The organism is Mycoplana azooxidifex (assembly GCF_014196765.1).
Taxonomy (GTDB): domain Bacteria; phylum Pseudomonadota; class Alphaproteobacteria; order Rhizobiales; family Rhizobiaceae; genus Mycoplana; species Mycoplana azooxidifex.
Genome location: NZ_JACIEE010000015.1, coordinates 1 through 109,296, shown reverse-complemented (window position 1 = coordinate 109,296; position 109,296 = coordinate 1). Strand labels below are relative to the sequence as shown.

Here is a 109,296-nt window from a genome sequence, read left to right as displayed (position 1 = left end):
GGATGCCGCCGGCGGTGATCTTGTAGAGGTCATGGCCGACGCCACGATCGAAATCTCGAAACGCCTGCAGCTTCCAATCCTCGCCGGCCAGCCACGCCAGCACGCGGCCTTCGATATTCGAATAGTCTGCCGCGACGATCTTCTTGCCGGGCGCCGCCTTGATCAGACCGCGCAGGATGTCTGACACCGCGCTCAGCGGGTCGTCGTAGAGCATGGCCAGCGTCTCGTAGTCACCGGTGGCCACGATATCGATGAGCGTGTTTATGTCGCTCTCGTCGGGCCGTTTCAGGTTCTGCGGCTGAAAGCGCCGGCCGCCCCATCGTCCGGTCGACGCGGCATGGAACTGCAGAAGCCCGCGCACACGGTGGTCGTCGGGGTCCGCGCCGCGCAGCAGGCTCTCGATCTTGGCCACCGATGCCCTTGCGGCCTGGCGCCACAGATCCAGCACTTGCTTGACGACGACTGCGCGCTGCGCGGTGCTGCCTTCCAGCGACCAGAGCCATTCCTGCTTTTCGGGATCGCCGCTTTCCTCGGCCTCTCGCTCGCATCGGATGATGGCGTTTTCGATGCCTTCCTCGTAGATGTCGGAGAGGACGTCCTTCGCCAGGCTGTTCGTGACCAGTCCGCGAGCGCGGACGAAGTTCGTCACCTGATTCCGGTTTGAGCAAGCCGAGACCTCGCTTCCGGGCTGGTTTTCGAATGCCGTGATCTGCCGCATCTGCGCGTCCAGGTCGTCCTCAGCCGCTTCGACGATCTTCTTCGCCGCGTCGCAGAGTTCGCGATCGATGTAAACGCCGCGCTGGTTGATCGTCTGGTCCAGGTGCCAAAGGTCTAGCTCGCTTGCCTTGAGCTTGCGGATCCGGTGCTCGTATTCGCGCTCGACGACGGTGTCCTGCTTGCAGTAGTCGTAGAGCCTGGCCAGCTTTTCCGGGTCGTTCCACCAGCGCACACGCGCGATCTTCTGTCCCCACTCGGTCGTGTAAAGCTCGTAGCCTTCGGCATCCTCCGGCTCGGCGAGCACGGCGTCGAAGGGAATCTCGGTGAAGCCGTTGAACCACTCGATCTTGCCGCGCGGCTTGGCCAGCTGCAGCATGAGCCGGCCGCCGATGACGTCCTTGCCCTCTTTGATGCCGACGGCGGGCGCCGCCATCTCGAGCGCGCCGGGCAGCGACAGGGCGTAGCCGGTGGCCATGGTGCAGCGCTGCTTTTTCAGATCGAACACCGGGAAGCCGTGACGCGGGCCGGCGATATGCCGCTCGACGTCCTGCTCGAAAGCGCAGTTGTGCGCCCATGCCTCGGCGGTCGGATCGTTGTCGACGTCGAGGAAGTTCTGCGGCACGGGGTCGCCAGGCAACCAGAGTTCGACCGGCCCGTCGTCGATCGTGTGGCTCATGCACATGATGCGCGTCGTCGGGTGGCGCAGGTAGAAGTGCGCACCGGTCTTCTTGAGCTCGACGGTGCTGCGGGTCTCGTAGTCGCGGTGGAGCTTCATTGCTCGCGCTCCAACCGATACCGGGAAACATTGCCGCGGCCGGAACGCCGGTTCGGAATCGTCCATCCGGTGCCTTCCAGCTTGCGGCGCAAACGGGTGAGCACCACGCGCATGACGCGTTCGGGCTGCTCGGGGCCGCCGCTGTAATGGTCGCGGTACATTTCCTCGACGAGTTCGGGCGAGGGAATCGCGCGCGGATACCGGCGCGCCAACGTGTCGATGATGACGCGCTCTAGCCCCGTCAGAGGTACGTGCTGGAAAATCTCAAGGGGCGTCGGGCCTTCGATGTGGCCGCCGCAGCAGGGGCAAGTGGTCAAAGCATGTCCTCCAAACCCGCGGCAGCGATGCGGGCTCTTGCAACTGGCATGTACTCGTCCTCGCGCTCGCAGCCGACGAACTGGAAGCCCTCAAGCACAGCGGCCTTGCCGGTGGAGCCGGAGCCCATGAACGGATCGAGGATGACGCCACCGGGCGGCGTGATGAGGCGGCATAGCCACTGCATCAGGCTGGTTGGCTTGACGGTTGGGTGCGTGTTGGCACGTTTGGTGAGACCCCGAAGATGCGGGCGGTCTGCTGTTTCTAAGTTGGTGCGGCGATGGGCGGTGTCGGCTTTCGGCTCAAAACCAAACAGCCCCGCATCCCGGTCAGCGCGGCTGGCCTTGGCGCAGTAGAAAAAGCGGGCGGCTGAGCCGGAATCACCGTCAATCGCCGGCATTGGCGCAGTGTCCGCACCGTGATATCCCATCAGGCCATATTCGCCAGCCTTGCGGTTTCCGCTCTTGGTGTCGGGAAACGCGCTGATGACTTCGTCACTGCCGTCATGGACGATGTTGGCGGGCCAGCGGCCGAGGGTGTGCTCGTTGCCGCCGGGAACGCGTGAGCCGTCGATGTTAATCGCGCCAGTGCCATGCTCAAGCACGTTCTCGGCAACCGTTCCGATAAGCGGCTTGCGCGCGAGGCAGATCGGCTCCCATGCAGGCTTTAGGGCTGTGCCCCAGCCTTGCCATTGACGAGACGCTGCGGTTACAGGTGTGCCAGCGCTCAAAACTTCCACAGTTGCGCTCGACAGGGAGCCGCTAACCGAACCGTTTCGCACCTCGCGGTCGTGCCGCACCGCCTCATCATAAAGTCTCTCCATCTCTGGAGGGAGAGAAAGCATGTCGCGCACGACGTCCCAATGGTGACGCGGGGGCATCCCGCCACGGCCATCAAGCCTAGCCCAGTAGCAAGAAGACGATTTAATACCGAGGGCGCGATCGATATTCGAATGCGTCAAAGTAGACATCTTAACTGCTTCAGCATAAGCCGCAGAAAAGGCCCTCCACGCGAGCGGGTTGCCGCCCTTTTTGTCAATGTCCCGCGACACATCATGCGACTTCGGAAACCCCGAACCGTAGACCCAGCCTAGCTGGTCGCGGATTTCAAAACCTGCATCCTCGATCGCAACGGCCATGCGGTGATAGGTGCGCGTGCCGGAAAATGCGACGACATGGCCGCCCGGCTTGAGCACGCGCAACACCTCGGCCCAGAACTCCTCGGAGAACGCGACTTCGCCGGTATCCCACTGCTTGCCCATGAACCCGGCCGCGCCGCGCCCATAAACGTCTTTTGCCGGGGCGCTGCCGGGTTTGCCGAAACGCTTCTGGATCGACACCAGCGCGTATGGCGGATCTGTCACGACACTGTCGATCGTGTTGTCGCCGATGCCGCGCAGGACGTCGCGGCAATCTGCGTGGTGCAACTGTACCGCCATCATACGCGGCCCACGCCGTTCCAGCGCTCGTCGAACTCGACGCCGACGATGTCGTCCCACCGAACGGCCGGCACGGTCGTCATGCGGTTGCCGCACAGCCGGACGAAACCGCGACCGTGTGCGGCGTAGAAGAAGCCGTCGCGCTCGTAGAGCTCGGCCTGGCGGTACTCGCCCCTGGTGAGCAGGATGGCGAAAGCGTTTTCGACACGGGTGAACAGGTTCATGGGTTGAGCGCTCCCCACAGTTCGTTGAATCGGCGCAGAAACAGGCTCTCGGCCTGCTGCGGGTGATAGCCACGGACCTTCACGCTGAGCGGCTTGCCCTCGATGTTCCAATCGTGGTTCGTGGGCGTCATGATCTGCGCCCGCTCGTCGAGCAGGATGCGGTTGTCGAGCGCGCCGATGCTGGCCTGCTTGATCGGCCAGTAGAGGTCGAACTTCTCGGCGATGGCGACTTCGACGTTGAGCTCGATCTGGCCATATGGCGGGATGTGCCCCTTGAGGGGGCGGGGGATGTCTACGAGGTAGGCTTCGGCGGCATCGTGCAGCAGTGCGCCGAGCCTCATGCGGGCGTCGTCGGTCTTCATCTTGCTCTCGACGAGCAGGCTATGCTCGGCGACGCTGTAGAAGGTCGTGCAGTGGCCGGCATAGCGGCATAACAGCGACAGCGCGTGTGCGATGTCTTCGATGCACACGTCCTCGGGGCGCGGGTCGAGCAGATAGAACTGCTTGCCCGTGAATGTTTGGAGCCAGTCGCCGCGTTCTACCACAGGAGCACCCAATGCAGGGCGGCCAGGGTGGCAGTCAGGACTGCCATCGCGCCGAAGAAAAATAGTTGGCGCGCAGGCGCCCGGCTACGCCAAGCGAAGGCAAAATTGACCGAGAATAAAACGGCGGATGTGGCCCATAGTAGTGCGGCGATGAATGTGAGCATTTCGAGATTCCTTGTTGATCGGGGGAGGGCTCAGAGCATGTCCTCGAGCGACGGCGCAGGGACACGACCGCGCGCATACGCAGCGGCCACGCAGCGCACCTGGTGCAAGCTGTCGTCGAGTGCGTTGTGGTAGGTGCCGGCGCGGCCGATGGCGTTCGGGTTCAGCCCGAAGCAGTCGTAGGCCGTGCGGGTGTCGCGGACGTTCCAAAATTTCCACGGTATGGGCTGGCGCAGGGCGTCGGCGACGGATTGCCAGAGGACGCTGTCGAAGTTGGCCCCCTGGCACCAGATTTCGTTGCCGCCGTTGGTGCGGAACCATGCGTGGAAGTCGCGCACCACGTCCGCGATCGGCCGGCAGTCCTGCAGCAGCGCGTTCTGCGCTTCGATCGCCTGCTTCTTCCACCAGGCTTCCGTGCCGGCGTCGACCGTGAGCCCCACGGACTCGCAGCTGGCGCGGTCGATGTTACTGTAGAACGTTGCGCCGGTCTGGCCGGTCGCGGGGGCGAAAACGACGGCGCCGATCGAGCGCAGGACGCTGCCTGGCTTGGTGCCGAAGGTTTCAAGGTCGAACATGATGTGAGCCATTGTAGGTCTCCAGTGATCGTTTCTTTCGACATTGCGGGCGCAGTTGTCCCACGCCCGCAATCGCTCAGAGCATGCCGAGGGCGTGCAGGTAGGTCTCGGTCAGGGCTTCTTCTTCCGCCCGCTTGTTGGCGTCCTGCTTGCGCATGCGGACGATCTTGCGGACAGTCTTGGCGTCGTAGCCCCGGCCTTTGAGCTCTCCGTAGACGTCGCGAATGTCGCCCGCGAGCTCGGCCTTCTCGCTTTCGAGCCGCTCGATGCGGTCGATGAAATCGCCGAGTTCTTTGCCGGCGACGCTGTTGTGGCCGATCGTGCTCATTCGAACGCCGCGCCTTCGTCCTCGAGGTCCTCGAGCCCTTCGACCGGTTCGAATTCCCGATCGGCCTTGACCTTGCCGCCGGCGAGCGGCTCGTCGTGCTTGAGCAGCTGGACGTTGACGAGGCCGAGGCTGACACCGATATTCTCGTTGTCGTACCAGTAGGGATTCAGCGACGAACGGAACCAGCGGCCGTTGTAGAGTTCGTCGGCCTCGTCGGCTTCCTGAACCGGCGCGCCGTTCTTGGCGTAGACGACCTCCGGCGCCGGCCGGGGTTTGCCCTGGCGATCGAAGCACTTCGTGTTCATCCGCAGGAAATACGGGAACTCGTCGGCATAGATCGCCAGGCTCGAGTCCGCCGCCGTTTCCTTGATCGGCATCACGATCTTGGCCTTGGCTTTCTGCGCCGCCGTGAGATTGGCGTCGATGACTTCATCGATCGCCTCGCGTAACACGTCGATATTGGCCTTCGCGGGCACAAGACCGGTGGCGCCCCACTGCTTCTTCTTAGGATCGCGTTCCTTCTTCGACGGGAAACCCGGCGTGATCAGATTGGCGTACATCATCCGCAGCTGGCAAGTGATGATATTGCCGCTCTTTTCCGACTTGAACGCTTTCATCAAAACATCAGACATTATCTTGCTCCATATGGTTCCCGCCAGTTATCCGGCCGGCAGGCGCGCCGTATTCGACGCCTATTCGACGGCGTCGAAATCGCTTGCCGCATCGGCCTTGACGGCCGGGCGGGGATCGTTGACCGGCACGAGGTTCGTGCCGCTGGACTGGCTGACGACCGGGCCGACGCCGTCCTCGTCGGTGCCGTCGGCGACCCATTTCTCGAAAGCTTTTTTCTTCATGACCTTCTCGACCTGGGCCGGGCTCTTGAGTTTCTCGGTGTAGAGATCGGCCTTGCCGAGACCGGCGATCATCAGGTCGTCGACCACGGCGTCGGCGTCACGCCACTTGCGGGTGGCGCGCTTGGCGACGAGCTTCATGCCCGATGGCATCCGGCCGGCGCAGGCTTCCGCGTGGGCGTAGACCTTGAAGGCCGCGAAATGCGCGACCACCTGTTCGGCCTGGGCCATGTAGGTGGCCATCTGGTCGGGGTCCATCTGCGTGAAATCGGGCAAGGTCATCTCTCCAGTGTCGCTGAACTCGGCCTGCGCCAGTTCAAGTGCGGCGGCGCGGGCCGTCGGGCAAATCGCATGCGCCCGGCAGAAGCCGCAGTGCTCGCCGGCCTTGAGATAGACCGTTGGCCATGTGCTGTTGTCGATCCGGCCGTCGACGCCGGTCGCCGCGCCGAAATCGCGCGTGGCCGCGTCAACAAGGGCCGCGGACGTCTTGATGTCGTCCTCGAACTCGAACAGGCTGAACAGGTCGAGCGGGTCGCTGCGGATCCGGCCTTTCGGGTGCGGCGCACGGGGCTGGATGATGTGCAGCGTCACCTTCTCGAGCGGGCGGTTGTGGAAGCGCATGGCCGCGCCGGCGCCGTAGAGCAGCAGCTGCGGATTGTTCTTCGCGTCGACGGCCACGCCCTTGCCGTGCTTGTAGTCGCAGACGTGCAGATGGCGCTCGCTCTCGATGTAGACCGTGGCGTCACCCGTGCCGAAGATGTCCGGATGCAGGTGCGTCATGTCCAGCCGCTGCTCGACGTCGAGTTCGGCGTCCTTGTGGTCTTTCAGCAGCGAGCGGACGAAATCGGTATAGACGGTCACCGCCTCGACCATGTCGTCGTCGATCGGCCAGTAGCGGTTTTCTTCGTGCGGCCCTTCGTCGTCGGTGAGATCGACGAAGATGTTGCCGTGTTCGGCCTTCGTGTCGATCCAGAGCCCCAGGTGGTCCTCGGGCTGCTCATCGTTCGCCAGGCACCAGCCGGCGAGTTCGTGGGCTGCGGTGCCCTGCGCGGCGTAGCTGCTCGAGACGTTGGGGAAGGGCTGCTCCATGGCGATCGAGCCGGGGCAGACCATCCAGCGATGGGCCGCGGACGGTGCCAGCGTGGCGTGCTTGCGCTCGGTGTGGGCGATGGTGCTCATTCGGCACCATCCTTCCGGGCGACTAACATCGCGTCGGCGAGGGTGTAGCACCACGCGGCGTCTTCGTGCGCAAATGTGATGGGCCGATCCTTATTGGCCATGAAGCCGGCGAGCGCTTGCCCGGCGAACCAGTCGCGCAAACTCATGCCTTTGCTGACACCGGTGGCGAGGGCCTTGGCCGAATGCATTCCCTCGGTCGCACGAAGGTCGGCGAACACCGCGGGGTCGAAATACTCGGCGGGGAACGCCGGGCCGCCATCTTTGATTTTCTCGCTCATAGAAACGCTCCTGCGGAAATGGCGAGGCCAATGGCGCCTGCGCCGGTAAGGCATAAGCCGAAGTTGAAGGTGCGCTCGGCGGCCTGTCCTTCTTCGAAGCTCCGCGCGAGCCCGTAGGTCGTGACGGCCGCGCCGACGACCATGGTAAAGAAGCTGACGACGGCGAAGCCGAGCACGCCGAAAAGGCCAAGGGCGCTGATCATGTCAGCCTCCGAACGACGAGTGCTTGTTCAGCACGAATTCGTAGCTGCGCCATCTGACACGCAAGCCGCGGGGGCGCTCCGCCGCGACAGCTTCTTTCGCGGCCACGTATGCCGCCGCAGCGGCCTCGCTGGCGAAGACCGCATCTGGGTAGTCGTTCGACATAACGACCCACACTTTTCCCATTTCGAAACTCCCTTCTATCTGTTCAGGAAACCGCCCTGAACCAGCAGGGCGGAAACCTGAGCAGACGAGCCGCTCAGTCTTAAAGCTCGGCCGCGGGCAAGCCCTTCTCGGCGCGCTTCGACTTGACGAACTCGACGGCTTCCGGAAGGCGGCCATCGGGGATGTCGGAGAACTTGGTGACGCTGAACTTCGCGGTGATCTCGCTGAAAAGCTGGCGCCGGCTATCCTGGTCGGCTGCGGCGTCGTTAACGTAGGCGACCGCGAACTTGCGGGCGTTGTCCATCGTCACCTTGACCTCGGGGGCCTCGGGTTCGCCGGTGTCGGAATTGTCGTCCGTAGTTTCCTCGGAACTTTCGACATTCTCGGGAGCAGAAGATTCAGCCGGTTCTTCGGCCGCGGCCTGTTCGGTTTCCGCCGACTTGGTGGCGGCAGTCTCGGTGGCCTTTCCTTTGCGCTTGGCCGGGGCGGCGGATGCGGTTTCGGGCGCGCCCTGCGTGACCGTGTTTGACGGGGCGGTGACGGCGGCAGTGCTGCCAAGCAGGGCGACGGATAACTGGCGAAGGTCGGTGAGGGCCATGGCCGCGTTGTCGCCGGTGATCTCGATCTTAATCATGTGTGCTCCTTGGTTTCTAGCAGGGTACGGGTGGTTCGGTGTATGGGTGACACTAATACTCTTGCTTAATTTTGTCGATAGATTCTTTTCGATAGTTTCGACAAATTTTTCACGCATCGCCGAGCACGCGTGCGATGCTCTCCGACTTGCGCATGACCGCTTTCTGCACCTGCTCGTCGATCGAGCGCGGCAGCATCGCAAAGCGCACCACGCAAGCGTTCTTCTGGCCGATCCGATGAATGCGCATCGAGGCCTGGGCATTGTCCGCCGGCACCCACGAACTCTCGAGGAACAACATGTCGCTCGCCGCTGTCATCGTCAGGCCAGTGCCCGCCGCGCCGATCTGGCCAATCATGACGCGCACCTTCGGATCCGTCTGAAACCGATCGACGAGCGGCTGGCGCAGCGGCTGCGTCGTGCTGCCCTCGATCTTGACCGCCCACTCGTTGATCCCGCGCGCGTGATAGATCGCCCGCAGCGCGTCGGTGTGGTGACCGAATACGACGATCTTCTTGTCGGTCGTCTCGAGCCACATGCGCAGCCATTCGATCACGGGCTTGACCTTGGCCAGGCCCGTCGCCCGGCGCAGCGCTGCGAAATGGGTGTACTGGTTCTTGAGCCCCTCGACGCCCTTCGTTTCGAGCGCCTCGCGAATCTTTGCGATGTCCTCGGGGTCGATGCCGAGGTCCTCGTCGGTTACGCCAGCGTCGACATAAAGCTCGCCGAAGCGAATGCTCGGCAGCTGCGGCAGCACGTCCTTTTTAAGGCGCCGCAGCATGAAGCCGTCCAGCTTCTCGTTCAGCTTGGCGTCGTTCTTCGTGCCGACGATCTGCATGCCGACGAAAGCGTGCCGCATTTCGCAGAAGTGCGCTTCGAACTGCTGCTGCGTCCAGACGCGGCCGGTCTTCGGCGAGCGCACGCGGTCGGCGTCGAGCGCGCGCAGGTGGCTATAGAGTTCGCCGCTGTGATTCGGCATCGGCGTGCCGGTGAGCGTCCAGCACCAGTCCGCGAGCGCGAGCACGCCACCTTCGTAGCCCGGCGGCTCGCTCAAATCGCCATAGGCGGCCTTCGTGCGCTTCGACCCGGCGTTCTTGAGGAAGTGGCCCTCGTCGAAGATGACGACGCACCAGCTGTTCGTCATGACGAAATCTTTGTGCTTCCCGGCCAGCCCCTCGTAACTGGTGACGAAAACGGACCATGTGCCGTTCGACTGTTCCTCGACCTGGCGATGCCAGTGGGTGACGAGCGAGGCGGGGCAGACGACCAGCACGAACAGCGCCGGCAGCCGATCGACGGCGCGAATGGCCTGCATCGTCTTGCCAAGCCCAGGCTCATCGGCGAGCATGGCGCGCCGTCGAGTGGACAACCACTCGATGCCTTCCTGCTGGTACGGGTCTGGGGTCAGCCGCATGCGTCTGTCGTCCTACAAAGTTCGAAACTATCAACTACTTAGGCAACGGAGAGCCGCGCCAGCCCCAGGTGGAAGATGGCGATACCGTCAGCCTCGTCGAAGGTGCCCGGCTGGTAGCCGCGATCCATGGCCTCTGCCATCATCGCCTCTTTCGAAGCGTTGCCGTTGCCGGTCCAGGTCTTCTTGATCTCGCCGACGGGCAGCCCTTCGTAGGGAATGCCGTGTTCTTCGCACCATTCGGTCAGTACGGCCATCAGCCCGCCGTAGACATGCGCGGCATCGACGCCCTTGTGGCGACGGACTTCTTCGAAGTAGACGATGTCGACCGGATACGCGGCCTGTAGCTCGCGTAACCGCTGGCGGAACTTCACGAACCGCATGCCACCGCCTTCGTAGCGGCCGCCCTTGACGGTCCAGGTTCCGGAAATGTGGGATTTCTCGGTGCCGATGCAGAAGCCGCAGCTTGTGCCAAGGTCGAGGGCAAGAACGGACTTCATCAGCGACATCGTAGGAATCTCCTCTCACATCATCAAAGGCTAAATAGGAATTTGATCCTAACTGCGATCCAAAACATCAGGATCCGGTAAACCTGTCAATAGCTATTGCGGCTGCCCCGTCGCGGCGCCTGTCATCATTGAGATTTCCGGTGTGGATAGCGTCGAGCAGGATGGCGCAGCACGCCATCACATGCGCCAGGTGGTGCGCGGCGCTGTCGCTGGCAAGATCCTCTCCGTCGCGGAACGCCAGCAGGTGGCGGTCGATCGCGTCGGTGTAGACGCTGGTGGTGATCGTCTTGTCGCGCCAGTTGAACCGGCCGTACTTGACCGCGCCGTTCGTCATGGCGCGACCGAGCTCGAGGATGGCGACTGGCGGGATGGCCGCGGTGCCGGGCTTCAACTTGCCGAGTGCTGTCTTCGGATTGTCGTCGGGAAGGACAGATTGGACGTCTACGCCGGCGGGGACTTCTAGGATTACACGCTGGCCGTAGTCTCGATTCTTCCACCAGGTACTCGGCGCCCGATCGATCGGTCCCTCGACACCCGGCAGCATCGGCTCGTCCGCTGTTTCAGCAATTCTGTCGATTTTGTCGGACATGGTCAGATCCCGTACTCTTCAAGAATCTCTTCGGCCTTGGCGCGTAACTTGTAGAGCCGCCGGCCGGCGCGAAGCTTTGTGAAGAACGTCGGATCGCCGAAATGGATGTAGCCGAAACGTGTTTGGGACATGCCGCTTAACGAAAGGGCTGCCTCTAACTTCGGCGCCAGTTCGTCGGCCGACGGCGGGGGCGCAGGGCGCTTGGGAGTGGTTTTTGTCTTCTTCATATCCGGCATATTAACTTGCGTTTGTCGAAAAGCAAGAGTATTTGTCGAAATATGTAGACCTAAAATGGCCTACACGCCGAGTTCTGACAAATGGGGATTTCCGATGATGAAACGACTGCTGATGATTGCGGCCATGGCCATGGTGGCGGGCTGTTCGACGAGCGAAGCCGTGCGAAGCGGGGAGGGCGGCCGCGACGCGCGCCCGGCCGAACGTTCGCCAGGGTGGACGCGCGACCACTGCGCAGACTGTGGCGGCCGCGGGCCGACCTACGCCGGTCAGGGGAGGCCCCGCCCATGACCCCCACCCCCGCACCGGAAGGTGCAAGCGCAGTGACGGAAGAGACCGTGACGCTGACACGCTCGGAGATCGACAGCTTGCTCCGAGCCGCATACCCGTTCTCTACGAAGGAAGAGCGAGACAGAGGTCTGGTAAATGTCCTTTCCCTTCGTCCTCCCGTTCCGGGCGCACCGGAAGGGGCGCGGATGCTGGAGGAGAGACCGGAGCGGGTACAGGCGGCTTTCGAGGTTTTCGCGGGAAAGACGGACACCGGACCTAACGCAACGGCAATGTTCGAATACACCGAGCGCCTAGAGGCCTCCCTCGCCACCGAGCGCGCCGCCCGCGAAGCCGCTGAGAAGGAGCGGGACGAGCATGCCGCCGCATTCGCGGTTCTCGATGATAGCGAGCAGGTCTTGCAGGCCCGCGTCTCGCGGCTTGAGGCCGCGTTGGGGCAGGCCCGCACCAGCATGCGCAACGCTCGCGGCGCGATCGAAAGCAACCAGGTTGAGGACAAGGACGTGCACCGCACACTAACCGACGCCATGGGGCGGATCGACGCCGTTCTCCGCGCCGTCCTCGCCCGTACAGGAGAACCGAAAGATGAGTGAGGTCATCCGTCTCTACCTGCCGTGGCTGCTATCGGCCATCACGATCTACATGACCGTGCTCGCCGGCAACAAGTCGCGCAACGCGTGGCTGCTCGGTCTCGCCAATCAGGCGCTGTGGCTGGTCTGGATCTTCGCGGTCGGAGCTTACGGCCTTCTCCCCATGAACCTAGCACTGTGGATCGTCTACGGGCGCAACCATTTGAAGTGGAACCGAGCATGAGCGGATTGCAAGAAGTTCTATCCGAGATCAAGCGCCGCCGCGTCCTGTGCCGAGAGAACAACGTCGCGCCAGGAACGGCCAACGAAGACGCGATCTATCGTATCTGCGAGGAGATCGTGTCGAATGCCCTCGCCGAGCGCACCCGCGCCCTCTCCCAGCTTGAAGCGGGGAAGGTGGGCCCTCATAGCGAAATGGCGCGAGCAGGTGCAGTCGTACTCATGAAGGCCGAGGAGGACTCGAGGGGCGCCGGGACGGACACCTATCGCGACGTTGCAGTGAAGGTTTGGTCGGCAATGTCCACCCTCGCCTCCCCATCCCTTGCGCCGGAAGCGGAGCCGGTGGCGTGGCGGTACGAGGACTGCTCTCGGAGCCAAGGGTGGGACACGACGTACAGTGCGTTTGAGCCGTCCCCGTCGCCCTTCATCGCAGAGGTAACGCCGCTCTACGAAGCCACCCCCACCCATGCGGTAGACGCCGACGCGGTGATTGAGGCGGACGACGGGTGGACGAAAGTTCCCGAGGAACCGCCACTTGAGCTTTTGAAATCGATCAACATTGATAATCAGGTGCTCGCCTACGAGAAGGGCCGTTACTACAACGCTTGGTTCACGTTTGAGCCTGGCGAAGGCGCATGGTTTTGGACGGATGACGCCGACAGCGAGCCGGACCCGTCGCACTACCGCGCCCTCTCCCTCCCGCCCTCTGCCGACAAGGGGGAGTGAGATGGCGAAACTCAACGGAAGCCAAATATCACAGCTTCGCGCTCTTTCCGAGAGCGACACGCCCTTGTGGGGTGGCTGCCCGCCTAACACCCAAAGGGTGGACCCGGATCTGTCCAAATTCATCGCGGAGGGATTCGTCATATGGACCGGCCGTGGTTACGTCCTCACCGACGCCGGCCGCTCCGCCCTCTCTGGTGACGCCAATGCTGAGAGGGAGGTGTGATGGCCAAGCTAAATTGGAGCGGCGAAATTCCGTACCACGTATCCCGCCCATCAAAGGGCGTCCATTACTCAATCGAATTTGTCGAAGCGCCCGTTTCCTACTTCGAATTGCGCGGGGTCGGAGTGTTCCCATTTCGTAAGTTCCTGACGCTTTCAGACGCGAAGGAGGCGGCGCAGCGCATTCACGACACCCGCAGGAGCACAAGCCATGATTAAGCCGACAGAGGCAGCACAGACACCCGTCATCGAACGAGTTCAACGCCTAATCCGCGATCTGGAGGCCGGCGCTATCCTAGGCTACGACGGACCGCAAGAATACTGGACGTCGAGAATGGGAGCCGAAGCAAGCGCCGAGGTTGCACGTCTCCTCACCGCCGCGCTGGCGGTAGAGGCGGGGACGGTGGGCGTGAAGCCGCTGGAGTGGACGGAAGGCGTAGGCTTGTGGACAGCGCAAACTCAGTTTGTCGCCTGCTACTCGGTATGGGAAGTCGATGCTGACAAGTGGCGGTGCAGTTTGCTTGACGGGGATTTCCCTACAGCGTACGCCGCCAAAGCCGCCGCGCAGGAAGACTACGAGGCCTGCATCCGCTCCGCCCTCACCACCTCCCCGGCATCGTCGGGGGTAGAGGTGGAGGCTGTGGCGACGGCAAAGTGGGTTGGTGAGGAAGGATCCTTCCCAAAGGATGCGCCTGTCACTATCCTAGCCGTAGACAATGACGACCCGGACGTTCCTGCCAGACGTGCAGCGTGGGTGAGATATTGGCCTGAAGGGCGAGATTTCCCGCGGTACAGATCGTGCGATATGTGCGACTTGGAAGTCGCCGCCCCCTCCCTTTCCGCTGGCGCAGGAGGTGAGGAACGTGGGTAAGCCCGATCCTGCCGAATACATCAAGCAGCGCTGCACCAAAGCCCTCATCAGCCACAAGGAGCTCATGGCCGGCGTGCGGCGTCATGACGTCTCGCGGCTCCGCCAGCGGCTCTGCGTCGAGCTCAACCAGGTGTTCGGGCTGAGTGCGACCCGCATCGGGCACCTGCTCGGCGGCCGCGACCACACGACCGTCATCGCGGCCTGGCGCAAGTTCGGTCACGCCGGCGACGCCCGCACACGGCGCAGGCTCACCGACGACGAGCGCGACAGGCTGTTCGAACTGCACGCCGGCGGCATGTCGGTCGCAGACATCGCCCGCGCCATTGGCTGCTCGCACGCAGCCGCGTCGACATTACTTCGGCCCGACGTCATGGCCCGCCGCGTTCAAAACCGGCGCGAGGGCCTGCGCAAGCTGCGCGCCGCGAACGCGGAACTGCGCGCACAACACGCGCTGCCGTGATTGTCGAAAGAATCGAATTCACTTCATCTACGAAAGGGGACAAGAATGGCCGTCCACACCAGATGCGCAGAAGTAACCGCCGATGCTCGATAGACCCGCCATGACCGAATCAGCCCTCACCAAGCACCAGCACGCCCTGCAATACGCCGCCCTTGGCATCCGCGTCTTTCCGTTATGGCCAGGCACGAAGATCCCCGCGCTGCAGGCGTGGCAACACGCGGCCACCACCGAAACGGCCAAGGTCGACAACTGGTGGGAAGAAAACCCGCATTACAATATCGGTGTCGCGACCGGCCGCGGCATCATCGCGATCGACGCCGATGTCAAGAAGGGCAAGCCGGGCGCGCAGAGCCTCGACGCGCTCGACCTCGAGATCCTGCCCACCACGTTCCGCGCAAGCACCCCCTCGGGCGGCAGCCACACGCTGCTCATAGTCGACCGCACCATTGCCAACCGCGCCGACACGGTCGACGGCTACCCCGGCATCGATATCAGGGGCGAGAACGGCTACATCGTCGGTATCGGAAGCACCACGCCCGAAGGGACGTACACGGCACTCAACGACGCCCCCATCGCCACCGCACCAGACGCCCTCTACGAAGTACTGGGCAAGCGGCCCAACCACCAGGCCCACACGGACACGCCGGTCGTCGATCTCGACACCGAGGCCAACGTCGCCAAGGCGACGACATGGCTCATGCTGCGCGCGCCCAAAGCGATCGAAGGCGAGGGCGGCGATCAGAACACATTCCAGACCGCGGCGATGCTGCGCGACTTTGGTTTGTCTCAGGCCGTCGCCCTTGACCTCATGCTCGAGCACTGGAACGAATCCCACGCCGAGCCCCCATGGCAACCGGACGAGCTCGCGCTCAAGGTGCAGAACGCTTTCACCTATGCGACGGGGTCATGGGGCGGCAAGACGGCCGCGGCGGACTTCGATACTGTCGACGAAGAGTTTGACGTGTCGACGATCGATATCGGCACGCCGCCAAGCAAAGAGGCCATCGCCGCCGCGCAAGGCAAAACGCCACCCAAACGCTGGAAGATTTACCAACCCGGCGCGTCCAAACTCAAGGCCACGGCCACGCCGCTCAATCCCCTCATCGACGGCATCATCAACCAGAACTCGTTCGTGGTGCTCTATGGCGCCCCGAACGCGGCGAAGACCTTCAACGCGCTCGACATGGCGGGCGCTATCGCGTCCGGCCAGCCGTGGTGCGGAAGAGAGACATCGCATGGCGCCGTGCTGTACATCGCAACGGAAGGCGAAGGCGGCATCTTCCGCCGGATCGCGGCCCTCGCCATTCACCGCGGTCTCACAGACGACGCGCCGCTGTTCCTCGCGCCCGTTGGCGTCAACCTCGGCACGACGGAGGAAGACGCCAGGGCCATCGCCCGATACGGCATGCTCGCCGCGAAGAAGGCAGACCTGCCCTTACGGCTCGTCGTCGTCGACACGCTCGCCCGTTCGCTCGGTGGCGGCGACGAGAACAGCGCGCAGGACATGGGCGCCTTCATCCGCAACATCGATCTCATCCGCGAAGAGACCGGCGCCACGACGATGGTCATCCACCACACGGGCAAGGACGAGAACCGCGGCGCACGCGGCCATAGCTCCCTCTTTGGCGCGGCCGACACGGAGATACTGGTGCGCAAGGACGGCGAGATCGAGACCACCAAGCAGCGCGACCTGGAGATGCTCAAGGACCCGCTCCTGTTCAAGCTGGTGGACCAGGCCATTGGCGAAGACCCGACAGGCAGGGAACTGCACTCGGCGATCGTCGAGTATGTGGACGTCAGCGAGTTCGACGCGCCGGCGGTGCTGACGAGCGATGAGCTCGCGCTTTTCGAAGTGTTCAAGCGGCTGGCAGAGGTCTCCGAACTGGAAGGACGCAAGGGCGTGGTGACGTGGCGCGAGTGGCTTTTCGCATTTTACAGGTCGCGGGACACGGGTTGGAGGGAGGGGGAGAGGCCCCCCTTCACGGAGCGGCACGTGGGTACCTGGAAGCACGCAATCGAGGGCGTGAAGTACGTCATAAAAGATGGGCGCAACATGTATCGACTCGGGCGCGGGAAGTGAACGGAAGTGAGAAACGGAAGCGTAAAATCAATGACTTACGCGAACGGAAGTGAAACCCACTTCCGTTCACTTCCGTTCGATTTCGCAAGAGGCGAACGCATCAACGACAATTGGAAACGAACGGAAGTGAACGGAAGTCCAACGGAAGTGGAAACGGAAGCACGAAATCAAACACTTAGCTCGAACGGAAGTCGAACGGAAGTGGCCTTTTGTCGTAGTTTCTATAGGGCTCGGCATAGCGGTCGGGGGCACTTCCGTTCGGGTGTCTGTCCCCCTTTAGGGGGGGACAGCCCCCACGGATGCCCACGCAGCCCGGATTTCGAGAATGGGTATTTGTCGTAGTTTCGGAAAGCAGCAGCATCTGGCCCCGACTTTTTGGAGTTTCCGAAAAACCGGGTGCGCCCGACTTTTTGGAGAAGGTGAAAAACAATGAGCGGTGACGACGAACACGAAGCGCGGGACAGGCTGGACGCATACCTGACGAAGCTGGCCCGTCCGGCCAGGGGCGGCAAGCAGATGCGACGGGCGGAAACGGTCAAGGCGGCGCGTGATGGGATTGAGGCGCACAATCGCCGGCATCATCGCCAGCGGCGGCGCAAGCTCAAACACGCGGTGCCCGTAATCGAGACGGCGCCACGGTATGGCCGGTACAATCGCCCGGCGTTTAGCCTGATCGAATTGTTGCTGATCCGGACGGACGGCGCCAAGTGGTACACGTTCGCGCAGTTGCGGGCGTTGTTGCCGGAGACGACGACGAACGGCGCCAAGGCGATCGTGTTTCAGAAGGCGCGGCGCCTGGGTCTGGTCGAGCGCATGGCCGTGGTCGAAGATCCGGAATCGCCATGGTCGGCAGGTGAAACCCCGATTGAACGGTACAGGCTCGCGAACAAACCGAAGTATCGATATCGGATAGGGGCAGAATCGGGCGCAGAGCGGGCCAGGATGCGCGAGAAGTGGCGCGCCTATGGCGAGGTAGCCGGCGACGATGAAAACGCGTAGGCGGGGCGCTGTGTCGATTTTAGCGAATAACGGAGACCGACAGCGATTTGACGGGAACGGGCTGGATTGGGTATGGTGCCCGCCTTGTGACTTTGAGGGGCGGACATGCACGTTGTTATCAGGGCAGGGGAATTGATCGCGGCTGCGGCGATCGTGTTTGTCGAGGCGATAATGTCGCCGGCGACGGGTGCGCTTGCGGTGATAGCGGCGATCGGGGTTGTCGCCTGGGCCTACTGGACCGGCCAAATGTGAAAACGGCGCCAGTGCGGCGCCGTGGTTTCAGAGCATATGCGGGGCGATGAGCGCCAGCACGAATAGCAGGCAAGCGGCGCGCGCGGCGAGTGTCAGGACGTCGATCATTCGAGCACGGGGCGGTATTTCGCCCCGTCCCATATTTCGAGTTCTTCGCGCTTGGCTTCCTTGTAGCTGCGGTACGCTTCGCGCATGGCGTCGTCGTGATCGCGCGCACCTATCATGATCCAGCCGTATCGGCCTTTGCAACGGTAGCTGATCAGGCCAGGGGCGGCGAGGGGGCGGTTTGTGAAGTCAGTCATGGCGCGTCACTGCAGCAATTCAAAGGTGTCTTCATCGATCGCGACGCCTGTCCAATCCCAGTTCGGAATTTCCAGCTTTTCGCCTAGGCTGGTCTTCACCCATCGAACGCGGTCAATGGTCTTATCGAACTCAGCGGCAACGATCGTTTTGCCGGTCAAGAGGCGCATGTACTCGATCGCTCGGCGCTTGTCGTAATTGCGGCCATCTCGCGTACCTTCGCGGGGGCGCCGGTCGGCCTTGCGAAGGGCGTTGTATGTTTCGGCAGTCATGCCGAACTTGAACTTGGCCCAAGGGTTGATGAGTTTGATTTTTGTTTCGGCTAAGGTCTTCATGTCGGTTTTCTCCATTCGTTAAATTCGACACTGGCGACGCGTCAAAGCGCGATAAGCCAGACGGTGAGCGATGCGCAGAACGCGGACAGGGTGAGGAATTCGAGGGCCATCTCGGCGCAATCTTTGAGGGTGAGGGGCGCGTCGGTCATACCCGGAATCCTTCATCAAAACCGTCTGCGCTCCAGACATAGACGTTGCCGGTTTCGTCCGGCATGCCGCCGGCGAACCAAGCGCCTTTCCAGTCGAGTTTGACCGCAAGAGCCTTGGCAGCCGCATCATGGTTCTGTTGCGAGTTCAGCGCATGGCTCCAGCTGACAGTAACGGATCCTGCAGAGGCTGTGGCCTTGACGCGCGAACCGCGGAAATTGGTAGGCCCGAGAAACTTAGTGACGATAGCTTGACGCATTTGTAGATCCTCTGTTTTCGATAGTTTCGACATTGTGGGCAAAAGAAAAGCTGTCCCCGCTTTGGTGCAGTAATAACCCGCGGCCAGCTTTGAAGTAGTTGAGGGCGTTCATTTGGTGCGCCTCTGTGTGGGTATCTGGATCTTGAAGGAATGACGGGCGGCGCGCTCATCTGCATGGCGCGCGGTAGGGCTTACAGGATTGCGCGGCGCAGCGGCGGGAGCGTCCGTTAGTAAGATCAATGGTCGGCGATATGGCGAGAAATAGCGCATGTGATTGTTCCCCGTTGTTTATTCGGAAACGCGCCAGCCGTGTTTCGCCTTTTCGGCGATCCACTTTGCGCGTTGCTCATGTGTGGATGGGAAGCAAGACCACTCGCGTTCCGGGCCGATATCGTCGGCAGGGATGATGAAGGTCAATTTCAGGCCAGCGGCGGTGCGGCGGGCGATCGCTGCTGCGATGATGGCAGGTGTCTTGGACATGGCCTATTTCCCCGTGGCTAAATGTCGAATATGATTCTTTCTACAACCAGCGACATAAATATGCAAGAGGCTTTTTAGTGATATGACCCTACTCCTGACAAATGAGTTTCCGCTTAGCGATGAAGAGTGCCAGGCGCTGCAGATTGACAAGCGCGAGGCGCACGTGGCTTGGCTCTTGCTTTTTAGCGAACGTGGAGAGTCCGCAATGGTGCGCGCGGGATATTGTAATAGTATTACATGGGATATGCTCAGTTTGAGCAAAAGCTACGCCCGCGCCGTTGAAATCATGACGAAACATTTCCTTTCCGTGGTCGCCGCGCCGGCGGCGCTGGCGGTGCAGTACAAGCTCCTGATAGCGAAAGACACAGCGCCCGGCGTCAAGCACCAGATCGGCAAGACCTTGATGGAGATGGCCGGCTATGGGCAAGGCGAGGCTGGCGATAAGCCGGTTGACCTCGACAAGCTCGACGCCTCGACGCTCGACGCGCTCATCCAGGACCTCGAGGCGCGTAAGCAAGGCATGGCCAAGACGATCAGCCTAACAGCGCTCGGGGGCTCGACGATCGAGGCCGATACCGGGCATAGTGTGCCAGTTAGCGCGCCAGATGATAGCCAACTAGCTGATATGCTTTAGCTTAATACAGCCTCTAGAAGGCGGCATGTCCTCGAAACCGGGCCTCGCCCCCTGGCCGGCTCCACCCCCTGGGGGTGCCCCGCGCCGCAGCTGCTGCACGTGCTAATCCCGATTTTCCTAAGCGAGCGAAAATTTGTCGGTTTCACTCTTGCAAACAGTCCTACATTCATCTACAAAACCAACAGCGGGCTACACAACGACGGGCAGGAAGAAATGCATACTCCCCGGTGCACACCTTCCCACCCCGACCACAACCCGCCAACTCCTGCCGGCAGCGCGCCAACCGTCCCCTCCCGACCATATCGCGCTGCCGGCATCCTTCTCCCCGCAACAGAAAGGCCATCCGGATGTCGCACAACGAACAGCAGATCGAGGCTGAAATCCAGGCCAAGGGCCTGAATGCGCCCCGTCTCACGCCGGCCCTGATTGACGATACGATCCTGGCAGAGCAGTACCACGTGTTCCCCGGAACCACGCTGACCGTCTGCGCGCTGACGCTGCGGAACGGCTTCCAGGTCACGGGCGAAAGCGCCGCCGCAAGCCCCGAAAACTTCGACGAAGCCATTGGCCGCAAGATCGCGCGTGAAAATGCGCGCAACAAGATTTGGGCGCTCGAGGGGTACCTGCTCAAGCAGCATCTGGCCGACGCCGCCGTCCGAGGGAAAACGACCCTCTGTGATGACGACGACATTCCATTCTGAGTTTCATGGCGGGGCGTTAGTCCTCCTAAACTTGCCCGACCGGTGACAGGAACAAGGCGACTCTCGTTGGTGTAGAACCTGGCCGTGACGCCCCGGCCGCTCCCTGAAAAGGGCGGTGCAAATGGAGCGGCCCAAGAGCGCAGACCGGGCATTTCTCAGACCGCTTGCAAGTTGTAACTGCTTGCAACTCGGGTTGCGCCGCAAAATACGGCCTTTTTCGACCCGGAAAGCGCACCGCGCGACATCAACCGCCGCGCACGAAAAAGCCCCGGCAGATGGCCAGGGCTCAAAACTCCGAAAATCAATTGTCGCGGTTTCAGACGGGCCGCTTGCCGAGCCCCAAAATCGCGTCGAGATCGGGCATGAACGCCGATTTCAGCCCCTTGGCCTTTTCCGCCATCTGCATGGCCGCGGCTGGCAGCATGTTGTCGCCGCCGTCGGGCCGCATTCGGGGCGCTTCGGCCTGGGCCGGCATTTCCATGCCGCCGGCGAGGCCCGCGAGCATGGATCCGATCGGCGTTTCGGCCGGGGCAGGGGCGGGCATGGCCATCGGCGCTGCCGGTGCGGCGGTCGGCCAGTTTTCCTGACCTTTGGGCCCGTCGGGTGCGTTGACGGGCATTCCGCCGAACAGGCGCTGCGCGTTTGCGCGATGGCCGCCCATCTGCGAATTGACCTTGTCGGCGACGGTGCCGGGCGCGCCGCCGTTGTTCACGTCGCTGGCACCGTACCGGCCGACCCCGCCGGCGTTGATGGCCGAATAGACGTCCATCAGGCCCATACCGGGTTTGACGCCGGTGGCGCGCAGGTATTTCGCGACCGCGCCGTCGGGGCCAAGCTGCGATCCGACCGGATTGTCCCAGTCAACGCCGTATTGGCGGGCCTGCGGCTCGCCGAACTGGATGAAGCCCTTGTGTTGGCCCCATTGCGTCGTCGGCCCGGTCTTGACGGGGTCGAAAGTGCCGGCGGTTTCGTAGGAAATGGCCGTCGCCAGGTCGAGCGGGTCGATGCCGAGCGACATCGCGGTCGCGCGGATGGCCGCGGCAAGGTCAGTGTTCGGGTTTGCGGCCATTCCGGCGCCTCCTGTCCAACAATTCGTCGAACATACCGCAATCCATTGACCGACAAAAGCCGACACGTTATTTTGCGCTCGTTTCGTCGTTAACGCCGCGTCGCGACCGGTTGTCGGAGATGGCAAACCATGGCGCAGCCGAAGCAATATGAACGATTCGCGGACTTTTTCGGCATGGTGCCGACGAGTGCGTTTCCTGCCGCGCAGGTCGAGACCGAATTCGACCGGGTGAAGGAATCGCTCGATGAGACCCAGGCAGCGCTGGCGGATCTGCGACGGGATGACGGCGAACTGGCCAACGAGACGGTCGGTCTGGACCAGCTGAAACCCGAAGTGACGTCGAACGTCAACGCGAGCGTGGCCGCGGCGGCGGCATCGGCGTCGTCCGCGTCCGGCTCGGCTGCAGCGGCGGATGCGTCGGCGGTCGCGGCAGCGGCTTCCGTCGCCAGTTCGGTAAAACAGTCGGATATCGGCGTCACGGTGCAGGGCTACATCGCCGGGCTGGCGAGCATAACGTCCTACGGCTTCAATCTGGCGGACAGCGTAGACGCGGCGGCGGCGCGGAGCGTGCTCGAGCTCGGGACTGCGGCCACGCAGGCCAGCAGCGCCTTCGCGACCGCAGCGCAGGGCGCTACCGCCGATACCGCGGTCCAGCCGGGCGACCTTGGCACGGCCGCTTACGAAGACACGACGGCGTTTGCCACGGCGGCGCAGGGCGCGACCGCCGATACCGCGGTCCAGCCAAGCGCCAGCCTGACGGCCATCCGGGCGCTGACGCCGGCGGCTGACCGGCTGCCGTACTTCACCAACGGCACGACCGCCGCGCTCGCCACGTTCACCGCTGCCGGACGCGCTCTGGTCGACGACGCAGATGCTGCCGCGCAGCGGACGACACTGGGGCTCACCATCGGAACGAACGTGCAGGCGTATGACGCACTCCTGGCGTCGATCGCCGGGCTCACGGTGGCTGCCGGCGGGTTCATCAGGACGTCGGCGGCAGATACGGCTGTTGCGCAGGCAATCGTCGGCACGGTGTCTCAGTCCGGCGGCACGCCGACAGGCGCAATCGTAGAGCGCGGCAGCAACGCCAACGGCGATTATGTCAAGTATGCGGACGGGACGATGATCTGCTGGTTTACCCTCGCAACCACGGGAAACGTCGATGTGGCGACCGGTGCGCTGTTCTGGCAATCCGCCGGCACCACCTGGACATTCCCCGGCGGGGCGTTCGCAGCCGCACCTACCGTGACCATCTCCGGATCGCGCAACGACTGCGCCTGCGGCGGGTCGATGACCGGCGTTTCGACAAGCGCTGCGACTGTGCGTGCGTGGGCATCGGTGTCGACGGCGGCAGCGATTGCCCTTCGTTGCGTCGCGGCGGGCCGCTGGTTCTGATCGCTGTCGATCGCCATTGACCGACAAAAGCCGACAAGGTAATTTGCCGGCACAATCGTCGTTAATGCCGCGTCGCGAGCGGCTGCCCCGAACGGAGATGGCCCGTGGCGCAGCCGACGAAGTACAATCGAGCGTTCAATTTCGCTAACCAGCAGGCGCTGACACCCGCCACTCCTGTCCCGGCCAACCAGGTCGAGGCCGAGCTCAACCGCGTCAAGCGGACCACCGACGAGATCATCGACAACATCGGCCTCATCCAGCGCGATGACGGTGCGCTGATGAATCAGACGGTTGGCTACGACCAGCTGCAGCCGTCGCTGTCGGTGGGTTTTACGTTGAAGGGGTATTGGGCGGCTGGCTCGGACTATCGCACGGCGGACGGCGTCGTTTACGACGACAAGTTCTATCGGGCGATGGTCACGCACACGTCGACGACCGCCAACCGGCCCGACGTCGATACCGCGACATGGGAATTCCTGTTTTCGATCGCCGATGCGACGATTCCGCCGGGATCGCTCGACATCGGCACGGTGGCGACGGACGGGTCCGTCACGACGGGCAAGCTCGCCGACGGCGCGGTCGGGGCGGCCAAGATCGCTGACGGGGCGGTCGGCACCGACGCCCTGGCGACGGAAGGCATCTTTCGTCCCAAGCTGTTCTCGCACTTCCAGCGCTCGATCCCGCTCAACATGTGGGAGCTAGGCGCGCGCGGCAGCGACAACGAGGACGCGTTGGTCGACGACACCGTGGCCATTCACGCCGCGTTCACGCAGGCTATCTCCGAAGGCCGGGAACTCTACATCCCCGGCACGAACTACAAGATGGACCGCTACCTCAACACGTCCGCGGCACGCAAGCGGGTCTATCTCTCGGGCGACCCGATGGGCAGGCCCATCTTCCACGTCCCGCAGGCTGTCGCCGATGCGACGGGCAGCGCCGGTCGCTTCATCCAGATCGGGCGCGGCAATTTCAGCGACGCGGCCGGCGACGTCACGGGCCTGGCCCTGGCCGAGAATGTCATTCCCGGCATGCGGCGGATCAAGCTCGCCGACGTGACCGGCATCCGGGCCGGCATGGTCCTGACGATCGCGTCGAACCGGCTCTGGTACTATGACGACCGCGGTCAATATTACTGCTCGGAAATGCACCTGATTTCGAAGGTGCTCGAGGCGACCGACGAAGTCGTCATCGACGACTACACCCGTGACGTCTACACGATCGGCGTCGACACCCTCTACATCAAGGCGTGGGAACCGGACACCGGCGAAGTCAACAATATCGGCATCCTGTTCCCGTCATCCGGGCCAGGCGCGGGCACGCGCGGCTTCATGATGGACCGCACCGTCAACTTCCGGGCGCACGAAGTGATGATCGAGGGCTGCACCGGGCCGGGCGCGCTGGCGATCACGCGGGCATGGTTGCCGCGCGTCGACAATTACGAGGTACGTGGCGGCGGGGTGGAACTCGTTGGCGGTTCCATGGGTTACGGCATGTCGGCCAACTCCTGGTACGGCGGCATCGTCACCGGCTTGAAGTCGCGCGGCATGCGCCGGTCGATCGATTTCGACACGACGTCGGCGGCGCAGAACCAGAGCGTCACGCGCGACGTCATCGTGACCGACTTCCACATCACCGGCGGCAACGCGACGTCCGGCGTGGGCGAAATCGTCCAGGCGCCGGAATTCGACAGCGCGACCGGCTGGACGACGAGCACGCCGTGGGCGATCTCCGGAGGCAAGGCGACCCGCACCGGGGGCACCACCGGCAGCCTCTATGCGGCCATCAGCGGGTTCGTGCCCGGCGAAACCGCGTACATCGTGGCCGTCATCAACTCGATCACCGGCGGGGGCATCCGGTTCGGATTCTTCGAAGACACGACACAGCTTTCCGTCACGAGCTACATCACCGAGCCTGGGACCTACACGTTCCCGCTGGCGGTGCCTCCCTCGGCAAACCGGCTGTACGCGCAGGCGGATACGAACGGGGTTTCCTGCGAACTGGAGAGCCTGTCGTTGCAGGCCCCGAGCTTCTTCTATCCGGACGGCGACGCGCCCAACTACGGCATCGGCGGTCACGGCGCGATCGAAGGCATCGTTTTCAGCAAGGGATTCATCAGCGACGTCCAGTACGCCATCAACGTCCGCAACCGCGACACGGTGATCTCCGACGTCAACTTCCGGGGGCGGATGGAGTATTGCGTCTACGCGACGCACGGCACCGGTCTCACGGTGCGCGACAGCAATTATCGCCGCACCGATTTTCCCGACAAGATGGACTCTGCCACGGCGTGGGACACGACGCAGACCGACAAGTTGCCGAAGGCGTTCGTTCGCCTCGGGATCAGCACCGGGTCTGGCGACTGGAAGTACGATGGCATCACCCGGATCAGCAACAACGACGCGCACGGGCTCCGCGAGGCATTCCTGAGCCTGGGCATCACGTCCACCTATTCGGTGAAGAACCTCTTTGTCGAAAACGACAAGGTCGTGATCGGGGCGCCGGCCGGCACCACTTTCGAGTTCATCAAGGTTGAGGGCGGTTCCGGCGAAGCGCGCGTCGGGTACTCCCACATCGATCTCGGCTCGCTGCATGTCTCCAACTACGGCGCCGGCACGTACCGGATGCTGCCGCCGGTGGCGAAGTTCATCATCGGAAGCTCGGGCCACTGGCCGACGCTGGACTGCGCGGTCCAGACGGGCAATCGCCAATGGCGGTTCCTGCTCAACGACGACCTGGTTATCCGCATCCCCAACGCGGCGCCGCAGGGTGAGCGGCTCGGGGTGAAGCTGATCCCGAACGGCGGGGACGGGTACGGCGACTTCCTGGTCGCGCCCGGCTCGGCGACGCTGGTCGACATTGGGGCCATTGGTCCGGACGTCGTCGGGTCGGCCTCCATCCTCACCGATGGGACTTCGGACGGCACGGACGCCAAGTTCAACGTCTTCCTCGATGCCACGACGGGGGACCTCTACCTCAAGAACCGAACCGGCACCGGCCGGCGCTGGATCGTGGAACTGACATGACGGAAGCCATCGATCGCCAGCTGCAGCAGCTTAAAAACGTCAAGGCGCGCAAGGAAGCGCAGACGAACCTGCTGCGCTACGTCCAGCTGCAGATGCCGGACCCGGAACGGCCAGGCATAGCCGAGGCGACCCGGTACACGACGACGCCGCAGGCCATCCTGTTGTGCCAGATCATGGAGAAGGTCGAGCGCGGCGAACTCAAGCGCGTGGCCGTGTCGATCGGGCCGCAGTTGGGCAAATCGGAAGTGCTGTCGCGTGCGTTCCCGGCGTGGTGCACCGGGCGTAACCCATACCGCAACCTGATGCTCGGCACATATAACCAGAACTTCGCCGATGAATTCGGCTCGGAAGTGCGCGGGCGCATCCAGTCGGAAGTCCACCAGAGCATCTTTCCGAAGCACACGCTCGACAAGGGCGCGGTCGACCTTCTGATCACGCCGGAAGGGGGCAAGACCGCGTTTGTCGGCGTCGGCGGCTCCGGTACGGGTAAGCCTGCCGACTTCTTCATCGTCGACGACCCTATCCGCTCCGACGACGACGCGCAGAGCCAGCTTTACCGCGACCGCATCTGGAAATGGTTCAACGCCGTGGTCTTCACCCGTTGCCACTCCAAAAGCGGCATCGTCGTCGTCCACACCCGCTGGCACGGCGACGACCTCATCGGCCGGCTGTGCGACCCGAACCATCCGGAGCGAAACAAGGCGTATGCGGGCATCGCCGACGATTGGGTCTACATCAACCTGCCGGCGGTCGTCGAGGATCCGGCGCTGGCCGAGACGCTCGGGCTCACCCTGGAAGTGCCGACCGAGAAGCGCGTCATCGAGCAGTTCGGCCCGAAGCCGAAATCGGCCCTTTGGCCCGACCGCAAGGGGCTGAGCTTCCTGGCCGAAGCCAAACGCATGGACCCGCGCACCTTCAACGCCCTCTACATGGGAAACCCGACGGGCGAGGACGGCGAGTATTTCAAGGCGGACTGGATCGTCGAATACGACGCCCACGAACTGCCTGACCGGCTGCGCAAGTTCGGCGCGTCCGACCACGCCGTCAGCGAGAAGCAGAAACGCGACTACACGGTGCTCGGCTGCATCGGCGTCTGCGAGAACGACATCGCGTGGGTGATGCCCGACCTGGCATGGGACCGGATGGCCACCGATCGCACGGTCGAGGAAATGCTGCTGCAGTTCCGGCTGCACAAGCCCGAACTCTGGTGGATGGAAGATGAATTGATTTCAAAGTCTTTCGGGCCTTTCCTGCACAAACGGATGATCGAAGAACGCCTCTATGTGACGATCGACCCCGTCCGACCGGCCAAGGACAAGCAGACCCGCGCCCGCGCCATCCAGGGCCGCATGTCGCTCAAACAGGTGCGGTTCCCGCGCTTTGCGCCGTGGTGGCAGGACGCGAAGTCGCAGATCCTGCGGTTCCCGTTCGGCGCCAACGACGACTTCGTCGACTGGCTGGCCCACATCGGCATGGGCATCCTGAAAGAGGTCGGACCCGTGAAGGAACGGGCCGTCGACAACGTGATCCGCGTCGGATCCCCCCAATGGACAATCCGGCAGGCGATGCTGCGGTCGCAGCGTGAAAAACGAGAGAAAGTGAGCGGTGGCTGGTGATGGCTGAGACCGAAGTCCTGGATAGCGCGACCCCGACCCCGCCGGCACCGACCGCGCAGGAGCCTTCTCCGACCGCGGACGTGCCGGAAGCTACGCGCTTGCTCGTCAAGCAGTGGACCGATCGCGTCTGCAAGGCGAAGGAGCACTACAAGAAGACATTCAAGCGGATGCGCGAGAACCAGGACTTCGCCCGCCTCGGCGCGACGAAGGAATGGGCAGAGAGTGGCAAATACACCGTGCCGATCCTGGCGCGCCACATCAACCAGACGGTCAGCGCGATCTACGCCCGCAATCCGAAAAGCATCGCCGAGCGCCGCAAGCGCCTGATGTTCTCGGTGTGGGACGGCCGCGAGGACTCCCTGACCGCGGCGATGGAGATGGCGGCCATGGGCGACCCCCAGGGCATGGCCATCCTGCAGGAAATCCAGCAGGCCATGCAGGCCAACCTGATGCTCGATCGCATGGGCCAGACCGTGTCGCTGCTGTGGCAGTATTATCTCGACGAGCAGGGCGCCAACTACAAGCAGCAGTTCAAGGCGCTCGTGCGCCGCGCGAAGGTCTGCAAGGTCGGATGGGTGAAGCTGTCGTATCAGCGCATTCTCGAGCCGAATCCCGACGTCGCCGCGCAGATCCCCGACATCACGTCCAAGATCGAAAACATAGAGCTCGCCCTGTCGAAGATGGAAACGGGCGACGCCGCCTACGGCGAGCAGTCGGCCGAGAAGGAGCAACTGCGGCTCAACCTGGCTGATCTCGAGCGCGACAAGGAAATGGTCGTTCGCGAAGGGCCGGTGCTGTCGTTCCCGCGCGCCAACCAGGTCATCGTCGACCCGGAATGCACGCACCTGAAAACGCTGTCCGGCGCCGGATGGGTAGCCGAGGAATTCGAAAAGTCGCCCGACGAGATCCTGAAACTCTACAAGGTCGATATCAAGACGGATTTCAAGTGGTATGCGTCCGACGGCAACCCATACGACAAAGATCCGAAGGACTGCAAGGCGCGCGTATACCAGGTGCACGACAAGGAAAATCAGCAGGAGTTCGTGATCTGCGAGGGCTATCCGGGATTCCTGCGCGAGCCGAAGACGCCCGACGTCTGGCTCGAGCGCTTCTGGCCATACTTCCCGCTCGTGTTCAACGAGATCGAGCACGATTGCGAACTCTATCCGCAGAGCGACGTCGAGCACGCCAAGGATATCCAGAACGAGTATAACCGCTCGCGCGAAGGACTGCGCCAGCACCGTATCGCCGCGCGGCCGTACTATGTGACGGCCAAGGGGCTCGAGAAGGACGAAAAGGACCGGCTGGCCTACCACGGCGACCACGAAATCATCGAAATGCCGACGCTGGCCGCGGACCAGAAGGTCTCCGATCTCATCCAGCGCGGCCCGGTGGCCAACATCGATCCGAACCTCTACGAGGTCGAGGGCGTTTTCAACGACCTCATGCGCGCCGTCGGCACGCAGGAAGCGCAACTCGGCGGCATGAGCGGCGGCACCGCGACCGAGGCGTCGATCGGCGAGCAGAGCACGGCGACGTCAAAGTCCGACAATGTCGACGACCTCGACGAAATGCTGAGCGATCTGTTCCGCGCCGCGGGGCAGGTGATGTTCATGAACGTCCAGAAGCAGACGGTCGTCGAGATCGTCGGCCCCGGCGCGGTGTGGCCGGACACGCTGATGTCGCGCAACGAAGCGTCGAAAGAGATTCTGCTGACGATGGAAGCCGGTTCATCCGGACGGCCGAATCGGGCCGCCGAACTGGCCAACCTCGAGCGCGCGGCGCCGTATCTCATGCAGATTCCGGGGATCAATCCGAAACCGTTGTCGAAGAAGTGGGCGGGCCTGCTTGATCTCGATCCGGACGAACTGAACGCAGAAGGCGCGCCGTCCATCACCGCGATCAACGCGATGATGTCGAAAATGGCCGTGGGCGGCGGGCCGGTCGGCGGCGACCCGGCGAGCGATCCGAACGCGCAAGGCGGGCAGGGGGCGCAGAACGCGCCTTCGACGCAGGCCAATGAACCCGGCCCGCAGCCGGGTTATCCCGCGCCGGCGCCGGGCGCCGCTTGACGAGAATGTCGAAAGATGCGAATAAAAGCGAACGACACCGTTCGCGTGTCGCAGGAGATTTGGACGTATGACCGATTCGTCAACGGCTGGCGCCGACACCGGTGTCGTGGAAGTTTCGGGCGTTTCCCAGGCAGAGTCGCCCCCTGCCAACGAAGGTGTAAAAAGCTACGAGGACGCGATCGACGCGGCGCTCGGTAGTACGGAGGAATCACCGGCCTCTGCGAGTGGTGACGAAGCTTCGACTTCAAAGCCCACGGGCGAAACGGTCAAGGCCGACGAGGGAGGCGAAAACGGGTCAGACGGCCCGCAGGACCCGACCGAAGACGAGCTCAAGAGCTATTCTCACACCGCTCAAAGTCGCATCCGCGAACTGGTCGATCGTCGAAAGGCGGCTGAAAGCCAGATCACGGAACGGGACCAGCAGATCGAAGAGTTACGGCCGCGTGCCGAGCGCATCGATAAACTGGAATCCTTCATGCGGGCCAACTCGGTCAGCCATCAGGACCTGGACAACGCGGTGAACATCTCCGCACTGATCCAGACCGGGCGGTACGACCAGGCCCTGCAGCTGATGGGGCCGATCTATCAGGAGCTTCTTGATAGGACCGGCAACATCCTTCCGCAGGAACTGCAGCAGGAAGTCGAGGCCGGGTACATCACCCGCCAACGCGCCCTGGAACTGCACAAGTCGCGGAAGTCCAGCGAGAACGCGACTGCGAGAGAGAAAGCCGCGACCGAGCGAGACCAGCGTGAAAGCGCTGAGCGAGCACACGCCAACCGCGTCGACATGATGACGCGCGCCGGCGACGCCTGGGCAGCGCAGAAGAAAACTTCCGATCCGGATTGGTCAACGAAGCAGGACCTCGTCAACAGCGAGCTTGAACTGCAGTTGCGCCGGATTGCCCAATCAGCACCGCAGGATCTGCCGAGCGACATCGCCGGCGTCCGGAAATTGCTGGATGGGTGCCTCAAGACGGTTGAAGGCCGTCTCAAGGTTTTCCGCCCCGCACCGCAGGCAATCACGCCGACGACGGGCCGCCCTGCCGGCGCTGGCGCTCAGTCGAAGCCTGCAACCTACATGGACGCGATCAACCAGGCTTTGGGCGAGTAGTCAGCCGAATCCTTGAAAGGGATTAGGCAATGTCTTTTACGGCTCAGGAAATCGAAAACGTCGCCAACGCGGCAATCGACTACCACTACAAGACCCCCGACGTGCGCTCGCAGTCGCTGCAGGAGAAGCCGCTTCTCAAGGCCATGATGGCCAAGGAAGAGTCCTTCCCCGGCGGCAAGGAAGAGATCACCTTCGGCGTCAAGGGTGAATACACCACTGACATCCAGGGTTTCGAGCACAACGACACGGTCGGCTACGCCAACCCGGCGAACATCAAGCGGGGCCGCGCCCCGTGGAAGCTGATCCACTCGGGCATCGAAGTCACGATGCACGAACTGCTCAAGGACGGCATCTCCGTCACCGACACTTCGAACGGTGAAGGCGAGCGCAAGCACTCGCAGCGCGACAAGACTGTTCTCGCCAACCTGATGAAGGACAAGGTCGAGGACATGATGGAAGGCACCGACCGGGGCATGAACAACATGTTCTGGATGGATGGTTCCCAGGACGCCAAGGAGGTCCCCGGCATCCGGTCCTTCGTGCTCGACGACCCGACCACGGCCACCGTCGTTCTCGGCATCGACCAGTCGGCAAACGCCTGGTGGCGCAACCGCGCGTCGCTCGGTCTCAGCACCGCAAGCGCCGATGCACAGCTTGTCGTCCAGAAGCTCCAGAGCGAATGGCGCCAGCTGCGTCGCTACGGCGGCCGTCCGGACTCCGTTCTCTGCGGCTCCGCGTGGCTGGAGTGGATGGAGAAGGAACTGCGCGCCAAGGGCAATTACACGCTCGAGGGCTGGACCGCGAAGAAGTCGACCGATGCCTCCATCGCCGACATCAGCTTCAAGGGCGTGAATTTCGAGTACGACCCGACGCTCGACGACATGGGCCGCTCGAAATACTGCTACGTGCTCGACACGAAGCGCCTGCACCCGATGGTCATCGAAGGCGAAAGCATGAAGAAGCACAATCCGGCTCGCCCCGAGTCGAAGTACGTCTTCTACCGTGCTCTCACCTGGGTCGGCGGCCTCGTCTGCACGCAGCGCAACGCGCAGGGCGTTTACTCGATCGCTTGATCACTGATCGCGGCGGCTTCGGCTGCCGCTTTCGTCATCACGAAACCCGGAGATTAGGCAAATGGCAACTTTCGATAAAATCACGGTGACGCCGTCGTCCGCAGTGGCGACGGACGCTACCGTCACGTTCACCTACCCCGGCGGCCGCAATGCCGCCAGCTACGCGCAGTCCGGCGAAGTTCTCGTCGCATCGGGCCTGCAGAACGTACTGGCCCAGGCCGCCGACACGTTCACGCTGTCCTACGGCGGGTCCTCGGCGACGCTGACATACAAGGACGCGACGTCGCTCCCGGCCGGCAAGCCGTTGGTGCTGCAGCTTCCGCTCGCGGAGTATGCGGACATCGTCGCGCTGACCGACAGTACGGGCGGCACGGCGTCGAACACGCTCGCGGATGTCCCCGGCTCCTACACCGAGGCGACGCTGGCCAACCAGCTGGCGTCCCTGGCAGCGAAAACCAACCAGCTTGTCGCCGGCTACAACCTTCTCAAGAGCCAGCTGAACAACCAGAACCTGCTGCCGTAACTGTCGAAGGTATCGACATTTTGTCGACCTACAGATAACGTGAGGGGGACCGGGCGACCGGCCCCCTTCTGCTCAAGCAAGGATGCGAGACATGCACCTTTACAACTGCAAGGTCCGGCTTTCCGGATCCCTCTATAACGAAGTCCCCAAATCGCAGATTTCCGCAGCCGAGATTATCGTCCTGCGCACCATCCACGGCGCTGACTCCGTCGCCGACATCGTACCGGCCGGCGAGGCCAAGATGAGCTCGATCCAGCTGCGCGGCGAACTCACGCTGATGTACGGCAAGGCGCTCCGCACCATCGACGAAATCCGCTCCATCAACGGCATCTTCGGCGTTGCTGGCGAACTGCCCGAGCACCTTCCGGGCTTCGCGCCCGAGAAGAAGGGCAAGGCGAAGGCCGAGCCCAAGCCGGTCATCGACGAAGCCGACCTCGCGGATGACGACGAGATCGCCCGCCTGGCCGAAGGTCTCGAGTAAGGAGCCGGCCGATGGCGCGGGGCGTTGCGTTCAGCGAACTGATCTTGCAGTTGCGGGCGGAACTCCGTCGATCGCAAAGCCCCGCCGTTGGCGTCGAGGACATCGCGTCCTTGAAGCAGACTCTCAACAGAAACGCCCAAGTGCTTGCGATGCGCAGGAATTGGGAGTTTCTGCTGCGGAAGTTCCCCCGCATCACGCTCAATGGCGGTCAGCGCTACTACGATCTGCCCGCAGGGCTCGACCTCGAGCGCATCACGGTCGCCAAGGTCAAGTATGGCGGGTCCTTCTACCACCTGCGCCGCGGCATCAATTTCGAGGACTACGAGGCGTTCGACCCGGAAGAGAACGAACGGTCCTCGCCGGCGCTCAAGTGGGGCACGCAGTTCGACATCACCGCCAACCGCACGCAGGTCGAAATCTGGCCCTTGCCGGATAGCTCGGCGCAATACCTCTACTTCGAAGGCTACCAGCGCGCCGACACGATGGTCAGCGACAGCGATCTTTGCCTGGTCGACGACATCGTCGTCGTGCTGCTTTCGGCGGCGGAACTGCTGATGCCGGTCGACGCCGCCGGAGCCAAGGCCAAGGTCGACATTGCCAACGAACACCTTCGCCTGCTCGGCGTCCGAGCCAGCCTCTCCGATCAATCACCGGTGCAGATCGGGCTGCAGAGCGGCCGGGACCGCTATGAGAGCGGCCGGGCCGTCGTGCGAATCTCAGGCATGGACTGATGGCGTATTTAGCGGTCAACGACTTCAAGTACGGCATGGACCGCCGCCGGCCACGCGCGGTCGGCATCCCCGGCACACTCTGGCGCCTGCAGAACGGTTTCATCACCCGTGGCGGCGATATCGAGCGCGCGAAGAAGTTCGTTGCGACGCACACCCTTCCGGAGGGGACATTCGGCCTCGCCGAACTGGACGACCAGCTTTACGTGTTTGGCAGTGCGGAGACGGCCCCGGCAGGGCTGCCGCCTGACATCCAGTACCAGCGCTTGCAGGCCGAGATTCCGGGGGGCACGTCGGAAATGTCCTACGACATGCGTCGAATCTACGACGTCAAGGATTTCGACGGGAAGCTCTATGTGGTGGCTGGCTACGAAAACGGGTCTGTCCACCACTACTACGACGGCACGGTGATCTCAGATTGGGACACGCTCGCGGAGGAAACGTCGTCGTTCGGGACCGTGGCGCAGCGGCTGACGCGCATGATCAACGACAATCCGGCCGTCTTGGCGCGACACGCGGGGCGCAGAGTCTTCATCGAGGCGAAAGTCCCCGGCGTCGACTTCACCCTGACCACGCAGACGGCAAGCGGCGACACGCCGAGCTCGGCGCCGACGGCCGTGATCACGATCTTGCGCGCCAACGTGGTCGCTGTCGCCGAGGCGAAAGCCAGCGGCACAATCCAGGTCACTGGCGGCAGTGTGGGGCCGGGCAACCAGATTTCGGCGCTGACCGTCAACGGCGCATCCATCATCTCGGCCCCTGTTCTGTGGTCGAGCTCGGACGAGCACACCGCTAACGTGCTTTCCATCGCGATCAACAACGGCGCCTCGGTGCATGGCTACGACGCCACCGTGGCCGGCGATACGGTCACGATCACGGCTGCGGAGGGGCTCGGCGCGACGGCGAACGGATGGGTGGTCGCAGCCACGGTCGAAGGTACCGCCGCGGTGGGCACGACCAACATGTCCGGCGGCGTTACGACGGTGAATCCGGTCGCGAAACTGGCCCAGGTCGAGATCGGCGGGGACACATTCGGCGAAAACTATATGTGGCGGATCACGCTGAACGGTATCCGTTATCCGACGACCGGGCGCGCCTCGCGCGTCGCACTGTCCGTGCTGGTGCACAAGCAGCGCATATGGGCGCCGATCGCGCACCGAATCCAGTACAGCAAGCTGAATGACCCGACCAACTGGTCCGACGCAACAGCGTCGAGCGGCGCGGGCTACATCGGCGTCTCGACGCAGACGAACGGCAAGGTCGATCTCCTGGGGGCCGCCGAATACAACGGCAAGGTCGCGTTCTTTGCCCGCAGCACCGTCGTGATCTACACGCTTGCCGCCGACGCACAGAATATCCAGTTCGCGCAAGCGCTGGAAAACACGGGCACCTTGGCGGCCGGGTCGATCGTCTCCTACGGCGCCAACGATGTCTACTACCTGGACATGAGCGGCGTGCGGTCGCTGCGCAGCCGGGATGGCTACGACGCCGCTTTCGCCAGTGACATCGGCAACGCGATCGACCCGTACATCCAGGAACTGCTCGGCGATACGGAGGATCTTGAGGTCGGCCGGGCCAAAAGCATCGTCGAGGGCAGGGACGGCCGCTTCTTCATGGCCATCGGCGACCAGATCGTCGTGCTGTCCTATTTCCCGACGTCGAAGATCACCGCATGGTCGTACCTCGACGTCGGCGCGCCGGTCGACGAGATCGTTCGGACGACGCAAGACGTCTATCTGCGGTCTGGCAACACGATCTACACCTATGGCGGCGCCGATCGCCGCGCATACCCCGACGACGAAGAATTTCCGGTCGTGGTGGAGACGCCATTCCTGTCGGCGCAGGACCCGGCATCAATGAAGCAGCTGCGCAGCTACGACCACGCGGCATCGAACGTCTGGAAGGTCGAAGTGCTTGTCGACCCGAATGATGAGACGAAGACGGTCGAGGTCGGTCGACTGGACGGCGTGACGTATGGCCGCGAGGCGGCGTGGATGCCGGGTTATGTCGGGGTTTTCGCCATGCGCTACACCTGCGACACGGCGGGCTATGCGTCGCTTTCTTCGACGGCAACGCACTTCCAGGGCGGGGAGAAGCAATGATCGTTGAGGCGCGCGCCGAGCATGTCGTCCATGTGTTCGCCAGATTGTGCCCTCAGACGAAAGCGGAAATGGCCATCTACGGGTGGGACCGGGACACGGTGCTCGACAGGTACCTCAAGTTCGCCGCGCGGGGCGAGCACTTCGCGATCCTCGAGCGCGGCGCACCTATCAGCCTCATCGCATTCGCGCAGGAAGGAGAATCGGTGCTGACGTTCATGGTGGGCGCCGACGGGTTTTTCGAGCGCAGCCTCGGCCGCCGCCGCGAGTTCCAGCGGTTCATGAAGGAGCGGGCAGCCGAGTACGGAGACATCTTCACCATCTCCAAATCCCCCGACCCGAATTTCCCACGCTGGATGAAGGCCATGGGCGCCGTCGGCATCGGAGAATACAAGGGCGACAAAGTTTTCCTGTGGGCGTGACACGCCCGAGGTTTTTTGTTAGTTTCGGCCATTCTCGCAGTCGTTACGAGCCGGATGTCGCTGCCCCGGTGTTCTGGTAACCCAGGGACGACAGCGATGTGCGGTGGCGGCGGCGGCGATAAGCCTTACAATCCATATGAAGACGACAAGTGGGAGCTTTACCGCACCCAGTTCGACACGTGGGCGAAGGACAACGTCGCTGCTGCCAAAAAAGGCGGCAATCTCTCCAAACTCTCCAATCTCGACGCATGGGAGCCCTCGCGCGACAAGTTCGGCTCCGACGCGCGTGCGAGCATGGAAATGCAGGAGATGGAGCGCCAGTACCTGCTCGATCTCGGCAAGACCGCCATCGACAAGCGTTTCACCAAGTTCGACGACAAGTATTTCTCCGACTACCGCGACGACTACACCGGCTACTACAATCCCCAGGTCACGGACCAGTTCAACAAGACCGGCGACAAGCTGGTCGCGACGCTGGCTGACCGGGGCATGCTGGATTCGTCGGTCGGCAACGCTTCGCGCGCCGATCTGTCGAAAGAGTATTCTACGGCGAAGACGAACATCGCCAATGAGGCGCTCGACGCTTCGAACAAGCTGCGGAGTTCGGTCGAGCAGTCCAAATCGAATCTCTACTCCATCAACGAGGCGTCCGCCGACCCGATGAGCGTCAACGCGCAGGCGCAGGGTGCCGCGACGACGCTCGTGGCCCCGCCGCAGTACTCGCCCCTTGGCCAAATCTTCGCGAGCGCGCTCACGCCGTTCCAGAATTACGTCCAGGCTTCGTCGTCTGCCCCGACGCGCAGCTACACGAGCAATTACTCGACCAAGGGGTCGGGAAGGGTGGTGCAATAATGTGTTTCGGACTTGAAGCCGCTTGGTTGCCGGCCCTTCTCGGCGCCGGTCTCAGCGTGGCCGGCACGGTCACGCAACAGAAGCAGCAGGAAAAGCAGCAGCGAGAGATCGCCGAGGCCCGCAACCAGGCCATGCGCGAAACGTTGGTCAAGAACAAGCAGCTTGCCGAAGAAGGCCGCGACACGTTCAACAAGCGCATGTCCGACGCATCTGCCGAGCAAATGGAAGCCGACCAGCAGAAGGCGCAGGACACCCGGTCGGATGAGCTCACCGAGGCTGCGGCAGCCCCCGCGGACGAAGCGGCCGGCGCGGCTGTCGCGCCCATTTCCGGTTCGGAGCCCGAACTTGTTTCCGGCGATATGGCCCGGCGCATGAAAGCCGCCTTGGGCGAGAGCAAGGAACAGGCCAAGGCCCTCGGCCGGTTGGGCAGCTACGGTGACATGCTGCTCGAGCAGAATTTCCTCGACACGCAGGCCGGCCGCGACATCGGCACATCTTCGAACAAGGCCGCGGGCAACTCAGCCATCATGCCCTACGCGCAGGATTTCGCCGAGCAGCATGCGTACCGGCCGATCTCGCCGATCGGCGGGATCCTGCAGGGGCTCGGTGGGCTGGTCGGCAGCTACGGCGGGTCCAGCAGCGCCAACATGCCGCGTCGTAAATACTCAACGCCGTTCACCGGGTGACCTGATGCCGAAGATTCTAAGCTCGTTCAGCGGCCCCGACCCGATCGCACAGACGCTGTCGTCGCTCGGCCGGCAGCTGTTCGGCGGCGACAAGACGGCGTCCGCGCTCAACAACGAGAAGCTCTATGCTGCACAGCGTGAGAACGCCGAGCGCGACAACCTGATGGCTCGCGTCGCCGCCGGCGGGGCGCACACGCTTGGCGCGGATCCGACGGTCCAGGCCATCTTGCTCGGTTCCGGCATCGACCCGGCGCAGTTCGCCGAGATCGGCCGCATGGGCTCGGCGACCGGCTACGGCGCAGAGGACCCGCGCACCGCCAACTGGCAGGTGGCGGCCGGACAGGCGTACTCGAGCACCGCGCCGGCGTTCAACACGACGATGGCCGAGACGCGCCGGGCAAACGACCTCGACAGCGCCGACAAGCGATTCGCCGTGACCACGGCCGATGCGACTGACCGGTACAAGCACGACACGCTGTCCGCCGCCGACGCGCTGACCGACAACACCAAGCGGTACGGGCTTGGCCTCGAGGACGCGACGAAGCGTTTCGGCATCGAGACGAACGCCGGCATCGAGCGCGCGAAGCCGTACGCCGCGCTCGACGCGACCGGGCAGCCGGTGCTTGTTCCGATTGGGAACGCAGCCAATGGCCAGTACCAGCCGGTGTTGTCCGATACCGATCGCCGGGGCACCCTGCTCGGGCAGAACTTCGACAACCTCGACACGCTGAACCCGCAGCAGCAGGAAGTGCTCGGCGCGCGCGTGACCGGCGACAAGGCCGGCACGATCAAGAATTACATCTTCCCCGGCCCGGATGGCCGCAACGGTGTGATGCTGACGACCAACGGCGTAACCGATCTTTCCGGCAACCCGCTCCCGCCGGGCGGCTACGTCGGTACGGTCGAGGGCGGCGCGGCCGACGTGGGCGTGACGAACGCCGTCGCGACCGACATGCAGGGCAACGTGATCGCCAACAAGAAGTTCGAGCAACTTGTCGGCATGGGCATGGAACTCACGAAAGATCCTACGCTTTTCGGCGCGCAGGGCCGCGTCCGGTCGCTTGCTCAGGAACTCGCCGCCGGTGTGAGCGGCATGTCCGCTGTGCTCGGGTCGAACGTCGAAGAAGCGCGCAGCGTCCTTGCGCAGGACCTGGCCCCGACCGGCCTCGACGCCCGGCGGATTCTCCCCGAGCTCTACGACCCGAACCTGCCGAAGGTGGACACGGTTTGGGGCCTTCTGGTCTTCCAGGGCGCATCGGCATTGGCCGGGCAGGAAAACCGCTCGGTGTCCGATAAGGATGTCCAGGCCATGCGCCAGATCCTCGGCGACCCGAAGTCGGTCTTCGCCAGCGCGCAGATGATGCAGTCGAAGCTACAGTCTGCGCTCGAGATCGTCGCCATCAACGACCGCGTGGCCCGCGAGGCCCTCGGCGGCAAGGCACCGGTGACGCCGAACGCCCCCGCCGACGGTCTCAACCGGACGACCACTGGCGCCGCGTGGAGGGTCGTGCCGAATGCCGCTCCTTGAGGTAAATGGCCAGCGCGTCGAGGTCGACGAGAGCTTTATGTCGATGACACCGGAGCAGCAGAACGCGACGGTCGACGAGATCGCGCGTTCGCTCGGCAGCGCGGCGCCCGCGCCAACGCCGACAGCTTCGGCTCCCACTGCTGCACCGGCCGCACCCGCAGCACCCCCGGCCCCCGCATGGGACCAGGTTGGCGCTAGCGGCATTCCCGGCTCGGCCGTTGAGCCTGCGCCGGTCGCACCGCCAAACCAGGGCGCATCCGTTCCGGTCTACCTCGGCCAGCGCGCCGATCGAGCCATCGCCGACGTGCTCGGTGCGCCGGTCGATCTGGCCACCATGGCTGCCAATGCCGGTCTCGCAACCGCGGATGCCATCGCCAGCCCGTTTGGCGGCAGTGTCGACGCGCGCGTGCCGCCGAACGCGATCGGTTCGTCGGACTGGATCGCCGACAAGGCGTCCGACCTCTACGAGCACACCGGCGGCACGGTCGTCGACAAGGACGCCGTCTCGCCGGGCGTGCAGTTGGCAGGGGAGGGGGTCCGCTTCGGCACGGCAGCACTTCTGCCGAGCATGGGCCTGGCCGCCGGCGGAAAGCAGATGGCCGCCGCGCTGCCGGGGCCGGCCGGCCGCACCGTCGACGCGCTTTCCGACGCGTACACCGGCAATGCGAGCAAGCAGATCATCGGCGACACGATGGCCGGCGCCGGCTCGGGCATCGCCATGGAAGGGTACGAGGACTATGTGCCCGAAGCCGTTCAGCAGGCGCTTGGCCCGTTCGGCAAGATCATCGCCGCGATCGTTGGCGGCGTAGGCGGGGGCACCGCGGCGTCGATCGGCGACAGCGCGACCAACTTCGCGCGTGGCAAGTTCGAAGATGCGTTTGTGCCGCCCGACCCGAGCACGCCGATCGACCCGGCTACGAACCGGCCCTACGCCCGTCGCGACATGGATATGGCCGCGCGCATCGCGCAGAACCAGCCGACCAACCGCGCGCAGGCGATCGACAACATCGATACGGGCCAACGGCAGTTCCAGCAGTTCGCCAACGAGAGCGAGATGCCGACGACCGGCATGCTCGCCGACGACATCGGTATGGCGATGCAGGAACGCATCGCGCGCGCCAAGGATCCGCAGCGCTTCGCCGAGCGCGACTCGGCCCGTAATGCGCTTGCCGATCAACGACTCGACGCCTCCGTGCCCCGTGGCGCCGACGGTCGCGCCATGGTCGAGACGGCGACGAAGCAGTACGACGACACCCTTGGGACGGCCCGGCAGAACGTCGAGGACGCGCAGGGGCGCAAGGCGACTGCTGACGCGGAGATCGCCCGCCAGAACGCAGAACTCCGCGAGTTCGGCACGCGCCAGGGCGAAGCCTCCGCAGGGCTCGATGACGCGTACCGCACGGCGCAGCGGTCCTCGCAGGACGCGAAGAACGCTCGCTACGACGCTGTCGCCGACGAGACGCCTGTCGACGGCCAGCGCATCTATGAAGAGATGATGGCGATCGAGGAAAGCGTGCCCCGCGCGGCACGCACCGGCTCAGACTACTCCGGTGCGTCGAAGCGCCTGCGCGATCTGCTGACCGAAGAGACCGACGAAGGCGTGGCCATCCGCGACATCACTTACGGCGACGCGAAGGTGCTCAAGGCCGAAATCAGCGCCATGCGCCAGGAGGCAGTCGCCGCCGGCCGGGACGTCGGGTATCTCGACAAGGTCAACCGGTTGCTCGGCGACGTGATCGACGAGACCAACCCCGAGGCCGCGCGCTTCTACAAGGAAGAGTATGCGCCCCGCTACAAGACGGGCAGGGCGGGGGAGTACACGGCCGCGCTCAAGCGTTCCGCCCGCACCGGCGAAGAGTCCAGCGGCACGCGCCCGACCGAGTTCGGCGACAAATTCCTCAAGAAGCCGGAAGACGCGAACGCGTTGCGCCGCGCCGTCGATGTTGACGGCAACCCGGTCACGGCCGAGAACGCCACCAACTGGATGCTCGGCGACCTGGCCAAGTCCAATGTGCTGACCGACAAGGCCGAGCTCCGCTTCGATCGGTTCAAGGCGTGGTCCAACCGCAACAAGGCCGTCATCGACCAGTTCCCCGACATGCGCCGGCGGGTCGACGAAGAACTGCGCCGCGCCGAGCAGGGCGGCAAGCTGTCGAAGCGGCTGGCCCAGGAAGTGGCCGACGCCGAGGCCAACCTCACCGCGACCGGCAAGGACCTGAACCGCAGCGCGCTCGCACACGCGATCGGCAAGGACCCGCGCAATACGATCGCCTCAATCATGGGCAGCGGCGACCCCGAGAAGCAGATGGCCGAACTCGCCGACCGCCTGAAAGGCGACCAGCGGGCGACCGACGGGCTCAAGGCTGCGACGCGCGACTGGATTCGAGGCAAGGTCCGCACGACGGCGCGCAACGTCGGCAATCCCGATAGCGAGAAGCTCAGCCGGGCCAAGCTCGACCAACTGTTCAGCGAGCACGAAAAGACGCTGTCCAAGGTCTACAGCCCGGAAGAGATGAACGCGCTGCGCCAGGCGCACGCGCTGACGGACATCGTCGCCAACATCGATGTGCGGGCGACGGCAGGCAGCGAGACCTTTGAGAAGTTCATGGCGGCCGACAAGGACAAGGTCGGCAAACGCTGGCGCATGGCCGAGGCGGCGCTCAAGGCCAAGTACGGCGTCCTCAAGGGTGGCGGTCTGTTCCGCACGCTGCGGCTGTTCGTCGACGCGCTCCCCAACGACACGAAGTCCGTCGAAAATGTCCTGTTCGAAATGAACTTCAATCCCGACCTGGCGAAGCACCTGTTGACGCGCAACGTGCGCGAGATCGGCACGCCGGCGTGGAACGGCAAACTCAATCGCCTGATGGCCGTGGCGGCGGGGAACCGCGATGCCGAGGGCGTCGACTCTAACGAAGAAGCGAGACCGACAAAATGATCCCCGTTTCCGCTGCGCAGATCCGCCTGGCCGCAAAGGGCCGAATCAACGAGTTCAACCTCGAATCCGTGATGGTCGCGCTCGAGCAGTTCGGCGACCAGCTTGGCATGAACCGGCCGCACCGGCTGGCGCAGTATTTCCCGCAGCTGATGCACGAAAGCGGCGACTTCAAATACGACCAGGAGATTTGGGGGCCGACGCCGGCGCAGAGCCGCTACGACACCCGCACCGACCTCGGCAACACGCCGGCGAAGGATGGCGATGGCTATCGCTACCGCGGTCGGACGGGCATGCAGTTGACAGGCAAGGCCAACTACGCCGGCTTCCGCGACTGGTGCAAGAACCAGGGCTTCGACTGCCCCGACTTCGTGCTCTATCCGGACAAGGTCAATACCGACCCTTGGGAAGGGCTGGTGCCGCTGTTCTACTGGACGACGCGCGGCCTGAACAAGTGGGCGGACCAGGGCGACGTCGAGACCATCACGAAGAAGATCAACGGCGGGAAGAACGGCTTTGCCGATCGTGTCGACCGCCTCGGCCGTGTGTCGCTCGTTCTGCTCGGATACGGGCCGGCAGAGGTCCGCAAGTTCCAGGCCGACCACAAGCTCGACATCGATGGCGACGTCGGGCCGAAGACGCGCGCGGCGCTGCACAAGGCCCTGGTGGCCCTGACGCCGGGCGAATCGGCCAAGCCCGCGGTAACGGCGGCGCCCGTAGTCGAGGCCGTCGTGCCCGAATCGGTCGTTCAAGAGGTCAAGACGAAGGCCGACCGGACCAGTTGGCTCGTGGCCGCAGGCGGCACTCTCGGCACGATCGTCACCGGGGCGCTTGGCGCGGACTGGCAGACGGTCGTGGCGATCGGCGGCGTTTCGATCGTTGCCATCGGGCTCATCATCCTCCTGCGGCGCCAGATCGTTTCCGTCGTGCGCGAAATCTCGGCGGCGCTGGCATGAACATCTGGCCCCGCGTTCTCATCGGCGTAGCAATCGCCGCCGCACTGATAGGGCTCTACTCGATCATCTACGACCAAGGTGCCGAAAGCGTGCGCACCGGCATCGAAAGGCAGAACAATGAAGCAGGCAATTCCGCTGATCTTGCTCGGGGCGCTTACGATCGTTGTCGTGACCGCGGGTGGGTGTACCAGTTCGACACCGGCAAGTGTGTCCGGCCTACGCAGGGTCGTGGGAACTGATCTCGTCGGCGCCAAGGGGCTGACCGACGCCGACCAACGCAAGATCGATCGCACCGTCGTCGGGCTGTGCGGTAGCGATATCTGGACGAAAGACGAGTGTGCAGCGCATGGGGCAGGGCGGTAACAGAGGCATGTTCATGGCGGAAGATGGCGCGATTCTCACATTAATAATGGCCCGTTTGGAAGAAGTTGCCGTAAATCAGCGCGATTTGCAGACTCAAATGCGCGAGTCGGAACGTTTGTCGACCGAAAGTCGACGTCGCGTGCATGAAAAACAGGATGTTCAAAATCAGCTTTTGCTGAAACTCGACCACAGGTTGAGCACTGTCGAGAAGGCCGTAGAGGCCGAAGCGCCCACATGGGCGGAATTTAGAGCCCTCAAGGCCCGCGCTGCCGGCGCCGGATCGCTTGGTCGCGCCCTATGGAAAGTGGGGGCCTGGCTGGTGGTTTTGGTGGGTGCGTTTTACGCGTTAAGGAATGATATCGCAGCGTTTTGGCATTGGATGATGTCTCGCTAAATTAGCACTTTTTACGAGTAGCAAAACCGTACCGCCGGTTCGGTATCCAAAACGCGGCCATTTCGTCAAATCAAAATCCTGTCATCAAACAAATAAAATACTCTTGCAAACTAAGGTAGAGGCCACTATGTTGGTTTTTGTCGTAGTTTGTAGGAGAGGGCTTCGCTTGCCGCGGAACTATCACAATCACGGTGGCCCGAGTGCCATCCCCGAAAGCGCACCAAGAGACGCCGCACGGGCCGAATTTGCCCGACGGCTGAGCGCCGCCATGATCCAGAAAGGCTGGAACCAGAGCGAGCTCGCCCGGCGCGCCAGCGACCACTACGCAGACAAGGAAATAGGCCGCGATTCCATCTCCGTCTACATGCGGGGCAAAGCCCTGCCCACCCCCTTGGTGCTCAACGCCATCGCAAACGCCCTTGGCGTCGATCCGGCCGATCTGCTGCCGACCAGGGGCGTCCCCTCGGCGTCCGCTGCGTCCCCGAAGATGGAAGCAAAGGACATGGGCGACGGCACGGTCTGGCTCCGGATAAACCAGCAAGTCCCGTGGCAGGTGGCCCTGACGATCATGGCCGCCCTGCAGCACGACGAGCGGATGAAAGAGAACGACGAACAGGAAAGGAAAAACGGCACATGATGCGATTAGGCGAGTTCGCCGCCCGCTGCGGCGTAACCACTCGCACCATTCAGCGGTACATCGAAGACGGAAAACTGCAGCCGACCGAGCGCACCCCTGGGGGCCATATGCGCTTCGACGCGGGCAAAGTGAGGGAGTTCAGACACATATGGCGAGACCCAAGAGGGAAACCGCGTGGCTACGAAAGAGGGACGGTGTCTTCTACGCGTTCTGGTACGACGGAGATGGACGCAAAACAAAGCGCCTATCGCTTCGTACAGGACACGAAGTTGAAGCGGAGCATCGTTTCGCAGAGTTCCTCGTCAACGGCCGCGAACTCCGACACTCTCGGGTTGGAGGACTTACTGTGAGCCAGGCTCTCGACGACTATGTCGAAGAGCACAAGGTGGTCGACGAAACCCGCCGGGAAAATGCTATCCGTCACCTGAAAGCCTATTTTGGCGCCCGGTGTGTCGAAAGTATCGACATTCCGAGTTCGCGTGATTACGCCAACGCCCGACGCGCGGGGTTGATCGGGGGCGGCGCCCGCCGTCCGGACAAGACAGGTAGCGACAGCACGATCCGGCGCGAGCTCACGGTTTTGATCGCCGCGGCCAACCACGCCTTCAAGTGGAAGCGGATCAAGATCAAGCCGAGCATCGAGCGGCCGGCCGACGGTGGCCGGTCGGAGGGCGATGAGGCCCCGTATTACACGCACGATGAACTCGAGCGGATCTTCGCGGCAGCTGATGCGCTGCCCGACGAGCACGACCTGAAATGGCTAGTGCGGCTGCTCTACTATACGGGCGCCCGCCGCGCATCGATCGAAGAGTTGCGGCGCGGCCAGGTCGACTGGCGGGCGCGGCACATCAAGTTGAAGCCGATGGGCAAGCGGGCGACCAGCAAGCGCCAGCCGATCGTGCCGATCTTGAAGGCCATGGATGCGCCGCTGCGGGCCGTGTGGGACGCGAGCAATCGCGACAGGCTGTTCCGGCTCGCCGACTACCACCATCCCTATCGGCAGCTGGTGGAGAGCCTCGGCATCACCGATCGGGCGCACCCGCACTGCATGCGCCACACACGCGCGACGCACCTTCTGCAGGCAGGCAAATCGATCTACGATGTGGCAAGGCTGCTCGGCGATACCGTCGCCACGGTCGAGCGCGTCTACGGGCACCACTCGGCCGCACACATGGCCGACGCTTTGGAGGATTGAGCATTGAGTAAGGACGTTTTTGACCAGATCGCGGAAGGACTACAGGCGGCGTCAGAGGTTTCGAAGACCGATCCTTTTGGGCAGGCGTTCGACACCGTCACACAGGCGCAGAAGCTCATTGCCGCTTTTAACGAACGCGTGGCCCCGGTGCTGTCGCCCGAACAGCGTATTCGCGCCGCGCTGCACGCAGGCACTGCAAGCTACGATGCGCTCGAGTCCATGCTCCTATCCTTGGCTCTCCGGTCATCAGAGCGCAAAGCTGCGGATGTGGTCGAATTTTGCGGGATGAGGCTGGTCCGTTCCAAGTACGAAGACGACACGATCCGCATCGTCTATCCAGACAAAGCAGGCAAAGACACCGCGTTTTTCATGGTCAGATGGTCGGCGCGATAGCTGGCCACTGGAACGACAATTTTGTCGTTATTTGTAGATCGACAAACCGGCTTTTTCCTTGAAAATCAATGTCGGTTTGTCGTTCGACAGCCCCCTACGGAGCCGTGAGAGGGCGATGTCCTAACCGCTAGACGATGGGCGCATCGGGGTCTGCTGCAATATAGGGGCTTCCGTTTGCTCCGGCAAGGCCGCCTGCAACCCGCCTTGCGGCCACACGCATTCCCGGCTCGACGATTTTCCCCGGCGCGGCGCGGTCGATGCCGTGATATATTGCCGCGCTGCCGTCCGTTCCCGCGGACGCGTTGAGATGAAGGATCAGGGGATAGCCGCATGACCAAGGATACGCTGGAAATTCCGGTTCTGGTGAAGCGCCGGCTGCAGGCGCAGGTGATCGGACCGATCCATGCGGAGATGGTGGCGGTGCTGGGCCGGGAAACCGCCGACGCCATCATCGACAGCGCGGTGCGCAAGGCTGCGATCGCCGAGGGCAAGGCGTTCGCGGCGCGTGAGCCGGGCGGGGTGACCTCGATGGCGAGCTTCATCAAGCTCTATGACCTCTGGACTGCCGACTCTGCGCTCGAGGTCGAGGTGCTGGAGGCGACCGAGGAGACCTACGACTTCAACGTCACCCGATGTCGCTACGCCGAGACCTACCGGGAGATGGGTCTGGCGGAGATCGGCCACCTGATGTCGTGCAATCGCGACGGCACCTTCTGCCAAGGATACGATCCCAACATCGAGCTGGAGCGCAAAGAGACGATCATGGCCGGCGCGCCCTGCTGTACGTTCCGTTACCGCTACCGGAAGGCGGGCTGACCGGCGCTGGGGGCGTGGCGCAGACACTGCCGATGCGCTGCGGCGCGACATGCGCTGTCGGAAGGCCGGACGAAACAGCCCGCAGATCGCGGTATCGAGAGGGAAGAAGTGGCACGCCCTAGGGGAGTCGAACCCCTCTTTTCAGAATGAAAATCTGACGTCCTAACCGATAGACGAAGGGCGCGTGCGGTGGGCGTCTTCTAGCCAGCGCCCCCGTGTCGCGCAAGCCCTAAAATGATGATTCGGCGCAAATTTCCGGGGATTTTCCGGCGGCTGTCGGAGGGGAGGTTGCGTGGGAGGCCGGGCGTCCGCGCAACGCGGAACAGATCGCCGCCAGCTTTGCAAGAGCGTACGAAGGAAGGACACGGTTGTTTGAGGGGAGTGGCACGCCCTAGGGGAGTTCCAGCTGAAATATTGGACCTTGAAATAGCTGGATAATTTCGACGTTTTTGTCTCACTTTTTGCCACCCCGGAAAAGGTGAGACAAACTCTGTGCTACTTCTGTTCCTTCGACAGGAACTTCATCCCTGCGCCGGCCAGCTTCTTTCGGTTCGCTTTCTCGGTGTAGTAGCTGGCCTGTTCCATAGTGGTCCAACCAAAAATCGCCATCAGCTGCTTCTCGGTCGCGCCGTTCTCGGCCGCCCGGGTCGCACCGGCTTTCCGCAAGCCATGCATGGAACAATGGAACAGCTTCGCCTCGTCGCACCAGTCACGCATTTTGTTGCCGAGACCCTTGACGGAGAACGGTTTCCCGTACTCGGTCACAAGGAAGGTCATGTTGCCGACCGGACCATCGGCGAGCGCCGTCTCCAGTTCGGGCAGCATCGGGATATCGACGTCAACTCCGCTTGACCTTGCCGTCTTCGCCGGACGAATCTTGATCCATCCGTCAGCGGTGACATGCTGGCGGCCGAAGATCGCCATCGTCTGCAGACGAAACCCGGTGTAGAGACCGATGTTCAGTGCGAGGCGGGCCCGGCTACCGGCGGGATGCTTCGCTTCGAACTGGCGGACTTCTTCTTCGGTCCACGTGTGGAAGCCGTCGCCAGACTTGAGGCGCTTGATCCCGCTGCAAGGATTCATCTTGCAGAGATCGGCCGTATCGACGGCCCAGGTGAACATCGCGCTGAGTGCCTTGACGATATCGTTCCGGGCGCCTGGGGTCGGGCGAAGCTCGTCGCGAATCTCTGTGATGTGCTTCTTTTCCATGGAGGCGAACGGAAGGTGGCCCCTTGGCAGCTTCTTCTTGGGGGTGAGACTTTGGCACACCTCCTCAAGAATTCTTGCTCGGGTCTCCATCGTGCGATTGGTGACGGATCCTGCCGCCCGGCGCTTATACTCTGTTACAAGCCATCCGAGAGTGCCTTCCGCGGGCGTCTTTGATTTGCCGCCGATCGGGGCCGGGACTTCTCCCGGGCGGCTGTAGGGCTGGCCGAGTCGTGCACATGCCACTTCGTCGTCAAATGCAGTTGTTCCGGGTGTCTCGCGAAGACGCACCTTCGCCTTGCCCGCAGTACGAAAATAGTAGCGCGGGTTGTTGTGCCGGTCCGGGTCAAACGTCACACCCTTCGGCAGTTTGTCGTGCTTGCGGGGCCTAGGCATCGTCCCAAGGCTTGCTGCTGCCGTATCCTGCGTCAAGTGGCGCTCCGTCAGTGCTGCCATCGGCGGCGCGGTGGGGGATTCTCTTAAAGGCTTCATAGACCTCACCTACATCATAAATAAATCGACCTCCGATAACCCGAGGCTGCGGTAGAAGCCCGAGCTCCACACAACGGTCGAAGAGGGTTTCGCCTATACCCACCAAGGCCGCGGCCTGAACACGGTCGACCCCGAAAGGGGGCAGGCTGGGGGGCAAAACGTGGAGGCGTTCCGCTTTCTTCATCTCAGGCCCCGACCTCCGCCAGCGCTTCGGCGCGGGCGCGATTGAGTTCGGCCATCAGCTCATGTGATCCGCTGGCACGGTCCGGGTGTCGTTCCGCCGCAAGCAGCCGATAGCGACCGTCGATCATGGCGCGGTTGATCCGGTCCGCCTCCTCACTATTGAAGCCGAACACGTCCCGCCAGCTTCGCTGCGCCGGCGCCGGCAGGGCCTGAAAGCCGGTAAAAGTCGCCCTGACAATGTTGAGCCCGCCGTGCCGGAGCTCAGTGCGCCGCGCCTCGAGGATCAGATGGATAGCCTGGAGGTTGCTCTCGACGTTCGGGTAGCGATCGACGGCGATGCAGACGGAAAGGCCGTCCCATGTGAACCATACCGCCACACCGATATCGCGCGGGCGGTCATCGCCGAGGGTGACGTTGGAGGAAATGACGAGGTCGGCAATCGCTTTGCCACTGTCGCTTGAAAAGGCGGCGATCGACTTCCGGACATTCTTGAGGGCGGAGGGCAGACCGGTACGGAACTGCGAGCGCAGCTGGGTTTTCGTGCGCGGCATATTCGCCGGCCAGGTGAGGGGGTAGGGCAGAACATCGAGCACGCCCTAACAGTGACCGGGCATCCGGACGTGAACACCGGGCGCCTCGAGCACGCACTGTCGATTGCTCGGCAGCTGGCGGCCGCCGTCATGCTTCAGCCTGCGCAAAGGGCGCGCCGTCGATGACAAAGCTCGCATCGGCCTGGGCACGCACCAGCTCTTTCACCTTCGCATCGGTCGCGCGCTGTGCGTCCTCTTTGTTCTGGAAGGGTGTAGGGATCACGAACTTCGGCCCCTCCATCCCAGTGCCGGCCGTCGTGACTTCCCTGCTGTTTTTCTTTCGGTCGTAGTAGGACGCCTCGACTTCGCCGTGCTTCGGCTCGTCCTTCAGGGTCACCTCGTAGGAGAGGATGTTCTTCCCATTTGTGACCACCACGAGATCCAACTGGACGCCGCCGACGCTCTGGCCAGCACCTTTCAAGACGACGACCAATCGCTGCGACTTCACGGAGACGGCCGCATTTATCTTCTCCCCTATGCGGTTCAAGAACTCCAGGCCGTCCTCCTCGGCCTGGGCTTCATAAGGGTTCGGGATCGATTTGAGCTCCTCGGCCATGATAAGTTCGACACCGATCTGGCCGGCGACATCCGCGAAGATGTCTCCATAGGTGGGCGAGCGTCACAGGGTGCCGCGAGGGCGTTGATGGCCTGTGGCGGATCAAGACCGTCACGCACACCTTTTCCTCGAGCTCTCCCTACATCACCTCTCTCGAATGCGAGGTACCCTCGGCATGATTGACCGATCCCGCAGATACCTGACCGCGGCTGACGGCACGGTCGCCTACGTGACCATAGACGGAGACATGGTCGACGAGGTTGCCTACGGCTACTACGGCCTCCATCGCCGCAGGACGGAGCTGATCTACAACGCCAATCCCGGATTGGCCGATCGACCCGCGAAGCTCCCAGCGGGCGTCGTGATTAAGCTCCCTCCGATCGTCACGTCTCCGACGCCGACACCCTTCCGCCGGCTCTGGGACTAGAGGCCAGCACCATCCTCCATACTGATCTCCACCAAGGCCCGGTCTCACCCCGGGCCTTTTTGCATTGAGAGGGCTATCACATGTCGACGTTATTGGTTGTCGGCTCACGGGGCGCTGCTGTCCGTGATCTCCAGACCATGCTGAACGCCGCCGGCGCTTCACCGAAACTCAAGACCGACGGAGATTTCGGCGGTCTGACGGAAACTGCCGTGCGGCTCTTTCAGGAGAGAGCCGGTCTTGTTGTCGACGGGCGGGTGGGGACTCAGACCCTTACCGCGCTCAAGCGAGCGACGGCGCCGGTGGTTCCGGGCCGGCCGGAACCCGACAAGAGCGCGATGGCCGGAAGCGCACCGGCAAGCGCGACCCTGCTCGATCGTGCTTCGATGCCGCGACGGCTGCCTATGTCGCCGGCGGCGTATTGGTCGCCGACAAGATCGTGAAGCTCGCGATCAACATCACCCGTGACGGATTCGCCGGGCTGTTGAAACGCCAGCCTCCGGTCGAACACTAGATCCGGGGCGGTTGATGTCGGACAAATACCAGACGCTTTCCGAGATGCTGCAAGCCTGGTTTGGCGGCGGCGTCACGACACTCATCGCCGCTCTGACCGGGCGGCTCATGTGGCATACCGCCGAGGTTCGGCGATCCAAGCGCGTCTTCTTCGGCCGGGAACTCCTGTGGGAGTTGCCCTTCGCTGTTGGCATGGGGCTGATAGGCGAGGGAGTCGCGACATACATCGAGGCCGGCCCCTTGCTGCGGCCGGCTATCGTAGGCGGCCTCGCCTACTTAGGCCCTCGAGGCACCGAGGTCCTGCTTGCGAAATGGCTTAACGGTCGGATCGGCAAGGCGTGATCTTCAGCAATTCCAGATCTATATCTTTCCCCCGCGGCTTCGGCTGCGGGGGCTTTTTTGTTGCTGGTTTTTCTGCGCCTTCGGGGATACCGTCCCCGCGAATGCACGGAGGGATTGATGCAGATCGACGCCGCGTACTTGCAGGATCTCAAGGTTCACCTATCGGCCGACCTGGCAGCGGTTGTGCTGGAAGTCTTCGCCGGGGACCGCTTGGCGGTCGCCCTCACGCCGGCAGAACTGGATCGCACGATCGAGACGCTGCAAGCTCTCGCGGTGACATGGGAGCGGCGGCGCCGGGAGGCGGACCCGCACCTTGCTGAGTCCGATCGCAAGGTGGTGAAGGCCATCCGGCCCACCAACTTCAACATCGGGACTCTGGAAGGATACGGTCTCGGCCTGCTATTCGAGACGGAAACCGGTGAGACGACGATCGCACTGAGCCGGGAGGATGCGGCAAAGGTCAGCCATGCGATCCGCCTCCTTCTCGCCGAACCGGAAGAGGCGTCGATCAGAAACTGATCACCAAGCGCCGAACACCCGGTGCATGTCTCGTCGGGATCACTCTCGGTCCCAACTCACCCCAGCACCTGCCATACATGCCCTGCCATACTCGCCAGCGCGAGCAGCAGGCCGCCGACGATCAGCGCGTAGAGCCACCCAAGATCGCGTGGATCCCCGTCAGCCATTCTCGGCTCGTTCCTTCTGACGGTCCCACGTCTCTTCGACCATACGGGCGGCATCTGCTGCCGTCGGCACCCAGCCGCTATTCGGCAGCCACGGCTTCGCACCCTTTGGGTACTGGATCGCCCAGAACCATTTCCCCGCCTTCAAGGGCTGCTGGTCGAGGTAGATCCGGCCGATGCTGACCTCACCATCGAACCCCTGATAGTCCTCATGCGGTTTGCCGTCGATGCCGGTTTCGTCGCCCCACGTCCGGACCCATCGGAATTTTTTCTGCCAGGTCATTGCCTCTTGCGGGCCCACGACAGGGCCGCGTCCGTTTTGCGATTATCCAGCACAGCAAGGATATGATGATCGGCCAACGTGGCAATAGCAGTACAGGCTTCTACCTCGTCCCACCCCGCCTTCACGGCCTCCCAGACAAGTTGCTGCAGTTTTGCCTCGAGCGCCTCTTCGCAATCGGTCAGGCGGTCTAGGCTCAGTGATTTTCGCGGCGAAGGGATGTCAGTCATTGCGTCCTCCATTATGACGGAGGATAGGGCGCGCAAGCGGTTTTTACAGTTCTAAACGTATCCTGCGCCGGGCAATCTCGTCTGATGCGAGGGGTGACCAGCGGAGGCCCATGCGTGAGCTTCCGCTGGCTTTCCGGGCCATTACCCGTACCGGCGCTAAATGGCGCCTGGGGCCCGCGGTCAGCCCCACACACAGAACCTTTGTTCGGGGAGAAATGTTCCAGACGGGAACAAAAACGCGGGTGACGCAATATGGGGCATGTCCAAACGTAATTCCTCTAGCCCCACTCACGATGACCCGATGCCGGCACGCATCGAGCCCTGCCTCGCGCTGCTAAAAAGCAAACCTCCTGTCGGCCGACAATGGATGTACGAGGTCAAGTGGGATGGTTATCGCCTCGCTGTGCACATAGAGCCTGGCCGGGTCAGTGTGATAACCCGCGGCGGTCACGATTGGACGGAGAGGTTCCCCTCTATCGCCAGCGCGGCCCGCCATCTCGAAGTTGAAACGGCCATTCTCGATGGCGAGGCGGTCGTGCTCAATGAGCAAAACCGGTCGGATTTTGGCGCTCTCCAGCAGGCGCTTGGCGGGCGAGGCGGGAAGCGGAGCGCGGAGGAGGCGTTATTCTTCGCGTTCGATCTCCTCTATCTGAATGGCCAAGATCTGACCCGATTGCCGTTGCATGGCCGTCGCTCCCTTCTGGAGAAAATGCTCCACGTAGAGGAGGGGGTAATTCGCCTGTCCGAAGACATAGGCTCGGATGGCGCGCTCTTGATCGATGCCGCATGCCAAATGGGCCTTGAGGGGATCATCGGCAAGAATATCGATATGCCTTATCGAGCCGGCCGCAATGGAGATTGGGTGAAGATCAAATGCGTGCAGAGCGAGGGGTTTGCTATCGTCGGCTATGAGCCTTCGCGCGTGGCCCTAGGAGGTATCGGGCGTCTACTGCTGGCAGCCCGGAAGGGCGATCAGTTGGTCTATGTCGGCGGCGTAGGGACTGGCTTTACTGCAAAAACCGGAACGGCGCTCCGTCGCCACCTCGACGCGATCGCGGTTCCAAAAGCTGCGATCGACGTGGGAAAGCGCAAGGGCGTGTTCGTTAAACCCGTGGTCGTGGCCGAGATCGAGTTCCGCGCCTGGACCCACGACGGCAAGCTTCGGCACGCGTCATTCAAGGGACTGCGGGAAGAGGCGGATGCAGCCTCGGTCTACCGGTTACCGGATTGAGCGTGAACACACGGACCACAAAGCCAAGATAGAGGTCTCGTCCAGAACCTCCCGAACAATGCAGGTAGTTCCTGCCGCCGCCTTTTACCGAGTTTTTCGGGCCTTGAGTTCTGCGTCGACGCTGCTCCGAAGTGCATCCATGATGTTGATGACATTCGACTTCGGTTCTGTCTTGGAATTCTTTCCCTTTGCCGACTTCTTGGGTTTCAAGGTCTTCTTCTTTTCCTCAATCAGGTTTAGCAGGCTGGTCTGAATGGGGTCCCTCACCATGTCTGGTGACCAGTGCGCAGATTTCTTCTCTATAAGCTCTTGAACGAGGGGAACGAGATCAGGATCCGATTCCTTCTCAATGTCCTCGAAGTAACTGTCCTCAGGCCTTATCTCGTTGCCGAACCGAAGTGTCCACAGGACGATGCCTTCGTCGCGGGGTTCCAGAATGACGGCTCGTTCACGGCGTCCCATCACCACTCTGGAGACACCCACGACCTTGTCGGCTTTCATTGCATCCCTGATAACGGCAAATGCTTCATTCCCTACGGCATCGCCGGGCATTAAATAATGGGGCTTCTCAAGGTAAACCCACTCGATAGTCTCCGCCTGAACAAATTTATCGATGTCGATCGTCTTCACAGTATCGAGTGCGACCCGATCGAGGTCGTCCTCGGTGAGGATCACATAGTCATTTTCCCCGCGGGCGTAACCCTTGGCCTCGTCTTCTTCCTTGACCGGCTCTCCAGAAACGGAATCCACGTATTGAGACACCACCCGGTTCCCGGTTTCGCGGTTGAGGGTATGGAAGCGGACCTTTTCGCTCTCGCTGGTTGCCGGCATCATGATGACGGGGCAGGTGACCAGCGACAGTTTGAGATAGCCTTTCCAATAATAGCGCTGCGCCATGACAGTCTCCTGTTAGCTTGCCTTGCGGCGCGGAGATTCCCCAGACGAGGCCGCTTTGGAGGCACCACGTGCGGCCCGCTCCCGTCTGGTGCCCTTGTTGGCATTGGCGGTGGTACGCTTAGGCCCGCCGTCCTCAGCCCCCTCCTTAAGCAAGGCAGCGCTTTTTCGTAGGGCAGCCAACAGGTCGTCGGGCTTTGATACCTCCACCTTCTTCGGCTTCGGCAACGACTTTCCTTCCAACTTTGCCTTGACCAGCTCGGCGAGGGCGGCCTCGTAGCGGTCATCAAATGTTGCCGGATCGAAGTCCCCCTTTTTGGTGGCGATAATGTGCTTGGCGAGATCGAGCATCTCCCCTTTGATGCGCAGCTTTGGCATCTCCTCGAATGCGGCCTTAGGCGAGCGGACCTCATAATCGTAATTAAGAGTGGTTGCGATCAGACCCTTGCCGTGTGGGCGTATCAGCACCGTGCGCATCCTGCGGAAAAGGACGGCTTTGGCAATGGCGGCGACCTTGGACTTTTTCATGCCGTCTCGCAGGGCCACAAACGCATCGCTTCCCATCTTGTCAGGTGTCAGATAATACGGCTTGTCGAAGTAGACGTCGTCGATCTCGTCGCAAGGAATGAACACTTCAACGGCGAGCGTCTTATCGCTCTCAGGAATAGTGGCGGCGATCTCCTCAGGATCGATCTGGATATACTGCCCGTTCTCGACCTCAAAGCCCTTAATCTGTTGTTCTTTCGGTACCGGGTCCTCAGTCTCGCTGTCGACGAAAATGCGGTTCACACGGTTGCCGGACGACTGATTGATCGTGTTGAAGGAAATGCGCTCGGACGTGCTGGCCGCCGTATAGAGCGCGACCCCGCACGAAACCTCGCCGAACTTAAGGAAGCCCTTCCACTGGGCACGGTGCGCTGCAGCCATGACACAAACCTCGAATCACCCCGAATGAGATTCAAAGCCGTGTCAAGATGAATCGTTCCAGCCCGAAGCGCAAATTCTTAGAAGCGGAAGGCAAACTGCTATCGGAGGTTTACTTAAATCGTGAAGGGAAACCTACGCCTAGCGTGGCTAGTTCAACTCGCTAGACAGCTGCTTTCTCATCCGATTGACCCGGCTCTTGATCGTGCCGATTGCGCAATGCATCTCGAATGCCGCCCGCTTATAGGACTCGCCTTGCACAAAAATCAGGTCAAACAGCACTTGCCGTTCGCGGGGGAGCTCTCGTAAGGCGCGTTCGAGTTCGCATCCTTGCAGATGCCACTCCTGGGTAGGCATAGCGACTATTGCGATCTCCTCGAAGTCGAAATCGCGCCCCGGCGACTCGCGCTTCGCCCGTAGGCACCCGGTGCAGAACGCATTTCTCATGATGGTGAAAAGCCAACCCTTTAAATTGCTACCTGGAGAGAAACCCTCCAGTCGAGCGAGTGCTTTTGTGAGAGTTTCCTGAACTAGGTCATCGGGTTCCTGATATCGCAGCTTTAAGGCGAACCGCTTCAGGACTGGTATCAGCGCAACGATCTGAGCGCGGACTGTTTCTGCTTCCACTGGGGTCATCGCTACCTCCCGCTAGCGGAAAGGAATGAACCAAAGCGAACATTGTTCCAGCGCAAGATGACCTATTCCGCAAGAAGTATAATTTGCTGGTTGTGGCGCCAATGATGCTAACTACTGGCACGCGTAGCTCGGCCACGAGAAGTGGACTGAGCGCGAGTGCCTGTTCCGATCACTATCGCTGCTTTTATGACATGAATGCACCGACCGGGAGGAGCCTGTACCCATTGATGAAGGTCCTGTTTCGACCCTATCCCGGTCGTAACACTGCAAGCAAGCGGTGCCTGCAAGCTAGCGATTCATAAACACAAGTGGTGCCGTCGTGGCCAAGCAACGGCTCCAGGGCGTTTTCACGGCTGCGCTTTCACCGGAAGCCGGAATGGTGCGCCTAGCCGGTTGAAAGCGTTCATAGCTGCGATCGTGATTGTAAGATCAACCAGATCCTTAGGCTCGAAAACTGCCGAAACAGCAGCATAGGCCTGGTCAGAAGCATGGGTCTCGCTGACTAGCGTCACCTCCTCGGCCCAGGCCAGCGCCGCGCGGTACTGTTCGGAGAAAAGATACGGCACCTCTTCCCATACCGGAATCAGAGCGACCTTGTCGGCCGCCATGGTCTTTAGTAGATCGCGGGTGTGTAGGTCGATACAATGTGCGCATCCATTGATCTGGGATACGCGTAGGAACACTAGATGAATAAGCTCCTCAGGCAAATTCGTGTGGGTGACGTAGTGATGGACGCCGAACAGGGCTTTTGCTCCAGCGGGTGCTACCTCGTACCAATTGAGGCGCGTGGTCTCATTCATAATGGTCTCCTTGAATTTGCGCCACAGCCGGCGCTGCTCGGTTGACGACGCGTCAATTGGAGGCGTGACATCTCGACCCGATTCTATTTTTTGCAGTGCGATGTCACACTTGCCCAAACTCGCTCGTCCACTAGTCAGGCGGTCGCGAGGAAAGTGGCATGAGACAAACGGCATGAACGAGACGGACCGGGATCATAACATCCGTGAGGGGGCGATGGCCAAAGAAGCAAGCGCTGACGTATCGCTCAGCGACCAGAGGATTGTAGAATTCACCGTGGAGCGTAAACGATTGTTGCGCTTGAGCTATCGGATGCTAGGGTCGATTACCGAGGCGGAAGATGTCGTACAGGACGCGTGGTTGCGTTGGGCACGCGTCGAAGACGAAGTCCGCACTCCGACCGCCTATCTCACCCGCATTGTCACACGACTATGCCTCGACCGGATGAAGTCGGCGCGAGCGCGGCGCGAGGTTTATGTCGGCCCATGGCTGCCCGAGCCGTTGGTCGAGCCTGTTGATACGCAAGAAGCCATTGCTGACGATGTCACTGTGACGCTAATGTTAGCGTTGGAGCGTTTATCGCCGCTAGAACGGGCGGCCTTCCTGCTCCACGAAGTGTTCGACGTAGCGCTGACTGAGATCGCGGTCGTGCTTGAACGTGAACCCGCCGCCGTTCGCCAACTTGCTTCTCGAGCACGCAAAAATGTTCAGAACGCTCGACCGCGATATAGCGTCGGGGCGGCAGAGGCCGAGGGAATCGCTCGCGCGTTTTTTGCTGCATCGCGTGACGGCGATGTCACCGCGCTTTCGGCGTTGCTCGCGCGCGATGTCGAGATACACAGCGACGGCGGCGGCAAGGTGCTGGCGTTCCGAGAAGTCATCCGCGGCTTGGAACGTGCATTGCGACTCTTCGTTTCCGCTCAGCGAAAGACCGCGACTCCGCCCACCTTGCTGCGGACTGCAACTATTGACGGCCTGCCCGGGTATGTGAGCCTTGATCCAAATGGTGTGCTGCAAATTACAGCTCTTGGCATTCGCGACGGTAAGATCTTCGCGATCTATATCGTCAAAAACCCGGATAAGCTGACGCATATTGACGTTTGAGATCGCCGCTGCGGCCTGCGAGCGCTCGGCCGCACACAGCCTTCATCTAAGCGGTACTCTCAGGCCACGGGCTTGATTTCTGCGGGGGGCAATCCGTGACGCCGCGCGACAGCGCAGACCGTCACGCCTTGCTCATAGCTCTCCGCGATGATCTCAGCGTTGCGCTGGTACCGCGCCGCGTATGATGCCCGTGCCGTCTGCGCTGCTTCAAGTGCGCCGTGGAATGCCGGACCACAGTGATCTACGGATGCCAAGTCTACTCCTGTTTGAATCGTTTTCTGAAACGTTCGGCTCTCTATGGCGGAGGCTGTGCGGCTGTCGCAGCCGGACAGATGCGGAGCGCACGCAGCGCATTGAGGATGACGGCAACGTCGATTGCCTCCTGGATCAACGCGCCCTGCACGGGAGTGAGATAGCCGAGGCCCGCAGCGACCATGCCGATGACGGAGAGCCCGATGCCCGCCACCACGCTTTCCAGGGCAATACGTCGCGCGCCGCGCGCAATCTCGACGCCCACTGCCACTCGGTCCACACGGTCGACAAGCAGGACCACGTCCGCAGCCTCTGCTGAGGCCGCCGCCCCGCGCGCGCCCATGGCAACGCCGATGTCAGCCGCGGCCAGCGCCGGCGCATCGTTCACCCCGTCGCCGACCATCATCAGGGGGCCGTGCTTGCGCTCCGTGAGCACCAGTAGCACCTTCTGGTCTGGGGTGAGGCCGGCGCGGATGCCGTCGATCCCGAGTCCCTCGGCAACACGTTCGGCGACGTCTTGACGGTCCCCTGTTGCCAGCAGGATGCGGCTGACCCCCTGACGGCGCAGGGCGGAAAGCATCCCATGGGTGTCGTCGCGCAAGGGGTCGGCCATGACGAGGTGGCCCGCGAGCTTGCCGTCGATGCCGACCGCCACCAGAACCGATCCCGCCGCCAGGGCCGGAGGTTCCACCGCAGTCGCCCCAACGTGCCTGATCACGAAGCCGTGCCCGCCCACGACGACAGAGCGACCACCGACCAGCCCCGCTAGACCCTCGCCTGGAGTCTCGGTCACCTCTGTTGGAACCGGTAGTGCTAGTCCACGCTCGCCCGCCGCTGCGACGATCGCCTGAGCTACCGGGTGCTTGGTGGCCTGGTCGAGCGCTGCCGCCAGGCTCAACATCTCGTCTTCCTGGATGCCCCCATACGTGCCGATCGAGACAATCTGCGGCCGCCCGTCGGTGAGCGTGCCAGTCTTATCGAGGATCAGCGTGCGCGCGCGTGCCATCGCCTCAAGTGGTCCGGCTCCCTTGATCAGCACCCCGTAACGTGCGGCGCGAGAGAGTCCGGCCACCAGCGCCACCGGCACGGCCAAGATCAGCGGGCACGGGGTCGCCACCACAAGCACGGCGACAGCGCGAATCGGATCGCCGGTTAACCACCAAGCCGAGAAGGCGATTGCCAAAGTGACCAGCAGGAAGGCCAGCGACCATCGGTCGGCGAGCCGCGACATCGGCGCCTTCGAGGCCTGGGCCTCTTCAACAAGGCGCACGATGCCGGCATATGTACTGTCCTTTGCAGGTCGCATGGCAACAAGGTCGAATGCCTCTCCCGCATTCGTCGAGCCGCTCATCGCCTCACCCCCGCTCGCGGTCTTCAGCGGAAGAGACTCGCCCGTCAGTGCCGACGTGTCGAGAAAGGCGGCAGAGGACGCGACAGTGCCGTCGACGGGGACCACGTCGCCCCGCCGTATTAGCAGCCGGTCGCCGGGCAGGATTGCATCAAGCGGCACGTCTTCCAGGGCGCCGTTGCAGTGCCGTGTTGCCGTCCTGGGGACGCGCGAGAGCAGGTCTCGCATCTCGCGTCGCGCGCGGCCCTCGGCGAAGCTCTCGAGGAAGGTGCCTCCGGAATACATGACCGCGACGACGGCGGCCGCAAGTGTCTCGCCGAACAGAAGCGCTGCCGACATCGAGAGCGCCGCCACTATGTCGAGCCCGACTTCACCGCGAAGCAGGCTGCGTAGGATTTCGATCAGGAGCGCGGCGAGAACAGGGACCACGCCCACGAGCCAGACATTAGAGGCAAGCTCCGTCCTCCCAATCCCAAATGCCAGAACGAGACCGCTGGCGAGGGCTCCGACCGCAATCAGCAGTAGACCTGTCTTCAGCCTGTCGCCGGTCGAATGCTCCATTCTATCAATCCCGTTAGCCGCGGCAGAAGGTCTACTCGAAATGCAGCGTTCGAAGTGTAGCGCCTTCGCTGCGAAGCGGGAACTGGGCGTCGATACCGAGCTTCCTGGCGTGAGCGCCGCCTTTCCCCGGACCAATAAAAATTGGGGCGACGACGACCAGCATCAGGACATCGAGCAGCAGGGCAAAGCAGGAGGTCAAGCGAAGGCGCGGACTTTGGACGAAAAGGTGAGACAAGTAATAAAAAAAGCTATCGAAAAACAATGAGACGATTTTGTCTCACTCGCCGTGCTGTACCATTGATTTATTGGAGTTTTGGCACGCCCTAGGGGAGTCGAACCCCTCTTTTCAGAATGAAAATCTGACGTCCTAACCGATAGACGAAGGGCGCGTGCGGGGCGACTTCTACTCAGGCGACCCGGTTTGTGCAAGGCGAAAAATGCGCGCTCCGGCAAATAATTCACAAGGCCTGCACGGACCTGGGAAGGCTGACTTGCGGGACAGCGCCGCAGAGGGTGCGGAGAGATGGAAGGAAGGTGGTGGCACGCCCTAGGGGAGTCGAACCCCTCTTTTCAGAATGAAAATCTGACGTCCTAACCGATAGACGAAGGGCGCGTGCGGGGCGGTTTATAGTGGGCGTCTTGCGGTTGCGCAAGCGTCAAACGGGCGGGATGTCAAAAAAACGTCATCTGTCCCGGGCGGATATCCAAGATGAGAAATCAATTTATTATCAATGCGTTGCGGAGGTGTCCGGCAGATTCGCTAGAATCGCGGCCCGCCGGTAACGGCGATGCCTACTTGCGCCTGCCGCGGCATCTCCAGTTCCAGTCGCGTTCCGGGCCGATGTCGATATGGACGGATTCGGTGTGGCAGTAGGTGCCGACGCCGCCGCGGCCCGGCATGGCGCGCAGGTATTCGGCGAGTTCCCACCGGCTGACGCCGGCGATCTGGATGTCTGCCGCTTCGCAGCGGGTGTGGAGCGACTGCTTCGCCCGGTTGCGTTTCATCGCACGGACGCCGGAGGTGACGATGACCGGCTTGCCGTAGTGCTGCTCTATCGATTTCAGGACGGTCAGCAATTCCGGCTTGAAGCAGCCGGTGTTGACCTTCTCCGTCTGCAGCCAGAGGCCGTTGGGCGACAGGCGTGCCAGTCCCGCAAGCGAGGCGACCTCGGTTACCCCGCCATTGTCGTCATTGTCGGGACCGTCTTCCTCGAGTTCGGAGTGGTCGCCGGGTGCCACGGTCGACGTGACGCCGGGCAGGGCGGAGGGAGCGAGCGAGGCCATCTGGCGGGCGGCGGCCGTTTCGCGGGTGAGGAGCCTCGCCTGTCGCGCCGGCGCCGGCTTTTCGGCCTGGTCGGCGTTCGCCGTCTTGCGCTTGGCGGCAAACAGCGCTGCGAGCGTCAAACGCGTTTCGGGGCTGCCGGCAGGCTCGTCGCGATCCCCGGTGCCGGAGGCTGCTGCCGTTTCCGTTTCCGTTTCCGTGGCGGCGGTGGTGCCACCTGCCGCGGTCGCCGCCAGCGCCCGTTGGGCATCGTTGCCTTCGCCTTCGGCCACCAGCGCCGAGCGGACGCTGGTCGGGACTGGAACGTGGTCGGGAACGACGGATGCCTCCTCATCGGACGCAGGTACGGCGCCGGGCGTGACCAGTGAGCCCGGCGTGGCGGGGATCGAGCCTGTGGTCTCGCCGCCGCCGGCAGGGGAAGCGCCCGGATTGGCCTGGTAGAGATTGGTGATCGCGCGACCGGCTGGTTCCGGAGCGGCGCCTGCGGTCGTATCCTCGGATGCGACAGCGGGGGCGGCGGAAGCGAAGATGCTGGTCTGGCTGGCGTTCACCTGGGCGGGCTGCATGATCGCATCCGCAAGGTTCGGCGGTTCGGAGGGATCGTTGGCTGTGCCGGACTGCGCCGACGGGCCGTCGCCTCGGCCGGCATTGACCATCGGATCGCGGTAGCCGTCCGCACCTGCGTCTCCTTGCGCCTGTTCCTGTTGCCCCGAGGTCGTCTCCGCAAGCGCGGCGTTGTCCTCGGATTGCATGTCGCCGGATGCCGATACGCAACCGTTCAGCACCAGCGCGGAGACGGCCATCAGCAGCCCGTTCCGCAGCCTCATCGCATTTCTACCAATTCCGCACGTCGTCATGAGGTTCGGATCCCCTGCATTTTCCGCGTCGGCCGAAGGGATCGGCCGCGCTCGTCCGCACCTGGGAAGCTCTTCGGGAAGGAATGGCCCGTCGTGGCTCCCCCGCAGGCGCGCATGGCAATGCGGGCCGCTTGCTCTAAATTCCACCGGAACGAAGCCATCGGGGCGGCGCCGGGGCTCTCCTCCCTCTGGGAATCATCCACCCGCCGACAGCCGCGGCATATTCCGGGCAAAAGACGGCGAAACCGTGGTGAAATTGCGCGCAGGCGTTGCAGTCGGCCGCGCCCGGTCGATTGCCCGGGCGACGACCGGAAGGCAGGCGCCTGCGATCAGTATGGAGTGCTAGAGCGGAAGCGTTGTGCGAGGCTTACCAACTGCCGGTGTTCGCCATGGAGGACCAGGGTTCGGCCGGCGGCAGGCGCTCTCCCTTCTGGAGGATCTCGAACGAGATGCCGTCGGGCGAGCGCACGAAGGCCATGTGACCGTCGCGGGGCGGTCGGTTGATCGCAACACCGTTATCCATCAGCTTCTGGCAGAAGCCGTAGATGTCATCTACCTCATAGGCGAGGTGCCCGAAGTTGCGCCCGCCGGCGTAGGTCTCTGGATCCCAGTTGTAGGTGAGCTCGATGCAGGGGGCGGCATTGGCCCTTGCGGCGGCGACGTCCTCGGGGGCTGCGAGGAAGATCAGGGTGAAGCGCCCCTTGTCGTTTTCGATCCTGCGGGTTTCAACGAAGCCCATCAGGTCCCGGTAAAAACGAAGCGACTGCTCGATGTCGGTGACCCGGACCATGGTGTGAAGGTAGCGCATGCCTGAAATCCTTAGATAGGATGAACGAATGGGCGGGAAGATAGGAGTTTGTCAGCCAGAGGCAAGCCTCGCGGTCTATAGAGAGTTGCGGGCAAAACTTTTCGTGAAGGCTTGCCCTACCGCATTGGGACGATGTTATTCTGGTTGGCAAGAATCAGTTAACCGTAAAACATGTGACGCGTAATCGAGGGGCTGGGCAGATCATGGCGGACAGGATGTCTACGAAGGAAATCACAGAGCGTGATGACCAGGGTGGCGAGGCGGTCGACCTGATCGAGATCACCGGCGTCATCAAATGGTTCGACGTCGCCAAGGGTTTCGGGTTCATCGTGCCGGACAACGGCATGCAGGACGTGCTGGTCCACGTCACCTGCCTTCGCCGGGACGGCTACCAGACGGTGCTGGAAGGCACCCGCGTGGTGGCCCTGATCCAGCGCCGCGACCGCGGCTTCCAGGCCTTCCGCATCCTTTCCATGGACCAGTCGACCGCCGTGCATCCCTCGCAGATGCCGCCGGTCAAGACCCACGTGCAGGTCACCGCGACCAGCGGCCTCGAACGGGTGCTGGTCAAGTGGTTCAACCGCACGAAGGGGTTCGGATTCCTGACCCGCGGGGAGGGGACCGAGGACATATTCATCCACATGGAGACGCTGCGCCGCTTCGGCCTGACGGAGCTTCGCCCGGGCCAGGTCGTGCTGGTGCGCTTCGGCGACGGCGAGAAGGGTCTGATGGCGGCCGAAATCCACCCGGACAACCCGATGCCGGGCAACCGGGCGCATTGATGGCCAAGGCTGTCCGCCCGAATCTCCGTCGCATCTACAGCGCCCTCGTGGCGCTTTTTTTGTTGCTTGCCGGCCTCGGGCCGGCGCTGGCGGAAGAGACCTTCCAGGAGGGCCAGCTTTCGATCGTCACGCAAGGCGGCGCCCGCCATGCCTTCACGGTCGAGCTGGCGCTGACGCCCCGCCAGCGCGCGCAGGGGCTGATGAACCGCCGCACGATGGCGGACGACCGCGGCATGCTGTTCTCCTTCGGCGAGACCCGCCAGGTGCTGATGTGGATGAAGAACACCTACCTGCCGCTGGACATGCTCTTCATAGACGAGGGCGGCGCGATCCGCACCATCCGCGAGAAGGCCGAGCCGCTGTCCGAGGCGATCATCGATTCGCGCGTGCCGGTGGCCTATGTCCTCGAGCTCAACGGCGGCGCGGCGCGCAAGCTCGGCATCCGCACGGGTGATCGCGTCGAAAGTCCGGTGATATCGGGCAGCGGCGGGCAGCCGTGAGGGCGACGGCCGGACTTTCGACGCGGTCAACGACGCGGATTGGGACAGGCGCCGAATCCGTGTAAGGAGACCCCGCAGGAACGGACGGTGGAAGCGGACATGGCGGCACGGGATCGATATTCGAGAAAGCTCGAATGCTCCAAATGCGGGCGCACAGGCTTCGCGGAGGTCTCCGAGGACGACGACCCGCGGCGCAAGAACCCGGGTTTCAGGATCGATGAGATGCCGGCGGGATTTTCCACCGAGCGCGCCTCGAGCGACCCGGCGCGGCACATGGTGCGCTGCCGCTGCGGCAACGTATTCGCCTTCAAGCAGAAGACGTATTATGCGCCGGGCGGTGAACCGGCCCGAGGCCATTGACGCGCGATGAGCGTATCGGTCGGCATTTCGCACACGAGCGGCAGTAGAGAGCGGAAACACAGATGAACCTTCGCCTTCCCCACGCGGCCTTCACGCTGGTCGCAGCCCTGTTGCTTGCGGCGAACGCCCTGGCAGCCGAATTCAAGCACCCGGGGCTGATCAATTCCGCCGGGCGGCTCAACGCGTTGTCGCGGCTGGAGAAGGTTGCCCGTTCGTCGGATCGGCGGCAGAGCTACTATGCGTCTCTCGACAAGGACAGGCGCTTCTCGGTCGACTACCAGCCGAAGGCCATGGACTATGTGCTCGTGGTGGCGCGGGTCAGCAACGATTCGGAGAAGCGGTTCCGCAACGACATGGCGGCCGCCTATTTCACGGCCCTGCGCTGGGTGAAGACGGGCGACAACCGCTACCGCGCGAAATCGATCGAGATCATGAACGCCTGGGCAGGCAAATTCGTTGCCCTGACCCGCGAGAAAGGCACCAAGACCGGCCCCGGACAGATCCCGCTGGAGGCTGCCTGGGCGATCCCGATCTGGGCCAATGCCGCCGAGATCATCCTCTATTACAAGCATCCCTACGGCGCTCCGGGACCGGAGTGGAAGGAAAAGGACGTCCGAAAGTTCCGGTCGTTCCTGGCGCGCCTGCATGAGCAGCGCCAGGAGATGAGGCGCGACCGCTCGGACAATCAGGGCGTTTCCGGAGCCCTGGCGGACATGTCGATCGGGGTCTTCAACAGTGACGAGCGGCTGTATCAGGCCGGCCTGAGGCAGGCGCAGCGGCAGTTGCCGGAGATCATATCCGATGACGGCGAAGTGAAGGAATTGCGCGACAGGGACTGCGTCCATCCGCAGTATTCGCTGATCGGGCTGACCCAGGCTGCCCAGATCGAGATGAACCAGTCGGGCCGGAGCACGCTGCTGTCGATGCGGCACAAGGGCGACATCCAGCCGATCCTGCTGGAAGGCATCGAATACATGTCCCGGGCGCTGACCAACGGCTCCGATGCCCGCGACTGCCGCACCGGCAAGCTGCTCGACGGCTACGCGCCGATGGCAAAGCGCCTCTACGCCAACGACAACAAGGTCCAGCTGAAGCAGTTGAACGGCGCGATGGATGCCGCCCCGAAACGCATGTCCGGGCTCTTCCCCGAAGGGACGGAGTTCACCCATGGCGAGGACGGCTCGCAGTAGCAGGGCAGGAATCTCGCGCGGGCCGGCGGCAGCCTCATTTGTCGTCGGCAGCCTGGCTGGCTGCCATCGCGAGTTCAGGTTTTGCCTAAACCTGGTTGATCGAGGGCAGGAGCGTGATCACCTCCCGCTTGTGCCGTTCGTCGAGAGGCTCGATGTTCGCGTTCCAGTATGCTTCGGCCTCGGGCGTTTCGTGTTCCCATGTCCGCGTGGCGACATGGTCGTCGTCGATTTTCGATAGCCTGTGGCCGCCGAGGCGCAGGTATTCCCTCGCCAGTTCAACTGCAGTCGCCTGTTCCATGACGATCGTCCTTTTCGGTTCGATGGAACAGAAACGGTACAGGGGATCGATAGTTCCGGAAAGCGTCTCGCGCCACGACGAGGAGCGGTTGTCGCCAGTCGTTCGCGGGCTCGGGAGGTGGGATGCGAACGTCGCTTGTCATATCCTATCCCGGGGGATAGGATAAAAACATGTCGGAACACAAGCACGATACCCATCCCGAGATCGTCAAGCGGCTGCGGCGCGCCGAGGGACACCTGAAGAGCGTGATCGCAATGATCGAGGGCGGCAAGCCCTGCCTCGATCTGGCGCAGCAGCTTCACGCCGTCGAAAAGGCGATCGTCAACGCCAAGCGGACGCTGATCCAGGATCACCTCGATCATTGTCTGGAAGACGCCGTCGGGTCGCTTGCGCGCAACCAGCGCCAGTCTATCGACGAGTTCAAAGCCATCACCAAATATCTCTGAGGTCAGAAGATGCCCGATTTCGCCGAGTTGATCCGACAGGGATCGACGCACGCCTGGCTGTTCGTTCCGAGTGCCGTCCTGCTCGGCGCGCTGCATGGCCTCGAGCCCGGCCATTCGAAGACGATGATGGCCGCCTTCATCGTCGCCGTCAGGGGAACGGTGGCGCAGGCCGTCCTGCTCGGCCTTGCCGCGACAATCTCGCATACTGCCATCGTCTGGGGCATTGCCTTTGCCGGCATGTACCTGTGGCGGGACGTCGATGCGGAGGTTTTCGAGCCCTATTTCCAGCTGGTATCCGCCGCAATCATCATCGCGATCGCGCTCTGGATGCTGTGGCGGACATGGCAGGACGAGAGGCTGGCGAAATCGGCCGCCGAGATGCCGCACGATCATCATCATGCCCACGCTCATGGCCACGCTCACGCCCATGAGCCGCACGGCCACCGCGGCCACCACCACGATGGCCGCCATCACCATGAAGCGCACCACCACGATCATGGCCCGCAAGGCACAACGGCGCACGACGGAGGGCGGCGGATCGACACCGGGCACGGTGTCGCGGAACTTGCGATCTTCGAGGATGGCGTGCCTCCGGTCTTCCGGCTGCGGACCCTTGGCGGCCATGCCTGGCGCGCGGCCGACGTCACCATCACAATCGAGCGGCCGGACGGAACGAAGCAGGATTTCGCATTCGCCGACAGCGGCGCCTATCTGGAATCGACGACGGGGATCCCCGAGCCGCACGCGTTCACGGCTCGCCTCGGCCTGGGGCACGGCAACCACAGCCACGACTATGACGTCTCCTTCGCCGAGGACCACGCGCACGAGGCGACCGGGCTGGATGTCGGGGCGGACGGCTACCAGGACCCGCACGAGCGCGCCCATGCCAACGACATCCGCCGGAGGTTTTCGGACCGCAAGGTGACGACCTGGCAGATCGCCCTGTTCGGATTGACCGGCGGCCTCATTCCTTGCCCCGCCGCGATCACGGTCCTTCTCCTGTGCCTGCAACTGCGGGAGTTCACCCTTGGCTTCGCCCTCGTCCTGTGCTTCTCGATCGGCCTTGCCATCACGCTCGTGACGGTCGGGGCGCTGGCCGCCCTCAGCGTCCGCCACGCGACGACGCGCTGGAGTTGGTTCGGCACGCTTGCCCGCAGGGCTCCCTATGTCTCCGGCCTGCTGATCGTGCTGGTCGGTCTCTATGTCGGGGTCCACGGTCTCCAGGGCCTGTCGGCGCAGGCGGGAGCGACTGTGAAGACGGAGCAGGGATGAGGCGCGCCGGAGATCCGTGCCGTTGTCCTGCGAATCGGGACCAGTGACATGGTCGCTGCCATCAGCGCCTATCTCGGTCTCTTTTTCGCAGCCTTCCTGGCCGCAACCATCTTTCCCGCCCAATCGGAGACGGCGCTCGTCGTCCTGCAGTTGACCGGAGACTACCCGGTCGCGGCCCTCGTCGCCGTCGCAAGCATCGGAAACATCCTCGGTTCCGTCGTCAACTGGTTGCTCGGGCGCGGCATAGCCCGCTTCCGGACGAAGCGCTGGTTTCCCGTCTCCGCCAAGAGCCTGCAGGTGGCCGAAAGCTGGTACGGGCGATACGGCAAGTGGTCGCTGCTGGCGAGCTGGCTGCCGGTCGTCGGCGACCCGATCACGGTCGCAGCCGGCATCCTCAGGGTGCCGCTCGCGACATTTCTGGTGCTGGTATCGGTCGCCAAGGTCGGCCGTTACGCTGCCCTGGCGCTGGCGACCAGCCCCTGGACATGATTGCGAGGAAGATCTCTGCTGCCGGATGCTTGCAGCGCGCGTCGTGGCGAGGAAGTCGGTCGAATGGCATCGCGAGAACGGGCTGAGGGGGGCGGACGCATTGGCGAGTGAGTTATGTGTGCCTCCATGCCTTCACAGCCGAAAGCAAGAGGATCACCGCCAGGAGGGCAGCAGAACGCCGTTCCGCACAATACCGGGCAGAACCGCTTGCGTGATAAATCACCCGTCAATTTTGGCGGGGCTCGCCGGCCTATTCTTGAAGAATTCTATCGACAAGCCCCGACCATCCGGATGTGCGGACGGTGCAATCTATTAATAGGTCGGTCCCGACCGGGTAAAGTTACAAGTAGCTAATGTATCATTACAAATTGACAAGGCAGAACGCGCATTGAGCGAATTGCGCGCCGGACCATGAAACGCACACGAATGTGCCGGAAACATGCACAGGAAGACCGTTGTGGCTAGTTTTCGCCAACGTTTCATAAGTGATTGTTGTTATTGCGGAAAAGAGTGGTTGGCTGGGGAACCTGGATTCGAACCAAGATTAACGGAGTCAGAGTCCGTCGTTCTACCATTGAACTATTCCCCAACTGCGGGCGGCGCAGGCGGCGCCCTGTCGGTGTGGGCGGCTTATAACCAAAAGCCTCGCGGATGCAAATAGGTCTGCTGCATTTTTTTGCCGGCCGGCTGTGGATTTCTCGGCGTGGTGATTTCGTCCGTTCACGGGTGCCCGGCACACCGTCGAGTGGACGTTCGGCGGCGGATGGGCCGGTTGTCGATCGGTTCATCCCGATGCCGGCGGGCTCGACGCATCTCCGGGTACGACCCGCTGTCGCAGCCGCTGCGGTCGGCAGGCCCGGGCGAGCCATGCCGCCGTGCAAAAAGAATTTGTCGAACGTGACAGCCGCTGTTAAGGTCGCGGCAACGAAAATCAGAGAGTGCCTGCTGCGGCCCGCAAGGGCCTTGCGCGGCACGATAGGCGAAACACGTGAACGACCCCGATCGCGGCCTTGGGCCGTCCGTATCAGGGGGGCAGGGCACGGGCGGAGAGGCAAGGCCGAAGCGGTCGCGCCGCCGCAAGGGAAAGGAAAAGCGGGCTCAAAATCCGTCTTCCGTCTCCCTTACCCCGAGCAACGGTGACACCGGCCGCAACGGCCAGGAGCCACGCCCCCACCAGAGCACGCAGGACGGCGACGCCGTCCGTAAGCGCAAGCGTCGTCGCCGCGGCAAGGGCGGCGCGGCCAACGCGCAGCAGCCTTCTTCCGAGACCGAGCGCGTAACAGCCCCCGCTGCCGAACGGGCAGGGCAGGGCCATCCGGGTCGCGGCAAGCGGCACCAGGGCCGGGGCCTGCAGGGCCGACCGCTCAAGGGACCGGAAAAGACGCCCGAGTTCGTGGCACCGGTTGGCAAGGCGGCGCACGCGCAGGGTCAGCAGCCGAGCCAGAACCCAGGTCAGAATCAGGGCCAACGCTACGGCCACCCGTCAGGCACGCCGAGAGGCGGCCAGCCGAATGGACGCGACCGCGTCGACCATACTGCGGGTGGCATGCCGCGCAGCGAGCTGCGCCTCGACGACGCGCCGCTCTATGCGGCCCTCGATCTCGGCACCAACAATTGCCGCCTGCTGGTCGCCCAGCCGACCCGTCCCGGCCAGTTCCGCGTCATCGACGCCTTTTCGCGCATCGTTCGGCTGGGCGAGGGGCTCGCCGCAAGCGGGCGCCTGTCGGAAGACGCGATGGACCGCTCGATCGAGGCGCTGAGGATCTGCGCCACGAAGCTGAAGAGCCGCGATATCCGCCGCAGCCGCCTGATCGCCACGGAGGCCTGCCGCCAGGCGGAGAACGGCGAGGCGTTCCTGGCCCGCGTCAGGGCCGAGACCGGGCTCGAGCTCGAGATCATCAACCGCGAGACCGAGGCGCGGCTGGCCGTGTCCGGCTGCTCGTCGCTGGTGGGCCGCGAGGCGAAGTCGGTGGTGCTGTTCGACATCGGCGGCGGCTCGTCGGAGATCGCGGTGATCCGCATCGACGACAACCGCTCCAACCGGCTCGCCAACCACATCACCCACTGGACCTCGCTGCCTGTCGGCGTGGTGACACTGTCGGAACGCCATGGCGGCCGCGACGTCACTCCCGAAAGCTTCGCCGCCATGGTGCGCGAGGTCGAGGGCATGCTCGCGGGCTTCGACTGCCCCGCTCATGGCGGCTTCGAGACGCCTGAGGATTTTCACCTGATCGGCACGTCGGGAACAGTGACGACCCTTGCCGGCGTCCATCTCGACCTGCCGCGCTACGACCGTCGACAGGTCGACGGCGTCTGGCTGCTCGATGCGGAGGTCAGCGCCATGCAGGCGAGGCTCTTGTCCTGGGACTTTTCCGCCCGCGCGGCCAATCCCTGCATCGGTCCCGACCGGGCCGACCTGGTGCTCGCGGGCTGCGCCATTCTGGAGGCGATCCGCAACCGATGGCCGTCGACACGCATGCGCGTCGCCGATCGCGGCCTGCGCGAGGGCCTGCTCACCGACATGATGGCCGACGACGGCGTATGGCGTCGCGGCCGCCACCGCCGCCAGAACCGCAGCGGATTCCGCCACCCCGGCCGGCCGGAGGGACAATAGAAATGACGAAGCCACCCGCCGGCGGCAGCCGGACCGGACGAAAGCTCGGCCAGAAGGTCAAGAAGGGCAAGCTGAAGGCGTCGTCGCGACGCTGGATCGAACGCCATATCAACGATCCCTACGTCCAGCGCGCCCGCCTCGAAGGTTATCGCGCGCGCGCGGCTTTCAAGCTTCTGGAGATCGACGAGAAGCACAAGATCCTCGACGGCGCGAAGCGCATCATCGACCTGGGAGCAGCCCCCGGCAGCTGGTCGCAGATCGCCGCCAAGGTGACCAATTCCACCGATGCCGACCCGCGCGTCGCCGCGATCGACTTCCTCGAGGTGGACCCGCTGCCCGGCGTGACGATCCTGCAGATGGATTTTCTCGATCCGCTGGCGCCCGAAAAGCTGAAGGAGGCGATCGGCGGGGCGCCTCAACTCGTCCTGTCCGATATGGCGGCACCGACGACCGGCCACAGGCAGACCGACCATATCCGCACCATGCACCTGTGCGAGGTCGCGGCCCATTTCGCCGTCGACGTTCTGGCGGAAGGCGGGCATTTCCTCGCCAAGACCTTCCAGGGAGGCACCGAGCGCGAGTTGCTCGCCATGCTCAAGCAGAATTTCCGCCAGGTCATCCACGTCAAGCCCGGCGCCTCGCGCGCCGAATCGGTCGAAATGTTCCTGCTGGCCAAGGGCTTCAAGGGGCGCAAGCCGGTGCAGGCGGACGATGCGGCGGAGGCGGAAGCTTGATGCTGCTCTACGTCACGGTGGGAACCAACGACCTCGAGCGGTCCGGCCGCTTCTATGATGCGGTTCTGCCGCTCCTGGGCTATCGCCGGCAGAAGCAGGCGGAAGGGGAGATCGGCTATGGCGCGGACGACGACGTGCGCTGCCGGTTCTGGATCGTCGAGCCGTTCGACCGCGAACCCGCCACCTTCGGTAACGGCGTCACGATCGCCCTCGACGCGCCGAGCCGGGCGGCGGTGGACGCCTTCCATGCGGCCGCACTTGCCAATGGCGGGACGGACGAGGGCGGGCCGGGCATCCGGCCGTTCCATCCGAACTTCTACGCGGCCTTCGTGCGCGACCTGGACGGCAACAAGCTTTCGATCGTCTGCGAGCGGCCGGAACAGGCCCACGCTACTTGACGCTCGCGACCTCTTCCCTGGCCGCCATTCGATGCCCGGAGACCGCTGCACCCGCGTTCTTCGCCATCGTCAGGAACGGGATGACCGCCGCCAGCGTGAGCACCGATATGATCATGAAGGCGATATGGAAGTCGCGCAGCTGAAGCGCGGTGCCGGTGATCGCCGTCTCGACTTCCAGAATCGTGCCGGCGACCGCCACGCCGAGCGCCAGGCTCATCTGCTGCAGGACCGCGCTCATCGAGGTCGCCTTGCTGGCGTCCCTGTCGGAAATGTCGGCGAAGGACAGCGCGTTCACGCTCGTGAAGAAGAACGAGCGCACGAAGCCGGCGAGAAGCAGCACGAAGGATATCAGCACGACAGGCGTCGCCGGCGTGAAGAAGCCGTTGACGAAGGTGAGGATGGCGCCGGTGATGCTGGCGACGATCAGCATGGTCCGGAAGCCGGTGCGGCTGAGCACGCGCCTGGCGAGAAACTTGGTGGTGATGGCGCCGATCGCACCCGTAAACGTGATCAGGCCCGACTCGAACGGCGTGAAGCCGAAGCCAAGCTGCAGCATCAGCGGCATCAGGAACGGAACGGCGCCGATCGAGATGCGAAACAGCGTTCCCCCGATCGCCGCCGCGCGGAAGGCGCTGTCCTCGAACAGCTTCAGATCCAGCACGGGCCGCGGGTGGCGCCGGGCATGGCGAAGGTAGAGGTAGCCGGACAGGAGGCCGAGCGCGGTGGTGGCGAAGCCGATTGCAGGCGGCAGCGCCGGCAGGCTGATGACGGAAAGGCCGAACATGGTGCCTGCGGCGGCTACGGCGACCAGCAGGAATCCTTTGAAATCGAGCGGGCCGGGCGGCGCGGATTCGACGTCGGGCAGGTAGATGGCCGACAGCACGTAACCGAGAATGCCGACCGGCACGTTGATGAGGAAGATCCAGTGCCAGGAGAAGTAGGTGGTGATGAAGCCGCCGAGCGGCGGGCCTGCCAGCGGGCCGACAAGGGCAGGAATCGTCAGCGTCGCCATGGCCGAGACGAGCTCGCTGCGCGACGTGCTGCGCACCAGCACGAGGCGGGCCACCGGTGTCATCATCGCCCCGCCCATGCCCTGGATGAACCGCGAGACGACGAAGGCTATGAGGCTGTCGGAAACGGCGCAGAGGATGGAGCCGACGATGAAGACGACCATCGCAAGCCGGAAGATGCGCTTGGCGCCGAAGCGATCGGCCATCCAGCCGCTGAGCGGAATGAAGATCGCCAGCGCCACCATGTAGGTCGTCAACGCCAGCTTGAGCGTGATCGGGCCGACGCCGAGGTCGTGGGCGATGGCGGGAAGCGACGTCGCGATGACGGTCGAATCCATCTGCTCCATGAAAAGGGCGACGGCGAGGATGAGGGGAACGATGCGGTTCATGACGACGGGTTTTGGGCGACGGGGTTCTTGACGGAACGGAAGAAGGCCCGGCCGATGACGGCAAGCGACCGGTTGGGGCAGGCGCGCCTGCGACCGGCACGCTTGTGCGCCTGCATCGCCGCGGTGTCAAACACCTGCCCGGATCGCAGTTTCACAAACCCGTGATTGTGCCGCTGCCATTCGTGAGGGGAGGCGAATTTCGTTTCGTGCCATGATCCCGCGCCACAGCGCTTGGCGGGGCACGCCCGGGCTGTCGGGAGGATTGACATGGCAACGGACATCACACGCAGATCGCTCCTGCAAGCCGCCGGGATCGGCACGCTGGCAGCCCCCTTCATCCTGAACAGCTCCGTGGTCCTTGCGGCCGCGGAAACGGAAGCGAACATGACAACATCCCCGGTCGAGACCCGCAGCTTCAAGCTCGGCGCGTTCCGCGTCGCCGTCATCCGCGACGGCATGCGCGCGTCCGGTGCGCCGAACGAGACCTTCGGCACAAACCAGTCGCCCGAGGCGGTCGCCGCCCTGCTGACGGAGAACTTCCTGCCGGCGGACAACTTCGTCAACAGCTTCGCGCCGACCCTGGTCGATACCGGATCCGAGGTCGTGCTGTTCGACACCGGCCTCGGCGAGGGCGGGCGCGAGGCGGGCCTGGGCCGGCTTGCGGAAGGCTTGAAGGCGCTGGGCTATACGCCGGAGCAGATATCGGTGGTCGTCCTCACACATATGCACGGCGACCATATCGGCGGCCTGACCGAAGGGGACGCCCCGGCCTTCCCGAACGCCCGCTACGTCACCGGCAGGACCGAGTATGACTTCTGGGTCAGCCCCGACCGGGTCGGCACCGGCGCCGAGCAGGGCCACAAGGGCGTGCTTGCCAAGGTCAAGCCGCTGGCCGAGAAAATCACCTTCATCGAGGATGGCGGCGAGGTCGTGCCGGGCGTGACCGGCATCGATGCCTTCGGCCACTCGCCGGGCCACATGATCTTCCGCATTGAATCGGACGGCAAGCCGCTGATCCTGACCGCCGACACCGCCAACCACTACGTGCTGTCGCTGCAGCGTCCCGACTGGGAGGTGCGTTTCGACATGGACAAGGCCGCGGCTGCCGCGACGCGCAAGAAAGTGTTCGACATGGTGGCCACCGACAGGCTCGCCTTCGTCGGCTATCACATGCCGTTCCCGGCGGTGGGCTTTGCCGAAAGGGCGGCCGAGGGATATCGCTTTGTCCCGGCCAGCTACCAGTTCGACCTCTGACGCGCAGCCGATGCAATGCGAACCGGCCCGGGAGCGATCCCGGGCCTTTTTGCTATTTCCAATCCGTCTTGAACGTGTTACGAGCCCTCGCCAACTTCCAAGACTTATCTTGCAAGCCACCAGGGGACCATTCCCAAGAGGTCCCCTGGACAGTAGCTTGTTTACCGAAGGGATTTGGCCATGGCCCGCATCATTGAAACCGCAACCGGACTGGAAGCACTGACGTTCGACGACGTGCTCCTGCAGCCCGGCCACTCCGAGGTCATGCCGGGGCAGACGAACATCGCCACCCGCATCGCCAGGGATTTCGAACTCAACCTGCCGATTCTCTCGTCTGCGATGGATACCGTCACCGAGGCACGGCTGGCGATCGCCATGGCCCAGGCCGGCGGTCTCGGCGTCATCCATCGCAACCTGACGCCGGCCGAGCAGGCCGAGGAGGTCCGCCAGGTCAAGAAGTTCGAAAGCGGCATGGTCGTCAACCCCGTCACCATCGGCCCCGACGCCACGCTCGCCGACGCGCTGGCGCTGATGAAGGCGCACGGCATCTCCGGCGTCCCGGTCGTCGAGAACGCCAAGGCCGGCGTCGCCGGCCGTCTCGTCGGTATCGTGACCAACCGCGACGTGCGCTTCGCCTCCGATCCCAAGCAGAAGATCTACGAGCTGATGACGCGGGAAAACCTGATCACGGTCAAGGAGAACGTCGACCAGCAGGAAGCCAAGCGCCTGCTCCACAAGCACCGCATCGAGAAGCTACTGGTGGTCGACCCGGACGGCCGCTGCGTCGGCCTGATCACGGTGAAGGACATCGAGAAGTCGCAGTTGAACCCGAACGCATCCAAGGATGCGCAGGGCCGCCTGCGCGCCGCCGCCGCGATCTCCGTCGGTGACGACGGCTTCGAGCGTGCCGAGCGCCTGATCGACGCCGGCGTCGACCTGATCGTGGTGGATACCGCTCACGGCCATTCGCAGCGCGTCCTCGACGCCGTCAGCCGCGTCAAGAAGCTTTCCAACTCGGTGCGCATCATGGCCGGCAACGTCGCCACTGCCGACGGCACCCGGGCGCTGATCGACGCGGGCGCGGATTCGGTCAAGGTCGGCATCGGCCCGGGCTCGATCTGCACCACCCGCATCGTCGCCGGCGTCGGCGTGCCGCAGCTCGCAGCCATCATGGCCGCGGTCGAGGCCGGGCAGGCGCAGGACGTTCCCGTCATCGCCGACGGCGGCATCAAGTTCTCCGGCGACCTCGCCAAGGCGATCGCCGCCGGCGCCTCGGCCGTCATGGTCGGCTCGCTGCTGGCCGGCACCGACGAGAGCCCGGGCGAGGTCTTTCTCTACCAGGGCCGCTCCTTCAAGGCCTATCGCGGCATGGGGTCGGTCGGCGCGATGGCGCGCGGCTCGGCCGACCGCTACTTCCAGGCGGAAGTCCGCGACACGCTGAAGCTTGTTCCCGAGGGCATCGAGGGCCAGGTGCCCTACAAGGGCCCGGTCTCGGGCGTGCTGCACCAGCTCGCCGGCGGCCTCAAGGCCTCGATGGGCTATGTCGGCGGCCGCGATATCAAGGAGTTCCAGGACCGCGCCACCTTCGTGCGCATTTCCGGCGCGGGTCTGCGCGAAAGCCACGCCCACGACGTGACCATCACCCGCGAGAGCCCGAACTATCCCGGCGGCGCCGGCTGATCGCCTGACGGGGTTCTCCGCGAGGAATGGCCGGCGGCCGTCGATCCGATCGACGGCCGCCGTCGCATTTCTGCGACATGCGCGCGGGGACGTTTGACCTCGGTCAACTTCCCATCATCGCGCATTGCCCATAGTGTTTCCGTTGCCCGCCGGCATGGTCGGCGGCGCCAGCTACAGGCGGACAACACCCCCCGATCCGCCGGAACCAACGGAAGCACCCGTGCCGGGCCGGAAGCCGGCAGGCGCGCAAGCGGAGGCAATCGACATGGCAAGAATGATGAAGGCTGCGGTCGTGCGGGAGTTCGGAAAGCCGCTGACGATCGAGGAGGTCGACATACCCGAACCGGCGCCGGAGCAGATCCTGGTCAAGTACGAAGCCACCGGCGTCTGCCACACCGATCTCCATGCGGCAAATGGCGACTGGCCGGTGAAGCCCAAGCCACCGTTCATTCCCGGGCACGAGGGCGTTGGCTATGTCGCCAAGGTCGGCGCCAAGGTCAAGCGCGTGAAGGAGGGCGACCGCGTCGGCGTGCCCTGGCTGCATACGGCCTGCCGCTGCTGCAGCTACTGCAATACCGGCTGGGAGACGCTGTGCGCCGAACAGCAGAACACCGGCTACTCCGTCAACGGCACCTTTGCCGAATATGGGCTGGCCGATCCCGCTTTCGTCGGCCACCTGCCGGCCAGTCTCGAATTCGCTCCCGCGGCACCCGTGCTCTGCGCCGGGGTCACCGTCTACAAGGGATTGAAGGAAGCGGAGGTGAGGCCCGGCGAATGGGTGGTGGTCTCCGGCATCGGCGGGCTCGGCCACATGGCGGTGCAATATGCCAAGGCCATGGGCATGAACGTCGTCGCTGCCGACATCTTCGAGGACAAGCTGGCGCTCGCCAAGAAGCTCGGCGCCGACCTCGTCGTCGACGCGCGCAAGCCCGATGCGGTCCAAACCGTGCAGAAGGAGACCGGTGGCGTCCATGGCGCGCTGGTCACCGCCGTGTCTCCCAAGGCCATGGAGCAGGCCTATGGCTTCCTGCGCTCGAAGGGCACGATGGCCCTCGTCGGCCTGCCGCCCGGCTTCATTTCCCTTCCTGTGTTCGATACCGTGCTGAAGCGGATCACTGTGCGCGGCTCGATCGTCGGCACCCGCCAGGACCTGGAGGAGGCGCTGGAGTTCGCGGGTGAAGGCAAGGTCGCAGCGCACTACTCCATGGACAAGATCGAAAACATCAATGCGATCTTCGAACGTATGGAGCAGGGAAAGATCGACGGCCGCATCGTCCTCGGGCTCGGTTCCTGAGGCGAGTATCGTCCACTACGCCGGCGTCCGGGCGGCGCCGGCGTGCTGGAAGGCGCACGCGACCGAAGATCACGCGTTCGTGATATGGTTGCCTTCGAAAAGCGGCTCCCGTTGACTTATCCTCCCTCGCTGGAACCTGCTGCACAGCAGGCGTCAACGAACGGGAGGACGGGGTCATGGAACGCATGCCGAAGATCACGCAGGCGATGATCGACGCCTATGACGAATACACCCACCTGACGCTCGACCGCCGCCGCTTCATGGAGCGGCTGACGGCGCTCGCAGGCTCGGCCGCCGGTGCCGCAGCGATTGCGCCGCTTTTGGCTGCCAGCGGCGCCAGCGCCCAGATCGTCGCCGAAAGCGATAGCCGGCTGATTGCCGAGGAGGTGACCTGGGCAGCACCCAAGGGACAGATGCGCGGCTATATCGCCCGCCCGAAGGATGCGCAGGGCCAACTCGGCGCCGTCATCGTCATCCACGAGAACCGCGGCCTCAATGCGCACACCCGCGACGTCGCCCGCCGCATGGCGCTCGAAGGCTTCGTGGCGCTCGCTCCCGACTTCCTATCGCTCGAGGGAGGCACGCCGCCCGACGAGGACAAGGCGCGCGAGATGTTCGGCAAGCTCGACCGTGCCGCGACTGTTGAGAACGCGGTCGCCACCGTCGCCTACCTGTCCGAGCTCGACTGGGTGAACGGCAAGGTCGGCGCGATCGGCTTCTGTTGGGGCGGCGGGCTCGCCAACCAACTGGCTGTAGCCGATCCCAACCTGAAGGCCGCCGTCGCCTATTACGGCGCCCAGCCGCCGGCCGAGGGCGTGGCCAATATCAAGGCGGCGTTGATGCTGCACTATGCCGGCCTCGACGAGCGTATCAACGCCGGAATCGACGGCTACAAGAAGGCGCTGGACGACGCCGGCACAACCTACGAGCTGTTCGTCTACGAGGGCGTCAACCACGCCTTCAACAACGACACCTCGGCTGCCCGCTACGACAAGGCCGCAGCCGAACTCGCCTGGCAGCGTACGGTGGAGTTCCTGAAGAAGAACCTGAACGGATAGCCGCCTTCCGGGCACACGCGGGACCAGGATATCCTTGCAATGCAGGGGCGGTCCGGCTAAGTAACGCTCGCGCAGGACGACCTGCGCCTTGAAACGTTCCGGGGACGGCCCTGCATCTCGCCATCGAGATCAAAGGGCCGCCGGAATGAATATGCTCCCCATTTCAGAATTTTCATCAGGTTCGCGACCCGTGTGCGCGCCGTGGCGCGCTTGCGTCGTCGCGCGCATGCACGCTCGCGGCCACAGACTGTCGAAGGAAAGTCATGGCCGGCCCCATTGAGCAATTTGAAGTCAACCCGCTGATGACCCTCGGCATCGGAAGCCTCGACCTGAGCTTTACCAACGCATCCGCATACATGGTGGCGACGGTCGCCATCGCCAGCGGCTTTCTGGTTCTGGCGACGGGGAATGGGCGACTGGTTCCGGGGCGCTGGCAGTCCAGCGCCGAAATGCTCTACGAGTTCGTCGCAAAGACCCTGAGGGACAATGCCGGAGAACACGGGATGCGCTTCTTCCCGCTGGTGTTCTCCCTCTTCATGTTCATCCTCGTGGCAAACCTGATCGGCATGTTTCCCTATGCGTTCACCGTCACCAGCCAGATCGTCGTCACCGCCGCGCTGGCGGGCATCGTCTTCGCGACGGTGACCATCTACGGGCTCTTCAAGCACGGCCTCGGCTTTCTTCGGCTTTTCAAGCCGGCCGGCGTGCCTGCGATCCTGATTCCGATCATCGTGCCGATCGAGATCATTTCCTACATGTCCCGGCCCGTCAGCCACTCCGTGCGCCTGTTCGCCGTCATGCTTGCGGGGCACATCACGCTGAAGGTGTTTGCCGGCTTCGTGGTCGGCCTCGGCGGGTTGGGGACCCTTGGGATCGTTGCTGCGATCATGCCGCTCCTGATGACGGTAGCGATCACGGCGCTGGAGTTTCTGATGGCGCTGATCCAGGCCTACGTCTTCACGATGCTGACCTGCATGTACCTGAACGACGCGATCCATCCCGGCCATTGAGGACAGCGGTGGCGGCGAGCGCATCCGCGCATCAGCCACCCGGCACGTCCACGCACGCCAGTACGGCCGCCGAGTAAGGGCGAGGGCGGTAAGGTCCTGACAGAGTACGCGATCCTGCCCCGGTGACGGGCAGGATCGTAGTCTCGAGCGGGCGAGCTCCCTATCCGTCAGCTTGTCGTCATCTCCGCGGCCTCTGATTTCGCTGTATAAAGCGTCTCCCGACTTGCGGTTGCCCTCACGTCGACGCAATTGCTCGATCCGATCGCAACAGCACCAATCGGGGGACCGCATGCCAGACACATCCAGCAGATTGCGCATCGCCGTGCTTTTCGGCGGCCGCTCCAGCGAGCACGACGTCTCCGTGATGTCGGCGACCAACGTCATGCGGGCACTCGACTCCAAGAAATACGATGCGGTGCCCGTCTTCGTCACCCGCGAGGGACGCTGGCTGCTGAGCCGTTTCGATGGCGGTGAGCTCGCCAGGCCTTCGGAGGGGACGGAGCTGTGCCTCGTTGCGGGCGGGGAAGGACGGATCGTGGCGATCCCGGCCGACGGCGCGCCGCACGAACTGACCAAGATAGACGTGCTGTTTCCCGTCCTGCACGGTCTTTTTGGCGAAGACGGCTCCGTCCAGGGGCTGGCGGAAGTCGCGCGCGTCCCCCTCGTCGGCTGCGGCATCCTCGGTTCGGCGACGGCGCTCGACAAGGACATCGCCAAGCGGCTGCTGCTGGAGGCGGGCCTGCCGGCTGCGCGCTCGCTCACGATCCGGGAGGATGCGGCCCCGACCTTTGCGGATGTCGAGGCCGCACTCGGCCTGCCGGTCTTCATCAAGCCGGCCCGGCAGGGCTCGTCCGTCGGTGTCAGCAAGGTATCGAGCGCGGCACAGTACGAGGCGGCGCTCGCCGAAGGCTTCCGCCACGATCGCAAGTTGCTGGCGGAAGAATTCGTTCGCGGCCGCGAGATCGAATGCAGCGTCCTTGAGGACACCGAGGGCGGCCTCTTCGTCTCCCGTCCGGGCGAGATCGTACCGGCGGAAAGCCACGGCTTCTACAGCTACGACGCCAAGTACATCGATGAGGCGGGTGCTGCACTGAAGGTCCCGGCGGAGCTGCCGCCGGAGGTCGAGGGCAGGATCCGCGACACCGCGGCAAGCGCCTTCCGCGCCGTTGGCTGCGACGGCATGGCCCGCGTCGATTTCTTCGTCACGGAGGACATGCGCTTCGTCGTCAATGAGCTCAACACCATTCCGGGCTTTACCGACATCAGCATGTATTCCAAGGCGATGGCGGCGAGCGGTGTGAGCTATGCCGAGGTTATCGACCGGCTGGTGGCCCACGGCCTGGCGCGCGCCGGGCGCTAGCGGCCGAGGGCTGTTCGGACCGGAAAGCCGGAGCGTCTCTGGCGGGAACGTCTGTCTGCGAATCGGGAGGTTCGCCATGCATGCCCGGCGGGCTTTAAAAGCCGTCGAGCTACGATTCAGGAATCGGCGTGTGGCAGTCTCACCATCCCGGCAGCACATGCCCCGGCCGCAGGCGCGGCAGGCGGGGAAAGGCCTTGACCTCGGCTTCCGGCAGATCGTCGTTGACGGCGAGCGGCGAGATGTTGTCGAGACAGGCGGTGATGTGGCTGGTGATCGCATTCATCAGCGACGGCGAAAGCCCAGGCCGCTTCATGATGCCGATCTGGACCGGGGCGAGCGGCGGGAAGCCGTCCGCCTGCGTCAGCACCCGCATGCCGGGCCTGAGTGCGGATTCCGGCAGGACGGAGACGGCCATGCCGGCCATCACCGCCGCGGCGACCACGGTCGAGGACCAGCTGGTAAAGAGCACCTGGTAGTCGCGCCCGACCGAATCGAGCGCCGCACAGGCGACCTGCCGCCACTGGCAGTCGCGCCGACCGACCGCGAGCGGCACCGGCGCGTTCTCGGGCAGGGGATGGTTTGCCGACATCACCCAGCACAAGGGCTCGGTGCGCACCACGTCCGACTGGCGTTCGCGCGGATTGTGGGTCACGAGCGCGATGTCGAGCTCGCCCTTGCTCATCTTCTCGGCGAGATCCACCGAAGGCTCGCAGACGATGTAGAGCTCGACGTTCGGATGGGTCTTGGCGAAACGCATGATGATTTCGGGCATGTAGCGATCGGCATAGTCGTCTGGCGTGCCGATGCGCAGCGAGCCCTCCAGGCGGTTGTCGTCGAAGGCCGCGATCGCCTCGTTGTTCAGCCGGATCATCCGCCGCGCGAAGTTCAGCAGCCGGTCGCCTTCGGCCGTCAGCCGGTTGCCGCGGCCGTCCTTCATGAACAGCTGCTTGCCGATGCGCTCCTCCAGCCGGCGCATCTGCATCGAGACGGCGGACTGGGTCTTGAACACGCGGTCGGCAGCCTTGGTGAAGGAGCCGGTGTCGGCGATCGCGACGAAGGTATGCAGCTGATCGATATCCAGCGGAGCGGACATGGCGATGTTCCATCAGAGGGTTTGATCAATAGTATTAGAAACATTCGTTGGACTGATCAATGTCATTTTGCGAAAAAGGGCATGCAGGGTGAACGGACGGTCCGCCGGACTTCACCTTGGAGGAGTACAAATCCGCCCGGGGCAGACATCCAGCTGGGATGGACTTTTTTGCAAGACCGAAAACCTTTGCCGCCCGCCGATCCCGGTTGGCGAAACGATCACAGGTGCGCGCATTTCTGCCGTAGCGGCGCGCTGCACCGGAAAGGAGAGATGCCATGCGCACCTATGACCATCATATCGACCTCGACCTGGCCGATTCGCGCCGCCCTGTTCCCACGCTCTTCACCTTCCTTCGCCGTTCCGCGATCAGGATGGTCCGCACATGGCGCAACCGGGCTGTTATCGGCCATCTGAATGAACTCGACGACCATCAGTTGCTGGATATCGGGCTGCGGCGCGCAGACATCGCCGAGGCGATGACCTCGACCTTCTTTGCCGATCCCGGCCTGCATCTGACGATAACGGCGCGCGAGCGGGCGCGCAGGCACATCCGGAGCGGTCGGACCGACTGAGGTCTCCCTCCAAGCTTCCCCGCAGGGTGAGAGCCAATAACCCTGCCGCTTGCCCGGCGTGCGACCTTGAATGGTCCGCGCTGGGCCTTTTCATTCTGCCGGGCCCTGCCTTTCACCCGGCGTCTTTCGGTGCCTTTGGCGCCTTCTGCGTTCCGGTCTCGGCCTGCTTGGTCATCGTGTCGAAGATGTCCTCGATGTTCTTCTGGTAGTCCTTCTGCATCTCGAGCCCGGTGTCGAACAGGGTGTTGACGAACTTCGACCAGGAATCGGCCGGCGTCTCGGCCTTTTCGGGGGCGGCGTCCGTCTCGGGCTTCTTGCCCGACATCCCCGCCACCATGTCGGCAAACGCCTTTGCGAAGGGATTGTCGGCGAAGAGGTCCTGCGCCTCCTTCTTCGGTGTCGTGCCGAAGAAGGCCTGGGTGAAGGGATTGTTGAACGGATTGCTGAAGGGATTTGTCTGCGGCTCCGGCTTCCGGGCCATTCCGGTCGCCTCCATCCACTGCTGCATGGCCGCGAGGAAGGGGTTGTCCCCACTCTGCTGCGGCATGCCGGGGAAGAAGGGCGACGTCGATTGCTTGAACAGGCCGCCCATCAGGGTGTTGGCGACCACGGGCAGCATCTGTTTGTAGATCTCCTGCCCGATCCCGGTCATCTGGGCGGCCTGCGCGGCAATCGCCCGCGACACCTCCTTCGATCCGAAGAACTGCGAAAGCAGGTCGTTGCCTTCGTTAATGCCCATGGGCGTGAACGCCTTGGTCATGTCCTCGAAGTACTTGGCATGCTCGCCGGAATAGAGCGCCTTGAGGAAGCTGCTGAAATCGTAGGGGTTGGCAGCGCTGCGTTTCATGCCTTCCGAGAAGGCCGGCATCAGCGCCGAGACCGCCTCGTTCGCCTGCTGCTGGGCCAGCCCGAATTGCTTTGCCATCACGTCCAGAGCACTGCCGTTCTGGGCCTTCAGCATCAAGTCGTACAGTGCGATCATCGCCGTTCCCCTTGTCGTCGTGCCGGCGTTGAACACCGGTGCATGCGGCTGCATGACCTTGCACTATAACGGCAATAACGGCGGCGGAAACCGGTTTCTTCGGCGGCCGGTCTGTGGCCAGCGACTAACGCTTCAGGTCTAACGCTCAATACTGGTAATCGGAGAAGACCGGCTCGACAGAGCCCTGCCAGCGGCCGTCGTAGAGCGCCAGCATGTCCTCGGCCAGCGTCGCCTTCTTGGCCAGCACCTCGTCCAGCGGCGACAGGAAGACGGTCTCGTCCACGCCGTCTCCGTTGAGGCAGGCGCGGGCGGCCAGTCCGGCGCGCGAAATCGCGATCACCTCGCGGGCGAGATCCCACAGCGGCCTGCCGCGATGGATCGCAGCGAGGCCCTGCGCAGGCACCGCATCGCGCAGCGTCGAGACCTCCTCGACCGACCAGTCGCGCGTGAGGTCCTCGGCTGCCGCAAGGGCCGTGTGGTCATAGAGCAGGCCGACCCAGAAGGCCGGCAGCGCACAGATCCGCCGCCAGGGGCCACCGTCGGCGCCGCGCATCTCCAGGAAGCGCTTGAGCCGGACATCGGGGAAGAGGGTGGAGAGATGGTTGGTCCAGTCGCCCATGTTGGGCTGCCAGTCGGCGATCTCGCCCTTCAGCGCACCGGCCATGAACTGGCGGAAGGTGACGTGCGTGCAGTCGTGGTACTTGCCGTCGCGGACCACGAAGTACATCGGCACGTCCAGCGCCCATTCGACATAGGCCTCGAAGCCGAAATCCGGGGCGAAGGCGAACGGGATGAGGCCGGCGCGGTTGTTGTCGGTGTCGCGCCAGATGTCGCCGCGCCAGGAGAGCAGGCCGTTCGGCCGGCCGTCGGTGAAGGGCGAGGAGGCAAACAGCGCCGTCGCGAGCGACTGCAGCTTCAGCGACACCTGCATCTTGCGGCGCATGTCCTCTTCCGACGAAAAGTCGAGGTTCACCTGGATCGTGCAGGTGCGGTACATCATGTCCAGCCCCTTGGTGCCGACCTTGGGCATGTAGCGGGTCATGATGTCGTAGCGCGACTTCGGCATGCGCGGGGTTTCGGCAAGCGTCCATTTCGGACTGCCGCCGATGCCGAGGAAGCGGATGCCGAGCGGCTCGGCGACCTCGCGCAGCGTCGCCAGGTGCTGGTTCGATTCCTTGCAGGTCTGGTGCAGGTTTTCCAGCGGCGCGCCGGAGAGTTCGAACTGGCCGCCGGGTTCCAGCGAGATCGCCCCGGCGCCGGCAGGGCCGGAAAGCCCGATGATGTTGTCGCCGTCTTCGATCGGCTCCCACCCCGTCTTCTGCTGCATGCCGTTCAGAAGCGCGGAGATGCTGCGTTCGCCGGAATAGGGCACCGGGCTGTTGTCGGCAGTGAAGAAGACGAATTTCTCGTGCTCCGTGCCGATCCGGAACTGCTCCTTCGGCTTGCAGCCGGCAGCGAGGTATTCGGCCAATTCCGCTGTCGAGCGGAGCGGCGTCTGGTCGGTGGTGTCACGGGCCATGGGCGTCTTCTTGTGCAGGTGGGACCCGGCCGCAAGGCCAGGCGGGTGAAGGTGCTTGGACCGTAATTATGTGCGGTGCAAGCAAATTTCTTTCAAGATGCCTTCAAAAAAACAGAAAGCTGTTTTGCCGCAAACCTTTGGCGCAGAATTCCCGCAACTTGGTGACGGCGGTTCAGTGCCAGTCGCCGATGGTGGCCTGGATCACCGCCATGGCCGCCACCGCGGCGGTGTCGGCTCTCAGGATGCGGGGGCCGAGCGGGATCGGCGTGACGAACGGCAGGCTTCGAAGCAGCGCGCGTTCGGCATCGGAAAATCCGCCTTCCGGCCCGACGAGAAGGGCGAGCTTTCTTTCGCCGATCGCCTGGAGAACGGGCAGGGGATTCTGGCTCTCGTGCCCCTCGTCGCAGTAGACGATGCGGCGATCCTGCGGCCAGTCCTGCAGAAGCTCGTCGAGGCGGCGGGGCGGGGCGACCTGTGGAATGCCGAGGATGCCGCATTGCTCGGCCGCCTCGATCACGTTCGCCTCCAGCCGCTCGAGGCTGCCGATCTTTCCCTGCACGTGCTGGCTCATGACCGGCTGCAGCAGCCCGGCCCCCATCTCGACGGCCTTCTGCACGAGGTAGTCGAGACGGCCGACCTTGAGCGGCGCGAAGAGATAGTGCAGGTCGCTTGCCTCCGGCTGCGGGCGGGACTGTTCGGCCACGGTGAGAAGCAGGCGCTTTCGCGTCGGATACGAGACGTCGGCCGTCCATTCACCGTCGCGTCCGTTGAAGACGAGCAGCCGCGTGCCTTCCTCGGCCCGCAGCACGTTGGCAAGGTAGTGGAACTGCTCCTTCGATGCCTCGAACGACGCTCCCGCAAAAAGGGCGGCATCCACGAACAGGCGCTGCATGCGATAGTTGGCCCGCATATTCTTCTCCCGTCAGCCGAACAGTGCGTGGAGGATGGCGAACAGGATGGCCGCCGCCATTGCCGTGACCGGCACCGTGATGATCCAGGCTGCGACGATGGTCATGAAATGGGAGCGACGCACCAGCCGGCGGCGCCTGATCTCGTCGGGGTTGCGATCCGCGATTGCCTCCGGATCGGCGATACCGCCGCGCCGGCGGATGTATTCGAGGCGGCGCGGGGAGTTCTGCGTGTACCACTCGCGCAGGAAGCCGACGCCGAAGACCGAACCCACCGCGATATGCGTCGAGCTGACCGGCATCCCGAAAGCGGAGGCCAGAAGAACCGTGACTGCGGCCGACAGCGCCACGCAATAGGCCCGCATCGGATTGAGCTTGGTGATCTCCTTGCCGACGAGGTCGATCAGTTTCGGCCCGTACAGCAGCAGCCCGAGCGAAATGCCGAGCGCGCCGATCAGCATGATCCATTGCGGCACCACGTTGTCGAAGCCCGTCTCCATGGTGCGGGCGGCATGCACGATCGCGGCGAGCGGCCCGACCGCATTCGCCACGTCGTTGGCACCGTGGGCAAACGACAGCAGGGCAGCGGAAAAGATTAGCGGCACCCGGAACAGCTTGCGCAGCGACTGGTTGCGGTTTTCGAGCCCGACCGACTGGCGGGCGATCACCGGGACGCCGATCACGTAGGACAGTCCGCCGATGACGAGCCCGACCAGCAGGCATGCGCCGAGCCCGAGGTTGAGGACATGGTCGAGCGGGCTGATCACCAGGTAGGCGGCGAAGCTGCCGCTCATGATCGCGATTAGCACCGGCACCCACCGCCGCGCCGCCTCGATCTTGTCATCGCGGTAGATGATCGCTTCCTTGATGAAGTAGAGCGCCCCGGCCGCCACGAGGCCGCCGAGCAGCGGCGAGAGCACCCAGCTCATCGCAATTCCCGACATCAGTTTCCAGTCGACCGATGTCGGACCGGCCGCCGCGATCCCCGCGCCCATGACGGCCCCGACGATGGCATGGGTGGTGGAGATCGGCGCCCCGAGCCAGGTTGCGGCATTGATCCAGACCGCGGCCGCAAGCAGTGCGGCGAGCATCGCCCAGACCAGCGTCGCTGCAGGCATCGAGGACGGTGCGACGATCCCCTCGGAGATGGTGGAGACGACGTCGCCGCCGGCGAGCATCGCCCCGAGCGTCTCGAAGATCGCCGCGATGACGAGTGCTGCGGCCATCGTCAGCGCGCCTGAACCGACGGCGGGGCTGACGTTGTTGGCGACGTCGTTGGCGCCGATGTTCATGGCCATGTAGGCTGCGAGCGCGGAACCGGCGATGACGATGGCGGCACCGGGCTGGTCGATCACATAAGCGCCGGCGACGATCATGGCGAGCGCCAGGAAGATGAAGCCAATCCCCGGTGTGATCAGCCCCCGCGACACGAACAGCGTGGCCGCCTCGACGCGCGTCAACTTGTCGAGATCCTTGTCGAGTGTCGGCTTGCCCAGCCGCTTGGGGGTATTTTCCATCCGATGCTCCAGCGTCACGGTGGCACTAATGCCTCAGGACCGCGAGAGCAATAAGATGGGACGGTCAGGCCCGCGCATTTTTCGCGGGCGCAGCCTGGTGCAGAGCCTTCCAATCCCGCTCGAAATTGGCAAGCACCGTCTTCAGGCCGGGTTCCGCCACGCGCTCGGCTGCCTCGGTCAGGCTCACCCACTCCAGGCGACGCTCGCCCTTTTCGGGAAAGTTCTTGCAGAGGTCATCGACCTCCAGCGCATAGACGTGCACCTTGCAGGGAACCGACAGCCCCTTCGCCAGTCCCTTCTGGTACATGTAGTAGCCGATCGGTTCCTTGTGCACCTTGCCCTTGACGCCGGCCTCCTCGTAGGCCTCGCGCTCGGCGACCGCGTAGGACGGACGGCCTTCCATCGGCCATCCTTTCGGGATGACCCACCGGCCGGTGTCGCGGCTGGTGATCAGCAGTACCTCCAGGGCGTCGTGCCTCTTCCTGTAGCGATAGCACAGCGCTGCATACTGCAGGCGCGCAGGCCGCCGGAACATCAGTCGCACGTCGCTGGCAATACGGTGCACAAGGTTCAATTTCTTCTTCATTCCTTCCAGCCTCGCATGGGCTGATTCGGGTTCTGTCTCGATCCAAGTATGAAAGCTTTTGCAGACCTGTAAACCGGCCGCATCGCGCGACGCCGCTGCAATAGCGACAAAGATGGGCCAAATGGCGGTGGCGCTACTCGCTTTTTACCGAGGCGTTGCGTTGTTGCATCCGAAGCTGGGAGATGCGCTGCCATTCGCCGGTGCGCTCGGCCTCGCGGATCGCGCCGCTGATATGGTCGATATGCGCCTGCGCGGCCGCCTTTGCCGCCGCCGGATGGCCGCCGACGATGGCTGCGCAGATCGCCTCGTGTTGCGACAAGAGCTGCAATCGCGCATCCTCGGAGGCGAAGACGAGATGGCGGTGAAAGAATATCCCCTGTTCCAGCAGCCGGTAGCAGGAGCGCAGCGTGTGCAGCAGGATGATGTTGTGCGCCGCCTCGCCGATGGCATTGTGCAGGTCGACGTCGGCCGCTAGCTCGTCTTCGAACCGGCCGCTCGCATGCGCCCGGCGCATGTCCTGAAGGATGCCGTCCAGCATCTTCCGGTCGTAGTCCGTCGCCCGCTGCGCGGCAAGCTCGGCGGTGATGCCCTCCAGTGCGCGACGATACTCCAGATAGTCGGTGGTGGCGCGCTGGTGGCGGGCGATGAGTTCGACCACGGGCCTGGAAAAGACCTGGCCGATGATGTCGGTGACATAGGTGCCGCCGCCGTGCTGGCTGACGAGCAGGCCGCGCGCCTCGAGCTCCTTCAGCGCCGCGCGCAGGATCGGGCGGGAAACGTCAAGGCGCTGCGAGAGCTCGCGCTCGCCCGGCAGGCGGTCGCCGTCGCGCAGGATGCCTTCGAGCAGCAGCAGCTCGATCTGTCGCACGATCTCGTCCGCCGTGCGACTATGGCTGACGCGCGCGAAGAGATCGAAGTCGGGGCGGGCCGGGACGCTTTCCATGTCCCGAAGATAGCAGCAGCGAGCAACTGGTCAATAAACTTGTCCAGCCATGAAATGATAGGGCCATGAAATGATTGGCGACAAAATGGTAGGGGATGCGGCAATGCGCCCTTTGCCGGGCTGAATTGTCATTTGCTAAACTGAGGATACAAGGATGCATCAGGAGGGGACGATGCTGACATGAAGAACGGAAGCTTCGCGTTTCCGCCGGCAGCCCAACGCGCCCAGGCGCTCGGCGAGATCCATGCAAGGCCCTATACGCTGGTGCCGTCGCCGCGTGTCATATTCCAGCTGGCCTTCCTGACCGAGGGCGGGACGACAGTCGACCATGCGGTGCTGTCGGAACTGTCGCGCTCGCGCGGCGTGTCGCCACCGGTGCGCGACGCCAACCACCACACCATGGGCTGGGGGCAGGGGACCCTGCGCTGGGAGCGCCATACCGAGTTCTCGACTTATTTCTGGGACTGTCCGGCACCAACGAAATTCGGCGAGGCGGTTCTCGTCCATCCCTTCGGGGACGGCTTCTCGCCCCCCGGCACATTGATCGCGGGCATCCGCCTGGAGCTCCGCCCTGACACGCCCGAGACCCGGGGGGCGATAGACGTCTTCGATCCCACCAGCCTCTGCTACAGCGACGTGAAGGACGGGCAGGCGACGATCGTCACAGACTTCCGCCAGAACGGCGACGGGCTGACGCAGATCCTCGTCATCGACCGCGGCATGACACCGGCCGGCCGTGGCGCGCTGGTCCAGCGCCTGCTCGACATCGAGACCTATCGCACACTCGCCATGATGGGCCTGCCGCTGGCCCAGTCGCTCTCGCCGGAGATCCGTCGCATCGAGGACGGGCTGACAGCCGTGACCCAGCGGATGAAGCAGCATGCGCGCGACGAGGCCGACGTGATGCTTGCCGAGATCACCCGGCTCGCCGCCGAACTGGAGGCCAATGCCGCGCTCAGCCTCTACCGCTTCGGCGCCAGCCGCGCCTATTACGGCATCGTGCAGGAGCGCGTCCGCACGCTGGCGGAGGTGGCGATCCCTGGCCACGAGACGCTCGGCTTCTTCCTTGAGCGCCGCCTCGCGCCGGCGATGCGCACCTGCCAGTCCGTCGAGGAGCGCCAGGCCAACCTGTCGCGCAAGCTGGCCCGGGCGACCGCACTCCTGCGCAGTTGGATCGACGTGGAACTGGAGCAACTCAATGCGACGCTGCTGAACTCGATGGACCGCCGCGCGAAGCTGCAACTGCGCCTGCAGCAGACCGTCGAGGGGCTGTCGGTCGCGGCGATTTCCTATTACGTCGTCGGCCTGTTCGGCTACGTCGCCAAGGCCCTGCACGACCTCGGCCTGCCGGCCAAGCCGGAGACGCTCACGGGGCTGTCGGTCCCCGTCGTCGTCGTCGGCATGTGGCTGCTGGTCCGCGCGATCCGGCGCCGGCACGCGGAGGAGGACGCACATTGAACCTCAGGGTGCGTGTTCCCAGTACGGCGTCGGGCCGTAGAGTTCGGCCAGATAGTCGATGAAGACGCGAACCTTGGCGGGCAGGAACTGGCGGCTGGCATAGATCGCCGAGAGCACGACGTTGCGCGAACTCTCGTATTGCGGCAGCACCTGCACGAGGCGGCCGTCGCTGAGTTCGGCGCCGATGTCCCATGTCGAGCGCAGCGCGATCCCCATGCCGGCGATCACCGCCTCGCGGACCACCTCGCTGGAATTGGTGACGAGCATTCCCTGCGGCCGGTAGATCACCGTTCCTTCCGGCCCCTCAAGCCGCCAGGCGTCCTGGCTGTGCGGCGGGATGCAGACGTGGCCGGCAAGGTCGGCGATCGATTGCGGCGCGCCGCGGCGCTCCAGGTAGGAGGGCGCGGCTGCGAGCACGCGCCGGACCGGGGCGAGCCTGCGGGCGACCAGCGAGGAATCCTGCAGTTCGCCGATCCGAATCGCGAGGTCGAAACCCTCGCCGACGATGTCGGAGAAGTCGTCGGTCAGGACGAGGTTGACCACCAGTTCCGGATTGGCCTCCATGAAGCCGCTCAGATGCGGGGCGATGTGCATCCGCCCGAAGGAGGTGGGGGCCGAGATCCGCAACATCCCCTTCATCGCCGACGCGCGGCCAGAGACGAAGGCTTCCGCGTCCTCGATGCCGGCAAGGATGCCGAGGATGCGCTCGTGAAAGCCCTGTCCGGCCTCGGTCAGCGAGATCTGCCGGGTGGTGCGCTGGAGAAGCCGCGTGCCGAGCCGTTCCTCCAGCCGCTTGATTCGCTTGGAGACGACCGCCGGCGACAGGCCCAGCATCCGCCCCGCAGCAGACATGCTGCCGGTGGTGACGACGCGCGAGAATATGTCCAGATCACCCAGGTCCGTCACAAATGCGGTCCATTTTCGCCCTAGTGGAAAAGGTGCTTAGCATTTGCCTAGGCATGTGCAAAGTGGTAAACAAAAAAGACCAATTCTTGAAATGGGGAGGCTTCGGGATGGAGCAGATCGGCTTTCTGCCGCCTAAGGCCGCGGTACTGTCGCGACGACGCGAGATCGTCGCCGACCTGGCGGATCTCCTTCCCGAAGGCTGCCTGGTGCACGAGCCGCGCGAGCTCGTCCCGTTCGAGACCGATGCCTTCGTTTCCTACCGCCGGGTTCCGCTGGCGGTCGCTCTGCCCGAGACAACGGCGCAGGTCGCAGCGGTATTGAAGTACTGCCATCGCTACGCCATCCCCGTCGTCCCCCGCGGCGCCGGCACCTCGCTCTCCGGCGGCGCAATCCCGCAGGAGGACGCCGTCGTCCTCGGCCTCTCCAAGATGTCGCGCATCCTCGAGGTCGACTACGCCAACCGGACCGCCATCGTGCAGGCCGGCGTGACCAACCTTGCGATTTCGGATGCCGTCTCCGCCGACGGCTATTTCTATGCGCCCGACCCGAGCTCCCAGCTCGCCTGCACGATCGGCGGCAACATCGGCATGAATTCCGGCGGTGCCCATTGCCTGAAATACGGCGTGACGACGAACAACCTGCTGGGCGTGAAGCTGGTGCTGGTCGACGGCACGGTGGTCGAACTCGGCGGCAAGGCGCTCGATGCGCCGGGGCTTGATCTGCTCGGCCTCGTCTGCGGCTCCGAGGGCCAGCTCGGCATCGTCACCGAGGCGACGGTACGCCTCATCGCCAAGCCGGAGGGCGCCCGCCCGGTGCTGTTCGGCTTCGACAGTTCGGAGGAAGCCGGAGCCTGCGTCGCCGACATCATCGCCGCCGGTATCATTCCCGTGGCGATCGAATTCATGGACAAGCCGGCGATCGCCATCTGCGAGGCTTTTGCGGGGGCTGGATATCCGAGCGATGTCGAGGCGTTGCTGATCGTCGAGGTCGAGGGCTCCGAGGCCGAGATGGACGACATGCTGCGTTCGATCATCGAGATCGCCAGGCGCCACGGGGTGAGGGTGGTCAAGGAGAGCCAGTCGGCCACCCAGGCGGCGCTGATCTGGAAGGGCCGGAAATCCGCCTTCGGCGCGACGGGCCGCATCGCCGACTATATCTGCATGGACGGCACCGTGCCGCTCAGCCAGTTGCCGAACGTGCTGCGAGGCACGGCCGAAATCATCGAGCGCCATGGCCTGCGCGTCGCCAACGTCTTCCACGCCGGCGACGGCAACATGCACCCGCTGATCCTCTTCGACGCCAACGATCCGGACGATGCCGCCCGCGCCGAAGAGGCCGGCAACGAGATACTCAAGCTCTGCGTCGACGTCGGCGGCTGCCTCACCGGCGAGCATGGCGTCGGCATCGAGAAACGCGACCTGATGCGCCACCAATATGCCGAGGCGGATCTCGCCCAGCAGATGGCGGTGCGCGCCGCCTTCGATCCGCAGTGGATCCTGAACCCGTCCAAGGTGTTCCCGCTGGAAGGGCGTCCGGCGGCATGAGCGTCATCCACGATCCTCTCTCGGAAGAGGCGGCCGCGCGGATCATCCTTTCCGCCGCGGCGGCCGGAAGCCCCCTGCAGATCCGCGGCGGCGGGACGCGCACGCTGGCGCAGGCCGGCGGCCGCGATATCCTGTCCTCCGCCAACCTCTCCGGTATCGTCGCCTACAATCCCGCCGAGATGACGATGACGGCCAGGTCCGGCACCCCTCTCGAGGAGATTGCCGCAGCGCTCGAAAAGCACCGCCAGATGCTCGCCTTCGAGCCGCTCGACCTTCGCCCCGTGCTCGGTACCGGCGGCATCCCCACGATCGGCGGCGTCTTTGCCACCAACGCCTCCGGCGCCCGCCGCTTCGTCGCGGGTGCTGCGCGCGACAGCCTCCTCGGCGTCCGTTTCGTCAACGGCGCGGGCGAGATCATCAAGGCGGGCGGACGGGTGATGAAGAACGTCACCGGCCTCGACCTTGCCAAGCTGCTCGCCGGCTCGCGCGGTACGCTCGCCTTTCTCACCGAGGTCACCTTCCGGCTGCTTCCGGTCCCGGAGGATGCGGCTACGATCGTCGTCTCCGGCCTGAACGACGCGGAGGCCGCAGCCGCCATGGCCACCGCGATGTCTATGACTGTCGAGGTCTCCGGCGCCGCCCATCTTCCCGAAAGCGTCCGCGGCCGCGTGCTCGGCGGGCGGCTGCCGGACGGGGCCGCGACCGTGCTTCGGCTCGAGGGGCTTGCGGCGTCGGTGGCCGTCCGCGCCGAGAAGCTTTCCGCCGCCATGGCGTCGTTCGGCGCGGTGTCCGTGCTCGACGCCGGTGCGACCGCGCAGCTCTGGCGCGAAATCCGCGATGTCCAGCCCTATGCCGACGGCACGGCGCGACCGCTCTGGCGCGTCTCCGTTGCCCCGACCGTCGGCCACCAGCTCGTCGCCGCCCTGCGCCTGGAGACGGGGGTGGATGCCTACTACGACTGGCAGGGCGGCCTTGTCTGGCTGAGGATGGAGGCCAATCCGGAGGCCGAACTCGTCCGCCGCTACATCAAGGCGCTCGGCGGCGGGCACGCGACATTGATGCGCGCGTCGGCAGCCGCCATGGCGACGACGCCGGTGCTGCAGCCGCAGGCCGAGGCGATCGCGGCGCTGAGCACACGGATCAAGGAAAAGCTCGATCCGGCCGGCCTGTTCCCGGCGGGATGGTGAGGTGGCGATGATGGTCCGGAGCTTCTTCTCTTCGTCGGTGGACAGGAACCCCTCCCCAACCCCTCCCCACAAGGGGGAGGGGCTGAAGGCGCCGCATCGCGTTGCCTTCTGCAGCAAGGTCGCGGTGGGAGCCGACGACCGGTTAGCCGAGGCCGTTCGGCAGTCTAGCCCCTCCCCCTTGTGGGGAGGGGTTGGGGAGGGGTCTTTCTTTGCCGATCCAGGCAGCCTGGCACAGACGAAGGGTTCGGCCTGATGCAGACCAATTTCACTGCCGAACAACTCGCCGACCCGCATGTCGCGACGTCGGAGAAGATCCTGCGCAAATGCGTCCATTGCGGCTTCTGCACGGCCACCTGTCCGACCTACGTCACCCTCGGCAACGAGCTCGACAGCCCGCGCGGGCGCATCTACCTGATCAAGGACATGCTGGAGAACGGTCGCGCGGCCGACGAGCAGGTGGTCACCCACATCGACCGCTGTCTCTCCTGCCTCGCCTGCACGACGACCTGTCCCTCCGGCGTCGACTACATGCATCTGGTCGACCACGCGCGGGTTCACATCGAGAACACCTACCGGCGGCCCTTCAGGGAGCGGATGATCCGCAACCTGCTCGCGGCGGTCCTGCCGTATCCCGGCCGCTTCCGGCTGGCCCTGCATGCGGCTTCCCTCGGCCGGCCCTTTGCCGGGCTGCTGCGGAAGGTGAGGGGGCTCGAACCCTTCGCCGCCATGCTGGACCTGGCGCCGCGGCGCGTCCCCAAGCCCTCACCGAGCGCCCGGCCGGCCACGCATCCGCAGACAGGCACCCGGCGCGGACGCGTGGCGATCCTGTCCGGCTGCGCCCAGCCGGTGCTGAGGCCCGAGATCAACGAGGCGACGATCAGGCTTCTGACCCGCCTCGGCGTCGAGGTGATCGCGCCGGCCGGCGAGGTCTGCTGCGGCTCGCTCGTCCACCACATGGGTCGCGAGGAGCAAGCGCTCCAGTCGGCGCGCCGCAATGTCGACGTCTGGCTGCGCGAGGTCGAAGTCGGCGGGCTCGACGCCATCATCGTCACTGCGTCCGGCTGCGGCACGACCATCAAGGATTATGGCTTCATGCTGCGCCTCGATCCGAACTATGCGGAGAAGGCGGCGCGCGTTTCGGCACTGGCGAAGGACGTCACGGAATATCTCGCCACCCTCGACCTGCCGCAGCAGGAGATGAAGCGGGTCACCGTCACCTATCACTCCGCGTGCTCGATGCAGCACGGCCAGAAGATCACGCAACTGCCGAAGACGTTGCTGAAGACCGCCGGCTTCACCGTCCGCGATCCGGCCGAGGGCCACCTCTGCTGCGGCTCCGCCGGTACCTATAACATCATGCAGACGGAGATCTCGGCGAAGCTGAAGGCGCGCAAGGTCAAAAACCTGGAGGCAACGAAGCCCGACGTGATCGCCACCGGCAACATCGGCTGCATCACCCAGATCGCCACGGGAACGGACGTGCCGATCCTGCACATGATCGAGCTTCTGGACTGGGCCTATGGCGGCGAGAAGCCGGCGCTGCTCGCGTGAGTGGTTCCGGGGCGCCGCTGGGGACCAGAGCGACTATCTTCCCTGGACGATCTTGACCAGCTTTGGCGTGAACTTGCCCTTCTTCATGTCGACGGCATCGGCATAGGTGAGCCGGCCGGACCGCATGGCTTCGACGGCCCGGGTGCACGCCACCCGGGCTGCATTCTTTTCCGTGCTGTCGATGATGATGGCCGCTGCGCGTCTTTGGCTGGTTGAAAAGCCCTTCACGCATTCACTGATCGCGAATTGCCGTGCCTTTGCGCTGCCCTGCAGGGTCGTGACGATGGCTTCGTACTCCTTTTCAGAGGGCGCACAGCCCGCGAGGATTCCGAAGGAAAGCATAAGCGTAAGGATGTGGGTGCGATACATGGCTATCTCCGATTGCGCAGATCGTCCGTATCAACGGAGAGATCGATTTGCAATCAGGGGTGGCATTGGCTCCGCACATATTTCGGGGATGCGATGGTGCTCGTCGCGACCCGGCCCGTCAGATAACGAAGGCGGCGCGGGTGCCGTCGACCACGAACTGCACGGCAAGGGCTGCGAGGATGACGCCGAGGAGTCGTGTCAGGATCGCCCGTCCGGTGACGCCGAGGTAGCGGTCGATCCGCTCGGCGACATAGAGGGTCACGAAGACTGCCGCGACGCAAAGCGCGATGACGCCGATCAGCGCTGCGCGTCCGACCGGCGAAGAGAGCGAGCCCGCCAAAAGCAGCGTTGCCGAGATGGCGCCAGGCCCCGCGATCAGCGGCAGGGCCAGGGGAAAGACGGCGATGTTGCGGATGTGATCCTTGGTAATGGCCACCTCCGAGGACTTCTTCTTGCGCTCCTGCCGGCGTTCGAACACCATCTCGAAGGCGATGAAGAAGAGGAGAAGGCCGCCCGCGATGCGGAAGGCGGCCATCGATATGCCGAGCACGCCGAGGATCCCGGCTCCCAGCAGCGCGAAGGCTGCGAGGATCGCAAAGGCTATGATGGAGCCACGGAGCGCGACCTGTGTCCGCTCGGCGCGGTTCATGCCGACGGTGAGCCCCAGGAAGATCGGCGCGAGCCCGGGCGGGTCCAGCGTCACCAGCAAGGTCGCCATCGCATTGACGACCAGATTCCAATCGTACATGCGGCGATCCCCTGTGCCGGCCTCGCGCATTCTGGCGACGCGCTTTGCACCATTGTTAGGCGAGAGACGGGGGGAAGGGAAGGGCAGGCGGCGGACGCCGTCCACAGGCGCCATCAAATTGCGGCAATTGGCGGATTTCTGGCAAAAGACTGTTCAAAACCTCCCGCAAAATTGGCGCAGTTCAAGCCGTTAGGCTATAAAATCCGCACTGATTCTGAACAAAGATCGTGACAGACATTGACAGAGCAAACGACTCCCGGCGGCAAGAACCCTCCCGGCATCGAGCCGATTTCGATCATCGAGGAAATGCAGCGGTCCTATCTCGATTATGCGATGAGCGTGATCGTGAGCCGCGCGCTGCCTGATGTGCGCGACGGCATGAAGCCGGTGCACCGGCGCATCCTCTTCAGCATGAGCGAGATGGGGATCGACTGGAACAAGAAATACGTCAAGTGCGCCCGCGTCACCGGCGACGTGATGGGCAAGTATCACCCGCACGGCGACAGCGCGATCTACGATGCGCTGGCGCGCCTGGCGCAGGACTGGTCGCTGCGGCTGCCGCTGATCGACGGCCAGGGCAACTTCGGCTCCGTCGACGGCGATCCCCCGGCCGCCCAGCGCTACACCGAGTGCCGCCTGCAGAAGGCCGCGCATTCGCTGCTGGACGACCTCGACAAGGAAACGGTCAACTTCCGCGACAACTACGACGGCACCATTCAGGAGCCGACGGTGCTGCCGGCGAAGTTTCCGAACCTGCTCGTCAACGGCGCGGGCGGCATCGCCGTCGGCATGGCGACCAACATCCCGCCGCACAACCTGTCGGAAGTCATCGACGGCTGCGTGGCGCTGATCGACAATCCGGCGATCGAACTGCCGGACCTGATGCAGATCATCCCGGGCCCCGACTTCCCGACCGGCGCCATGATCCTCGGCCGCGCTGGCATCCGCCAGGCCTATGAGACCGGCCGCGGCTCGGTCATCATGCGCGGCGTGGCCCGCATCGAGCCGATGCGCGGCGATCGCGAACAGATCATCATCACCGAGATTCCCTACCAGGTGAACAAGGCGACGATGATCGAGAAGATGGCCGAACTGGTGCGCGAGAAGCGCATCGAGGGCATCTCGGACCTGCGCGACGAATCCGACCGCGAAGGCTACCGCGTCGTCATCGAACTGAAGCGCGATGCCAATGCCGACGTGATCCTGAACCAGCTCTACCGCTACACCCCGCTGCAGACCTCCTTCGGCTGCAACATGGTGGCGCTGAACGGCGGCAAGCCGGAGCAACTGTCGCTGCTCGACATGCTGCGCGCCTTCGTCGCCTTCCGCGAGGAAGTCGTCTCCCGTCGCACCAAGTACCTGCTGCGCAAGGCGCGCGACCGGGCACACGTCCTCGTCGGCCTGGCGATTGCCGTCGCCAACATCGACGAGGTGATCAGCCTCATCCGCCGCGCACCAGACCCGCAGACCGCGCGCGAACAGTTGATGGAGCGGCGCTGGCCGGCCCATGACGTCGAGTCGCTGATCCGCCTGATCGACGATCCGCGCCATCGGATCAACGAGGACCAGACCTACAATCTCTCCGAGGAGCAGGCCCGCGCGATCCTCGAACTGCGCCTCGCCCGCCTGACCGCTCTTGGTCGCGACGAGATCGACGAGGAACTGAACAAGATCGGCGAGGAGATCCGGGACTATCTCGACATCCTCGGCTCGCGCTCCCGCATCATGTCGATCGTCAAGGACGAGATGACCGCGATCCGCGACGAGTTCGGCACACCGCGCCGCACCGAGATCGTCGATTTCGGCCCTGATATGGACGACGAGGACCTGATCGCCCGCGAGGACATGGTGGTCACCGTTTCGCATGCCGGCTACGTCAAGCGCGTGCCGCTGGCGACCTACCGCGCCCAGCGCCGCGGCGGCAAGGGCCGCTCGGGCATGGCGACGCGCGACGAGGATTTTGTCACGCGCCTGTTCGTGGCCAATACCCACACGCCGGTGCTGTTCTTCTCTTCGCGCGGCATCGTCTACAAGGAGAAGGTCTGGCGCCTGCCGATCGGGACGCCGCAGTCGAAGGGCAAGGCGCTCATCAACATGCTGCCGATCGAGCCCGGCGAACGCATCACCACGATCATGCCGCTGCCCGAGGACGAGAGCACGTGGGAGAACCTCGACGTGATGTTCTCGACCACGCGCGGTACGGTCCGGCGCAACAAGCTGTCCGACTTCGTCCAGGTCAACCGCAACGGCAAGATCGCGATGAAGCTGGAGGACGCGGGCGACGAGATCCTCTCCGTCGAGACCTGCACCGACCAGGACGACGTGCTCCTGACGACGGCGCTCGGCCAGTGCATCCGCTTCCCGGTCGACGACGTGCGCGTCTTCGCCGGCCGAAACTCCATCGGCGTACGCGGCATATCGCTCGGCCAGGGCGACAGCATCATCTCGATGACGATCGTCAGCCACGTTAATGCCGAGCCCTGGGAGCGGGCGGCCTACCTCAAGCGCTCGGCCGCCGAGCGGCGTGCAGCCGGCGGCGATGTCGAGGAGATCGCGCTGGTCGGCGAGGAGATCACCGAAGAGGGGCAGTTGTCCGACGAGCGCTACGAGGAACTGAAGCTGCGCGAGCAGTTCGTCCTGACGCTTTCGGAGAAGGGCTTCGGCAAGCGGTCATCCTCCTACGACTACCGGACCTCCGGCCGCGGCGGCAAGGGCATCCGTGCCACCGACACGTCGAAGACGTCCGAGATCGGCAAGCTGGTCGCCGCCTTCCCGGTCGAAGACAAGGACCAGATCATGCTCGTCTCCGACGGCGGCCAGCTGATCCGCGTTCCGGTCGGCGGAATCCGCATCGCCAGCCGCGCCACCAAGGGCGTGACCATCTTCTCCACCGCCAAGGACGAGAAGGTCGTCTCGGTCGAGCGCATCAGCGAGCCAGACGGCGAGGACGAACTCGACGGCAACGGCACTGATGGCGACGGTGCAGAGGGCAACGGCGTCGAAGGCGCGAACGGGGCCGAGGCGGCTCCGCCTCCGGCCGGTGGGGACGAGCCGTCCGAATAGGGACACCGTCACCGCGGCACCATTGCCGAACAGGGCTAGAAAAAGGGAAAGGCCGGCGCATGGCGCCGGCCTTTCTTCATGCAGATCGGCCACCTGACGGGGGCGCCTGCAAGGACGGCGGCAAGGGGACGTGTCAGCGTCTGGCATCGGTATCCGGTGTTGCCTTCATCCCGGCTCCCGTGCCTCGGCTGACTACACGTCGAAGCCGCCTGCTTTCCGTCTCATCGCCCTGATCGCGATCCGTTCCTGGCGCAGTGCCAGGATGGTCCGCGAGAAGTCGACGGTGAAGATCGTGCTGATCAGGATGGCGAAAAACATCATCACGACGGTCATGCTCAGGCCTCCCGGTGGGTGCGGATCCACTTGCCGCGCGGGCTGGCTGCGATGGCGCTCTGGCGCGCTTCGCGGCGGGTGGCCCGCATGCTGGCCGTGGTGAGGAGGACGAACATCGTCATGCAGAGTAGTGCGAGTGCCATGGTGCTTTTCCTTTTTCCGATCGGAAAACGCATTCCCTTGATTGAACTTGCCACCAGAACGCCGCTGCTTCGGCATTTGTTCCCGGCCACCTATATGCGCACCAAAGCAAGAGCGGCGGCGGACCGGTGCTCTGGTCACTTTGACGGGGACACCGATGGCTTCGGCCGGCCGCTCTCTTGCTTATGGCTCTGCCGCGTGACACAACGCGCCAAAACGGGAAAACGCCATGGCCGTCGCCTTCTATCCGGGTTCCTTCGACCCGATCACCAACGGGCACCTCGATGTGCTTGTGCAGGCGCTGAACATTGCGCCGAAGGTGGTCGTCGCGATCGGCATCCATCCCGGCAAGACGCCGCTGTTTTCCTTCGATGAGCGTGCGGAGCTGATCCGGCAGGCAATCGCCGAGGCGCTGCCTGCGCGCGCCGCCGATGTCAGCGTCGTCTCCTTCGACAGGCTGGTGGTCGATGCGGCCCGGTCGCATGCCGCACATCTCCTGATCCGGGGCCTGCGCGACGGCACCGATCTCGACTACGAGATGCAGATGGCCGGCATGAACCAGCAGATGGCACCGGACGTCCAGACCGTATTCCTGCCTGCGGGGGTTGCATCGCGACCCATAACCGCCACATTGGTTCGTCAGATCGCGGGGATGGGCGGTGACGTCAGCGCCTTTGTTCCCCGGGTCGTCGATGCGGCGTTGAAGGCGCGCAGGCGCACCTGACCCTTTTCAACGAAACGGAGTGACCATGAAACTCTTCAAGTACGCCCTTGCCGGCGCCCTCCTTCTTGCTACCGCCAGCGGCAGCGCCTGGGCCCAGGCGAAGGACTACCTGACGATCCAGCTGAAGGACGGCCCGGTCGTCATCGAGCTGCGTCCGGATGTCGCGCCCAAGCATGTCGAGCGCATCAAGGCGCTGGCCGAAAAGGGCGAATACGACAACGTCGCCTTCCACCGCGTCATCGACGGGTTCATGGCGCAGACCGGCGACGTCCAGTACGGCGACATGGAGCAGGGCTTCGACGCATCGGCCGCCGGCACTGGTGGCTCTTCGGAACAGAACCTGCCGGCCGAGTTCTCGGACGTGCCGTTCGTGCGCGGCACGGTCGGCATGGCACGCTCCCAGGATCCCAATTCCGCCAACTCGCAGTTCTTCATCATGTTCGCCCCCGGCGACTTCCTGAACGGCCAGTACACGGTCGTCGGCCAGGTCGTCGAAGGCATGGAGAACGTCGACAAGATCAAGCGCGGCGACGATGCCAACAACGGCGCCGTCGCCGACCCCGACCGGATGATCAAGGTCACCGTCGGAAAGTAAGCCTTCCAAACCAAGGAGAAAGACCATGGCCGAGATCAAGGATCCGGAAAACACCATCATCATGGAGACCTCGAAGGGCAAGGTCGTGATCCAGCTTCTGCCGGATCTCGCCCCCGGCCACGTCGCTCGCATCAAGGAGCTGACGCGCGAGGGCGCCTATGACGGCGTCGTGTTCCACCGCGTCATCGAGGACTTCATGGCCCAGACCGGCGACGTCCAGTACGGCAAGACCGCCGGCAAGGACTTCAATCCCGCCCGCGCCGGCATGGGCGGCTCGGACAAGCCGGACCTGAAGGCCGAATTCTCGAACATGAGCCACGTCCGCGGCACCTGCTCGATGGCCCGCAGCCAGATGCCGAACTCGGCGAACTCGCAGTTCTTCATCTGCTTCACCGACTCCCCCTGGCTGAACAAGCAGTATTCGGTCTGGGGCCAGGTCATCGAAGGCATGGACAACATCGACAAGATCAAGCGCGGCGAGCCCGTGAAGGATCCCGACACGATCGTCTCCATGAAGGTCGCAGCCGACGCCTGATCGCTGTAACCTGCCGGGAACCCGCTCCGTTTGCGCGCAAGCGCCGGGGCGGGTTTCCCTTTTCCGCCGAAATGGTTTATCGCACGGCGAACCTGAAGACCCTTGTCCCGATGCGCATTGACCTTTTCGACTTCGAGCTCCCCGAGGAGCGGATCGCCCTACGCCCGGTGACCCCGCGCGAGGCGGCGCGGCTGCTCGTCGTCCGCCCCGGCGAGGCCGAGCCCTTCGAGGACCGCCACGTCGGCGACCTGCCGGGATTCCTGCAGGCGGGCGACGCCCTCGTTTTCAACGATACGCGCGTGATCCCAGCGCAACTGGAAGGCATCCGGCACCGGGAAGGGGCGGGCGGGCAGCAGGTCTCGGCCACGCTGCACATGCGGATGGCGGCCGATCGCTGGAAGGCCTTCGCCAGGCCCGGCAAGCGGATCAAGGTCGGCGACCGCATCGCCTTCGGCCATGGCGGCAATGCCTGCCTGCTCGGCTCGCTCGACGCCACCGTGGAGGAAAAGGGCGAGGGCGGTGAGGTGACGCTGCGCTTCGATGTTTCGGGCCCGATCCTCGACGAGGCGATCGCTGCAGTCGGCCATATCCCGCTGCCGCCCTATATCGCCTCGAAGCGCGAGGACGACGCAGACGACCGCCGCGACTACCAGACGATCTATGCCCGCGAGGAGGGCGCCGTAGCTGCCCCGACGGCCGGCCTGCATTTCACCGAGACGCTGTTCGACGCGCTCGATCGCAAGGGTGTCGAGCGTCATTTCGTGACGCTGCACGTGGGGGCGGGGACGTTCCTGCCGGTCAAGGCGGACGACACCGACGACCATGTCATGCACCAGGAGATCGGCAACGTCGGAAAGCGGACGGCCGAGGCGCTGAACGCCGTGCGGGCGCGCGGCGGGCGGATCGTCTGCGTCGGCACGACCTCGCTGAGGCTGCTGGAGAGTGCGGCACGCGAGGACGGCACGATCGAGCCCTGGTCGGGCGCCACCGGCATCTTCATCACGCCGGGATACCGGTTTCGCACGGCCGACGTGCTGATGACCAATTTCCATCTGCCGAAGTCGACGCTGTTCATGCTCGTCTCGGCCTTCAGCGGGCTGGAGACGATGCGGGCAGCCTATCAGCACGCCATCGAGACCGGCTACCGCTTCTACTCCTATGGCGACGCCAGCCTGCTTTTCCGGAAAGAACCATGACCGAACGCTTCGAATTCAAGCTGCTTGCGACCGATGGCAAGGCGCGGCGCGGCGAAGTCTCCATGCCGCGCGGCACGATCCGCACGCCGGCCTTCATGCCGGTCGGTACGGTCGGTACGGTCAAGGCGATGTATCTCAACCAGGTGCGCGACCTTGGCGCCGACATCATCCTCGGCAATACCTATCACCTGATGCTGCGTCCCGGCGCCGAGCGTGTCGCCCGGCTCGGCGGCCTGCACGAGCTGATCCGCTGGCCCTGGCCGATCCTGACCGATTCCGGCGGCTTCCAGGTCATGTCGCTCTCCGGCCTGCGCAAGCTCGACGAGCAGGGTGTTACCTTCAAGAGCCATGTCGACGGCTCGCTGCACCACATGTCGCCGGAACGCTCGATCGAGATCCAGGGCCTGCTCGACAGCGACATCCAGATGCAGCTCGACGAATGCGTGCGGCTGCCTGCGGAACCGAAAGAGATCGAGCGGGCGATGGAGATGTCCTACCGCTGGGCCGAGCGCTGCAAGATCGCGTTTGGCGACCAGCCGGGCAAGGCGATGTTCGGCATCGTCCAGGGCGGCGACATCGCCGACCTGCGCGTGCGCTCGGCGCAGGCGCTTTCCGGCCTCGACCTCAAGGGCTATGCCATCGGCGGCCTGGCCGTCGGCGAGCCGCAGGCGGTCATGCTGGAGATGATCGACACCACCTGTCCGCACCTGCCGTTCGAGAAGCCGCGCTACCTGATGGGCGTCGGCACGCCGGACGACATCCTGAAATCGGTCGCCCACGGCATCGACATGTTCGACTGCGTGATGCCGACCCGCTCCGGACGCCACGGGCTGGCGTTCACCCGTCACGGCCGCATCAACATCCGCAACGCCCGCCATGCCGAGGACATGCGTCCGCTCGACGAGCAGTCGGCCTGCCCGGCGAGCCATGACTACTCGCGCGCCTACCTGCATCATCTGGTGCGCTCCAACGAGTCGCTCGGGGGCATGCTGCTGACCTGGAGCAACCTGGCCTATTACCAGGAGCTGATGGCCGGCATTCGCGCGGCGATCGAAGGGGGCCGCTACTCCGACTTCATGGCGGAGACGCAGGAGGGCTGGGCGCGCGGCGAGGCGGAAGCGAAGAAGGGCGTCTGAAACCGATCAGCCCACACTATAACAAATTTAATCAAGGCGATATCGTCTTTTTCTGACAATATAGATCAACGCGAGGACCGTTCAGATGCCCGATCCTGGCGCCGCGCGTATCATGTGCACGCCGTTGATCTTGTAGCTGCCGTCGGACTGCCGGACGACCTGGTAGACGGCCGTCCAGTCCTTTCCGTCGCTGCCACTGATCAGCACCTCCTGCAGGACGGTGTCGCCTGTGACCTTGCTGCGGCCGAAGGCAAAATTGCCGGGACGGTAGACGGGCGCATAGCCACGCCTGACCATGTCGAAGAAGGACGCCTCGTCGGGAAACTTCTGCCGGATGGTCGGGGAGGCGAAGGCGTAGGCCGCCGCCGCGTCGTCGCGCAGGAAAGCCTCGATCTGCGACGCGATCACGTTCTGCACGGTCTCGACCGGGTCGTCTGCATTAGCCGGCCCTGCCGGCGGCAATAGAAGCATGCAGATGGCAAAGGCTGCCCGGACGATCTTCATGGCGCGTTCCGATCCCACCTGTCAAAACTAGCGCACATCGCGCGATTTGGAAGAGGTCAGAGGACGGACGCGAGGCCGTCCGTCGGTTGCTATGAAGTCATTTAATGACGTATATTCCATATGTTAAAAGACTATGTTCATGTACATGGCAGCTATCATGCCCAAGTTGCCGGCATGGGGTGGATCGTCAGTACGCAGCAGGCCCGCCGGAGGCGCTTCATTGGCCGTGCGCCATGTGCTGCCCGTGTGCAGCGACGATCGCGTCCGCCTCCTTTCCGTAGACTTCCTCGAAGTGGTCGAACGCCTTGGAGAAATAGCCGATGCCCTGGGTGGCCGAGCGGAGCGAGCGGGCCAGGTCCTCGAGCGTGCTGGCCGGAATGAGGGCGCGGAAGGTGTCCCAGCCCTTGGCTGCCTCGTCGCGATCGAAACCGAGCACCTGGCCCTTGAGCGCCGAGACGATCTGCACCAGCCCGCCGGTATAGACGGAGGGGATGTGGATCTCGACGCGGGCTATCGGCTGCATCAGGACAGGAGCGGCTTGCGCCATGGCCTGCCGCGCCCCCATCTTGGCGGCGGTGCGAAAGGCATATTCGGAACTGTCGACGGCATGATGCTGGCCGTCCGTCAGGGTCACGCCGACATCGATCACGCCGAAGCCGAGCGGGCCCTTGTCCATCGCCTCGCGCGCGCCGGCCTCCACGGCCGGGATGAAGTTGCGCGGTACCGCGCCGCCCTTGACGACCTCGGCAAAGGAAAAGCCGTCGCCGCGGCCGTTCGGATGGACGCCGAGCTTCACGTCGGCGAACTGGCCGGCGCCGCCCGTCTGCTTGCGGTGGCGGTAATGGACCTCGGACGGCCGTGAGACGGTTTCCCGGTAGACGGGGCTCGGGGGCTGGTCCTCCACGACGATGTGGAAGACGTCGGAGAGCGTCCTTGCGACCTCGCGCAGGTGGAGGAGGCCCTGGATGCTGATGAGGTAGGCGCCCGTGCCCTCTTCCTGCGACAGCCGCAGGCCGCGGTCGGTCTCTGCGATCTTGGCAAGCGCCGAGGAAAGCTTGGTCTCGTCGCGCTCGTTGCTCGGCACGAGGATTCGCTCGAGCATGGGCGAGGGCGGAGCCGTCCAGTCCGGCGGCGGGAATGTTGTGCCGACCGCGAGCAGGGCAGGGATCGGCAGGCGATCCGACTTGACCGAGGCGAACACCTCGCCCGGTGCAAGCAGGCCGTTCGCGATCGGGCGGGAGGCGATCGGATCCTGCAGCGTGCCGAGCCCGCCTTCGCCCAGTGCGGCAGCCTGCTTGATCTCCCCGAGCGCGCGGCCCAGCACCGTCTTGCCGATGTTCTGGCGGTGGAAGGCGTGGAAGGTTATGGCGGCAATGTCGGCGCCGGCTGCCGCGGCGAGCCTGTCGCGCAGGGCCTCGACCGGCGGCGCCTCGTGGCGGAGCGCCTTCATCAGCCGCTGCATGCCGTTGCCGTGGCCGGCCGAGCCGATGAAGACGGGGGTGATGCGGTTTTCCTTCAGGATGCGGGTGGCGATGGAATAGAGGGCGGCGCCATCTGGTTCGCGATCCTCGATCAACTCCTCCAGCAGCCAGTCGTCGAACTCCGAGAGATGCTCGAGAAGCTCGGTGCGCGCCTCCTGTTCGCGCTCCGTGACGTCCTTCGGCAGGGCGACGAGATTGGAAGTCTGGCCTTCGCGGTAGCGCCAGGCCCGCTCGGAAATGAGATCGACGCTGCCGACAATCGTCTCGCCCTCGCGGATCGGCACTTGCCGGAGCACGAGCGTATGGCCGGCATAATCCTGGAGCGCCGCGATCACGTCGCGGATGCGGCCGCGCGGCTCGTCGATCCGGTTGACGAAGATGATGCAGGGGGTCCCGGACGCCTCTATGACCCGCAGGTAGGGCGCGGCCAGCACGGCTTCTTCCGGCGCCGGTGAAACACACAGGATGCAGGCGTCGCTGGCGAGAAGCGCGTTCTGCGCATGCGCGATGGCTTCGACCGAGCCGGGCGTATCGAGCGCGCACCAGGCCTCGCCCCCGTATTCGAAGGTGCACAGGTTCAATCCGGATGGCGAGGCGTTCTTCTTCCCTCCACCCTCCAGCGCGCCCAGTTTTTCGACGAGCGTCGATTTGCCCGTCTGCGACGGGCCGACTACGGCAAAGCAGCGCATCGGCATTCCTCCCTCTGCCAGCATCGCAACTCTCTCCTTCAAATAGGATGACGCGAAGCGGAGGGAAGTGCCAGAGAGGGAATCGAATTTTCTTTCAAGGCACAAGCCGTGCCCGGTCGCCACCCTGGCTCCGGCTGCGATCGGCGGCCGTCAGGATCAGGCGGCCAGGTTCAGGCGGCGCGGGAGCCGTACCATTTCACGGCTGCGGCTTCCCCGACGGCCACGCCGAGCAGGATTGCCGCCGCAGTGAACTGAATGAGAAAATTGGTGGTGTTCGATACCAGCAGGTAGGCGATGCCGAGCAGGGCGGTGCCGACAATATGCGCATAGGGAACCATGCGCGACGAGGCCGCTCTCATCCAGCCGAGGCCGGCGAGGTAGAGGGCAGGGCCGCCGAGAAGCGCCACGGCGCTGCTGCCCGAACCGCTCTCGAACGGGTGGGAGAGGCTGAAATCCTCGCCGACGGCGGTCAGGATGATGCCGGCGATGATCGGCAGGTGGCAGTAGGTGAAGAGATGCTGGGCGGTCTCCTGCGGCTTGCTCGTCCGTTCCGCCTTCTCGGCCGCCTTCTCCTGTCCGTGATGGAAGTAGAGCCACCACATCAGCACGGTGGTAAGAAAGGCGAGCACGAGGACCGGTACCGTTCCGGCATTTTCCAGATGAGCCGAGGCGTTCTTTCCCGTGGTCAGGATGGTCTCGCCGAGCGCGATGATGACGAATAGCGCACAGCGCTCGGCCAGGTGTTCGCCATCGACGTTGAGAGCCTCGGGCGGCGCAGCACCGATCGACGGCAGCCAGTAGCGCACCACGGGGCCGATGTATTCGACCGCGAGTGCGGCTACCCAGAAAAGAACGCGCAAATGCGGTTCCGACAGGCCGCCGGCAACCCACAGCGCGCCGGACACCATAAGCCAGGCGGTGATCCGCAGGAAGGTGGTGAATGCTGCGGGATCGCCGTCGCGGAACGCGTAGAGCGCAAAGAGCGAACGGCTGAGTTGCATCGCGCAATAGGCGAGGGCGAAGACGAGCCCCATGTCCGTGAATGCTTTGGGAAGCGAGATCGCAAGGACGATCCCGAGGAACATCAGCGCGAACAGAAATATCCTGACCGGAACGATCTCGGAATCCAGCAGGTTGGTGACCCAGGTCGTATGGATCCACACCCACCAGAGCGCCAGGATGAAAAGGAGGGATTCGATTGCGATGCCGTACGTGAAGTCTTCCGCCAGCGTCTCCGACAGCTGGATCAGCGCGAAGACGAAGACGAGATCGAAAAAGAGCTCAGGAAAGCTCGCCCTGGAAGCCTCCGCATCGTCCTTGCGCAGCCAATACCGTCTGTCGTCCGCCATGATGCCTCCCGGTCGCCGACGACATGCTATCCTGTCCGGCGCTTGGAACGAAAGGGCACGATGCGTTGCAGATCGCGGTTGCTCATCACAATCAATCCCATCCACAATCTCCCAGGTCATCAAAACCCGGGGAGAGTGACATTCCAACTTTGCAGGATCAGGACATTCTAACTTTGCGGCTACAAACAATGTCAAAGCCGGTTAGCAGTGCGACGTCGCCAGCCAGTTAGAAACGCGACACTGGCTCTGCCGATCAGCGCCCGAGCATGCGGCTGGTCGGGGTT

The 109,296-nt window shown here is 63.9% G+C and carries 120 protein-coding genes, 4 tRNA genes and 1 pseudogene (1 of these 125 only partly in view); 69 read left to right on the top strand and 56 right to left on the bottom strand.

Annotation, left to right across the window (positions count from 1 at the left end):
- The 18 genes from GGQ64_RS26400 to GGQ64_RS26310 all read right to left on the bottom strand — a co-directional run.
- Positions 1-1,492 carry the 5' portion of a DNA polymerase gene (locus tag GGQ64_RS26400; protein ID WP_183808288.1) on the bottom strand. 749 nt of this gene lie to the left of the window's left edge, so only the first 1,492 of its 2,241 coding nucleotides appear in the window; the start codon lies at positions 1,490-1,492; its stop codon lies beyond the left edge, outside the window.
- A complete protein-coding gene (locus GGQ64_RS26395; RefSeq protein ID WP_183808287.1) occupies positions 1,489-1,809 on the bottom strand; it encodes a helix-turn-helix domain-containing protein in 321 nt (106 codons plus the stop codon). Before GGQ64_RS26395 ends, GGQ64_RS26400 begins: the two co-directional genes overlap by 4 nt.
- Positions 1,806-3,248 (bottom strand): DNA methyltransferase, encoded by a 1,443-nt coding sequence (locus GGQ64_RS26390; RefSeq protein WP_246422954.1) that lies wholly within the window; start codon positions 3,246-3,248, stop codon positions 1,806-1,808. Before GGQ64_RS26390 ends, GGQ64_RS26395 begins: the two co-directional genes overlap by 4 nt.
- Positions 3,245-3,469 (bottom strand): hypothetical protein, encoded by a 225-nt coding sequence (locus tag GGQ64_RS26380; RefSeq protein WP_183808286.1) that lies wholly within the window; start codon positions 3,467-3,469, stop codon positions 3,245-3,247. Before GGQ64_RS26380 ends, GGQ64_RS26390 begins: the two co-directional genes overlap by 4 nt.
- Positions 3,466-4,014 (bottom strand): phosphohydrolase, encoded by a 549-nt coding sequence (locus tag GGQ64_RS26375; RefSeq protein ID WP_183808285.1) that lies wholly within the window; start codon positions 4,012-4,014, stop codon positions 3,466-3,468. The genes GGQ64_RS26380 and GGQ64_RS26375 overlap by 4 nt, the downstream gene beginning before the upstream one ends.
- On the bottom strand, positions 4,008-4,178 hold the full coding sequence (locus tag GGQ64_RS26370; protein WP_183808284.1) for a hypothetical protein: 171 nt from the start codon (positions 4,176-4,178) through the stop codon (positions 4,008-4,010). The genes GGQ64_RS26375 and GGQ64_RS26370 overlap by 7 nt, the downstream gene beginning before the upstream one ends.
- A 30-nt stretch (positions 4,179-4,208) precedes the next feature.
- A complete protein-coding gene (locus GGQ64_RS26365) occupies positions 4,209-4,763 on the bottom strand; it encodes a 3'-5' exonuclease (RefSeq protein ID WP_183808283.1) in 555 nt (184 codons plus the stop codon).
- A 64-nt stretch (positions 4,764-4,827) separates the two neighbouring features.
- On the bottom strand, positions 4,828-5,079 hold the full coding sequence (locus tag GGQ64_RS26360) for a DUF2312 domain-containing protein (protein WP_183808282.1): 252 nt from the start codon (positions 5,077-5,079) through the stop codon (positions 4,828-4,830).
- Positions 5,076-5,711, bottom strand: coding sequence for an ssDNA-binding protein (locus GGQ64_RS26355; protein ID WP_183808281.1), 636 nt, complete (start codon positions 5,709-5,711; stop codon positions 5,076-5,078). Before GGQ64_RS26355 ends, GGQ64_RS26360 begins: the two co-directional genes overlap by 4 nt.
- A 60-nt stretch (positions 5,712-5,771) precedes the next feature.
- Positions 5,772-7,109 carry a DUF2800 domain-containing protein gene (locus GGQ64_RS26350; RefSeq protein ID WP_183808280.1) on the bottom strand — a complete coding sequence of 446 codons (1,338 nt, stop codon included), beginning with the start codon at positions 7,107-7,109 and terminating at the stop codon, positions 5,772-5,774.
- Positions 7,106-7,387 (bottom strand): hypothetical protein, encoded by a 282-nt coding sequence (locus GGQ64_RS26345; protein ID WP_183808279.1) that lies wholly within the window; start codon positions 7,385-7,387, stop codon positions 7,106-7,108. Before GGQ64_RS26345 ends, GGQ64_RS26350 begins: the two co-directional genes overlap by 4 nt.
- Positions 7,384-7,590, bottom strand: a complete 207-nt coding sequence (locus tag GGQ64_RS26340) for a hypothetical protein (protein WP_183808278.1) — start codon at positions 7,588-7,590, stop codon at positions 7,384-7,386. The genes GGQ64_RS26345 and GGQ64_RS26340 overlap by 4 nt, the downstream gene beginning before the upstream one ends.
- 1 nt (position 7,591) lies before the next feature.
- Positions 7,592-7,774: a hypothetical protein gene (locus GGQ64_RS26335; RefSeq protein ID WP_183808277.1), complete on the bottom strand. Its 183-nt coding sequence runs from the start codon at positions 7,772-7,774 to the stop codon at positions 7,592-7,594.
- 79 nt (positions 7,775-7,853) lie between these two features.
- The gene (locus tag GGQ64_RS26330; RefSeq protein WP_183808276.1) at positions 7,854-8,387 is read right to left on the bottom strand and encodes a hypothetical protein; all 534 of its coding nucleotides are present in this window, start codon (positions 8,385-8,387) and stop codon (positions 7,854-7,856) included.
- Positions 8,388-8,496: 109 nt separating this feature from the next.
- A complete protein-coding gene (locus GGQ64_RS26325; RefSeq protein WP_183808275.1) occupies positions 8,497-9,798 on the bottom strand; it encodes a DEAD/DEAH box helicase in 1,302 nt (433 codons plus the stop codon).
- A gap of 38 nt (positions 9,799-9,836) precedes the next feature.
- Positions 9,837-10,304, bottom strand: a complete 468-nt coding sequence (locus GGQ64_RS26320; RefSeq protein WP_343059585.1) for a crossover junction endodeoxyribonuclease RuvC — start codon at positions 10,302-10,304, stop codon at positions 9,837-9,839.
- Between the two features lie 67 nt (positions 10,305-10,371).
- Positions 10,372-10,893 carry a dATP/dGTP diphosphohydrolase domain-containing protein gene (locus tag GGQ64_RS26315; RefSeq protein WP_183808274.1) on the bottom strand — a complete coding sequence of 174 codons (522 nt, stop codon included), beginning with the start codon at positions 10,891-10,893 and terminating at the stop codon, positions 10,372-10,374.
- Positions 10,894-10,895: 2 nt separating this feature from the next.
- The gene (locus GGQ64_RS26310) at positions 10,896-11,129 is read right to left on the bottom strand and encodes a hypothetical protein (protein WP_210300462.1); all 234 of its coding nucleotides are present in this window, start codon (positions 11,127-11,129) and stop codon (positions 10,896-10,898) included.
- Between the two features lie 285 nt (positions 11,130-11,414).
- Between GGQ64_RS26310 and GGQ64_RS26305 the strand changes: the two genes are divergently transcribed.
- The 9 genes from GGQ64_RS26305 (at position 11,415) to GGQ64_RS26265 (ending at position 17,831) form a co-directional block, all read left to right on the top strand.
- Positions 11,415-12,008 carry a hypothetical protein gene (locus GGQ64_RS26305; protein ID WP_183808273.1) on the top strand — a complete coding sequence of 198 codons (594 nt, stop codon included), beginning with the start codon at positions 11,415-11,417 and terminating at the stop codon, positions 12,006-12,008.
- Positions 12,001-12,228, top strand: a complete 228-nt coding sequence (locus GGQ64_RS26300; protein WP_183808272.1) for a hypothetical protein — start codon at positions 12,001-12,003, stop codon at positions 12,226-12,228. The genes GGQ64_RS26305 and GGQ64_RS26300 overlap by 8 nt, the downstream gene beginning before the upstream one ends.
- Entirely contained in the window at positions 12,225-12,950 is a 726-nt protein-coding gene (locus tag GGQ64_RS26295; RefSeq protein WP_183808271.1) for a hypothetical protein, read from the top strand. Before GGQ64_RS26300 ends, GGQ64_RS26295 begins: the two co-directional genes overlap by 4 nt.
- 222 nt (positions 12,951-13,172) lie before the next feature.
- Entirely contained in the window at positions 13,173-13,388 is a 216-nt protein-coding gene (locus tag GGQ64_RS26290; protein WP_183808270.1) for a hypothetical protein, read from the top strand.
- Positions 13,381-14,040, top strand: coding sequence for a hypothetical protein (locus GGQ64_RS26285; protein WP_183808269.1), 660 nt, complete (start codon positions 13,381-13,383; stop codon positions 14,038-14,040). Before GGQ64_RS26290 ends, GGQ64_RS26285 begins: the two co-directional genes overlap by 8 nt.
- Complete coding sequence (locus GGQ64_RS26280; protein WP_183808268.1) at positions 14,033-14,500, top strand: helix-turn-helix domain-containing protein; 468 nt, start codon at positions 14,033-14,035, stop codon at positions 14,498-14,500. Before GGQ64_RS26285 ends, GGQ64_RS26280 begins: the two co-directional genes overlap by 8 nt.
- 100 nt (positions 14,501-14,600) lie before the next feature.
- On the top strand, positions 14,601-16,580 hold the full coding sequence (locus GGQ64_RS26275) for an AAA family ATPase (RefSeq protein ID WP_183808267.1): 1,980 nt from the start codon (positions 14,601-14,603) through the stop codon (positions 16,578-16,580).
- 429 nt (positions 16,581-17,009) lie between these two features.
- Positions 17,010-17,579, top strand: coding sequence for a hypothetical protein (locus tag GGQ64_RS26270; RefSeq protein ID WP_183808266.1), 570 nt, complete (start codon positions 17,010-17,012; stop codon positions 17,577-17,579).
- Between the two features lie 105 nt (positions 17,580-17,684).
- Positions 17,685-17,831 (top strand): hypothetical protein, encoded by a 147-nt coding sequence (locus GGQ64_RS26265; RefSeq protein ID WP_183808265.1) that lies wholly within the window; start codon positions 17,685-17,687, stop codon positions 17,829-17,831.
- 104 nt (positions 17,832-17,935) lie between these two features.
- Here GGQ64_RS26265 and GGQ64_RS26260 read toward each other — a convergent pair whose 3' ends face one another.
- The 4 genes from GGQ64_RS26260 to GGQ64_RS26245 form a co-directional block, all read right to left on the bottom strand.
- Positions 17,936-18,133: a hypothetical protein gene (locus GGQ64_RS26260; protein WP_183808264.1), complete on the bottom strand. Its 198-nt coding sequence runs from the start codon at positions 18,131-18,133 to the stop codon at positions 17,936-17,938.
- A gap of 6 nt (positions 18,134-18,139) precedes the next feature.
- Complete coding sequence (locus tag GGQ64_RS26255) at positions 18,140-18,466, bottom strand: hypothetical protein (RefSeq protein WP_183808263.1); 327 nt, start codon at positions 18,464-18,466, stop codon at positions 18,140-18,142.
- Between the two features lie 145 nt (positions 18,467-18,611).
- Complete coding sequence (locus GGQ64_RS26250) at positions 18,612-18,872, bottom strand: hypothetical protein (protein ID WP_183808262.1); 261 nt, start codon at positions 18,870-18,872, stop codon at positions 18,612-18,614.
- Between the two features lie 288 nt (positions 18,873-19,160).
- Positions 19,161-19,352, bottom strand: coding sequence for a hypothetical protein (locus GGQ64_RS26245; RefSeq protein ID WP_183808261.1), 192 nt, complete (start codon positions 19,350-19,352; stop codon positions 19,161-19,163).
- Positions 19,353-19,434: 82 nt separating this feature from the next.
- Between GGQ64_RS26245 and GGQ64_RS26240 the strand changes: the two genes are divergently transcribed.
- Both GGQ64_RS26240 and GGQ64_RS26235 read left to right on the top strand, forming a co-directional pair.
- Positions 19,435-19,986, top strand: coding sequence for a hypothetical protein (locus GGQ64_RS26240; protein ID WP_183808260.1), 552 nt, complete (start codon positions 19,435-19,437; stop codon positions 19,984-19,986).
- Between the two features lie 347 nt (positions 19,987-20,333).
- Positions 20,334-20,687: a Gp49 family protein gene (locus GGQ64_RS26235; protein WP_183808259.1), complete on the top strand. Its 354-nt coding sequence runs from the start codon at positions 20,334-20,336 to the stop codon at positions 20,685-20,687.
- A 316-nt stretch (positions 20,688-21,003) separates the two neighbouring features.
- On the opposite strand, the gene GGQ64_RS26230 is transcribed toward GGQ64_RS26235, so the two are convergent.
- A complete protein-coding gene (locus tag GGQ64_RS26230; protein WP_183808258.1) occupies positions 21,004-21,756 on the bottom strand; it encodes a hypothetical protein in 753 nt (250 codons plus the stop codon).
- 129 nt (positions 21,757-21,885) lie between these two features.
- Here GGQ64_RS26230 and GGQ64_RS26225 point away from each other — a divergent pair, with 129 nt between their 5' ends.
- The 24 genes and pseudogenes from GGQ64_RS26225 to GGQ64_RS26115 all read left to right on the top strand — a co-directional run bounded on the left by GGQ64_RS26225 (position 21,886) and on the right by GGQ64_RS26115 (position 47,051).
- Positions 21,886-23,151 carry a hypothetical protein gene (locus GGQ64_RS26225; RefSeq protein ID WP_183808257.1) on the top strand — a complete coding sequence of 422 codons (1,266 nt, stop codon included), beginning with the start codon at positions 21,886-21,888 and terminating at the stop codon, positions 23,149-23,151.
- 104 nt (positions 23,152-23,255) lie between these two features.
- Complete coding sequence (locus GGQ64_RS26220) at positions 23,256-26,174, top strand: hypothetical protein (protein WP_183808256.1); 2,919 nt, start codon at positions 23,256-23,258, stop codon at positions 26,172-26,174.
- Positions 26,171-27,790, top strand: a complete 1,620-nt coding sequence (locus tag GGQ64_RS26215; RefSeq protein WP_183808255.1) for a terminase large subunit domain-containing protein — start codon at positions 26,171-26,173, stop codon at positions 27,788-27,790. Before GGQ64_RS26220 ends, GGQ64_RS26215 begins: the two co-directional genes overlap by 4 nt.
- Positions 27,790-29,862: a hypothetical protein gene (locus GGQ64_RS26210; RefSeq protein ID WP_183808254.1), complete on the top strand. Its 2,073-nt coding sequence runs from the start codon at positions 27,790-27,792 to the stop codon at positions 29,860-29,862. Before GGQ64_RS26215 ends, GGQ64_RS26210 begins: the two co-directional genes overlap by 1 nt.
- A gap of 67 nt (positions 29,863-29,929) precedes the next feature.
- Positions 29,930-30,973: a hypothetical protein gene (locus tag GGQ64_RS26205; RefSeq protein ID WP_183808253.1), complete on the top strand. Its 1,044-nt coding sequence runs from the start codon at positions 29,930-29,932 to the stop codon at positions 30,971-30,973.
- A 29-nt stretch (positions 30,974-31,002) separates the two neighbouring features.
- A complete protein-coding gene (locus tag GGQ64_RS26200) occupies positions 31,003-32,046 on the top strand; it encodes a phage major capsid protein (protein WP_183808252.1) in 1,044 nt (347 codons plus the stop codon).
- Between the two features lie 61 nt (positions 32,047-32,107).
- Complete coding sequence (locus GGQ64_RS26195) at positions 32,108-32,569, top strand: hypothetical protein (protein WP_183808251.1); 462 nt, start codon at positions 32,108-32,110, stop codon at positions 32,567-32,569.
- 91 nt (positions 32,570-32,660) lie between these two features.
- Entirely contained in the window at positions 32,661-33,050 is a 390-nt protein-coding gene (locus GGQ64_RS26190) for a hypothetical protein (protein WP_183808250.1), read from the top strand.
- A gap of 11 nt (positions 33,051-33,061) precedes the next feature.
- A complete protein-coding gene (locus GGQ64_RS26185) occupies positions 33,062-33,781 on the top strand; it encodes a phage adaptor protein (protein WP_183808249.1) in 720 nt (239 codons plus the stop codon).
- 35 nt (positions 33,782-33,816) lie between these two features.
- Complete coding sequence (locus GGQ64_RS26180) at positions 33,817-35,880, top strand: hypothetical protein (RefSeq protein WP_183808248.1); 2,064 nt, start codon at positions 33,817-33,819, stop codon at positions 35,878-35,880.
- Positions 35,877-36,299, top strand: a complete 423-nt coding sequence (locus GGQ64_RS26175; RefSeq protein WP_183808247.1) for a hypothetical protein — start codon at positions 35,877-35,879, stop codon at positions 36,297-36,299. The genes GGQ64_RS26180 and GGQ64_RS26175 overlap by 4 nt, the downstream gene beginning before the upstream one ends.
- Before the next feature lie 96 nt (positions 36,300-36,395).
- Positions 36,396-37,151: a hypothetical protein gene (locus tag GGQ64_RS26170; protein WP_183808246.1), complete on the top strand. Its 756-nt coding sequence runs from the start codon at positions 36,396-36,398 to the stop codon at positions 37,149-37,151.
- Positions 37,151-37,837 (top strand): hypothetical protein, encoded by a 687-nt coding sequence (locus GGQ64_RS26165; RefSeq protein ID WP_210300460.1) that lies wholly within the window; start codon positions 37,151-37,153, stop codon positions 37,835-37,837. The genes GGQ64_RS26170 and GGQ64_RS26165 overlap by 1 nt, the downstream gene beginning before the upstream one ends.
- 4 nt (positions 37,838-37,841) lie before the next feature.
- Positions 37,842-39,365: a hypothetical protein gene (locus tag GGQ64_RS26160; RefSeq protein WP_183808244.1), complete on the top strand. Its 1,524-nt coding sequence runs from the start codon at positions 37,842-37,844 to the stop codon at positions 39,363-39,365.
- A complete protein-coding gene (locus tag GGQ64_RS26155; RefSeq protein WP_183808243.1) occupies positions 39,352-42,300 on the top strand; it encodes a hypothetical protein in 2,949 nt (982 codons plus the stop codon). Before GGQ64_RS26160 ends, GGQ64_RS26155 begins: the two co-directional genes overlap by 14 nt.
- Positions 42,297-43,253, top strand: coding sequence for a glycoside hydrolase family 19 protein (locus tag GGQ64_RS26150; protein WP_183808242.1), 957 nt, complete (start codon positions 42,297-42,299; stop codon positions 43,251-43,253). The genes GGQ64_RS26155 and GGQ64_RS26150 overlap by 4 nt, the downstream gene beginning before the upstream one ends.
- The gene (locus GGQ64_RS26145; protein WP_183808241.1) at positions 43,250-43,492 is read left to right on the top strand and encodes a hypothetical protein; all 243 of its coding nucleotides are present in this window, start codon (positions 43,250-43,252) and stop codon (positions 43,490-43,492) included. Before GGQ64_RS26150 ends, GGQ64_RS26145 begins: the two co-directional genes overlap by 4 nt.
- Complete coding sequence (locus GGQ64_RS27970) at positions 43,422-43,616, top strand: hypothetical protein (RefSeq protein ID WP_343059583.1); 195 nt, start codon at positions 43,422-43,424, stop codon at positions 43,614-43,616. Before GGQ64_RS26145 ends, GGQ64_RS27970 begins: the two co-directional genes overlap by 71 nt.
- A 13-nt stretch (positions 43,617-43,629) precedes the next feature.
- Positions 43,630-44,010 (top strand): hypothetical protein, encoded by a 381-nt coding sequence (locus GGQ64_RS26140; protein WP_183808240.1) that lies wholly within the window; start codon positions 43,630-43,632, stop codon positions 44,008-44,010.
- A 127-nt stretch (positions 44,011-44,137) separates the two neighbouring features.
- Positions 44,138-44,647 carry a helix-turn-helix domain-containing protein gene (locus GGQ64_RS26135; RefSeq protein ID WP_281380610.1) on the top strand — a complete coding sequence of 170 codons (510 nt, stop codon included), beginning with the start codon at positions 44,138-44,140 and terminating at the stop codon, positions 44,645-44,647.
- Positions 44,644-44,748: pseudogene (locus GGQ64_RS28425) on the top strand (MerR family DNA-binding transcriptional regulator); the annotation flags it as partial. The gene GGQ64_RS26135 and the pseudogene GGQ64_RS28425, both read left to right, overlap by 4 nt.
- A gap of 47 nt (positions 44,749-44,795) precedes the next feature.
- On the top strand, positions 44,796-45,842 hold the full coding sequence (locus GGQ64_RS26125; RefSeq protein WP_246422953.1) for a tyrosine-type recombinase/integrase: 1,047 nt from the start codon (positions 44,796-44,798) through the stop codon (positions 45,840-45,842).
- Positions 45,843-45,845: 3 nt separating this feature from the next.
- The gene (locus GGQ64_RS26120; protein WP_183808236.1) at positions 45,846-46,235 is read left to right on the top strand and encodes a type 2 periplasmic-binding domain-containing protein; all 390 of its coding nucleotides are present in this window, start codon (positions 45,846-45,848) and stop codon (positions 46,233-46,235) included.
- 330 nt (positions 46,236-46,565) lie between these two features.
- Positions 46,566-47,051: an L-2-amino-thiazoline-4-carboxylic acid hydrolase gene (locus tag GGQ64_RS26115; RefSeq protein ID WP_183808235.1), complete on the top strand. Its 486-nt coding sequence runs from the start codon at positions 46,566-46,568 to the stop codon at positions 47,049-47,051.
- A 109-nt stretch (positions 47,052-47,160) separates the two neighbouring features.
- Here GGQ64_RS26115 and GGQ64_RS26110 read toward each other — a convergent pair.
- The 4 genes from GGQ64_RS26110 to GGQ64_RS26095 form a co-directional block, all read right to left on the bottom strand.
- Positions 47,161-47,235, bottom strand: a tRNA-Glu gene (locus tag GGQ64_RS26110).
- 311 nt (positions 47,236-47,546) lie between these two features.
- Positions 47,547-48,689, bottom strand: coding sequence for a tyrosine-type recombinase/integrase (locus GGQ64_RS26105; protein ID WP_183808234.1), 1,143 nt, complete (start codon positions 48,687-48,689; stop codon positions 47,547-47,549).
- Positions 48,690-48,934: 245 nt separating this feature from the next.
- Positions 48,935-49,525, bottom strand: a complete 591-nt coding sequence (locus GGQ64_RS26100) for a J domain-containing protein (RefSeq protein WP_343059582.1) — start codon at positions 49,523-49,525, stop codon at positions 48,935-48,937.
- A gap of 85 nt (positions 49,526-49,610) precedes the next feature.
- Positions 49,611-50,078, bottom strand: a complete 468-nt coding sequence (locus GGQ64_RS26095) for a hypothetical protein (protein ID WP_183808233.1) — start codon at positions 50,076-50,078, stop codon at positions 49,611-49,613.
- Between the two features lie 175 nt (positions 50,079-50,253).
- Between GGQ64_RS26095 and GGQ64_RS26090 the strand changes: the two genes are divergently transcribed.
- The 4 genes from GGQ64_RS26090 to GGQ64_RS26075 all read left to right on the top strand — a co-directional run bounded on the left by GGQ64_RS26090 (position 50,254) and on the right by GGQ64_RS26075 (position 51,876).
- Positions 50,254-50,505, top strand: a complete 252-nt coding sequence (locus GGQ64_RS26090; protein ID WP_183808232.1) for a tail protein X — start codon at positions 50,254-50,256, stop codon at positions 50,503-50,505.
- Between the two features lie 80 nt (positions 50,506-50,585).
- The gene (locus tag GGQ64_RS26085) at positions 50,586-50,945 is read left to right on the top strand and encodes a peptidoglycan-binding domain-containing protein (RefSeq protein WP_183808231.1); all 360 of its coding nucleotides are present in this window, start codon (positions 50,586-50,588) and stop codon (positions 50,943-50,945) included.
- 85 nt (positions 50,946-51,030) lie between these two features.
- Positions 51,031-51,357, top strand: a complete 327-nt coding sequence (locus GGQ64_RS26080) for a phage holin family protein (protein ID WP_183808230.1) — start codon at positions 51,031-51,033, stop codon at positions 51,355-51,357.
- Between the two features lie 117 nt (positions 51,358-51,474).
- The gene (locus GGQ64_RS26075; RefSeq protein ID WP_183808229.1) at positions 51,475-51,876 is read left to right on the top strand and encodes a hypothetical protein; all 402 of its coding nucleotides are present in this window, start codon (positions 51,475-51,477) and stop codon (positions 51,874-51,876) included.
- A gap of 159 nt (positions 51,877-52,035) precedes the next feature.
- Here GGQ64_RS26075 and GGQ64_RS26070 read toward each other — a convergent pair whose 3' ends face one another.
- Positions 52,036-52,323 (bottom strand): hypothetical protein, encoded by a 288-nt coding sequence (locus GGQ64_RS26070; RefSeq protein ID WP_183808228.1) that lies wholly within the window; start codon positions 52,321-52,323, stop codon positions 52,036-52,038.
- Positions 52,320-52,550, bottom strand: coding sequence for a hypothetical protein (locus tag GGQ64_RS26065; RefSeq protein ID WP_183808297.1), 231 nt, complete (start codon positions 52,548-52,550; stop codon positions 52,320-52,322). The genes GGQ64_RS26070 and GGQ64_RS26065 overlap by 4 nt, the downstream gene beginning before the upstream one ends.
- Before the next feature lie 301 nt (positions 52,551-52,851).
- Between GGQ64_RS26065 and ligD the strand changes: the two genes are divergently transcribed.
- Entirely contained in the window at positions 52,852-53,781 is a 930-nt protein-coding gene (gene ligD / locus GGQ64_RS26060; protein ID WP_183808227.1) for a non-homologous end-joining DNA ligase, read from the top strand.
- Between the two features lie 84 nt (positions 53,782-53,865).
- On the opposite strand, the gene ku (GGQ64_RS26055) is transcribed toward ligD, so the two are convergent.
- The 4 genes from ku (GGQ64_RS26055) to GGQ64_RS26040 all read right to left on the bottom strand — a co-directional run bounded on the left by ku (GGQ64_RS26055) (position 53,866) and on the right by GGQ64_RS26040 (position 57,035).
- A complete protein-coding gene (ku, locus tag GGQ64_RS26055; protein ID WP_183808226.1) occupies positions 53,866-54,678 on the bottom strand; it encodes a non-homologous end joining protein Ku in 813 nt (270 codons plus the stop codon).
- Between the two features lie 12 nt (positions 54,679-54,690).
- Complete coding sequence (gene ku, locus GGQ64_RS26050; protein WP_183808225.1) at positions 54,691-55,602, bottom strand: non-homologous end joining protein Ku; 912 nt, start codon at positions 55,600-55,602, stop codon at positions 54,691-54,693.
- Positions 55,603-55,749: 147 nt separating this feature from the next.
- Entirely contained in the window at positions 55,750-56,235 is a 486-nt protein-coding gene (locus GGQ64_RS26045) for a sigma-70 family RNA polymerase sigma factor (protein ID WP_183808224.1), read from the bottom strand.
- 347 nt (positions 56,236-56,582) lie between these two features.
- Complete coding sequence (locus tag GGQ64_RS26040) at positions 56,583-57,035, bottom strand: carboxymuconolactone decarboxylase family protein (RefSeq protein WP_183808223.1); 453 nt, start codon at positions 57,033-57,035, stop codon at positions 56,583-56,585.
- Positions 57,036-57,249: 214 nt separating this feature from the next.
- Between GGQ64_RS26040 and GGQ64_RS26035 the strand changes: the two genes are divergently transcribed.
- Positions 57,250-58,137, top strand: coding sequence for a sigma-70 family RNA polymerase sigma factor (locus tag GGQ64_RS26035; RefSeq protein ID WP_183808292.1), 888 nt, complete (start codon positions 57,250-57,252; stop codon positions 58,135-58,137).
- A 295-nt stretch (positions 58,138-58,432) separates the two neighbouring features.
- On the opposite strand, the gene GGQ64_RS26030 is transcribed toward GGQ64_RS26035, so the two are convergent.
- Positions 58,433-60,298: a heavy metal translocating P-type ATPase gene (locus GGQ64_RS26030; protein WP_183808222.1), complete on the bottom strand. Its 1,866-nt coding sequence runs from the start codon at positions 60,296-60,298 to the stop codon at positions 58,433-58,435.
- A 40-nt stretch (positions 60,299-60,338) separates the two neighbouring features.
- Between GGQ64_RS26030 and GGQ64_RS26025 the strand changes: the two genes are divergently transcribed.
- On the top strand, positions 60,339-60,563 hold the full coding sequence (locus tag GGQ64_RS26025) for a hypothetical protein (protein ID WP_183808221.1): 225 nt from the start codon (positions 60,339-60,341) through the stop codon (positions 60,561-60,563).
- 49 nt (positions 60,564-60,612) lie between these two features.
- Here GGQ64_RS26025 and GGQ64_RS26020 read toward each other — a convergent pair.
- From GGQ64_RS26020 to GGQ64_RS26005, 4 genes are all read right to left on the bottom strand, one after another.
- A tRNA-Glu gene (locus GGQ64_RS26020) sits at positions 60,613-60,687 on the bottom strand.
- Between the two features lie 149 nt (positions 60,688-60,836).
- Positions 60,837-60,911: transfer RNA gene (locus GGQ64_RS26015), tRNA-Glu, on the bottom strand.
- A 179-nt stretch (positions 60,912-61,090) separates the two neighbouring features.
- Positions 61,091-62,407, bottom strand: a complete 1,317-nt coding sequence (locus GGQ64_RS26010; protein ID WP_183808220.1) for a D-Ala-D-Ala carboxypeptidase family metallohydrolase — start codon at positions 62,405-62,407, stop codon at positions 61,091-61,093.
- Positions 62,408-62,804: 397 nt separating this feature from the next.
- Positions 62,805-63,245 carry a VOC family protein gene (locus GGQ64_RS26005; RefSeq protein WP_183808219.1) on the bottom strand — a complete coding sequence of 147 codons (441 nt, stop codon included), beginning with the start codon at positions 63,243-63,245 and terminating at the stop codon, positions 62,805-62,807.
- Positions 63,246-63,448: 203 nt separating this feature from the next.
- Here GGQ64_RS26005 and GGQ64_RS26000 point away from each other — a divergent pair, with 203 nt between their 5' ends.
- From GGQ64_RS26000 to GGQ64_RS25985, 4 genes are all read left to right on the top strand, one after another.
- Complete coding sequence (locus GGQ64_RS26000) at positions 63,449-64,027, top strand: cold-shock protein (protein WP_183808218.1); 579 nt, start codon at positions 63,449-63,451, stop codon at positions 64,025-64,027.
- Complete coding sequence (locus GGQ64_RS25995) at positions 64,027-64,527, top strand: DUF192 domain-containing protein (RefSeq protein ID WP_183808217.1); 501 nt, start codon at positions 64,027-64,029, stop codon at positions 64,525-64,527. Before GGQ64_RS26000 ends, GGQ64_RS25995 begins: the two co-directional genes overlap by 1 nt.
- A gap of 99 nt (positions 64,528-64,626) precedes the next feature.
- Positions 64,627-64,887 (top strand): hypothetical protein, encoded by a 261-nt coding sequence (locus GGQ64_RS25990; protein WP_183808216.1) that lies wholly within the window; start codon positions 64,627-64,629, stop codon positions 64,885-64,887.
- A gap of 62 nt (positions 64,888-64,949) precedes the next feature.
- Positions 64,950-66,077 carry an alginate lyase family protein gene (locus tag GGQ64_RS25985; RefSeq protein WP_183808215.1) on the top strand — a complete coding sequence of 376 codons (1,128 nt, stop codon included), beginning with the start codon at positions 64,950-64,952 and terminating at the stop codon, positions 66,075-66,077.
- Positions 66,078-66,162: 85 nt separating this feature from the next.
- On the opposite strand, the gene GGQ64_RS25980 is transcribed toward GGQ64_RS25985, so the two are convergent.
- Entirely contained in the window at positions 66,163-66,375 is a 213-nt protein-coding gene (locus GGQ64_RS25980; protein WP_183808214.1) for a hypothetical protein, read from the bottom strand.
- 170 nt (positions 66,376-66,545) lie between these two features.
- Between GGQ64_RS25980 and GGQ64_RS25975 the strand changes: the two genes are divergently transcribed.
- The 3 genes from GGQ64_RS25975 to GGQ64_RS25965 are packed head-to-tail and all read left to right on the top strand — an operon-like array spanning position 66,546 to position 68,582.
- On the top strand, positions 66,546-66,821 hold the full coding sequence (locus GGQ64_RS25975; protein WP_183808213.1) for a metal-sensing transcriptional repressor: 276 nt from the start codon (positions 66,546-66,548) through the stop codon (positions 66,819-66,821).
- Between the two features lie 9 nt (positions 66,822-66,830).
- Positions 66,831-68,093 (top strand): nickel/cobalt efflux transporter, encoded by a 1,263-nt coding sequence (locus GGQ64_RS25970; RefSeq protein WP_183808212.1) that lies wholly within the window; start codon positions 66,831-66,833, stop codon positions 68,091-68,093.
- 48 nt (positions 68,094-68,141) lie between these two features.
- Positions 68,142-68,582: a YqaA family protein gene (locus tag GGQ64_RS25965; RefSeq protein ID WP_183808211.1), complete on the top strand. Its 441-nt coding sequence runs from the start codon at positions 68,142-68,144 to the stop codon at positions 68,580-68,582.
- 515 nt (positions 68,583-69,097) lie between these two features.
- On the opposite strand, the gene GGQ64_RS25960 is transcribed toward GGQ64_RS25965, so the two are convergent.
- A tRNA-Gln gene (locus GGQ64_RS25960) sits at positions 69,098-69,171 on the bottom strand.
- A gap of 399 nt (positions 69,172-69,570) precedes the next feature.
- Between GGQ64_RS25960 and GGQ64_RS25955 the strand changes: the two genes are divergently transcribed.
- From GGQ64_RS25955 to GGQ64_RS25945, 3 genes are read left to right on the top strand one after another with little or no spacing between them, the layout of a single operon-like run.
- Positions 69,571-71,196 (top strand): Ppx/GppA phosphatase family protein, encoded by a 1,626-nt coding sequence (locus tag GGQ64_RS25955; protein WP_183808210.1) that lies wholly within the window; start codon positions 69,571-69,573, stop codon positions 71,194-71,196.
- Positions 71,197-71,198: 2 nt separating this feature from the next.
- On the top strand, positions 71,199-71,930 hold the full coding sequence (locus GGQ64_RS25950) for an RlmE family RNA methyltransferase (RefSeq protein ID WP_183808209.1): 732 nt from the start codon (positions 71,199-71,201) through the stop codon (positions 71,928-71,930).
- Complete coding sequence (locus GGQ64_RS25945; RefSeq protein ID WP_183808208.1) at positions 71,930-72,328, top strand: VOC family protein; 399 nt, start codon at positions 71,930-71,932, stop codon at positions 72,326-72,328. Before GGQ64_RS25950 ends, GGQ64_RS25945 begins: the two co-directional genes overlap by 1 nt.
- Here the strand turns inward: GGQ64_RS25945 and GGQ64_RS25940 are convergent.
- Positions 72,321-73,727 (bottom strand): DHA2 family efflux MFS transporter permease subunit, encoded by a 1,407-nt coding sequence (locus GGQ64_RS25940; RefSeq protein WP_183808207.1) that lies wholly within the window; start codon positions 73,725-73,727, stop codon positions 72,321-72,323. The genes GGQ64_RS25945 and GGQ64_RS25940 overlap by 8 nt on opposite strands.
- A gap of 267 nt (positions 73,728-73,994) precedes the next feature.
- Here GGQ64_RS25940 and GGQ64_RS25935 point away from each other — a divergent pair, with 267 nt between their 5' ends.
- The 6 genes from GGQ64_RS25935 to GGQ64_RS25910 all read left to right on the top strand — a co-directional run bounded on the left by GGQ64_RS25935 (position 73,995) and on the right by GGQ64_RS25910 (position 81,383).
- Positions 73,995-74,981 (top strand): MBL fold metallo-hydrolase, encoded by a 987-nt coding sequence (locus GGQ64_RS25935; RefSeq protein ID WP_183808206.1) that lies wholly within the window; start codon positions 73,995-73,997, stop codon positions 74,979-74,981.
- Positions 74,982-75,161: 180 nt separating this feature from the next.
- Positions 75,162-76,661 carry an IMP dehydrogenase gene (guaB, locus tag GGQ64_RS25930; protein WP_183808205.1) on the top strand — a complete coding sequence of 500 codons (1,500 nt, stop codon included), beginning with the start codon at positions 75,162-75,164 and terminating at the stop codon, positions 76,659-76,661.
- A 265-nt stretch (positions 76,662-76,926) separates the two neighbouring features.
- Positions 76,927-77,955: an alcohol dehydrogenase AdhP gene (gene adhP / locus GGQ64_RS25925; RefSeq protein WP_183808204.1), complete on the top strand. Its 1,029-nt coding sequence runs from the start codon at positions 76,927-76,929 to the stop codon at positions 77,953-77,955.
- A gap of 176 nt (positions 77,956-78,131) precedes the next feature.
- A complete protein-coding gene (locus tag GGQ64_RS25920; protein ID WP_183808203.1) occupies positions 78,132-79,013 on the top strand; it encodes a dienelactone hydrolase family protein in 882 nt (293 codons plus the stop codon).
- A gap of 263 nt (positions 79,014-79,276) precedes the next feature.
- Entirely contained in the window at positions 79,277-80,023 is a 747-nt protein-coding gene (locus GGQ64_RS25915; protein WP_183808202.1) for a F0F1 ATP synthase subunit A, read from the top strand.
- 289 nt (positions 80,024-80,312) lie between these two features.
- Positions 80,313-81,383 (top strand): D-alanine--D-alanine ligase family protein, encoded by a 1,071-nt coding sequence (locus tag GGQ64_RS25910; protein WP_183808201.1) that lies wholly within the window; start codon positions 80,313-80,315, stop codon positions 81,381-81,383.
- Positions 81,384-81,522: 139 nt separating this feature from the next.
- Here GGQ64_RS25910 and GGQ64_RS25905 read toward each other — a convergent pair whose 3' ends face one another.
- Positions 81,523-82,476: a LysR substrate-binding domain-containing protein gene (locus GGQ64_RS25905; RefSeq protein WP_183808200.1), complete on the bottom strand. Its 954-nt coding sequence runs from the start codon at positions 82,474-82,476 to the stop codon at positions 81,523-81,525.
- Positions 82,477-82,751: 275 nt separating this feature from the next.
- Here GGQ64_RS25905 and GGQ64_RS25900 point away from each other — a divergent pair, with 275 nt between their 5' ends.
- Positions 82,752-83,048, top strand: coding sequence for a YjiS-like domain-containing protein (locus tag GGQ64_RS25900; RefSeq protein ID WP_183808199.1), 297 nt, complete (start codon positions 82,752-82,754; stop codon positions 83,046-83,048).
- A gap of 112 nt (positions 83,049-83,160) precedes the next feature.
- On the opposite strand, the gene GGQ64_RS25895 is transcribed toward GGQ64_RS25900, so the two are convergent.
- The 6 genes from GGQ64_RS25895 to GGQ64_RS25870 all read right to left on the bottom strand — a co-directional run bounded on the left by GGQ64_RS25895 (position 83,161) and on the right by GGQ64_RS25870 (position 89,503).
- Positions 83,161-84,030, bottom strand: coding sequence for a DUF937 domain-containing protein (locus GGQ64_RS25895; protein WP_183808291.1), 870 nt, complete (start codon positions 84,028-84,030; stop codon positions 83,161-83,163).
- A gap of 145 nt (positions 84,031-84,175) precedes the next feature.
- Entirely contained in the window at positions 84,176-85,549 is a 1,374-nt protein-coding gene (locus GGQ64_RS25890; protein WP_183808198.1) for a glutamate--cysteine ligase, read from the bottom strand.
- A gap of 172 nt (positions 85,550-85,721) precedes the next feature.
- Positions 85,722-86,459 carry a 16S rRNA (uracil(1498)-N(3))-methyltransferase gene (locus GGQ64_RS25885; RefSeq protein WP_183808197.1) on the bottom strand — a complete coding sequence of 246 codons (738 nt, stop codon included), beginning with the start codon at positions 86,457-86,459 and terminating at the stop codon, positions 85,722-85,724.
- A 12-nt stretch (positions 86,460-86,471) separates the two neighbouring features.
- Positions 86,472-87,974, bottom strand: coding sequence for an inorganic phosphate transporter (locus GGQ64_RS25880; protein WP_183808196.1), 1,503 nt, complete (start codon positions 87,972-87,974; stop codon positions 86,472-86,474).
- Between the two features lie 64 nt (positions 87,975-88,038).
- Positions 88,039-88,548 carry an NUDIX hydrolase gene (locus GGQ64_RS25875; protein WP_183808290.1) on the bottom strand — a complete coding sequence of 170 codons (510 nt, stop codon included), beginning with the start codon at positions 88,546-88,548 and terminating at the stop codon, positions 88,039-88,041.
- Positions 88,549-88,693: 145 nt separating this feature from the next.
- Positions 88,694-89,503: a FadR/GntR family transcriptional regulator gene (locus GGQ64_RS25870; protein WP_183808195.1), complete on the bottom strand. Its 810-nt coding sequence runs from the start codon at positions 89,501-89,503 to the stop codon at positions 88,694-88,696.
- Positions 89,504-89,683: 180 nt separating this feature from the next.
- On the opposite strand from GGQ64_RS25870, the gene GGQ64_RS25865 reads away from it, so the two are divergent.
- Positions 89,684-90,961 (top strand): DUF3422 family protein, encoded by a 1,278-nt coding sequence (locus tag GGQ64_RS25865; protein ID WP_183808194.1) that lies wholly within the window; start codon positions 89,684-89,686, stop codon positions 90,959-90,961.
- Positions 90,962-90,964: 3 nt separating this feature from the next.
- On the opposite strand, the gene GGQ64_RS25860 is transcribed toward GGQ64_RS25865, so the two are convergent.
- A complete protein-coding gene (locus GGQ64_RS25860; RefSeq protein WP_183808193.1) occupies positions 90,965-91,867 on the bottom strand; it encodes a LysR substrate-binding domain-containing protein in 903 nt (300 codons plus the stop codon).
- A gap of 107 nt (positions 91,868-91,974) precedes the next feature.
- Here GGQ64_RS25860 and GGQ64_RS25855 point away from each other — a divergent pair, with 107 nt between their 5' ends.
- From GGQ64_RS25855 to glcF, 3 genes are all read left to right on the top strand, one after another.
- On the top strand, positions 91,975-93,411 hold the full coding sequence (locus GGQ64_RS25855; RefSeq protein WP_183808192.1) for an FAD-linked oxidase C-terminal domain-containing protein: 1,437 nt from the start codon (positions 91,975-91,977) through the stop codon (positions 93,409-93,411).
- Entirely contained in the window at positions 93,408-94,598 is a 1,191-nt protein-coding gene (locus GGQ64_RS25850; RefSeq protein ID WP_183808191.1) for an FAD-binding protein, read from the top strand. Before GGQ64_RS25855 ends, GGQ64_RS25850 begins: the two co-directional genes overlap by 4 nt.
- 252 nt (positions 94,599-94,850) lie before the next feature.
- Entirely contained in the window at positions 94,851-96,149 is a 1,299-nt protein-coding gene (gene glcF, locus GGQ64_RS25845) for a glycolate oxidase subunit GlcF (protein WP_183808190.1), read from the top strand.
- 33 nt (positions 96,150-96,182) lie between these two features.
- Here glcF and GGQ64_RS25840 read toward each other — a convergent pair whose 3' ends face one another.
- The gene (locus tag GGQ64_RS25840; protein WP_183808189.1) at positions 96,183-96,518 is read right to left on the bottom strand and encodes a hypothetical protein; all 336 of its coding nucleotides are present in this window, start codon (positions 96,516-96,518) and stop codon (positions 96,183-96,185) included.
- Positions 96,519-96,636: 118 nt separating this feature from the next.
- Positions 96,637-97,266: a MarC family protein gene (locus GGQ64_RS25835; protein WP_183808188.1), complete on the bottom strand. Its 630-nt coding sequence runs from the start codon at positions 97,264-97,266 to the stop codon at positions 96,637-96,639.
- Between the two features lie 237 nt (positions 97,267-97,503).
- Here GGQ64_RS25835 and gyrA point away from each other — a divergent pair, with 237 nt between their 5' ends.
- Positions 97,504-100,329, top strand: a complete 2,826-nt coding sequence (gene gyrA / locus GGQ64_RS25830; protein WP_246422949.1) for a DNA gyrase subunit A — start codon at positions 97,504-97,506, stop codon at positions 100,327-100,329.
- Positions 100,330-100,521: 192 nt separating this feature from the next.
- Here gyrA and GGQ64_RS25825 read toward each other — a convergent pair whose 3' ends face one another.
- Positions 100,522-100,662 (bottom strand): hypothetical protein, encoded by a 141-nt coding sequence (locus GGQ64_RS25825; RefSeq protein WP_183808187.1) that lies wholly within the window; start codon positions 100,660-100,662, stop codon positions 100,522-100,524.
- Positions 100,663-100,664: 2 nt separating this feature from the next.
- The gene (locus GGQ64_RS25820; protein WP_183808186.1) at positions 100,665-100,805 is read right to left on the bottom strand and encodes a hypothetical protein; all 141 of its coding nucleotides are present in this window, start codon (positions 100,803-100,805) and stop codon (positions 100,665-100,667) included.
- A 227-nt stretch (positions 100,806-101,032) separates the two neighbouring features.
- Between GGQ64_RS25820 and coaD the strand changes: the two genes are divergently transcribed.
- The 5 genes from coaD (at position 101,033) to tgt (ending at position 104,989) form a co-directional block, all read left to right on the top strand.
- Positions 101,033-101,527 carry a pantetheine-phosphate adenylyltransferase gene (coaD, locus tag GGQ64_RS25815; RefSeq protein ID WP_183808185.1) on the top strand — a complete coding sequence of 165 codons (495 nt, stop codon included), beginning with the start codon at positions 101,033-101,035 and terminating at the stop codon, positions 101,525-101,527.
- A 25-nt stretch (positions 101,528-101,552) separates the two neighbouring features.
- On the top strand, positions 101,553-102,122 hold the full coding sequence (locus GGQ64_RS25810) for a peptidylprolyl isomerase (protein ID WP_183808184.1): 570 nt from the start codon (positions 101,553-101,555) through the stop codon (positions 102,120-102,122).
- Between the two features lie 25 nt (positions 102,123-102,147).
- On the top strand, positions 102,148-102,657 hold the full coding sequence (locus tag GGQ64_RS25805; protein WP_183808183.1) for a peptidylprolyl isomerase: 510 nt from the start codon (positions 102,148-102,150) through the stop codon (positions 102,655-102,657).
- A 110-nt stretch (positions 102,658-102,767) separates the two neighbouring features.
- Positions 102,768-103,853 carry a tRNA preQ1(34) S-adenosylmethionine ribosyltransferase-isomerase QueA gene (queA, locus tag GGQ64_RS25800; protein ID WP_183808182.1) on the top strand — a complete coding sequence of 362 codons (1,086 nt, stop codon included), beginning with the start codon at positions 102,768-102,770 and terminating at the stop codon, positions 103,851-103,853.
- Positions 103,850-104,989 carry a tRNA guanosine(34) transglycosylase Tgt gene (tgt, locus tag GGQ64_RS25795; protein ID WP_183808181.1) on the top strand — a complete coding sequence of 380 codons (1,140 nt, stop codon included), beginning with the start codon at positions 103,850-103,852 and terminating at the stop codon, positions 104,987-104,989. Before queA ends, tgt begins: the two co-directional genes overlap by 4 nt.
- Before the next feature lie 81 nt (positions 104,990-105,070).
- Here tgt and GGQ64_RS25790 read toward each other — a convergent pair whose 3' ends face one another.
- The 3 genes from GGQ64_RS25790 to GGQ64_RS25780 form a co-directional block, all read right to left on the bottom strand.
- Positions 105,071-105,493, bottom strand: a complete 423-nt coding sequence (locus tag GGQ64_RS25790; protein ID WP_183808180.1) for a DUF4864 domain-containing protein — start codon at positions 105,491-105,493, stop codon at positions 105,071-105,073.
- Positions 105,494-105,710: 217 nt separating this feature from the next.
- On the bottom strand, positions 105,711-107,663 hold the full coding sequence (locus GGQ64_RS25785; RefSeq protein WP_183808289.1) for an elongation factor G: 1,953 nt from the start codon (positions 107,661-107,663) through the stop codon (positions 105,711-105,713).
- 170 nt (positions 107,664-107,833) lie between these two features.
- The gene (locus tag GGQ64_RS25780; protein WP_183808179.1) at positions 107,834-109,012 is read right to left on the bottom strand and encodes a low temperature requirement protein A; all 1,179 of its coding nucleotides are present in this window, start codon (positions 109,010-109,012) and stop codon (positions 107,834-107,836) included.
- Positions 109,013-109,296: the final 284 nt, after the last annotated feature.

Excerpts from the sequence above, each read along its gene's own strand:
- GGQ64_RS26390 (WP_246422954.1), bottom strand. The coding sequence starts at position 3,248 with ATGATGGCGGTACAGTTGCACCACGCAGATTGCCGCGACGTCCTGCGC.
- GGQ64_RS26380 (WP_183808286.1), bottom strand. The coding sequence starts at position 3,469 with ATGAACCTGTTCACCCGTGTCGAAAACGCTTTCGCCATCCTGCTCACC.
- GGQ64_RS26370 (WP_183808284.1), bottom strand. The coding sequence starts at position 4,178 with ATGCTCACATTCATCGCCGCACTACTATGGGCCACATCCGCCGTTTTA.
- GGQ64_RS26365 (WP_183808283.1), bottom strand. The coding sequence starts at position 4,763 with ATGGCTCACATCATGTTCGACCTTGAAACCTTCGGCACCAAGCCAGGC.
- GGQ64_RS26360 (WP_183808282.1), bottom strand. The coding sequence starts at position 5,079 with ATGAGCACGATCGGCCACAACAGCGTCGCCGGCAAAGAACTCGGCGAT.
- GGQ64_RS26355 (WP_183808281.1), bottom strand. The coding sequence starts at position 5,711 with ATGTCTGATGTTTTGATGAAAGCGTTCAAGTCGGAAAAGAGCGGCAAT.
- GGQ64_RS26350 (WP_183808280.1), bottom strand. The coding sequence starts at position 7,109 with ATGAGCACCATCGCCCACACCGAGCGCAAGCACGCCACGCTGGCACCG.
- GGQ64_RS26345 (WP_183808279.1), bottom strand. The coding sequence starts at position 7,387 with ATGAGCGAGAAAATCAAAGATGGCGGCCCGGCGTTCCCCGCCGAGTAT.
- GGQ64_RS26340 (WP_183808278.1), bottom strand. The coding sequence starts at position 7,590 with ATGATCAGCGCCCTTGGCCTTTTCGGCGTGCTCGGCTTCGCCGTCGTC.
- GGQ64_RS26335 (WP_183808277.1), bottom strand. The coding sequence starts at position 7,774 with ATGGGAAAAGTGTGGGTCGTTATGTCGAACGACTACCCAGATGCGGTC.
- GGQ64_RS26330 (WP_183808276.1), bottom strand. The coding sequence starts at position 8,387 with ATGATTAAGATCGAGATCACCGGCGACAACGCGGCCATGGCCCTCACC.
- GGQ64_RS26325 (WP_183808275.1), bottom strand. The coding sequence starts at position 9,798 with ATGCGGCTGACCCCAGACCCGTACCAGCAGGAAGGCATCGAGTGGTTG.
- GGQ64_RS26320 (WP_343059585.1), bottom strand. The coding sequence starts at position 10,304 with ATGTCGCTGATGAAGTCCGTTCTTGCCCTCGACCTTGGCACAAGCTGC.
- GGQ64_RS26315 (WP_183808274.1), bottom strand. The coding sequence starts at position 10,893 with ATGTCCGACAAAATCGACAGAATTGCTGAAACAGCGGACGAGCCGATG.
- GGQ64_RS26310 (WP_210300462.1), bottom strand. The coding sequence starts at position 11,129 with ATGCCGGATATGAAGAAGACAAAAACCACTCCCAAGCGCCCTGCGCCC.
- GGQ64_RS26305 (WP_183808273.1), top strand. The coding sequence starts at position 11,415 with ATGACCCCCACCCCCGCACCGGAAGGTGCAAGCGCAGTGACGGAAGAG.
- GGQ64_RS26300 (WP_183808272.1), top strand. The coding sequence starts at position 12,001 with ATGAGTGAGGTCATCCGTCTCTACCTGCCGTGGCTGCTATCGGCCATC.
- GGQ64_RS26295 (WP_183808271.1), top strand. The coding sequence starts at position 12,225 with ATGAGCGGATTGCAAGAAGTTCTATCCGAGATCAAGCGCCGCCGCGTC.
- GGQ64_RS26290 (WP_183808270.1), top strand. The coding sequence starts at position 13,173 with ATGGCCAAGCTAAATTGGAGCGGCGAAATTCCGTACCACGTATCCCGC.
- GGQ64_RS26285 (WP_183808269.1), top strand. The coding sequence starts at position 13,381 with ATGATTAAGCCGACAGAGGCAGCACAGACACCCGTCATCGAACGAGTT.
- GGQ64_RS26275 (WP_183808267.1), top strand. The coding sequence starts at position 14,601 with ATGACCGAATCAGCCCTCACCAAGCACCAGCACGCCCTGCAATACGCC.
- GGQ64_RS26270 (WP_183808266.1), top strand. The coding sequence starts at position 17,010 with ATGAGCGGTGACGACGAACACGAAGCGCGGGACAGGCTGGACGCATAC.
- GGQ64_RS26265 (WP_183808265.1), top strand. The coding sequence starts at position 17,685 with ATGCACGTTGTTATCAGGGCAGGGGAATTGATCGCGGCTGCGGCGATC.
- GGQ64_RS26260 (WP_183808264.1), bottom strand. The coding sequence starts at position 18,133 with ATGACTGACTTCACAAACCGCCCCCTCGCCGCCCCTGGCCTGATCAGC.
- GGQ64_RS26255 (WP_183808263.1), bottom strand. The coding sequence starts at position 18,466 with ATGAAGACCTTAGCCGAAACAAAAATCAAACTCATCAACCCTTGGGCC.
- GGQ64_RS26250 (WP_183808262.1), bottom strand. The coding sequence starts at position 18,872 with ATGCGTCAAGCTATCGTCACTAAGTTTCTCGGGCCTACCAATTTCCGC.
- GGQ64_RS26245 (WP_183808261.1), bottom strand. The coding sequence starts at position 19,352 with ATGTCCAAGACACCTGCCATCATCGCAGCAGCGATCGCCCGCCGCACC.
- GGQ64_RS26240 (WP_183808260.1), top strand. The coding sequence starts at position 19,435 with ATGACCCTACTCCTGACAAATGAGTTTCCGCTTAGCGATGAAGAGTGC.
- GGQ64_RS26235 (WP_183808259.1), top strand. The coding sequence starts at position 20,334 with ATGTCGCACAACGAACAGCAGATCGAGGCTGAAATCCAGGCCAAGGGC.
- GGQ64_RS26230 (WP_183808258.1), bottom strand. The coding sequence starts at position 21,756 with ATGGCCGCAAACCCGAACACTGACCTTGCCGCGGCCATCCGCGCGACC.
- GGQ64_RS26225 (WP_183808257.1), top strand. The coding sequence starts at position 21,886 with ATGGCGCAGCCGAAGCAATATGAACGATTCGCGGACTTTTTCGGCATG.
- GGQ64_RS26215 (WP_183808255.1), top strand. The coding sequence starts at position 26,171 with ATGACGGAAGCCATCGATCGCCAGCTGCAGCAGCTTAAAAACGTCAAG.
- GGQ64_RS26210 (WP_183808254.1), top strand. The coding sequence starts at position 27,790 with ATGGCTGAGACCGAAGTCCTGGATAGCGCGACCCCGACCCCGCCGGCA.
- GGQ64_RS26205 (WP_183808253.1), top strand. The coding sequence starts at position 29,930 with ATGACCGATTCGTCAACGGCTGGCGCCGACACCGGTGTCGTGGAAGTT.
- GGQ64_RS26200 (WP_183808252.1), top strand. The coding sequence starts at position 31,003 with ATGTCTTTTACGGCTCAGGAAATCGAAAACGTCGCCAACGCGGCAATC.
- GGQ64_RS26195 (WP_183808251.1), top strand. The coding sequence starts at position 32,108 with ATGGCAACTTTCGATAAAATCACGGTGACGCCGTCGTCCGCAGTGGCG.
- GGQ64_RS26190 (WP_183808250.1), top strand. The coding sequence starts at position 32,661 with ATGCACCTTTACAACTGCAAGGTCCGGCTTTCCGGATCCCTCTATAAC.
- GGQ64_RS26185 (WP_183808249.1), top strand. The coding sequence starts at position 33,062 with ATGGCGCGGGGCGTTGCGTTCAGCGAACTGATCTTGCAGTTGCGGGCG.
- GGQ64_RS26180 (WP_183808248.1), top strand. The coding sequence starts at position 33,817 with ATGGACCGCCGCCGGCCACGCGCGGTCGGCATCCCCGGCACACTCTGG.
- GGQ64_RS26175 (WP_183808247.1), top strand. The coding sequence starts at position 35,877 with ATGATCGTTGAGGCGCGCGCCGAGCATGTCGTCCATGTGTTCGCCAGA.
- GGQ64_RS26170 (WP_183808246.1), top strand. The coding sequence starts at position 36,396 with ATGTGCGGTGGCGGCGGCGGCGATAAGCCTTACAATCCATATGAAGAC.
- GGQ64_RS26165 (WP_210300460.1), top strand. The coding sequence starts at position 37,151 with ATGTGTTTCGGACTTGAAGCCGCTTGGTTGCCGGCCCTTCTCGGCGCC.
- GGQ64_RS26160 (WP_183808244.1), top strand. The coding sequence starts at position 37,842 with ATGCCGAAGATTCTAAGCTCGTTCAGCGGCCCCGACCCGATCGCACAG.
- GGQ64_RS26155 (WP_183808243.1), top strand. The coding sequence starts at position 39,352 with ATGCCGCTCCTTGAGGTAAATGGCCAGCGCGTCGAGGTCGACGAGAGC.
- GGQ64_RS26150 (WP_183808242.1), top strand. The coding sequence starts at position 42,297 with ATGATCCCCGTTTCCGCTGCGCAGATCCGCCTGGCCGCAAAGGGCCGA.
- GGQ64_RS26145 (WP_183808241.1), top strand. The coding sequence starts at position 43,250 with ATGAACATCTGGCCCCGCGTTCTCATCGGCGTAGCAATCGCCGCCGCA.
- GGQ64_RS26140 (WP_183808240.1), top strand. The coding sequence starts at position 43,630 with ATGGCGGAAGATGGCGCGATTCTCACATTAATAATGGCCCGTTTGGAA.
- GGQ64_RS26135 (WP_281380610.1), top strand. The coding sequence starts at position 44,138 with ATGTTGGTTTTTGTCGTAGTTTGTAGGAGAGGGCTTCGCTTGCCGCGG.
- GGQ64_RS26125 (WP_246422953.1), top strand. The coding sequence starts at position 44,796 with ATGGCGAGACCCAAGAGGGAAACCGCGTGGCTACGAAAGAGGGACGGT.
- GGQ64_RS26115 (WP_183808235.1), top strand. The coding sequence starts at position 46,566 with ATGACCAAGGATACGCTGGAAATTCCGGTTCTGGTGAAGCGCCGGCTG.
- GGQ64_RS26095 (WP_183808233.1), bottom strand. The coding sequence starts at position 50,078 with ATGGCCGAGGAGCTCAAATCGATCCCGAACCCTTATGAAGCCCAGGCC.
- GGQ64_RS26090 (WP_183808232.1), top strand. The coding sequence starts at position 50,254 with ATGATTGACCGATCCCGCAGATACCTGACCGCGGCTGACGGCACGGTC.
- GGQ64_RS26085 (WP_183808231.1), top strand. The coding sequence starts at position 50,586 with ATGTCGACGTTATTGGTTGTCGGCTCACGGGGCGCTGCTGTCCGTGAT.
- GGQ64_RS26080 (WP_183808230.1), top strand. The coding sequence starts at position 51,031 with ATGTCGGACAAATACCAGACGCTTTCCGAGATGCTGCAAGCCTGGTTT.
- GGQ64_RS26075 (WP_183808229.1), top strand. The coding sequence starts at position 51,475 with ATGCAGATCGACGCCGCGTACTTGCAGGATCTCAAGGTTCACCTATCG.
- GGQ64_RS26070 (WP_183808228.1), bottom strand. The coding sequence starts at position 52,323 with ATGACCTGGCAGAAAAAATTCCGATGGGTCCGGACGTGGGGCGACGAA.
- GGQ64_RS26065 (WP_183808297.1), bottom strand. The coding sequence starts at position 52,550 with ATGACTGACATCCCTTCGCCGCGAAAATCACTGAGCCTAGACCGCCTG.
- ligD (WP_183808227.1), top strand. The coding sequence starts at position 52,852 with ATGCCGGCACGCATCGAGCCCTGCCTCGCGCTGCTAAAAAGCAAACCT.
- ku (WP_183808226.1), bottom strand. The coding sequence starts at position 54,678 with ATGGCGCAGCGCTATTATTGGAAAGGCTATCTCAAACTGTCGCTGGTC.
- ku (WP_183808225.1), bottom strand. The coding sequence starts at position 55,602 with ATGGCTGCAGCGCACCGTGCCCAGTGGAAGGGCTTCCTTAAGTTCGGC.
- GGQ64_RS26045 (WP_183808224.1), bottom strand. The coding sequence starts at position 56,235 with ATGACCCCAGTGGAAGCAGAAACAGTCCGCGCTCAGATCGTTGCGCTG.
- GGQ64_RS26040 (WP_183808223.1), bottom strand. The coding sequence starts at position 57,035 with ATGAATGAGACCACGCGCCTCAATTGGTACGAGGTAGCACCCGCTGGA.
- GGQ64_RS26035 (WP_183808292.1), top strand. The coding sequence starts at position 57,250 with ATGGCCAAAGAAGCAAGCGCTGACGTATCGCTCAGCGACCAGAGGATT.
- GGQ64_RS26030 (WP_183808222.1), bottom strand. The coding sequence starts at position 60,298 with ATGGAGCATTCGACCGGCGACAGGCTGAAGACAGGTCTACTGCTGATT.
- GGQ64_RS26025 (WP_183808221.1), top strand. The coding sequence starts at position 60,339 with ATGCAGCGTTCGAAGTGTAGCGCCTTCGCTGCGAAGCGGGAACTGGGC.
- GGQ64_RS26010 (WP_183808220.1), bottom strand. The coding sequence starts at position 62,407 with ATGAGGCTGCGGAACGGGCTGCTGATGGCCGTCTCCGCGCTGGTGCTG.
- GGQ64_RS26005 (WP_183808219.1), bottom strand. The coding sequence starts at position 63,245 with ATGCGCTACCTTCACACCATGGTCCGGGTCACCGACATCGAGCAGTCG.
- GGQ64_RS26000 (WP_183808218.1), top strand. The coding sequence starts at position 63,449 with ATGGCGGACAGGATGTCTACGAAGGAAATCACAGAGCGTGATGACCAG.
- GGQ64_RS25995 (WP_183808217.1), top strand. The coding sequence starts at position 64,027 with ATGGCCAAGGCTGTCCGCCCGAATCTCCGTCGCATCTACAGCGCCCTC.
- GGQ64_RS25990 (WP_183808216.1), top strand. The coding sequence starts at position 64,627 with ATGGCGGCACGGGATCGATATTCGAGAAAGCTCGAATGCTCCAAATGC.
- GGQ64_RS25985 (WP_183808215.1), top strand. The coding sequence starts at position 64,950 with ATGAACCTTCGCCTTCCCCACGCGGCCTTCACGCTGGTCGCAGCCCTG.
- GGQ64_RS25980 (WP_183808214.1), bottom strand. The coding sequence starts at position 66,375 with ATGGAACAGGCGACTGCAGTTGAACTGGCGAGGGAATACCTGCGCCTC.
- GGQ64_RS25975 (WP_183808213.1), top strand. The coding sequence starts at position 66,546 with ATGTCGGAACACAAGCACGATACCCATCCCGAGATCGTCAAGCGGCTG.
- GGQ64_RS25970 (WP_183808212.1), top strand. The coding sequence starts at position 66,831 with ATGCCCGATTTCGCCGAGTTGATCCGACAGGGATCGACGCACGCCTGG.
- GGQ64_RS25965 (WP_183808211.1), top strand. The coding sequence starts at position 68,142 with ATGGTCGCTGCCATCAGCGCCTATCTCGGTCTCTTTTTCGCAGCCTTC.
- GGQ64_RS25950 (WP_183808209.1), top strand. The coding sequence starts at position 71,199 with ATGACGAAGCCACCCGCCGGCGGCAGCCGGACCGGACGAAAGCTCGGC.
- GGQ64_RS25945 (WP_183808208.1), top strand. The coding sequence starts at position 71,930 with ATGCTGCTCTACGTCACGGTGGGAACCAACGACCTCGAGCGGTCCGGC.
- GGQ64_RS25940 (WP_183808207.1), bottom strand. The coding sequence starts at position 73,727 with ATGAACCGCATCGTTCCCCTCATCCTCGCCGTCGCCCTTTTCATGGAG.
- GGQ64_RS25935 (WP_183808206.1), top strand. The coding sequence starts at position 73,995 with ATGGCAACGGACATCACACGCAGATCGCTCCTGCAAGCCGCCGGGATC.
- guaB (WP_183808205.1), top strand. The coding sequence starts at position 75,162 with ATGGCCCGCATCATTGAAACCGCAACCGGACTGGAAGCACTGACGTTC.
- adhP (WP_183808204.1), top strand. The coding sequence starts at position 76,927 with ATGGCAAGAATGATGAAGGCTGCGGTCGTGCGGGAGTTCGGAAAGCCG.
- GGQ64_RS25920 (WP_183808203.1), top strand. The coding sequence starts at position 78,132 with ATGGAACGCATGCCGAAGATCACGCAGGCGATGATCGACGCCTATGAC.
- GGQ64_RS25915 (WP_183808202.1), top strand. The coding sequence starts at position 79,277 with ATGGCCGGCCCCATTGAGCAATTTGAAGTCAACCCGCTGATGACCCTC.
- GGQ64_RS25910 (WP_183808201.1), top strand. The coding sequence starts at position 80,313 with ATGCCAGACACATCCAGCAGATTGCGCATCGCCGTGCTTTTCGGCGGC.
- GGQ64_RS25905 (WP_183808200.1), bottom strand. The coding sequence starts at position 82,476 with ATGTCCGCTCCGCTGGATATCGATCAGCTGCATACCTTCGTCGCGATC.
- GGQ64_RS25900 (WP_183808199.1), top strand. The coding sequence starts at position 82,752 with ATGCGCACCTATGACCATCATATCGACCTCGACCTGGCCGATTCGCGC.
- GGQ64_RS25895 (WP_183808291.1), bottom strand. The coding sequence starts at position 84,030 with ATGATCGCACTGTACGACTTGATGCTGAAGGCCCAGAACGGCAGTGCT.
- GGQ64_RS25890 (WP_183808198.1), bottom strand. The coding sequence starts at position 85,549 with ATGGCCCGTGACACCACCGACCAGACGCCGCTCCGCTCGACAGCGGAA.
- GGQ64_RS25885 (WP_183808197.1), bottom strand. The coding sequence starts at position 86,459 with ATGCGGGCCAACTATCGCATGCAGCGCCTGTTCGTGGATGCCGCCCTT.
- GGQ64_RS25880 (WP_183808196.1), bottom strand. The coding sequence starts at position 87,974 with ATGGAAAATACCCCCAAGCGGCTGGGCAAGCCGACACTCGACAAGGAT.
- GGQ64_RS25870 (WP_183808195.1), bottom strand. The coding sequence starts at position 89,503 with ATGGAAAGCGTCCCGGCCCGCCCCGACTTCGATCTCTTCGCGCGCGTC.
- GGQ64_RS25865 (WP_183808194.1), top strand. The coding sequence starts at position 89,684 with ATGAAGAACGGAAGCTTCGCGTTTCCGCCGGCAGCCCAACGCGCCCAG.
- GGQ64_RS25855 (WP_183808192.1), top strand. The coding sequence starts at position 91,975 with ATGGAGCAGATCGGCTTTCTGCCGCCTAAGGCCGCGGTACTGTCGCGA.
- GGQ64_RS25850 (WP_183808191.1), top strand. The coding sequence starts at position 93,408 with ATGAGCGTCATCCACGATCCTCTCTCGGAAGAGGCGGCCGCGCGGATC.
- glcF (WP_183808190.1), top strand. The coding sequence starts at position 94,851 with ATGCAGACCAATTTCACTGCCGAACAACTCGCCGACCCGCATGTCGCG.
- GGQ64_RS25840 (WP_183808189.1), bottom strand. The coding sequence starts at position 96,518 with ATGTATCGCACCCACATCCTTACGCTTATGCTTTCCTTCGGAATCCTC.
- GGQ64_RS25835 (WP_183808188.1), bottom strand. The coding sequence starts at position 97,266 with ATGTACGATTGGAATCTGGTCGTCAATGCGATGGCGACCTTGCTGGTG.
- GGQ64_RS25825 (WP_183808187.1), bottom strand. The coding sequence starts at position 100,662 with ATGACCGTCGTGATGATGTTTTTCGCCATCCTGATCAGCACGATCTTC.
- GGQ64_RS25820 (WP_183808186.1), bottom strand. The coding sequence starts at position 100,805 with ATGGCACTCGCACTACTCTGCATGACGATGTTCGTCCTCCTCACCACG.
- coaD (WP_183808185.1), top strand. The coding sequence starts at position 101,033 with ATGGCCGTCGCCTTCTATCCGGGTTCCTTCGACCCGATCACCAACGGG.
- GGQ64_RS25810 (WP_183808184.1), top strand. The coding sequence starts at position 101,553 with ATGAAACTCTTCAAGTACGCCCTTGCCGGCGCCCTCCTTCTTGCTACC.
- GGQ64_RS25805 (WP_183808183.1), top strand. The coding sequence starts at position 102,148 with ATGGCCGAGATCAAGGATCCGGAAAACACCATCATCATGGAGACCTCG.
- queA (WP_183808182.1), top strand. The coding sequence starts at position 102,768 with ATGCGCATTGACCTTTTCGACTTCGAGCTCCCCGAGGAGCGGATCGCC.
- tgt (WP_183808181.1), top strand. The coding sequence starts at position 103,850 with ATGACCGAACGCTTCGAATTCAAGCTGCTTGCGACCGATGGCAAGGCG.
- GGQ64_RS25790 (WP_183808180.1), bottom strand. The coding sequence starts at position 105,493 with ATGAAGATCGTCCGGGCAGCCTTTGCCATCTGCATGCTTCTATTGCCG.
- GGQ64_RS25785 (WP_183808289.1), bottom strand. The coding sequence starts at position 107,663 with ATGCGCTGCTTTGCCGTAGTCGGCCCGTCGCAGACGGGCAAATCGACG.
- GGQ64_RS25780 (WP_183808179.1), bottom strand. The coding sequence starts at position 109,012 with ATGGCGGACGACAGACGGTATTGGCTGCGCAAGGACGATGCGGAGGCT.